Source organism: Microbacterium sp. LS_15 (assembly GCF_041954735.1).
In the GTDB taxonomy this organism is placed as follows: Bacteria; Actinomycetota; Actinomycetes; order Actinomycetales; family Microbacteriaceae; genus Microbacterium.
On the sequence record NZ_JAVAYD010000006.1, the window covers coordinates 112,147 to 195,834 of the forward strand.

Annotated in this window: 80 protein-coding genes and 2 tRNA genes (1 of these 82 only partly in view); 44 read left to right on the forward strand and 38 right to left on the reverse strand. The window is 69.0% G+C overall.

The window, feature by feature from the left end:
• The 6 genes in view from RAC69_RS09850 to RAC69_RS09875 are tightly spaced (at most 5 nt apart) and all read right to left on the reverse strand, a layout consistent with a single transcriptional unit that may run on beyond the window.
• On the reverse strand, positions 1 to 1,049 hold the 5' portion of the coding sequence (locus tag RAC69_RS09850) for a neutral/alkaline non-lysosomal ceramidase N-terminal domain-containing protein (protein ID WP_375086664.1). 208 nt of this gene lie to the left of the window's left edge; only the first 1,049 of its 1,257 coding nucleotides appear in the window; the start codon lies at positions 1,047 to 1,049; its stop codon lies beyond the left edge, outside the window.
• Positions 1,046 to 2,191 carry an N-acetylglucosamine-6-phosphate deacetylase gene (locus RAC69_RS09855; RefSeq protein ID WP_375086665.1) on the reverse strand — a complete coding sequence of 382 codons (1,146 nt, stop codon included), beginning with the start codon at positions 2,189 to 2,191 and terminating at the stop codon, positions 1,046 to 1,048. The genes RAC69_RS09850 and RAC69_RS09855 overlap by 4 nt, the downstream gene beginning before the upstream one ends.
• Complete coding sequence (locus RAC69_RS09860) at positions 2,182 to 2,937, reverse strand: sugar isomerase domain-containing protein (protein WP_375086666.1); 756 nt, start codon at positions 2,935 to 2,937, stop codon at positions 2,182 to 2,184. The genes RAC69_RS09855 and RAC69_RS09860 overlap by 10 nt, the downstream gene beginning before the upstream one ends.
• Positions 2,930 to 3,700: a 6-phosphogluconolactonase gene (locus RAC69_RS09865; protein ID WP_375086667.1), complete on the reverse strand. Its 771-nt coding sequence runs from the start codon at positions 3,698 to 3,700 to the stop codon at positions 2,930 to 2,932. The genes RAC69_RS09860 and RAC69_RS09865 overlap by 8 nt, the downstream gene beginning before the upstream one ends.
• Before the next feature lie 5 nt (positions 3,701 to 3,705).
• On the reverse strand, positions 3,706 to 4,977 hold the full coding sequence (locus RAC69_RS09870; RefSeq protein ID WP_375086668.1) for an AGE family epimerase/isomerase: 1,272 nt from the start codon (positions 4,975 to 4,977) through the stop codon (positions 3,706 to 3,708).
• Positions 4,970 to 6,523 carry a sodium:solute symporter family protein gene (locus tag RAC69_RS09875; RefSeq protein WP_341932862.1) on the reverse strand — a complete coding sequence of 518 codons (1,554 nt, stop codon included), beginning with the start codon at positions 6,521 to 6,523 and terminating at the stop codon, positions 4,970 to 4,972. Before RAC69_RS09875 ends, RAC69_RS09870 begins: the two co-directional genes overlap by 8 nt.
• Before the next feature lie 174 nt (positions 6,524 to 6,697).
• Here RAC69_RS09875 and RAC69_RS09880 point away from each other — a divergent pair, with 174 nt between their 5' ends.
• Both RAC69_RS09880 and manD read left to right on the forward strand, forming a co-directional pair.
• Positions 6,698 to 7,915, forward strand: a complete 1,218-nt coding sequence (locus tag RAC69_RS09880; protein ID WP_375086669.1) for a mannitol dehydrogenase family protein — start codon at positions 6,698 to 6,700, stop codon at positions 7,913 to 7,915.
• On the forward strand, positions 7,912 to 9,150 hold the full coding sequence (gene manD / locus RAC69_RS09885; RefSeq protein WP_375086670.1) for a D-mannonate dehydratase ManD: 1,239 nt from the start codon (positions 7,912 to 7,914) through the stop codon (positions 9,148 to 9,150). The genes RAC69_RS09880 and manD overlap by 4 nt, the downstream gene beginning before the upstream one ends.
• Positions 9,151 to 9,288: 138 nt before the next feature.
• Here manD and RAC69_RS09890 read toward each other — a convergent pair.
• The 12 genes from RAC69_RS09890 to dnaA all read right to left on the reverse strand — a co-directional run bounded on the left by RAC69_RS09890 (position 9,289) and on the right by dnaA (position 22,658).
• Positions 9,289 to 9,361: transfer RNA gene (locus tag RAC69_RS09890), tRNA-Ala, on the reverse strand.
• A 26-nt stretch (positions 9,362 to 9,387) separates the two neighbouring features.
• A tRNA-Ile gene (locus RAC69_RS09895) sits at positions 9,388 to 9,461 on the reverse strand.
• 83 nt (positions 9,462 to 9,544) lie between these two features.
• Positions 9,545 to 10,489 (reverse strand): hypothetical protein, encoded by a 945-nt coding sequence (locus RAC69_RS09900; RefSeq protein WP_375086671.1) that lies wholly within the window; start codon positions 10,487 to 10,489, stop codon positions 9,545 to 9,547.
• On the reverse strand, positions 10,486 to 11,175 hold the full coding sequence (locus RAC69_RS09905) for a LuxR C-terminal-related transcriptional regulator (RefSeq protein ID WP_375086672.1): 690 nt from the start codon (positions 11,173 to 11,175) through the stop codon (positions 10,486 to 10,488). The genes RAC69_RS09900 and RAC69_RS09905 overlap by 4 nt, the downstream gene beginning before the upstream one ends.
• Before the next feature lie 52 nt (positions 11,176 to 11,227).
• Positions 11,228 to 12,496 carry a histidine kinase gene (locus RAC69_RS09910; RefSeq protein ID WP_341932867.1) on the reverse strand — a complete coding sequence of 423 codons (1,269 nt, stop codon included), beginning with the start codon at positions 12,494 to 12,496 and terminating at the stop codon, positions 11,228 to 11,230.
• A gap of 153 nt (positions 12,497 to 12,649) precedes the next feature.
• Positions 12,650 to 13,054, reverse strand: a complete 405-nt coding sequence (locus tag RAC69_RS09915) for a DUF3566 domain-containing protein (RefSeq protein ID WP_341932869.1) — start codon at positions 13,052 to 13,054, stop codon at positions 12,650 to 12,652.
• Positions 13,051 to 15,615 carry a DNA gyrase subunit A gene (gene gyrA / locus RAC69_RS09920; protein ID WP_375086673.1) on the reverse strand — a complete coding sequence of 855 codons (2,565 nt, stop codon included), beginning with the start codon at positions 15,613 to 15,615 and terminating at the stop codon, positions 13,051 to 13,053. The genes RAC69_RS09915 and gyrA overlap by 4 nt, the downstream gene beginning before the upstream one ends.
• A 53-nt stretch (positions 15,616 to 15,668) precedes the next feature.
• On the reverse strand, positions 15,669 to 17,738 hold the full coding sequence (gene gyrB, locus RAC69_RS09925; protein ID WP_375086674.1) for a DNA topoisomerase (ATP-hydrolyzing) subunit B: 2,070 nt from the start codon (positions 17,736 to 17,738) through the stop codon (positions 15,669 to 15,671).
• A gap of 118 nt (positions 17,739 to 17,856) precedes the next feature.
• The gene (locus RAC69_RS09930; RefSeq protein ID WP_375086675.1) at positions 17,857 to 18,360 is read right to left on the reverse strand and encodes a DUF721 domain-containing protein; all 504 of its coding nucleotides are present in this window, start codon (positions 18,358 to 18,360) and stop codon (positions 17,857 to 17,859) included.
• Positions 18,353 to 19,579, reverse strand: coding sequence for a DNA replication/repair protein RecF (gene recF, locus RAC69_RS09935; RefSeq protein ID WP_375086676.1), 1,227 nt, complete (start codon positions 19,577 to 19,579; stop codon positions 18,353 to 18,355). Before recF ends, RAC69_RS09930 begins: the two co-directional genes overlap by 8 nt.
• Positions 19,580 to 19,628: 49 nt before the next feature.
• Entirely contained in the window at positions 19,629 to 20,771 is a 1,143-nt protein-coding gene (dnaN, locus tag RAC69_RS09940) for a DNA polymerase III subunit beta (RefSeq protein WP_341932874.1), read from the reverse strand.
• A gap of 492 nt (positions 20,772 to 21,263) precedes the next feature.
• Entirely contained in the window at positions 21,264 to 22,658 is a 1,395-nt protein-coding gene (gene dnaA, locus RAC69_RS09945; RefSeq protein WP_375086677.1) for a chromosomal replication initiator protein DnaA, read from the reverse strand.
• 319 nt (positions 22,659 to 22,977) lie between these two features.
• Here dnaA and rpmH point away from each other — a divergent pair, with 319 nt between their 5' ends.
• The 12 genes from rpmH to RAC69_RS10005 all read left to right on the forward strand — a co-directional run bounded on the left by rpmH (position 22,978) and on the right by RAC69_RS10005 (position 32,822).
• Complete coding sequence (gene rpmH / locus RAC69_RS09950; RefSeq protein WP_022879826.1) at positions 22,978 to 23,115, forward strand: 50S ribosomal protein L34; 138 nt, start codon at positions 22,978 to 22,980, stop codon at positions 23,113 to 23,115.
• A 6-nt stretch (positions 23,116 to 23,121) separates the two neighbouring features.
• Complete coding sequence (rnpA, locus tag RAC69_RS09955) at positions 23,122 to 23,466, forward strand: ribonuclease P protein component (protein ID WP_375086678.1); 345 nt, start codon at positions 23,122 to 23,124, stop codon at positions 23,464 to 23,466.
• Entirely contained in the window at positions 23,463 to 23,813 is a 351-nt protein-coding gene (yidD, locus tag RAC69_RS09960; protein ID WP_375086679.1) for a membrane protein insertion efficiency factor YidD, read from the forward strand. Before rnpA ends, yidD begins: the two co-directional genes overlap by 4 nt.
• 3 nt (positions 23,814 to 23,816) lie before the next feature.
• Positions 23,817 to 24,887, forward strand: a complete 1,071-nt coding sequence (gene yidC, locus RAC69_RS09965) for a membrane protein insertase YidC (RefSeq protein ID WP_375086680.1) — start codon at positions 23,817 to 23,819, stop codon at positions 24,885 to 24,887.
• Complete coding sequence (locus RAC69_RS09970) at positions 24,884 to 25,375, forward strand: R3H domain-containing nucleic acid-binding protein (protein ID WP_341932879.1); 492 nt, start codon at positions 24,884 to 24,886, stop codon at positions 25,373 to 25,375. The genes yidC and RAC69_RS09970 overlap by 4 nt, the downstream gene beginning before the upstream one ends.
• Positions 25,376 to 25,406: 31 nt before the next feature.
• Positions 25,407 to 26,039 carry a 16S rRNA (guanine(527)-N(7))-methyltransferase RsmG gene (gene rsmG, locus RAC69_RS09975; RefSeq protein WP_375086681.1) on the forward strand — a complete coding sequence of 211 codons (633 nt, stop codon included), beginning with the start codon at positions 25,407 to 25,409 and terminating at the stop codon, positions 26,037 to 26,039.
• A gap of 317 nt (positions 26,040 to 26,356) precedes the next feature.
• On the forward strand, positions 26,357 to 26,815 hold the full coding sequence (locus RAC69_RS09980) for an AAA family ATPase (protein ID WP_375086682.1): 459 nt from the start codon (positions 26,357 to 26,359) through the stop codon (positions 26,813 to 26,815).
• Positions 26,816 to 28,508: 1,693 nt separating this feature from the next.
• Complete coding sequence (locus RAC69_RS09985) at positions 28,509 to 29,435, forward strand: ParA family protein (RefSeq protein WP_375086683.1); 927 nt, start codon at positions 28,509 to 28,511, stop codon at positions 29,433 to 29,435.
• A complete protein-coding gene (locus RAC69_RS09990) occupies positions 29,435 to 30,400 on the forward strand; it encodes a ParB/RepB/Spo0J family partition protein (RefSeq protein ID WP_375086684.1) in 966 nt (321 codons plus the stop codon). Before RAC69_RS09985 ends, RAC69_RS09990 begins: the two co-directional genes overlap by 1 nt.
• 63 nt (positions 30,401 to 30,463) lie before the next feature.
• Positions 30,464 to 31,912, forward strand: coding sequence for a sugar porter family MFS transporter (locus tag RAC69_RS09995; RefSeq protein WP_375086685.1), 1,449 nt, complete (start codon positions 30,464 to 30,466; stop codon positions 31,910 to 31,912).
• A gap of 9 nt (positions 31,913 to 31,921) precedes the next feature.
• Positions 31,922 to 32,257 carry a tryptophan synthase subunit alpha gene (locus RAC69_RS10000; RefSeq protein ID WP_375086686.1) on the forward strand — a complete coding sequence of 112 codons (336 nt, stop codon included), beginning with the start codon at positions 31,922 to 31,924 and terminating at the stop codon, positions 32,255 to 32,257.
• Between the two features lie 19 nt (positions 32,258 to 32,276).
• Positions 32,277 to 32,822, forward strand: coding sequence for a GrpB family protein (locus tag RAC69_RS10005; RefSeq protein WP_375086687.1), 546 nt, complete (start codon positions 32,277 to 32,279; stop codon positions 32,820 to 32,822).
• 51 nt (positions 32,823 to 32,873) lie between these two features.
• On the opposite strand, the gene trxA is transcribed toward RAC69_RS10005, so the two are convergent.
• The 4 genes from trxA to RAC69_RS10025 all read right to left on the reverse strand — a co-directional run bounded on the left by trxA (position 32,874) and on the right by RAC69_RS10025 (position 38,053).
• A complete protein-coding gene (trxA, locus tag RAC69_RS10010) occupies positions 32,874 to 33,197 on the reverse strand; it encodes a thioredoxin (protein ID WP_096713591.1) in 324 nt (107 codons plus the stop codon).
• Between the two features lie 67 nt (positions 33,198 to 33,264).
• Positions 33,265 to 34,239, reverse strand: coding sequence for a thioredoxin-disulfide reductase (gene trxB, locus RAC69_RS10015; protein ID WP_341932885.1), 975 nt, complete (start codon positions 34,237 to 34,239; stop codon positions 33,265 to 33,267).
• Between the two features lie 93 nt (positions 34,240 to 34,332).
• Positions 34,333 to 35,952 carry a murein biosynthesis integral membrane protein MurJ gene (murJ, locus tag RAC69_RS10020; RefSeq protein ID WP_375086688.1) on the reverse strand — a complete coding sequence of 540 codons (1,620 nt, stop codon included), beginning with the start codon at positions 35,950 to 35,952 and terminating at the stop codon, positions 34,333 to 34,335.
• Positions 35,945 to 38,053, reverse strand: coding sequence for a DUF6049 family protein (locus tag RAC69_RS10025; RefSeq protein ID WP_375086689.1), 2,109 nt, complete (start codon positions 38,051 to 38,053; stop codon positions 35,945 to 35,947). Before RAC69_RS10025 ends, murJ begins: the two co-directional genes overlap by 8 nt.
• Before the next feature lie 98 nt (positions 38,054 to 38,151).
• On the opposite strand from RAC69_RS10025, the gene RAC69_RS10030 reads away from it, so the two are divergent.
• Both RAC69_RS10030 and RAC69_RS10035 read left to right on the forward strand, forming a co-directional pair.
• Positions 38,152 to 39,684, forward strand: a complete 1,533-nt coding sequence (locus tag RAC69_RS10030; protein WP_375086690.1) for a class I SAM-dependent methyltransferase — start codon at positions 38,152 to 38,154, stop codon at positions 39,682 to 39,684.
• A 118-nt stretch (positions 39,685 to 39,802) separates the two neighbouring features.
• Complete coding sequence (locus RAC69_RS10035; RefSeq protein WP_341932889.1) at positions 39,803 to 40,858, forward strand: LLM class flavin-dependent oxidoreductase; 1,056 nt, start codon at positions 39,803 to 39,805, stop codon at positions 40,856 to 40,858.
• A gap of 52 nt (positions 40,859 to 40,910) precedes the next feature.
• Here RAC69_RS10035 and RAC69_RS10040 read toward each other — a convergent pair whose 3' ends face one another.
• Positions 40,911 to 41,510, reverse strand: a complete 600-nt coding sequence (locus RAC69_RS10040; protein WP_375086691.1) for a TetR family transcriptional regulator — start codon at positions 41,508 to 41,510, stop codon at positions 40,911 to 40,913.
• Between the two features lie 102 nt (positions 41,511 to 41,612).
• Here RAC69_RS10040 and RAC69_RS10045 point away from each other — a divergent pair, with 102 nt between their 5' ends.
• The 4 genes from RAC69_RS10045 (at position 41,613) to RAC69_RS10060 (ending at position 45,231) form a co-directional block, all read left to right on the forward strand.
• Complete coding sequence (locus RAC69_RS10045; RefSeq protein ID WP_375086692.1) at positions 41,613 to 42,308, forward strand: GPP34 family phosphoprotein; 696 nt, start codon at positions 41,613 to 41,615, stop codon at positions 42,306 to 42,308.
• Between the two features lie 85 nt (positions 42,309 to 42,393).
• A complete protein-coding gene (locus RAC69_RS10050) occupies positions 42,394 to 42,954 on the forward strand; it encodes a small multidrug efflux protein (RefSeq protein ID WP_375086693.1) in 561 nt (186 codons plus the stop codon).
• 44 nt (positions 42,955 to 42,998) lie between these two features.
• Entirely contained in the window at positions 42,999 to 44,981 is a 1,983-nt protein-coding gene (locus RAC69_RS10055) for a collagen binding domain-containing protein (protein WP_375086694.1), read from the forward strand.
• Entirely contained in the window at positions 44,956 to 45,231 is a 276-nt protein-coding gene (locus RAC69_RS10060; RefSeq protein ID WP_375086695.1) for a type II toxin-antitoxin system PemK/MazF family toxin, read from the forward strand. Before RAC69_RS10055 ends, RAC69_RS10060 begins: the two co-directional genes overlap by 26 nt.
• On the opposite strand, the gene RAC69_RS10065 is transcribed toward RAC69_RS10060, so the two are convergent.
• From RAC69_RS10065 to RAC69_RS10105, 9 genes are all read right to left on the reverse strand, one after another.
• Positions 45,174 to 46,931, reverse strand: a complete 1,758-nt coding sequence (locus RAC69_RS10065; RefSeq protein ID WP_375086696.1) for an alkaline phosphatase family protein — start codon at positions 46,929 to 46,931, stop codon at positions 45,174 to 45,176. The genes RAC69_RS10060 and RAC69_RS10065 overlap by 58 nt on opposite strands.
• Positions 46,932 to 47,015: 84 nt before the next feature.
• Positions 47,016 to 48,059: an ABC transporter ATP-binding protein gene (locus RAC69_RS10070; RefSeq protein WP_375086697.1), complete on the reverse strand. Its 1,044-nt coding sequence runs from the start codon at positions 48,057 to 48,059 to the stop codon at positions 47,016 to 47,018.
• Positions 48,059 to 48,859, reverse strand: coding sequence for an ABC transporter permease (locus tag RAC69_RS10075; protein WP_375086698.1), 801 nt, complete (start codon positions 48,857 to 48,859; stop codon positions 48,059 to 48,061). Before RAC69_RS10075 ends, RAC69_RS10070 begins: the two co-directional genes overlap by 1 nt.
• Positions 48,860 to 48,861: 2 nt before the next feature.
• The gene (locus tag RAC69_RS10080) at positions 48,862 to 49,689 is read right to left on the reverse strand and encodes an ABC transporter permease (RefSeq protein WP_375086699.1); all 828 of its coding nucleotides are present in this window, start codon (positions 49,687 to 49,689) and stop codon (positions 48,862 to 48,864) included.
• Positions 49,686 to 50,765 (reverse strand): ABC transporter substrate-binding protein, encoded by a 1,080-nt coding sequence (locus RAC69_RS10085; RefSeq protein WP_375086700.1) that lies wholly within the window; start codon positions 50,763 to 50,765, stop codon positions 49,686 to 49,688. The genes RAC69_RS10080 and RAC69_RS10085 overlap by 4 nt, the downstream gene beginning before the upstream one ends.
• A gap of 40 nt (positions 50,766 to 50,805) precedes the next feature.
• A complete protein-coding gene (locus tag RAC69_RS10090) occupies positions 50,806 to 51,276 on the reverse strand; it encodes a DUF3830 family protein (RefSeq protein ID WP_375086701.1) in 471 nt (156 codons plus the stop codon).
• Entirely contained in the window at positions 51,273 to 52,031 is a 759-nt protein-coding gene (locus RAC69_RS10095) for a gamma-glutamyl-gamma-aminobutyrate hydrolase family protein (RefSeq protein WP_375086702.1), read from the reverse strand. The genes RAC69_RS10090 and RAC69_RS10095 overlap by 4 nt, the downstream gene beginning before the upstream one ends.
• The gene (locus RAC69_RS10100; protein ID WP_375086703.1) at positions 52,028 to 53,518 is read right to left on the reverse strand and encodes an aldehyde dehydrogenase family protein; all 1,491 of its coding nucleotides are present in this window, start codon (positions 53,516 to 53,518) and stop codon (positions 52,028 to 52,030) included. Before RAC69_RS10100 ends, RAC69_RS10095 begins: the two co-directional genes overlap by 4 nt.
• Before the next feature lie 114 nt (positions 53,519 to 53,632).
• Positions 53,633 to 54,658: an Lrp/AsnC family transcriptional regulator gene (locus RAC69_RS10105; RefSeq protein WP_375086704.1), complete on the reverse strand. Its 1,026-nt coding sequence runs from the start codon at positions 54,656 to 54,658 to the stop codon at positions 53,633 to 53,635.
• 81 nt (positions 54,659 to 54,739) lie between these two features.
• Here RAC69_RS10105 and RAC69_RS10110 point away from each other — a divergent pair, with 81 nt between their 5' ends.
• The 5 genes from RAC69_RS10110 to RAC69_RS10130 all read left to right on the forward strand — a co-directional run bounded on the left by RAC69_RS10110 (position 54,740) and on the right by RAC69_RS10130 (position 60,099).
• The gene (locus RAC69_RS10110) at positions 54,740 to 55,033 is read left to right on the forward strand and encodes a hypothetical protein (protein WP_375086705.1); all 294 of its coding nucleotides are present in this window, start codon (positions 54,740 to 54,742) and stop codon (positions 55,031 to 55,033) included.
• A gap of 70 nt (positions 55,034 to 55,103) precedes the next feature.
• Positions 55,104 to 56,531 carry a CCA tRNA nucleotidyltransferase gene (locus RAC69_RS10115; RefSeq protein WP_375086706.1) on the forward strand — a complete coding sequence of 476 codons (1,428 nt, stop codon included), beginning with the start codon at positions 55,104 to 55,106 and terminating at the stop codon, positions 56,529 to 56,531.
• A 135-nt stretch (positions 56,532 to 56,666) separates the two neighbouring features.
• On the forward strand, positions 56,667 to 57,989 hold the full coding sequence (locus RAC69_RS10120) for a GAF domain-containing protein (RefSeq protein ID WP_375086731.1): 1,323 nt from the start codon (positions 56,667 to 56,669) through the stop codon (positions 57,987 to 57,989).
• Positions 57,990 to 58,105: 116 nt separating this feature from the next.
• Entirely contained in the window at positions 58,106 to 59,665 is a 1,560-nt protein-coding gene (locus RAC69_RS10125) for an aldehyde dehydrogenase family protein (protein ID WP_375086707.1), read from the forward strand.
• Positions 59,665 to 60,099 (forward strand): DUF779 domain-containing protein, encoded by a 435-nt coding sequence (locus RAC69_RS10130; protein WP_375086708.1) that lies wholly within the window; start codon positions 59,665 to 59,667, stop codon positions 60,097 to 60,099. Before RAC69_RS10125 ends, RAC69_RS10130 begins: the two co-directional genes overlap by 1 nt.
• Before the next feature lie 237 nt (positions 60,100 to 60,336).
• Here the strand turns inward: RAC69_RS10130 and RAC69_RS10135 are convergent, their stop codons facing one another.
• From RAC69_RS10135 to RAC69_RS10145, 3 genes are read right to left on the reverse strand one after another with little or no spacing between them, the layout of a single operon-like run.
• Positions 60,337 to 61,167 (reverse strand): zinc-ribbon domain-containing protein, encoded by an 831-nt coding sequence (locus RAC69_RS10135; RefSeq protein WP_375086709.1) that lies wholly within the window; start codon positions 61,165 to 61,167, stop codon positions 60,337 to 60,339.
• A gap of 58 nt (positions 61,168 to 61,225) precedes the next feature.
• A complete protein-coding gene (locus tag RAC69_RS10140) occupies positions 61,226 to 62,353 on the reverse strand; it encodes a hypothetical protein (protein ID WP_375086710.1) in 1,128 nt (375 codons plus the stop codon).
• A complete protein-coding gene (locus RAC69_RS10145) occupies positions 62,350 to 63,321 on the reverse strand; it encodes a hypothetical protein (RefSeq protein WP_375086711.1) in 972 nt (323 codons plus the stop codon). The genes RAC69_RS10140 and RAC69_RS10145 overlap by 4 nt, the downstream gene beginning before the upstream one ends.
• Before the next feature lie 85 nt (positions 63,322 to 63,406).
• Between RAC69_RS10145 and RAC69_RS10150 the strand changes: the two genes are divergently transcribed.
• Positions 63,407 to 64,420: a hypothetical protein gene (locus RAC69_RS10150; protein WP_375086712.1), complete on the forward strand. Its 1,014-nt coding sequence runs from the start codon at positions 63,407 to 63,409 to the stop codon at positions 64,418 to 64,420.
• Between the two features lie 133 nt (positions 64,421 to 64,553).
• Positions 64,554 to 64,913, forward strand: coding sequence for a hypothetical protein (locus RAC69_RS10155; RefSeq protein ID WP_375086713.1), 360 nt, complete (start codon positions 64,554 to 64,556; stop codon positions 64,911 to 64,913).
• A gap of 56 nt (positions 64,914 to 64,969) precedes the next feature.
• Here RAC69_RS10155 and RAC69_RS10160 read toward each other — a convergent pair whose 3' ends face one another.
• Positions 64,970 to 65,503: an Lrp/AsnC family transcriptional regulator gene (locus RAC69_RS10160; RefSeq protein ID WP_341932908.1), complete on the reverse strand. Its 534-nt coding sequence runs from the start codon at positions 65,501 to 65,503 to the stop codon at positions 64,970 to 64,972.
• 204 nt (positions 65,504 to 65,707) lie between these two features.
• On the opposite strand from RAC69_RS10160, the gene RAC69_RS10165 reads away from it, so the two are divergent.
• From RAC69_RS10165 to RAC69_RS10185, 5 genes are read left to right on the forward strand one after another with little or no spacing between them, the layout of a single operon-like run.
• Positions 65,708 to 67,294 (forward strand): ABC transporter substrate-binding protein, encoded by a 1,587-nt coding sequence (locus tag RAC69_RS10165; RefSeq protein ID WP_375086714.1) that lies wholly within the window; start codon positions 65,708 to 65,710, stop codon positions 67,292 to 67,294.
• Between the two features lie 14 nt (positions 67,295 to 67,308).
• A complete protein-coding gene (locus tag RAC69_RS10170; RefSeq protein ID WP_375086715.1) occupies positions 67,309 to 68,370 on the forward strand; it encodes an ABC transporter permease in 1,062 nt (353 codons plus the stop codon).
• Positions 68,367 to 69,278 (forward strand): ABC transporter permease, encoded by a 912-nt coding sequence (locus RAC69_RS10175; protein WP_341932911.1) that lies wholly within the window; start codon positions 68,367 to 68,369, stop codon positions 69,276 to 69,278. The genes RAC69_RS10170 and RAC69_RS10175 overlap by 4 nt, the downstream gene beginning before the upstream one ends.
• Positions 69,275 to 70,135 (forward strand): ABC transporter ATP-binding protein, encoded by an 861-nt coding sequence (locus RAC69_RS10180; RefSeq protein ID WP_375086717.1) that lies wholly within the window; start codon positions 69,275 to 69,277, stop codon positions 70,133 to 70,135. The genes RAC69_RS10175 and RAC69_RS10180 overlap by 4 nt, the downstream gene beginning before the upstream one ends.
• A complete protein-coding gene (locus tag RAC69_RS10185; RefSeq protein ID WP_375086718.1) occupies positions 70,128 to 70,967 on the forward strand; it encodes an ABC transporter ATP-binding protein in 840 nt (279 codons plus the stop codon). Before RAC69_RS10180 ends, RAC69_RS10185 begins: the two co-directional genes overlap by 8 nt.
• 63 nt (positions 70,968 to 71,030) lie before the next feature.
• Here RAC69_RS10185 and RAC69_RS10190 read toward each other — a convergent pair whose 3' ends face one another.
• Complete coding sequence (locus RAC69_RS10190; RefSeq protein WP_375086719.1) at positions 71,031 to 72,023, reverse strand: LacI family DNA-binding transcriptional regulator; 993 nt, start codon at positions 72,021 to 72,023, stop codon at positions 71,031 to 71,033.
• Positions 72,024 to 72,183: 160 nt separating this feature from the next.
• Here RAC69_RS10190 and RAC69_RS10195 point away from each other — a divergent pair, with 160 nt between their 5' ends.
• The 8 genes from RAC69_RS10195 to RAC69_RS10230 all read left to right on the forward strand — a co-directional run bounded on the left by RAC69_RS10195 (position 72,184) and on the right by RAC69_RS10230 (position 80,749).
• Positions 72,184 to 74,043 carry a glycoside hydrolase family 2 protein gene (locus RAC69_RS10195; RefSeq protein WP_375086720.1) on the forward strand — a complete coding sequence of 620 codons (1,860 nt, stop codon included), beginning with the start codon at positions 72,184 to 72,186 and terminating at the stop codon, positions 74,041 to 74,043.
• Positions 74,044 to 74,117: 74 nt separating this feature from the next.
• Positions 74,118 to 75,428: an ABC transporter substrate-binding protein gene (locus RAC69_RS10200; protein ID WP_375086721.1), complete on the forward strand. Its 1,311-nt coding sequence runs from the start codon at positions 74,118 to 74,120 to the stop codon at positions 75,426 to 75,428.
• Positions 75,429 to 75,489: 61 nt separating this feature from the next.
• Positions 75,490 to 76,431, forward strand: coding sequence for a carbohydrate ABC transporter permease (locus RAC69_RS10205; RefSeq protein ID WP_375086722.1), 942 nt, complete (start codon positions 75,490 to 75,492; stop codon positions 76,429 to 76,431).
• The gene (locus RAC69_RS10210) at positions 76,428 to 77,348 is read left to right on the forward strand and encodes a carbohydrate ABC transporter permease (protein WP_375086723.1); all 921 of its coding nucleotides are present in this window, start codon (positions 76,428 to 76,430) and stop codon (positions 77,346 to 77,348) included. Before RAC69_RS10205 ends, RAC69_RS10210 begins: the two co-directional genes overlap by 4 nt.
• Positions 77,345 to 78,004: a hypothetical protein gene (locus RAC69_RS10215; RefSeq protein ID WP_375086724.1), complete on the forward strand. Its 660-nt coding sequence runs from the start codon at positions 77,345 to 77,347 to the stop codon at positions 78,002 to 78,004. Before RAC69_RS10210 ends, RAC69_RS10215 begins: the two co-directional genes overlap by 4 nt.
• Entirely contained in the window at positions 78,001 to 79,110 is a 1,110-nt protein-coding gene (locus RAC69_RS10220; protein WP_375086725.1) for a Gfo/Idh/MocA family protein, read from the forward strand. The genes RAC69_RS10215 and RAC69_RS10220 overlap by 4 nt, the downstream gene beginning before the upstream one ends.
• On the forward strand, positions 79,107 to 80,036 hold the full coding sequence (locus tag RAC69_RS10225; RefSeq protein ID WP_375086726.1) for a PmoA family protein: 930 nt from the start codon (positions 79,107 to 79,109) through the stop codon (positions 80,034 to 80,036). The genes RAC69_RS10220 and RAC69_RS10225 overlap by 4 nt, the downstream gene beginning before the upstream one ends.
• Positions 80,033 to 80,749, forward strand: coding sequence for a cupin domain-containing protein (locus tag RAC69_RS10230; protein WP_375086727.1), 717 nt, complete (start codon positions 80,033 to 80,035; stop codon positions 80,747 to 80,749). Before RAC69_RS10225 ends, RAC69_RS10230 begins: the two co-directional genes overlap by 4 nt.
• A 213-nt stretch (positions 80,750 to 80,962) precedes the next feature.
• Here the strand turns inward: RAC69_RS10230 and RAC69_RS10235 are convergent, their stop codons facing one another.
• Positions 80,963 to 81,667: a hypothetical protein gene (locus RAC69_RS10235; protein ID WP_375086728.1), complete on the reverse strand. Its 705-nt coding sequence runs from the start codon at positions 81,665 to 81,667 to the stop codon at positions 80,963 to 80,965.
• A 228-nt stretch (positions 81,668 to 81,895) separates the two neighbouring features.
• On the opposite strand from RAC69_RS10235, the gene rpsF reads away from it, so the two are divergent.
• The 4 genes from rpsF to rplI are packed head-to-tail and all read left to right on the forward strand — an operon-like array spanning position 81,896 to position 83,541.
• Entirely contained in the window at positions 81,896 to 82,264 is a 369-nt protein-coding gene (gene rpsF / locus RAC69_RS10240) for a 30S ribosomal protein S6 (protein WP_096713566.1), read from the forward strand.
• A 5-nt stretch (positions 82,265 to 82,269) separates the two neighbouring features.
• Positions 82,270 to 82,773: a single-stranded DNA-binding protein gene (locus RAC69_RS10245; RefSeq protein WP_096713565.1), complete on the forward strand. Its 504-nt coding sequence runs from the start codon at positions 82,270 to 82,272 to the stop codon at positions 82,771 to 82,773.
• Between the two features lie 49 nt (positions 82,774 to 82,822).
• The gene (gene rpsR / locus RAC69_RS10250; protein ID WP_096713564.1) at positions 82,823 to 83,077 is read left to right on the forward strand and encodes a 30S ribosomal protein S18; all 255 of its coding nucleotides are present in this window, start codon (positions 82,823 to 82,825) and stop codon (positions 83,075 to 83,077) included.
• Positions 83,078 to 83,088: 11 nt separating this feature from the next.
• A complete protein-coding gene (gene rplI, locus RAC69_RS10255; protein WP_096713563.1) occupies positions 83,089 to 83,541 on the forward strand; it encodes a 50S ribosomal protein L9 in 453 nt (150 codons plus the stop codon).
• Positions 83,542 to 83,688: the final 147 nt, after the last annotated feature.

Sequence of the window (83,688 nt, forward strand, 5' to 3'; positions counted from 1 at the left end):
AGTCGGTCGGCTGCCGACAGGAACGGCTCCCCGGGGAGGGCGATGATGCGCAGCGCACCGCACGAGATCACGGAGACCCGGCCGACCCAGGAGGACGCGGGCGATGGCGGGCGTTCCCGTGCCCAGCGCAGCCATCGGACGAGGAGAGCCGACCGCCCGGTGCCGTCGGCGATCTCGCGCTGCCATCCCTCGACCTGCAGGGCGACCGTGTCGTCGCTCTCCGCCGCGATGTCGAGCGTCACCCCCGCGGAAGCGAAGCCGACGGGGCGGGCGTCGATCGGGGCCGGATCGACGGAGCTCAGCGCAGCGGCGAGGACGCCGCCCACCCGGTCGGCCTCGGCGAAGGTGCGTCCGGCGCCGCCTCCGACGAACGACGACTCCGCACGGTGACCCGTGTTCACGTCGCCCGCCGCACCGGTGGCGAACACGCAGACGCTGCCCGGATGCCGGGCTTCGATCCGTTCACGCAGCGGTGCGACGAAGTCGCCGCTGATCAGCGTGTTGTGACCGTCCAGCACGACCGGATGGCAGGGGTACGACACCAGGGTCGCCACCCGCCTGCCCTCTCGGTCGAAGCCGACAGCCTGCACGGGCGGATCGATCTCCCGCTCGAGGTGCCGTCGGTTGCGGGCGACTCCCGCGCCATGCGCTTCCGCATAGACGAGGGTGCAGGGCACCCGGGCCGCCGCAGCGCTCCGCACCGTGTCGACGATGCTCCGCTCGACCTCGACGCGCAGCCCGGGCGCTTCGACTCCGAGGCGCTCATGCGAGATGCACGGCCCCGCGTGCGTGTGCGTGGCGTGCAGCACGATCTCGGTCACGATCCCGTCGGCCAGCAGGTCGTCCCGCACCGACGCGCACGTGCGCTCGTGCAGCGCGCAGCAGTCCACGGTGACGAGCGCCACGGTGTCGATCACGAGGGCCCGCACCGTCAGCGGATCGTGCACCCCCGTCGACCCCGACGAGCGCGCCGCGAAGCCCGACATCGGCGTGCCGTCGGGCACGTCGACCGCCGCGACCGCACACCCGACCGGTACCGCACTGCTCACGCGACCGTCCTTCCTCCCGCGACCGTCTCGACGACCCTTCCCTCATCATCGAGGATGACGATGTCCGCCGGCGATCCCGCCGCCAGACGCCCCGCCTCGAACGCGCCACCGGTGAGGTCGCTGACGATGCGCCCCGGCAGCTCCGTCGCCATCCGCACCGCCGTCGCGAGGCCCAGGCGAGTGGCGGTCACCCAGCGGACGCAGTCCGCGAGGCTCATCGCCGATCCGGCCAGGTAGCCGGTGTCGGGATAGGACAGTCGTCCATCCGCGGTGAGCAGCACCTCGCCGCCGACGGTCGTGCGGTGGCGTCCGGGTGCGGCCCCCGCGAGCTCCACGGCGTCGGAGACGAGGAACGCCCGCTCAGGGCCGAGCGCGCGCGTCATCGCGACGAAGGTCTCGGCGGGGAGGTGGTGCCCGTCGCCGATGAGGCCGCACCGCAGTCTGTCGTCGGCGAGCTGGGTCCAGATCGGATTGGGATGCCGGGGAAGCTCCGCCGAGATGCCGTTGCCGAGGTGGGTCGACAGCGTCGCGCCCGCCTCGACCGCCCGGGCGATGAGCGCGGGGTCGGCGTGCGTGTGCCCGATCGCCACCGCCACCCCGTGGGCGACGATCCGGGCGATCTGGGCGGGGGCGTCGTCGTCGTGCGGGGAGAGGGTGACGTAGCCCACCTCGCCGTGTGCGGTCCAGCGATGCACCTCGTCGGCGTCGATCGGACGGATCGCAGCGGGGTCGTGCACACCGCGGGGCCCGTCGATCGACGAGAGGAACGGTCCTTCGACGTGCACGAAGGGCACAGCGGCAGCGACGGCGGGGTCGTCCTTCCTCGCCGCGGTCACGGCGTCGAGGCGCGCGGTGATCTGCTCCTCGGTGCCGGTGATCACCGTGGGCACCCAGGTCGTCACGCCGCGGCCGGCGAGCGCCGCCGTGATCGCCGAGATCGCGGAGGGCTCGGGGACCTCGGCATTGACGTCGTGGCCGCCGAAGCCGTTGACCTGCAGATCCACGAACCCCGGTGCGACCCACGGCCCCGTCGCAGGACCGCCGCGCTCGACCGCCGTCACCCGCGCGCCCTCGACCATCACCCGCAGACCGGCACCGGTCGCGACGTCCCGTCCGCTGATCGTGCGCGTCGTCACAGCCACGACACCCGGCCCTGGAACCTGTCGAGGAAGCGGGCGTTCGCCTCATCGCCTCCCGGCGCATTGCCCGACCGCCACATGGGCACCTCGTCGCCGGTCGCCCCGAGCAGGGCGAGCGTCTCGAGCATGAGCCAGTTCATCGTGAAGGCGTTGGCGAACGTCGAGGTCGCCCCCGACTTCTCGACGGCGCCCGGCACCTGGACGACAGCGTCGCCGATCGGCACCTTCGTGTCGATGTGCACGTCGACCACGTCGTGCAGGTTCGCGTGCGACGGATGCCGGGCGGGATGCTGCTCCGCCGTCTGCTCGGCGTGCGCGCGCGACGAGACGCCGATCACGGTCGCTCCGCGCTCGCGGGCCGTCAGCGCGGCGTCGATGAGCGCCGCGTTGATGCCGTACGCGTTCACGAGGACGAGCACGTCGCCGTCGCCGATGCCCGCGCGCTCGATCACGATCCGTCCGTAGCCGGGCAGCCGCTCGACCGCCATCGACCGCAGCGCGCCCGATGAGAGGAGCGTCCCCTCGTCGAGGATCGCGGAGACGTGCATCAGTCCGCCCGCACGGAAGAACACCTCCTGGCTGGCGAGGTTCGAGTGTCCGCCGGGACCGTAGACGTGCACGAGGCGGTCCCGGGCGATCTGCGCTGCGAGCACATCGGCTGCGGCGGCGACACTCTCCCTCTCCTCGGCGCGGATGCGCGCCATCAGGCCGGTCACGGCGTCGAAGTACTCGTCGGCCAGCTCACTCATGCGGGTCGTCCTCCGGGGCGGAATCAGCGTCGACGAAGAGGTGCACGTCGGGGTGGGTGTGCAGCGCCGTCCCGGGGAACATCGGGTCGGGGTCGCGGCGCAACGTCTCGGTCACTGCGCGCTGCTTCTGGGCACCGGGCACGCTGCACACGATATGCCGCGCGGCGAGCAATCGTGGGATCGTGACGGTGATCGCCTGTGCCGGGACGGCGTCGAAGTCCGGGAAGTGCCCTTCGTCGACCTGCTGCTGTCGCGAGGTGTCGTCGAGGCTGACCGGCCGCGCGGCGAGCGGATCGGCGAAGTCGGCCGGCGGATCGTTGAACGCCAGGTGGCCGTTCACGCCCAGCCCGCACAGCGTGACGTCGAAGAACTCATCGCCCATGACGGCGGCGTAGGCCGCTGCGCTCTCCGCAGCGACGAGAGACGTGTCGATGCGATGGAACACGGGCGCCGCGGTGAGGCGGGAGAGGAAGTGCGCATCGAGCCAGTTGCCGAATCCCTGAGGAGCATCCGACGGCAGACCGATGTAGTCGTCCATGTGGAAGAACACGACTCGCGAGAAGTCGAGATCGGCGGACGCCAGCCGCTCGAGCGTGGCTGCCTGCGACGGAGCGGCGGCGAGCATCACTCGCGCCGATCCTCGCGTGGCGATCGCCTCGGCGATGAGCTCCGCGGCCTGCGTGCCGGCGGCCTCGCCGAGAGCGCGCGGGTCGTCGTGACGGTGCACGGCGATGGGGTGGAGGGTGGTGGACGGGGACGTCATCTCGGTCATTCTCCTGTGTGGTTCTTCGAGGCGAGGCGGTGGAGCAGCAGCAGGCTGCGTGCGATGTGGAAGGGGTCCTTGACCGGCAGCGCGACGACCTCGCCGAGCGGTTCTCCCGCGCGATCCCTGATCTGCAGCCATTCGGCTCCGGCGGGGTCGGGGAAGATCCGGAACGTGTAGTCGTCGAGACGCGCCGCCGCTTGCGCCAGCAGCGGGTCATCGGTGCGGTCGGCGAGCAGAGCCGTGGCGTAGAGCGATTCGACGTGCACCCACCACAGCTTCGTGTCCCACGTGCGCGTGACGAGATCCTCGTATCGTTCGGGACGGTCGGATCGGATGCCGGTGGGCGGCCCGCCTCCTCCGTCGACGTACCGCAGCATCCCGCCGTGCTCGGTGTCCTCGCCGATCTCGACAGCTCGGCGTGCGAGGGCCGCGAGCTGCTCGGCGCCCGGCGCGTGCGCGGCGTCGAGGTCTCCGCGCGCCAGGCCCTGGTCGCGGGCATGCAGCAGCATCCAGGTGAGTTCGAGCAGGTGCCCCGGCGTGCGGTGGCGGGCGAGCAGCGTGTGCGCGTCGCGCGGATCCGCCGGGCGGAACTCCCACCACTCGTCGGCCCCGAGGAAGTCCGTCGTCAGCACCGACAGCGCGTGGTCGCGGACGGCCAGCGCCGTCTCGCTCCGCGGCGCCGCACGCAGCAGTTCGGCGGCGGTGTGCACGAGGGTCATCGGTCCGGCGAGATCGGAGTACCCGTGCGGCACGGGATACGGCTCGCTCGCAGCCGTGCCGTTCGCGATGGATCGGCGCGCGGTCTCCAGCAGCTGCTCGGCGTGCGACAGCCACGCCTCCCTGCGGTCGTCGCCGTCGTCGAGCATCCGCAGAGCTCCCGCGAGGCCGAGTGCGGCGAACAGGTCGGCGAAGACGCTCGTGGCGCGTTCGCCCGCCGCACCGCTGGGCAGCGGAACCCCCTCGGCGGTGAGACGGAACGCCGTCGTGCCGTCACCCAGCAGCGCGTGCCGGCTGAGGAGATCGGCGGTCTCGATCGACCGGCGGCGCCACAGCTCCGCGTCGACGGGGATGCGGCCGGCGACCGCCTCGTCGGCGAGCTCGGCCGCGAGCCACGCCCAGCGCCCCTGCGACCACGTGTAGAGCTCGTCGCTGACGCGCTCACCGTCGTTGGAGTAGCACGTGAACACCCCGCCGCCCGGGCGGACCGCCCGCTCCCACCAGGGGAGCACCGTCGCGACGAGGTGCTCCCCCCAGCGAGTGTCGGTCTCACGCATCCGCCACACCCGCCGTCCGCTGTGCGACCGTCGGCGAGTCCGCGGCCGGCCGCGACGGAGCATCCGAGGCGATCGAGTCGATCAGTTCATCGGTCTCGACGGATTCCTCCGAGCGGATGAAGCCGATCACGATGAACGAGACGAGCGAGATCACGACGGGGGTCGCCACGGTCCACGCCTGCGCGTTGACGCCCATCGACTCGACCCAGCCCGGCCACGCCCAGCGGTTCAGGGCGAAGGTCACGAGTCCGAGGGCGGTCGAGATCAGCGCTGCCGCCGAGCCGGAACGTCGGAACCAGGGCAGCATGCCGAGCAGCATCGGCACGGCGACGGGGCCGACCAGGGCACCGAACCAGAGGATCAGGAGGCCGAGCACGCCGCCGAACGAGTCACTGGTGAGCGCGATCACCATGGATCCCGTGATGAACAGGAAGGTGATGAAGCGGCTGAACAGCAGCTCGGTCTTGGACGGCAGGAAGCTGCGCCCCTTGCGGAACATCGGGATGATGTCACGCACGACGACCGAGGCGATCGCGTTGGAGTCCGACGACGTCATGGCCATGGTGTGGCTGAACATGCCGACCAACACCAGGCCGACGAGGCCCGTCGGCAGCAGGTTGTCGACGAGGAGCGCGTACGACTGGCTCGGGTCCTCGAGGTTCGGCATGAGCAGCGGCGCTGCCCACATCGGGAAGAAGAGCACGAGGGGCCAGATGAGGTACAGCGCGCCCGAGAAGATCATGGATCGACGGGCCTCGCGGCCGTTCGGCGTGGAGATCATGCGCATGGCGAGGTTCCACGTGCCGCCGTTGTACGACATCGTCGAGATCAGGATGTAGGCGAGGAAGAACGGCACGGTGAGCGTTCCGGCGAACGGATCGGAGTGCCCGGCCGGGAGCTCGTCCCACATGGTCCAGATCGTCGAGAAGCCGTCGAGGTGCATCATCACCGCGACGGCGAGCGCGACGGCCGCGACGAGCTGGATGATGAACTGGCCGAAGTCGGTGAGGACGTCGGCCCACACGCCGCCGATCGTCGAGTAGATCATCGTCACACCGCCGACGAGGAGGATGCCCCAGCCGATCGGGACTCCGGCGAACACCTGCAGGAGGATCGCGGAGGCGCTCCACTTCGCGGCGACGTCGAAGACCTTGAGGCCGACACCGGACCACGCGAGGACCTGCTCGGTGGGCACGTTGAACCGCTTGGCGACGTACTCGAGCGGGGAGATGATGCCCAGGCGCTCGCGCAGACGGGGCCAGCGCGGCGCGAACAGCCACGCACCGAGACCGCAGGCGATGGTGATGCTGAGTGCCCACCACACGTAGACCGCGAAGCCGGTCGTGTAGGCCAGAGCGGCGTACCCCACGAAGACCGCTGCGGAGTATCCGGACATGTGATGCGAGATCCCGGTGAGCCACCAGGGGATCTTGCCGCCGGCGACGAAGAAGTCGGCGGCGTCTTTGATGCGGGATTTGGCGTAGACGCCGATTGCGATCATCACGAGGAAATACAGCGCGACGACGATCCAGTCGAGCACACCCATAGTCGATACTCCTTCAGACGTCATTGTGGTTCGGGTTTCCGGGGCCCGTCGCCGGGTTAGCGGCGATGGTTGCATGCAAACGTTTGCACTGCAACGATCATCTGCACCGGCTCAGCCAGTGGCCGTGTGCGGCACCGAACCCCACGTGCCGGATCGACGAGGAGGGACTCGACCGTGACCGGCACCCCGACGACCGACCGGCGCGTCGCCCACCTCGGCCTCGGTGCCTTCCATCGCGCGCATCAGGCGTGGTACACCGAGCACGCCCACGACGACTGGCGCATCACCGCCTTCACCGGCCGTCGCCCCGACGCCGCACGACTGCTCGCGGCTCAGCGGTTCGCCTACACCCTCATCGAGCGCGCCGCCGACGGCGACACCGCCGAGACCATCCGCTCGATCTCCGCGGCGGTCCCCGGCGACGACGCGCGGGCCTGGCTCGACACCATCGCCGACCCGCGCACGGGAGTGCTCACCCTCACGGTGACCGAGCCCGGCTACGCGGTCGACGCCGGCCCTCCTGCTCGGATCGCCGCCGGTCTGTCCGCGAGGCGGGCGTCCGGAGCGGGAGCGATCGCGATCGTCAGCTGCGACAACCTGCCCGGTAACGGGCGGATGCTGCGCGACGCCGTCCTCGCGCACGCGCGCGCCGACGCCGCCTGGATCACCGAGAACGTGGCGTTCGTCGACACCGTCGTCGACCGCATCACCCCGGCCACGACGCCGGCGGACGTCGAGGCCGCGCGGGAGCTGACCGGCGTCTCCGACCCCGCCGTCGTCGTGACCGAGCCCTTCACGGAATGGATCCTGCACGGGGGGTTCCCTGCGGGGCGCCCCGCCTGGGATGCCGCGGGGGCGCGCTTCGTCGACGACGTCGCTCCCTACGAGGAGCGCAAGCTCTGGCTGCTGAACGCCGGGCACACCCTGCTCGCGGCATCCGGTCGCCTCGCCGGCTACGAGACCGTGAGCGAGGCGTTCGCCGACGATGCGCTGCGCGGGGCGGTCGAGGCGCTGTGGGCGGAGCAGCGTGCGGTCATCGATCTCCCGCCGGAGGATCTCGACCCGTGGCTCGACGACCTCCGCATCCGGTTCGCGAACCCCCGCATCGCCCACCGTCTCGACCAGATCAGCCGCGACAGCGCCGCGAAGGTGCCGGTGCGCATCCTCGCACCGCTGCGCCGACGGATGGAGGCGGGTCTCGGCGGCGGAGAAGCGCAGCGCGCCGCCGTCGGCTCCTGGATCCGCTCGCTCCTCGAACTCCCACCGCCCGACCGGACCACGCTCGATGTCGCTCGCATGCTCGAACCCCTCTCCGACGGGGAGCGCATCCACACGGTCATCGCCCACCTCACCCCCCGCCCGCATCAGAACCCGCAAGGAGACACGAAATGACCATCGACAAGGCAGAGGTGATCGTCACCAGCCCCGACCGCAACTTCGTCACGCTGAAGCTCACCACGTCGGACGGGGTCACGGGACTCGGCGACGCCACCCTGAACGGGCGAGAACTGGCCGTCGTGGCCTACCTCACCGAGCACGTGGCGCCGTTGCTGATCGGCGCAGACGAGTCGCGGATCGAGGACACCTGGCAGTTCCTGTACCGCAGCGCCTACTGGCGCCGGGGGCCGGTCACGATGGCGGCGATCGCCGCGGTCGACATGGCCCTGTGGGACATCAAGGGCAAGGTCGCGGGGCTGCCGGTGTATCAGCTGCTCGGTGGGGCGTCGCGCAACGGTCTCATGGCGTACGGGCACGCCTCGGGCAAGGAGCTGCCCGAGCTGTTCGACTCGATCCGCGCCCACCAGGAGCAGGGATACAAGGCGATCCGCGTGCAGACCGGTGTGCCGACGCTGAAGGCGATCTACGGCATCGCGGCGCAGGGAGCCGACGTCGGCGACGCGAGCGTGCGGTACGACCACGAACCCGCCCGTCGCGGCGCGAAGCCGGTCGAGGAGGACTGGGACACCCGGGCCTACCTGAACCACCTCCCCGGTGTCTTCGAGGCCGTGCGCAACGAATTCGGCCCCGACATCCCGCTGCTGCACGACGGCCATCACCGGATGACCCCGATCCAGGCCGCGCGTCTCGGCAAGGACCTCGAACCGTACGACCTGTTCTGGCTCGAGGACTGCACCCCGGCGGAGAACCAGGAAGCGCTGCGACTGGTGCGCCAGCACACGACCACGCCGCTCGCGATCGGCGAGATCTTCAACACGGTGTGGGATTTCAAGGACATCATCCGCGACCAGCTCATCGATTACGTCCGCGGCGCGGTCACACACATGGGTGGCATCACGGCGCTGAAGAAGACGCTCGACTACGCCGCGATGTACCAGATCAAGTCAGGCATGCACGGGCCGACCGACATCTCCCCGGTCGGGATGGCCGCCGCCATGCACCTCGGGCTGTCGATCCACAACTTCGGCATCCAGGAGTACATGAAACACGGCTCGCGCACCGACCAGGTCTTCCAGCAGTCGTTCACCTGGACGGACGGCTACTTGCACCCCGGCGACAAGCCGGGTCTCGGCGTCGAGCTCGACCTCGAAGAGGCGGGGAAGTACCCGTACGAGCAGGCCTATCTGCCGTACAACCGCCTGCTCGACGGCACCGTCCACGACTGGTGAACGCGGACTCCACAGTTGTTAACAGATCTGTTAACAACTGTGGAGAGACCCGTCGCGCGCGGCGCGAGCCATCCGCCACCGCACAAACGAGAAGGCCCCGCACTCGGCGGGGCCTTCTCGAACTGTCTCAACACAGTGTGGAGCCTAGGAGATTCGAACTCCTGACATCCTGCTTGCAAAGCAGGCGCTCTACCAACTGAGCTAAGGCCCCGTGAGGGTTCTTCTTGAGTTACGGAGTGGGGCTACCAGGACTTGAACCTGGGACCTCTTCATTATCAGTGAAGCGCTCTAACCGCCTGAGCTATAGCCCCGTCAACCTCCAAGACTTTACCGGAGAATCTCGGAAATACCGAATCGAGGGCGGGACCCGGGAGAGTCCCGCCCTCGTCACGGATCAGGCGCCGGGACGGATGGTGACGCTGCCCGCGGAGAGGGACACCCGGATCACGCGTCCGCTGCTCGATCCCTTGTCCACCCGGGCGTCGAGCGAGCCCGCGCTCACGTCCTCCTCGATGGCGTACGAGGTGTCGGGCACCGTGAGGTCGAGCGACCCGGCGCTGACCTCGATCGTCGTCAGCGACGGGGCACGTCCGGTGAGGTCGACGTTCATGTCGCCTGCCGAGACGCCGAGGTCGGCCTGGTCGACGCCGTCGAGCGCGACGTCCGCGCGGCCGGCGCTCATCTCGACGGCCAGGCTCTCGGCCGAGCCCTCCACATCGAGCGCTCCCGCGTTGACGGTGAGATCGAGTGCGCCGAAGTCGCCGACCACGTCGAGGCTGCCGGCGTCGAGCGTGAGGTCGGCGTCCACGGCATCCGTCCTGAGATCCTCAGGCAGAGTGAGCACGGCCGACTGGTCGTCGCCGAACCATCCGCCGAACCACCAGCCCCACTCGAAGTCAGGGCTGCGGACCACGAGCTCGTCACCTTCGCGCTCGAGCGTCCATCCCGGGTTCCGGGAGTTGGTGACCGAGAGCTCCGCCTCGTCGACGTCGCCGAACTCGACGCGCATGTTGCCCGCGTCGACGTCGAGATCGATGCTCGTGATGCCCTCGGCATCCACCGTCTGCACCGAGTCTCCGCGCTCACCCGAGGTGGAGAGCATGGTGCCGGTCGCGGCGACGGCCGCCGTGGCCCCCGATCCGAGCAGCGCGATTCCGCCGATCACCGCGGTGGTCACGAGGATCGGGGTGACGCCGGGGCCGCGCCCTGAGCCGCCGGATCCACCGGCCGGGGGCTCGGCGGCCGTCGGCGGTGCCTCGGGTCCGGTGGCGGGAGGCGGAGTGAGCGGAGTCTGTCCGCTCCGGGGGTCGAACCCGGGATCATGCTGGGGAGTGGTCATCGTGCGGCTCCTGTCTGGCCGGTGGGCTTGGTCGCCCCGCCGGTGTTCTCGATGTGGGCGAGAGCGGCGAGCACGCGGCGGTTGCCCGACTCGTCCGGCTCGAACCCGAGTTTCTGGAAGATGGCGGTGATGTGCTTCTCGACACTCGCCTCCGAGAGGAACAGCAGCCCGGCGATCGCCTGGTTCGACTTGCCCTCGGCGATCAGCGCGAGCACGGTGCGCTCCCGCTCGGTGAGACGCATCATCCGGTCGTCGCGGTTGCGCCGCGTGAGCAGCTGCGCGACCACCTCGGGGTCGAGCACGGTCGCACCCTCGGAGATGCGCTGCACCGATGCGAGGAACTCGGCGACGTCGGCGACCCGATCCTTGAGCAGGTAGCCGAGCGGACCGCCCTGAGCGGCGATGAGATCGGACGCGTAGCGCTCCTCGACGTACTGCGACAGCACGAGCAGCGGAAGCGACGGATCGGAGGCCCGCAGCTCGAGCGCCGCGCGGATGCCCTCGTCGGTGAACGTCGGAGGGAGGCGGACGTCGAGGATGCAGAGCTCCGGCGCCTCGGCGTGCACTGCCTCGGCGAGACCGCTCGTGTCGGGGAGGGCCGCGACCACGGTGTGGCCGGCGTCCTCCAGCAGCCGCACGAGACCTTCGCGGAGCAGGACGGAGTCCTCGCAGATCAGGATGCGCATGATCCACCCCCGTCCATGTCGATGTCGATGCGCTCGGTCAGAAGCGGGCAGATCAGGATGCGCATGGCACGTTCACCTCCAGGCTGGTCGGTCCACCGGCGGGGCTGTCGAGACGGAACGTGCCACCGGCGGCGAGGATGCGGTTGGCGATGCCGTCGAGGCCGCCGCCCGGCTGCACCTGCGCGCCGCCCATGCCGTTGTCCTCGACGCGGGCCCAGAGCACACCGCCCTCGCGCAGTCGCACGGTCACGCGGGCCTCGCTCGCACGAGAGTGCTTCGCGGCGTTGGTCAGAGACTCCGCGATCGAGAAGTACACCGCTGCCTCGGCCTCGCGGCTGCAGCGCCCGTCCATGCGCACGTCGAGTTGCACGGGGATGTGCGATCTGCCGGCCAGCGCCGACAGGGCGGCGTCGAGACCGCGGTCGTCGAGGACCGAGGCGTGGATGCCGCGCGCCAGCTGCCGAAGCTCGGTGATCGCCGCCTTCGTCGAGGTGTGCGCTTCGGTGATGAGTTCCTTCGCGGCATCCGGATCGGTGTCGATCTTCTGCTGCGCGAGTCCGAGCGTCATGCCGACCGAGACGAGTCGGGGCTGGACGCCGTCGTGCAGGTCGCGTTCGATACGGGTGCGCTCGACGTCGGCGGCACGCACGGCGCCCTCGCGCTGCGCAGTGCTGGTGCGGACGCGCTCGGTGAGCTCGGCCTCCTTCGCGCGGATGACGATCGAGAGCGACAGCACCCGGTGGAGCGCGGCGAGGCCGACCATGCCGAACGTGCAGGCGGCGATGCCCAGGATGCCGACGAGCGGCGCCCAGGGAGCCGTGATGCCCATCCCGCCGAACGGACCCAGCACGGTGCCGGCGCCGACGAGCGGCGCGAAGCAGATGGCGATCGACCAGACGAGGCCCCAGGCCAAGCGCAGCACGATCCAGCCGAGCACGGCCGAGATGGCGAAGTTCGCGATGGCCCGCCACATGCGGCCGTCGATCGCTTGCCGTCCGAGCGCGCGGATCCAGCCCGAGAAGCCGGGGCGGTCGCGGGGACGCCAGCGCAGCGGGGCGATGGGCGTGCGGTAGAGGCCGCTGACTCGCGCGACCTCGAACCAGCCGACGGCGAAGAGCGCGTAGACGAGACCGACGAGCAGGACGACGCCGATGCCGGCGACGAGCAGAAGGCCGAGTCCGGCGCTGAGGAGTCCGGTGAGGGCGCTGAAGATGATCCCGCCGAGCACCCCGACGCCCGCGAGATGGAGGAGCGTGAGGAAGAGACGCAGCGGCGGCTTCGCGGCCGGGGCCTGGGAAGGCGTGGCTGTCTGTGTGGTCATGGTTCCAAAGTACGGGCGCGGTGAACGTGCCGACACCGAGGGATCCCGACACCCCGCTTCCGGTTTTCCCTACCCGTCGCGCGAGAACACGAGAGGGGCGGATGCCGCAGCATCCGCCCCTCTTTTCGTTCGGGTCTCCGACCCGGTCGAGTGTCAGTTCGACATGAAGCCGACGAGCAGACCGCCCGTCACCTTCACGGCGAGGTTGTAGATACCGGCGACGACCGCACCGAGGACGGTGAAGACGATCAGGTTGAGGATCGACACGACAGCCGCGAAGGCCATGACCTGCGGGAGACCGGCGATCTCCGAGATCCGCACCGAGTTGTCGGTGATGGTGCTGATGAAGTCGTCGGCCTGGGACAGGATGCCCGTGGCCTGCAGCACGAGGTAGATCAGGAAGAATGACACCATCGTGACGATCGCGAGCGCGACGGCTCCCAGGAACGAGAGCTTCACGGCCGACCAGAAGTCGACGTAGACGAGACGCAGGCGAACCTGCTTGCCGCCCGTCTTGCGCGTGGACTTCTTCGCCAGCTTGTCGGCTACTGTGCTCATGCGTTGGTGTCCTCAGGGTTCTGTGTCTCGGGGGAGGCGGTGGGGGAGTCCGACTCCGCCTCGGCCGATTCCTCTTCCTCGGCGAGGCCCCGCTCACCATTGCGGGCGATGGCGAGGATGCGGTCGGCTTCCGACGTCCGTGCGAACACCACTCCCATGGTGTCGCGGCCCTTGGCGGGCACCTCGGCCACGGCAGAGCGTACCACCTTGCCGCTGGACAGAACCACCAAGACCTCGTCGTCCTCCGACACCATCAGACCACCCGCGAGAGTGCCCCGATCGTCGTTGAGCTTGGCGACCTTGATGCCGTATCCGCCGCGTCCCTGAACCCGGTACTCATCGATCGCGGTGCGCTTCGCGTAGCCGCCGTCGGTGACCACGAACACGTACTGGCCGGGCGCGGCGACCGAGGCGGACAGCAGGCTGTCGCCCTCGCGGAACTTCATGCCCTTCACACCGGCGGTGGCACGGCCCATCGGGCGCAGGGCCTCATCGGTGGCGCTGAAGCGCACCGACATCCCCTTGCGACTGATGAGCAGGATGTCGTCCTCGGCGTTCACCATGAGCGCCGAGACCAGCTCGTCCTCATCGTTCAGACGGATCGCGATCACGCCTCCCTGACGGTTCGTGTCGTAGCTCGCGAGGCTCGTCTTCTTCACCAGTCCGTCGCGCGTCGCGAGCACGAGGTAGTCGGCCACCTCGTAGTCGCGGATGTCGAGGATCTGCGCGATCTTCTCGTCGGGCTGCAGTGCGAGCAGGTTCGCGACGTGCGTGCCCTTCGCGTCGCGACCGGCCTCCGGCACCTCGTACGTCTTCGAGCGGTAGACGCGGCCCTTGTCGGTGAAGAAGAGCAGCCAGTGGTGCGTGGTCGTGACGAAGAAGTGCTCGACGATGTCGTCGGCGCGCAGCTGCGCACCCTTCACTCCCTTGCCGCCGCGGTGCTGCGAACGATAGTTGTCGCTGCGCGTGCGCTTGATGTAGCCCTCGCGCGTGACGGTGACGACCATCTCCTCTTCGGCGATGAGGTCTTCCATCGACACGTCGCCGTCGAACCCGTGCAGGATGTGCGTGCGCCGCTCGTCGCCGAACTTGTCCACGATCCCCGTGAGCTCTTCGCGGATGATGTCGCGCTGCAGCGCCTCGTCGGCGAGGATCGCGTTGTACTCGGCGATGAGGCGCTCGAGCTCCGCGGCCTCGTCGAGGATCTTCTGGCGCTCGAGAGCGGCCAGTCGACGCAGCTGCATGTCGAGGATGGCCTGAGCCTGGTCGTCGTCGATGTCGAGCAGTGTCTTCAGGCCGTCGCGCGCGTCGTCGACCGTCGCCGATCGGCGGATGAGCGCGATGACCTCGTCGAGCGCATCGAGCGCCTTCAGGTATCCGCGCAGGATGTGCATGCGACGCTCGGCCTTCGCGAGGCGGAAGCGCGTGCGGCGGACGATGACCTCGAGCTGGTGCGTGATCCAGTTCGTGACGAACCCGTCGATGCCGAGCGTGCGCGGCACGCCGTCGACGATCGCGAGCATGTTCGCGCCGAAGTTCTCCTGCAGCTGGGTGTGCTTGTACAGGTTGTTCAGCACGACCTTGGCTACGGCATCCCGCTTGAGGACGACGACGAGACGCTGGCCGGTGCGGTCGGACGACTCGTCGCGGATGTCGGCGATGCCGGTGATCTTGCCGTCGCGCGCCAGGTCGCCGATCTTCACCGCGACGTTGTCGGGGTTCACCTGGTACGGCAGCTCGGTGATGACGAGGCAGGTGCGACCCTGGATCTCCTCGACGTTGACGACCGCGCGCATCGTGATCGAGCCGCGGCCGGTGCGATACGCCTCCTGCACGCCCTTCGTGCCGAGGATCTGCGCGCCGGTCGGGAAGTCCGGACCGGGGATGCGCTGGATCAGTCCTTCGACGAGCTCCTCGCGCGGCAGCCCGGGGTTGTCGAGCGCCCACAGCGCCGCAGCCGACACCTCGCGGAGGTTGTGCGGCGGGATATTGGTCGCCATGCCGACCGCGATACCGACCGACCCGTTGACGAGCAGGTTCGGGAAGCGCGCGGGGAGCACGGTCGGCTCCTGCGTCTGCCCGTCGTAGTTGTCGGTGAAGTCGACCGTGTCCTCTTCGATGTCGCGCACCATCTCGAGCGCGAGCGGAGCCATCTTGGTCTCCGTGTACCGAGGGGCCGCGGCGCCCATGTTGCCTGGGGAGCCGAAGTTGCCCTGGCCGAGAGCCAGCGGATACCGCAGCGACCACGGCTGCACGAGGCGGACCAGGGCGTCGTAGATCGCCGAGTCGCCGTGCGGGTGGTACTGACCCATGACCTCGCCGACGACACGGGCGCACTTCGAGAACGACTTGTCGGGGCGGAAGCCACCGTCGTACATGCCGTAGATCACACGGCGGTGCACGGGCTTGAGTCCATCGCGGACATCGGGGAGTGCGCGCCCCACGATGACGGCCATCGCGTAGTCGAGATAGCTGCGCTGCATCTCGGACTGCAGGTCGACCTGATCGATCCGGCCGTGGTCGTGGCCCTCGTTGATGTCGGGGCGTTCTTCGTCAGTCATGTGTACTCTTCAGTTTCCGGTCGTTGAGCGAGCGAAGCGAGAACCGCTCGCACTCAGATGTCGAGGAAGCGGACGTCCTTGGCGTTGCGCTGGATGAAGCTGCGTCGCGACTCGACGTCCTCACCCATCAGCACGCTGAAGATCTCGTCGGCCGCCGCGGCATCCTCGATGGTCACCTGCCGGAGCGTGCGGGTGGTGTGATCCATCGTGGTCTCCCACAGCTCCTTGGCGTTCATCTCGCCGAGACCCTTATAGCGCTGGATGCCGGCATCCTTCGGGATCCGCTTGCCGTTGTCGAGGCCGTACTTCAGCAGCGCGTCGCGCTCGGCGTCACTGAACACGTACTCGTGCGGCGAGTTGGACCACTTGAGTCGGTAGAGCGGCGGCATCGCGAGATAGACGAAGCCGGCCTCGATGAGTCCGCGCATGTAGCGGAAGAGCATCGTGAGCAGCAGCGTCGTGATGTGCTGGCCGTCGACGTCGGCATCTGCCATCAGCACGATCTTGTGATAGCGCGCCTTCTCGATGTCGAAGTCCTCGCCGATGCCCGTGCCGAAGGCCTGGATCATCGCCTGGACCTCTTTGTTGCCGAGGGCCTTGTCGAGGCGGGCGCGCTCGACGTTGAGGATCTTGCCTCGGAGCGCGAGGATCGCCTGCGTGTGCGGGTCCCGACCCTGCACCGCGGAGCCGCCGGCCGAGTCGCCCTCGACGAGGAAGATCTCGCTGATCGACGGATCCTTGCTCGTGCAGTCCTTGAGCTTGTCGGGCATCGCGGCCGACTCGAAGACGCTCTTGCGGCGGGCGGTCTCGCGCGCCTTGCGGGCGGCGAGACGAGCGGTGGCCGCGTCGATCGCCTTGCGGATCACGTTCTTGGCCTGCGCGGGATTGCGGTCGAACCAGTCGCCGAGCTGATCGCCGACGACCTTCTGCACGAACGCCTTCGCCTCGGTGTTGCCGAGCTTCGTCTTGGTCTGACCCTCGAACTGCGGCTCGCCGAGCTTGATAGAGATGACGGCCGTGAGGCCCTCGCGCACATCGTCGCCTGAGAGGTTGTCGTCCTTCTCCTTGAGCAGATTGTTCGCCCTGGCGTAGCGGTTGACCAGGGTGGTCAGCGCTGCGCGGAACCCCTCTTCGTGAGTGCCGCCCTCGTGGGTGTTGATGGTGTTCGCGTAGGTGAACACGTTCTCGGTGTACGAGGTCGTCCACTGCATCGCGACCTCGAGCGAGATCTTGCGCGCGGTGTCCTCCGACTCGAACGCGATGATCTCCTCGTTCACGACCTCGGCGTGACGCACCTTGTTGAGGTACTCGACGTAGTCGACGAGGCCGCGCTCGTAGAAGAAGACGTCGCTCGGCTGCTTCGTGATCGTCTCGCCCTCGTTCTCCACCTCATAGGCGGATCCGGGGCGCTCGTCGGAGAGCTCGATGCGCAGGCCCTTGTTGAGGAAGGCCATCTGCTGGAAGCGGGTGCGGAGAGTGTCGTAGTCGAACTCCACCGTCTCCTGGAAGATCTCGGCATCCGGCCAGAACGTGATCGTCGTCCCGGTCTGGTCGGTCGCCTCGCCCTTCTCGAGCTTCTGCTGCGGGGCGCCGCCGTTCGCGAAGCTGTGTCGCCAGACGAAGCCCTTCTGCTTGACCTCGACCTCGAAGCGGGTGGAGAGGGCGTTCACGACCGAGGATCCGACGCCGTGCAGACCACCGGAGACGGCGTACGCGCCGCCGCCGAACTTGCCGCCGGCGTGCAGGATCGTCAGCACGACCTCGACCGTCGACTTCGTGGGGTCGGAGGAGTGCGGATCGACGGGGATGCCGCGGCCGTTGTCGATCACCCGCACGCCGCCGTCTTCGAGCAGCGTGACGAGGATCGTGTCGGCGTACCCGGCGAGGGCCTCGTCGACCGAGTTGTCGACGATCTCGTACACGAGGTGATGCAGACCACGGGGTCCGGTCGAGCCGATGTACATACCGGGTCGCTTGCGGACCGCCTCGAGACCTTCGAGGATCTGGATCGAGTCGGCGCCGTACTCACCGGGCTGCTGAGCCTTCGGTGCCGGGGTGCCCGTGTTCTCGGGGGTGCCTCCGTCGGTCGATTCCGTCTCGTCAGCAGGGGATTCAGGCGTCATCAGCGGGCAGTCTCCACATCGATATGTCGAACTCCCAGTCTAGCGGGCTTTCGATGCGAAATGCGGCTCAGAGGCCGCGTGTGGCCCTCTGAGCGTTTCAGACCCCTTGCATGGTGCCCTACCCGTAGGTATCGCGTGGACCCCGTCCTGGAACGACTCTGGGACCCCATTTCCAAGAGGGTACGTCCGGTCCGATGAAGCGGAGGTTCTCGACCCCGGCATCCGGATACCGTCTCCCGATCTCCGTGAGGATGGTCCCGCGCATGTATTGGAGGTTCTTCGCCCATGCCGTCGAGTCGCACTTGACCGTGAGCAGACCGCGTTCCAGCGAGACGGGCTCGGAGTGCTTCGCCGTGTCGGCGCCGGCGAGATCGCCCCACTGCCGCACCAGATCCTCCCTGGCGAGCGTCGTCTGCCAGCCCGAGTCACGGCTGAGCTTGTCGAGCACTGCTCCAAGCGAACCGGGATCGCGTCCGGGAGTGAAGGGTGCGTTGTCGTCGTCGGTGACGACGCGTCGCTTGCGCTTCCAGTTCTTCGAGCTGGGCTGAAGTCCGCGCAGACGCAGATACGTCGCGACCGTCTCGGGGGCGTCGGATGCCGGAGCCGTCGCCGCATCAGTCATCAGCGGCCTCCTCTCCGGTCTCGGCTGGCGCGGGCGCGTCCTCCCCGGGCGCGGCGTCTCTTTCATCGCTGATGGTGCCGGCCGTGATCCGCACCACGTGAGCATGCAGCACCTCGGGGATATCCTCCTCCACCGCGGCGGTGACGACCACCTGTTCATAGCCGGCCGTCAGCGAGGCGAGCCGCTGCCGACGATCGGCGTCGAGCTCGGCGAACACGTCGTCGAGGATCAGGACGGGATCCCCGGCGGGGGATTCGCTGCGGAGCAGCTCGGCTGAGGCGAGCCGGAGCGCGAGCGCGACCGACCAGGATTCCCCGTGCGACGCGTAGCCCTTCACCGGAAGACCGCGAACCCGCAGGATCAGGTCGTCACGATGCGGCCCGGTGAGCGTGAGACCGCGGTCCAGCTCCTGGGTGCGCTTCGCGAGCAGCGACGCCCGGAACATCTCGGCGCACTTTGCGAGGCTCAGCGATCCGTCATCGTCGATGAGCGTCGCGGCCTCGCCCTCTTCGGGGTCTCCACCCCTGCTGGAGAGTGCCCATTCGAGCTGCGGCTGGTGGTCGGCGCCGGCGATCGCGGTGTAGGCGTCGCTCACCGGCTGCTGCAGATCGGCGGCCAGCCGCTGGCGCGCGGCGATGATCTCGGATCCGAGTGCCACGAGCTTGTCGTCCCACACGTCGAGCGTGCTCAGCGCGTCGCCTCGGATTCCCCGGGCGCGGGCGGATTTGAGCAGGGCGGTGCGCTGCTTGAGCACCCGATCGTAGTCGGCGAGCACGGCCGAGAGCCGAGGCGTGCGCTGGATGAGCAGCTGATCCGCGAAGCGGCGGCGGGACGAGGGATCTCCGCGCACGATCTGCAGGTCTTCCGGCGCGAACAGCACGACGTGCGCGTAGCGGGGAAGCTCGCTCGTCTTCGAGGGGGAGCCGTTGATGCGGGCCTTGTTGGAGCCCTGCCGGTTGAGCTGCACCTCGGCGAGCACGCGACGCTCTCCGTGGGAGAGTCGCGCGCGGATGATCGCGTACTCCTTGCCGTCGCGCACCATGGGGGCGTCGGACGACACCCGGTGCGAGCCGAGTGTGGCGAGGAAGACGACGGCCTCGGCGAGGTTGGTCTTGCCCTGTCCGTTCCGGCCGACCAGGACGTTGGGACCCTTGTGGAGAGCGAGCTCGGCGGTCGCGTAATTGCGGAAATCCACCAGACTCAGATGCTCCACGATCACGGAGTCAGCCTACCTTCGGCCTCCGACAGCGGACTGTCGGCGAGGGGGATCAGCGGAGCAGCAGGTTCGGCTGCAGCAGGTACTTGAACGAGTCCAGACCGGCCTGGTCGACCGAGGTCTGACTCGTGATCAGCACCGGGCTGAGCTTGTTGGCGTTGTCGCTCGACGTGAACGTCACGCGCACGAACTCGCTCTTCACCGCGCCGAGAGCCTCGATCAGGTACTGCGGGTTGAGGCCGAGCGTGACCTCGTCGCCGCCGGAGAGGATCGCGTCGACCGACTCGGAGGCCCTGGCGTGCTCGCTGCCCGACGCGTCCATCGTGACGCTGTCGCTCGAGAACGTGAAGCGCAGCGGGGCCGCGCGGTCGAGCACGAGCGACACACGACGGACGGCCTCGACGAGGTCGGCGGTGTTCACGACCGCGTAGTGGTCGGTCTGCTCGGGGAACAGACGGCGCACCGGCGGGAAGTTGCCCTTGATCAGCAGCGACGTCACGGTCTTGTTGCCGGCGGTGAACGCGATGATCTCGCGGTCGCCCGCTCCCGAGAACGCGACCTGGATCGTGCCCGCGTGACCGAACGTCTTGCCGACCTCGAGCAGGGTGCGCGCCGGGACGAGGGCGGTGCTCTCGACGGTCTCGCCGTCCCACGGCACGTCGCGCAGCGACACCCGGTAGCGGTCCGTCGCCACGAGGCTCAGGCTCTGACCCGAGACCTCCAGCTGCACACCGGTGAGCACGGGGGTCACGTCGTCGCGGGACGCGGCGAAGCCGACCTGCGAGATCGCAGTGCCGAAGTCATCGGCCGGGACGACGCCAGAGGAACCGGAGACCTCGGGGATCGAGGGATATTCCTCGACGGGCATGGCAGCGAGGGTGAAGCGCGCGGATCCGCAGGTGACGGTGATGCCGCCGTCCTCCTCGACCGCGATCTCGATCGGAGCGTTCGGGAGGCGGCTGGCGATGTCGGAGAGCAGCCGTCCGTGCACGAGGATCGTGCCCGGCGTCTCGACCGTCGCCTCGATGGTCGTGCGCGCCGATGCCTCGTAATCGAACGCCGAGAGAGTCAGACCCGCGTCATCCGCCTCGATGAGCACTCCGGCCAGGATCGGCTGCGGGTTGCGCTGCGGCAGGAGCTTGACGACGAAGGACACAGCCTCGCTGAAGACATCGCGGTTGACCTGAAACCTCACGGGTGCTCCCTTGTCGTCGTTCTGTGACGCGTCGTGATCGGTCCTGCCAGTGCAGGGCTTCCCATGCTAGCCCCACAGATGCTCCGATCCCTACGCCCGTGTGATTCGACCGGTTCGTCGGAGTTTCCCCACCCTCTGGTGATCGGATCGCCCTTGATTCGAATTAAGTTCTTAACGGTGTTAACACCTGTGGATACTGTGGATAAGTCGGTGGAAAGCAGACGCGAGTAGGGAACTACACGTCTGTGACTTGTGGAATCCCTGAGGAATCCGCGGGTGGACGGCATTCGCTCGTCGGTCTTCGCCCGAGGGGTTATCCACAGGTCGGCGGGTTTCCCCCACATCCGTCCCGATCTCGACCGCCGTCATCCACAAGTTATCCACATGTGCAAAAGGGCATCGAACGGATGCCGGAAACGGCACGCACCGGGACGAGAAGAGGGGTGCAGCGTCCTCACGGACGCTGCACCCCTCGATCAGCGGCGACGCGCTTCAGCGGCGTCCGAGCTGCGTGGTGATCTCGGTGACCTGGTTGTAGATCGAGCGACGCTCCTTCATGAGCTCGCTGATCTTCTTGTAGGCGTACATCACGGTCGTGTGATCGCGGTTGCCGAACAACTGCCCGATCTTCGGCAGCGACAGGCTGGTGCGCTCGCGACACAGATACATGGCGATCTGCCGTGCGGTGGCGATCTGCTGCGAGCGGCTCGAGCCGTAGAGGTCGTCGACCGTCAGCTTGAAGTACTGAGCCGTCGCCGTGATGATGTCGGTCGGCGAGATGACGTTGTCCTCCGCCGTGTCGACGATGTCGCGCAGCACCGTCTGCGCGAGGGAGATGTCGAGCGCCGAGCGGTTGAGGCTCGCGAAGGCGGAGACGCGGATCAGTGCGCCCTCGAGTTCCCGGATGTTCGACGACACCACGGTCGCGATGTACTCCAGCACCTCGTCCGGGATGTGCAGCGCCTCGCTCTGCGCCTTCTTGCGCAGGATCGCGATACGCGTCTCGAGGTCCGGTGCCTGCACGTCGGTGATGAGGCCCCACTCGAAGCGGCTCCGCATCCGGTCCTCGAAGCCGGTGAGGTGCTTGGGGGCGACGTCACTCGTGATCACGACCTGCTTGTTGTGGTCGTGCAGGGTGTTGAAGGTGTGGAAGAAGGCCTCCTGCGTCTCGGCACGACCCTGCAGGAACTGGATGTCGTCGATGAGGAGGATGTCGACGTCGCGGTAGCGGGCCTGGAACGCGGCGCCGCGGTTGTTGGCGATCGAGTTGATGAAGTCGTTCGTGAACTCCTCGCTCGAGACGTACCTCACCTTGACGCCCGCGTAGAGGGACTGCGCGTAGTCGCCGATCGCGTGGAGGAGGTGTGTCTTGCCGAGCCCGGAGTCACCGTAGATGAAGAGCGGGTTATAGGCCTTCGCCGGCGCTTCGGCCACGGCGACCGCCGCGGCGTGCGCGAAGCGGTTGGACTGACCGATGACGAAGTTGTCGAAGGTGTACTTGGGGTTCAGCCGCGATTCGTGGCGCATCGGAGTCGGTGCCTGCTCCATGGGCGACTCGATGCGCATCTGCTCCTGACGGCCGAAGTCGGCGACGGCGATGGGCGCGGTCGGCTGCTCGGCCAGCTCGTGGTTCACCACGGTGCGATAGGAGGTGACCTCATCGCCGATGTGCGACAGGGCCTCCATGATGGGCAGGCGCAGACGCTTGTTGATCTGCGCGGCCGTGAGGTCGTTCGGCACCTCGAGATAGAGCGTCGCGGCCATCACACCGGCCGGCACGGCGAGGCTGAGGAAGCCCTGCAGCTGGGGGGTCACGCGATCATCCGCCTCCAGCAGCTCCTGCACCGTGGTCCAGATCGGAACGTCGGGCTGGGCTGGTGAGGACATGACGCTCCGGGATGGGGGATCGCGGAGGGTCGTCGTGGAACGCGCCCCCCTGTGGATAACTTCGGATGCCACGGTAGTCACCGTGGCCGGGAACGGCAACCTGGCCTGGGAATGACGCGCGCGTGTTGCACGGACGTGCACCGCGGAGGTTGTGGATAATGGCTGTGCGGATCTCCCCGGCGGACGACCGGTCGAGCGCGCAGATTTGCTCTGTGCGCTGCCAAGACGTACCCTTAATCGGTTGACTTATGCCTGAACGGCAGTTCCCTATGTCTCCGGTCGAAACAGGTTCCGGTGGCAGCATTCCCGGAGTGATCCCATGAGCAAGCGCACCTTCCAGCCCAACAACCGTCGTCGCGCCAAGAAGCACGGCTTCCGCGCCCGTATGCGCACCCGCGCCGGCCGCGCCATCCTTTCGGCCCGCCGTGCGAAGGGCCGCACCGAGCTCTCCGCGTAATCCGCTGTGCTCGCCCGCCCGTTTCGTCTGACACGCGGGAGCGACTATCGACTGGTCGTTCGACGCGGATCGCGGTGTGGCGGGGCCCGGGTCGTCACCTCGATGCTGGCGACCGGTGAGAGCAGAGCCGCGAGGTTCGGATTCATCATCAGCAAGCAGGTCGGCACCGCTGTGGTGCGCAATACCGTTCGGCGGCGCTTGAAAGCCGTCTGTGCGGAGGCGCTCGCTCGGGTGCCCGAGGGCACGGATGTCGTCATCCGTGCCCTTCCTGCGTCTGCGTCCGCGAGCTACGACGAGCTCAGCGCCGACGTCAACCGCTGTCTCGGCCGGCTGTCCGCGGTGCGGGCATGACCGCCCTGCCGGCATCGTCCATCGGGACCGCCCACCTCCATTCGCACGACCTCGTGCGCAGCATCCCCCTCATCCCGCGGAATCTCGTGCTCGGATTCCTGACCGGGTACCGCAAAGTGATCTCGCCACTGTATGGAGATGTCTGTGCCTACTACCCCTCCTGTTCCGCTTACGCTGTAGGAGCGGTGCAACAGCACGGCGCGGTGAAGGGGGCCCTGCTCTCGGCATGGCGCATCCTCCGTTGCAATCCCTGGACTCGCGGTGGCGTCGATGACGTCCGTCCGCACGAACACTTCCGCCATGACCTGACCGCTCGCGGTTTCGTCGTCCCTGCCCGAAAGGATTGAACGGTGGGTCTAGACCTCCTGCTCGCCAGTACCACCCCCTCGCCGGAGCCCGCCTCCGGCGGTTTCGATCTGCTCGGGACCATCCTGTGGCCGCTCAAGTGGCTCGTCGAGATGGTGCTCGTCGCCTGGCACTGGCTGCTGACCGCGGTCGGCATGCCGGCGGCATCCGGCCTCACCTGGGTGCTCTCGATCGTGGGCCTCGTGATCGTCGTCCGCGCCGCGCTGATCCCGCTGTTCGTCAAGCAGATCAAGAGTCAGCGGAAGATGATGGAAATCGCTCCTGAACTGCGAAAAGTTCAGGAGAAGTATCGCGGTAAGAAGGACCAGCTCAGCCGCGAGGCGATGAGCCGCGAGACCATGGCGCTGTACAAGAAGCACGGCACGACGCCGATGTCGAGCTGTCTGCCTCTGCTGGTGCAGATGCCGGTGTTCTTCTCGCTCTACAGCGTGCTGAGCGACGTGAGCAAGCACGCCAAGGCGGGTATCGGTGGCGTCGGCTTCCTCAGCCCGGAGCTCACCAAGGAGTTCTATGACGCCAAGCTGTTCGGTGTCGCCTCACTCCACGAGACGCTGGGTAACGCGGTCGACGCACAGAACACCACGGCGATCATCATCCTGGTCACCCTCGTGGTGCTCATGATCGCGTCGCAGTTCTTCACGCAGCTGCAGATCATCTCGAAGAACCTGTCGCCCGAGGCCAAGACCGGCCAGGCGTACCAGATGCAGAAGATCATGCTGTACGTGCTGCCGCTGGGCTTCATCTTCTCGGGTGTGTTCTTCCCGCTCGGCGTCGTCATCTACTGGTTCATCTCGAACCTCTGGACCATGGGTCAGCAGTTCCTCGTGATCCGCGAGATGCCGACCCCCGGTTCGGACGCGGCGAAGGCACGCGAGGAGCGCCTCGCTCGCAAGGGCAAGGCGATCGACTCGTCGGGCAAGGTCGTCTCGATGGCGAGCTACGAGGCGGAGCAGAAGCGTCTGCTGGAAGAGGCCGAGCGCGTCAAGGCGCAGGCCCCCAAGCGACAGCAGCCGGTCGGTAAGAAGCGTGCGAAGAAGAAGGGGAGCGGTTCATGACCGACAACCTGACCGAGACCGTCGAGCCGACGGTCGCCCAGTTGGAGAACGAAGGCGACGTCGCCGCGGACTACCTCGAGGAACTCCTCGACATCGCGGACATCGACGGCGACCTCAATCTCGATGTGCGTCAGGGACGCGCGTACGTCTCGGTCGAGGCTGAGGGTGACGCGCTCTCGCTTCTGTCGGCTCCCGACACCGTGCAGGCGCTGCAGGAGCTCACGCGCCTGGCGGTGCAGAACAAGACCGGATCGTTCTCGCGCCTGATCCTCGACATCGGCGGGTCGCGTGACACGCGTCGTCGTCAGCTCGAGACCCTCGTGAGTGCTGCTGCCGCCAAGCTCGAGGATGGCGCCTCGCAGGCGTCGCTGCCGGCCATGTCGAGCTATGAGCGCAAGCTCGTGCACGACATCGCGGCCGATCACGGACTCGTCTCCGAGTCGTACGGCGAGGGTGCGGACCGACACACGGTCCTGCGTCGTCACTGACGTTTCACGTGAAACATCGGGGATCCCTCCAGTGAGTGAGCTCGAGGCGGAGCCGTCGGCTGCCGCAGAATTTTTCGGTGCGCGCATCGGACTCGCTCGCCAGTTCACGACTGCGCTCGCTGAGGAGGGCGAAGAACGCGGCCTCATCGGCCCGCTCGAACTTCCGCGCCTGTGGACGAGGCACATTCTGAACAGTGCGATCGCCGGCCCGCTCTTTCACGGTTCTGTGGCTGATGTGGGTTCGGGAGCAGGACTTCCCGGCATCGTTCTCGCTATCGCCCGCCCCGACGTGCACTTCACGCTGGTCGAGCCCATGGAACGCCGAGTCACGTGGCTCACAGAACAGAAGCGTGAACTCGGGCTCGACAATGTGGAAGTGCTTCGCGCACGGGCGGAGGACGTCGAGCGACCTGAAGGGTTCGACGTCGTCACCGCGCGAGCCGTGAGCGCCCTCCGCACCCTGCTGCCCTGGACCGCGCCGCTCGTTCGCAACGGCGGAGAGCTGACGCTGCTCAAGGGCAAGAACGCCACCAACGAGATCGACGCGGCGCAGAAGCAGATCAAGAAGTACCGCCTGTCCGACGTTCGCGTGGAAGTTCTGGGTGAAGGGGTTCTCCCGGAGGCCGAAGTCACTCGTGTGATCAGGGCCTCCGTTCGCTCCTAGGTTCCGGCGGTCGGATTCTTGCGGGGGCCGAGCTGCGGTGCGTTTCCTTTCGCGAGACGAAGTCCCGCTAGGTGAGCCCTTTCCACACTCGATTCCGCAGAGACCTCCGCGCTCATGCTCGGGTGGTTGCTTTCTTCCGGAGCGGGGAGGGATGTTCGCGGTGAAGGATGTTCGCGGTGAGGGCGTCGCAAGGGGAGCGTCCTGCGTCATGGGGTGACGAGCCTGCGCGGAAGTGGGTGATGGCGGTGCCCGACGTGTTTCACGTGAAACACGACCGTCGGAACGCCGGTGTCTTCTTCCGACGATAGGTTTGGGGCGTGGCACGGGTTCTGGTGACGGGTATGTCGGGAGTCGGGAAGTCGACGGTGGTCGAGGCCCTTTCCGCGGAAGGGGTGCTCGCTATCGACACGGACTACGGCGAGTGGAAGGTCTCGCGGGAGCAGTGGGATCTCGAACGGGTTCGGGCGCTGCTCGACGAGCACGAGGATGTCGTGGTCGCCGGAACGGTCGAGAACCAAGGACTGCTCTACGACGTCTTCGATCACGTCGTCCTCCTATCGGCGCCGACGTCGGTGATGATCGAGCGGATCGCTCGTCGTCATGGGAACCCGTACGGCAAGACAGATGCCGAGCGACAGGAGATCCTCGAGTACACGGCGTCGGTCGAGCCCCTGCTCCGGGCGACCGCGACGGCGGAGATCGATACCACGCACGCGGTCGCCGAGACCGTTGAGCGCATCCGCCATCTCCTGCACACACCCCGCCGTTTCACGTGAAACATTCGAGCTGCACGTGTGTCAGGAACGGCAGGTCTCGCTCGGTTTCTGCGCGTGCGCCCTATTTCAAGGGAGGGCCGTCGCTCCTGCGACGCAGTTCGGTCTGGAAGCCGCAACACTGGGACAGCGGCAGCATGACGAGAGTATGCGCCAGGTGGCCCACCAGGATGCTGCCTGCGGTCGCCGGCGACCGAGGGATCGGGGGCACGACTCGAGGTCGCATATGTGATCCACGCGGTTGTGGTCAGCCGCGCGCATGCCGACCGATCTCACGAGCAGCGCACAGAGGGCTCGTACCGACCCGTTGCGCGCCTCAGGACGCGCAGCGTTTCACGTGAAACGCTCACGCAACGCCTGCGGCCCGCGAGGTACGGGGCTCCAAGGTGGATCACGGAGGCGGAGATTGCCCGTTCTCCTCCCGCCCTTCGTGCCTGCTCCGGCCGCCGCGAGGTCCGATATGCGTTCTACGAGGGGTCGTTGCTCCTCGGTTATCTCCGCGAGTGCGTATGTGGAGTGACCCCTGGCCCGGGATCTGGGGGAGTTGCGTGAGCCGGCCACCGACAGTAATCCGACGGCGTGGGCTCGCCACTCGCATCGCCATGTGGAGGGCGTCAGGCGGGTCGGGATGACTGGGCCTGTGTCTTCCGCGGGACACGGGCAGCCGCGATGCGACGGTCGAGACAAGATCAGTGCGTCTGAGGGTGGCTCCCCGTGAGGGCAAGCCCCGTGAGCCTCCGCAGCGCCAATCCACCGTCGGACGCGCAGTGCTGCGAACCCGTCGTGAGTGCGCCGCACCGGTGGGAGTGCGGATTGATGGGGGCGTGGCTGAGCTGCGCAGTGCCTGGATTCACGGGCGGTTTCACGTGGAACGCACATCGCGGCTACACCGCCCCGCATCAGGACATCACTTCAGGCTGAATCGATGGGCAGCGGTGGCTCCTCGCCCGCGATGAGACACTCGCAGCGGCTCTGGCGTGTCCCGGCTCACCGCGTGTTCACGCTCAGCCTTGCCGATCAGGGGGGCGCAGCGCCCCGGGCCGTGAACCGGAGCGCCAACACTCATCAACTCTGCGGGGGCCAACAGGCGGTCCACAAAAGTCGAGAGATGACGACTTGTAGCGAAGTGGGAAACGCGCTCGGCGCAAGCGGTCATTGTTTCACGTGAAACATTGACCAGGTTGCGACGGGGTATCCCCCGACTGCGCGACCGACCGCTCCTTGCTCGTGAGTGGAAACCTGACACTGGTACCGAGGGCCAGGGCGGGCTCAGTTCAGGCATCTCCCAAAGTCGCGCAGCACTGCCTCGCGTCGCGGAGACATTCCGGTGAACGACGCGAGGTGGAGAGGCGCTTGTGGGGGGGGGCGCCACGAGACAGGGGAGGTGAGGGTTCCACAGGACGTGGCTTCGACTCGATCGGCCAGCAGTCATCGTCGATCGTCGTCACCCATTCCTGTGAACGGGCGCGACAGGGGAGTGGAGCGCCACGTTCAGCGACCGAGTGAGTAGCACGGGGATCACCGGCGAGCGGTACGTGATGGCTGTTCCCCGGGTTAGGTATCAAGAGGGTCGCCACCGTGTGATCGACGGGAACGCTCGGCCCCCTGACAAAGCCCACGGCGCAGCCGAGATCACCCCGACGCCAGCAACGTCCGACTGAGCGATTAGAGTGGAAGACGGCCCCGAAAGGAGTGGATGTTTCACGTGAAACAGTCCGAACAGGCATCGTCGAAGGACTCCTTCGGGATGGACACACCGCTCGCGCGGGAACTCGCAGACCTCTCCGCTCGCCGTCGGGCACTGGAGAACGTGCAGGTCCAGTTCTCGGGGGACACCCGCATCTTCACCGTCTCCAACCAGAAGGGCGGCGTCGGCAAGACCACCAGTGCCGTCAACATCGCCTCGGCGCTCGCGAACCTCGGTGCAAAGGTCCTGGTGATCGACCTCGATCCGCAGGGCAACGCCTCCACTGCTCTGGGCGTGCCGCACAACGCGGATACGCCGAGCGTGTACGACGTCTTGATCGAGGAGTTCCCGCTCGCCGACATCGTGCAGCAGAGCCCGGAGAGCGAGAACCTGTTCTGCGCTCCGAGCACGATCCACCTGGCCGGCGCCGAGATCGAGCTCGTGGCGCAGGTGGCGCGCGAGCATCGCCTGCGCCGAGCTCTGCTCGACTACCTCGAGACGACGAGCCTGGACTTCGTCATCATCGACTGCCCGCCGTCGCTGGGTCTCCTGACGATCAACGCTTTCACCGCGGCATCCGAGGTGTTCATCCCGATCCAGTGCGAGTACTACGCTCTCGAGGGCTTGAGCCAGCTGCTGGGCAGCATCCAGATGATCCAGAAGCACCTGAATCCCAGCCTCCACCTCTCCACGATCCTGCTGACGATGTACGACGGACGCACGCGTCTGGCGCAGCAGGTGGCGGATGAGGTGCGCAGTCATTTCCCGTCGCAGGTGCTCGATACCGTCATCCCGCGTTCTGTGCGGGTGTCGGAGGCGCCGAGTTTCGGGCAGACCGTGATCGCCTACGACGGACAGTCCGCGGGCGCGATCGCTTATCGTGAGGCCGCAGTCGAGATCGCGTCGCGCGCAGCGGCGCAGAGCAAGGAGAAATGATGGCGAAGCGCACCGGTTTGGGTCGCGGGATCGGGGCCCTCATCCCCACGGCGGATCAGGCGGAGCGTCCTGTGGACGTGTTCTTCCCGGGTGCCAGCATTCGTCCGGCGGAGCAGGCGGATTCCGACACGATCGACGCCCCTGACCTCGAGGCCGTTCCCGGCATCCATCTCGTGCAGGTCGACCCGCAGAAGATCGTGCCGAACCCGCGGCAGCCGCGCACCCACTTCAATCCCGAGGACCTCGCGGAACTCGTGCACAGCGTGCGCGAGTTCGGCGTTCTGCAGCCTGTCGTCGTTCGCAAGAACAGCGACGGCGACTACGAGCTCATCATGGGGGAGCGGCGCACCCGAGCCGCCCGTGAGGCGGGTCTCGACGCGATCCCGGCGATCGTCCGGGAGACGGCCGATGAAGACCTGCTCCGCGACGCTCTGCTCGAGAACCTGCATCGCTCCGAGCTGAACCCCCTGGAGGAGGCCTCCGCGTACCAGCAGCTCCTCGACGACTTCGGCATCACGCAGGAGGAGCTCGCGACCCGCATCGGACGCTCGCGTCCGCAGATCAGCAACACGATCCGTCTCCTGAAGCTCCCCGTCCCGGTGCAGCAGCGTGTGGCGGCAGGCGTGCTCACGGCAGGTCACGCTCGCGCGATCCTCAGCCTCGACTCGCCCGAGGCGATGCAGCGCCTCGCCGACAAGGTCGTGAACGAAGACCTGTCGGTCAGGGCGACGGAGGAGGCCGCGAAGAGCGTCCCGTCGGCGCCCGGACGTTCGGTCAAGCCGACCCCTGGCGCACGCCGCGCGTACCTCGACGAGGTCGCGGGCGGGCTCGGCGACCGACTCAACACCCGCGTCAAGATCTCGCTCGGCGCTCGCAAAGGCCAGGTCACGATCGATTTCGCTTCGATCCAGGACCTCAATCGCATTCTGGAGGAGCTCGGGCAGTCCGGGTACGGCTCGGCGTGATGCCGCCCCGCTGAGGGGGTGCGTCCCTTAGACTCGCGTCATCGTGAGGATGGGGGGACGACAATGTCCACAACACAGAATCCGGCGGGCATCCAGCGCAGGGTGATCGCGGTCAGCATCGCAGCGGCTCTCGGAGGCTTCCTCTTCGGATTCGACACGGCGGTCATCAACGGAGCAGTGGATGCTCTCGCGGGAACGGTGTCGGGCTTCGACCTCAACGTCGGTCTCAAGGGCTTCGCGGTGTCGTCGGCGCTGATCGGCTGCGCGGTCGGCGCCTGGTTCGCCGGCCCGATCGCGAACAGACGCGGACGGATCCCCGTGATGGTCGTCGCCGCTGCGATGTTCTTCATCTCGGCGATCGGATCGGGCCTCGCGTTCAGCGTGGTCGACCTCATCGTCTGGCGTGTCATCGGCGGACTCGGGGTGGGTGCGGCATCCGTCATCGCCCCGGCGTACATCGCCGAGGTGTCGCCGGCGGCCATCCGTGGCCGTCTCGGCTCCCTGCAACAGCTTGCGATCGTCACCGGCATCTTCGCCGCCCTGCTGTCGGACGCCCTTCTCGCGGGCATCGCAGGGGAGGCCGATCAGCCGCTGTGGGGCCTCACCGCGTGGCGGTGGATGTTCATGGTCGCGGCGATCCCCGCCCTCGTCTACGGCCTGGTGTCGCTCCGACTGCCCGAGTCACCGCGGTATCTCGTGCGCAAGGGCGAGATCGACAAGGCCTCCGAAGTCCTGCAGACCGTCACGGGAACGGTCGATGTCGAGGCCAAGATCACAGAGATCACCGGCACGATCGACACCGAGAAATCCGAGTCGCTTCGCGATCTGCGTGGCAGTCGTCTGGGTCTGAAGCCGATCGTCTGGGTCGGCATCCTGCTGTCGGTGTTCCAGCAGTTCGTCGGGATCAACGTGATCTTCTACTACTCGACGACGCTGTGGCAGTCGGTCGGTTTCGACGAGTCCAGCGCGCTGCTGACGTCGGTGATCACGTCGGTGACGAACATCGTGGTGACGATCGTCGCGATCCTCCTCGTCGACAAGGTCGGCCGCCGCATCATGCTGCTGGTGGGATCCGTGGGCATGACCGTGACGCTCGGCCTCATGGCCGTCGCGTTCTCGTTCGGCACTCTGAACGCGGAAGGGACGGCGACGCTGCCCGACCCCTGGGCGACGGTGGCCCTCATCTGCGCGAACGGGTTCGTGGTGTTCTTCGGTGCGACGTGGGGCCCGCTGGTGTGGGTGCTCCTGGGCGAGATCTTCCCGAACTCCATCCGCGCGGGCGCTCTCGCCGTCGCTGCGGCGGCGCAGTGGGCGGCGAACTTCTTCATCTCCACCACGTTCCCCGTGTTCGCGGAGATCGGCCTCACCTTCGCCTACGGCTTCTACGCGTTCTTCGCGCTGCTGTCGTTCTTCTTCGTGTACTTCAAGGTCCCGGAGACGAAGGGCCGCGAGCTCGAGGAGATGTCGGACGAACTGGTCGTCGAGCGCCGAGGGCGTCGCAAGCAGACGTAGGCTGGAAGCATGACCGAGTCCGTTCCCCGCCGCGCCAGCCTCGAAGTGCTGCGCGCCGAAGCGTCGGACGAGCTCGCCGTGCTCATCCAGGAGCGCCTGCTGGGCGGCGAGGACCCGTGGGAGTTCATGGAGGAGCTGCCGAGCGTCGACGAGCTCGTCGTGTACCTGCTGCGCGCCGACAACATCACCGCGAACGACGGAGTGCGCCCGAACGAGGCCCGTCACTACCGTGTGCTGCGTCAGATCGCCCTGGAGTACCCCGAGCTCACGCCGGCTGTCTGGGGGCTTCTCGATGAGACGCAGCGCCACCGCCGGTGGGATCCCACGAGCGCCGACGCCTCCTGACGTCACCCCGACAGCGCACATGCCACGGATGCTGGTCGCCTACGACCCCGCCTGGCCCTCGCTGTTCGAGGCGCTGGCCGACGGCATCCGCTCGGCAGGGGATCCCGACTGGATCGTCGAGCACATCGGGTCGACGGCCGTCCCGGGGCTGCGCGCGAAGCCTGTCATCGACCTGGCGATCCGCGTGCGTGACCACGGCGACGTCGAACGGCATCGCGCGGCTCTCGAGGACGCGGGGTGGGTCGTCGGCAGTTCGATCACCACGCATCCCGTGATGGTGCGCGAGAGCGACGGCATCCGCTCCGCCATCGCCCACTTCTTCACCGCCGCGGAGTGGGAGACGGTCAACCAGCGGATCCTTCGTGATTGGCTCCGCGAGCATCCGGCGGATGCGGCGCGCTACGCGCATGCCAAGTGCGATGCCGTCGCTGCCGCCGCCCGGGGAACCGCGTCGTACAACGCCGCGAAGACGCCGCTGATACAGGAGCTCGTCGACGCGGCGCGCCATGCGCGAGGGCTGCCGTCGGTCCCGGTGTCGGACAAGCGTCAGACCGAGCGGGAATGACGACGGGCCGCCACCCGGAGGGGTGACGGCCCGTGAGGTCGTGACGGCGGATCAGCCGATGAAAGCGGCGAGATCCTGCTCGAGGGCGAACTTCGGCTTCGCGCCGATGATGGTCGTCTTGACCTCACCGCCCTGGAACACCTTCATCGCCGGGATCGACGTGATCTGGTACTGCATCGCCAGCTGCGGGTTCTCGTCCACGTTCAGCTTGAGGATGGTGATCTTGTCGGGGTTGTCGGACTGGATCTCGTCCAGAACCGGCGAGACCATGCGACACGGTCCACACCACTCGGCCCAGAAGTCCACCAGCACGGGACCTTCGGCCTGCAGAACGTCCTGCTCCCAGGTCGCCTGGCTCGTAGCCTTTGCACTCATCAGAGTTCTCCTTGATTCGATGTTCGCCTGCTACAACAGCGGGCGAGGGAAAAGTGTTCCCGACCGGTCAGGCCGTGATGATCTCCGCCGCCTCGGCGGCCGGCACCTCGACCGAGGCGTCATCGAAATCCGCGAGGAAGTGCTCCGCGTCGAGAGCCGCGACCGTGCCCGACCCCGCAGCCGTGATGGCCTGACGGTAGGTCGGGTCGATGACGTCGCCCGCCGCGAAGACACCGGGCACAGAGGTCTTCGACGAACGGCCGTCGACCCAGATCGTGCCCTCGGGGGTGAGGTCGAGCTTGTCGTGCACCAGGTGCGTGCGCGGGTCGTTGCCGATCGCGATGAAGAGACCGTCGAGCGCGAGGTCGCGCAGCGAACCGTCGACCGTCGACTTCAGCTGCACGCCGGCGACCGAGTCGCCGCCGAGGATCTCGACGACCTCGCTGTTCCACACGAACTCGATCTTCTCGTTCGCGAAAGCGCGCTCCTGCATGATCTTCGACGCACGCAGGGAGTCCTTGCGGTGGATGACGTAGACCTTGTCGGCGAAGCGGGTGAGGAACGTGGCCTCTTCCATGGCCGAGTCGCCGCCGCCGACCACGGCGATCGTCTTCTCGCGGAAGAAGAAGCCGTCGCACGTCGCGCACCACGAGACGCCGTAGCCGGACAGGCGCTCTTCGCCCTCGATGCCGAGCTTGCGATAGGCGGATCCGGTCGCGTAGATGAGCGAGCGCGTCTCGTGGGAGGCGCCGCTGCCGAGCGTGACCTTCTTGACGGGTCCGGCGAGGTCGAGCTCGGTGACGTCGTCGTAGACGACCTCGGTGCCGAACTTCTCAGCCTGCTCCTGGAACTTCGCCATGAGCTCGGGGCCCTGGATGCCCTCGGGGAAGCCGGGGTAGTTCTCGACCTCTGTGGTGTTCATCAGCTCGCCGCCGACCTCCACCGAGCTCGCGATGAGCAGCGGGTTGAGGTTCGCGCGCGCCGCGTAGATGGCGGCGGTGAATCCGGCGGGGCCGGAGCCGATGATGATGACCTGACGCATGTGCTCTCCGTGATCGAGGCGTTGCAGAGACGTCGGTGGACGCTCGACTGGTTCAACCAATGGTAACCGCGTCGCATTCCCTCGCGCGGGGGCTCAGCGACCGGGGAGGAAACGGCGCAGCAGCGACCCGGCGACCGCCAGCTCCGGGGCGCGGAGCAGGGCCAGGATGCCGAGGTAGACGACCAGCACGGCGATGCCGACGATGCCGGTGCCGAGCGCGCCCTGGAGCTTGTCGGCCGTGGTCCATCCCTGCGGTCCGCCGAGCAGGAGGAAGACCCCCCAGCCGGCGAAACCGGCAGGGATGCCGGCGATCGCGAAGCGTCCGATCGCGGCGAGCCAGGAGCGCACGCGCAGCCCGCCGATCTTGCGGTGCAGCAGCCACGTGGCCACGACCGTCTGGATCGTGCTGGCGATCGACTGGCCGAGGGCGATCGTCGCGGCGACGGCCGTGACCTCGATCACCTCAGTTGCGAGCAGCCACTGCGCGATGAGAGCGGTGACCACGACGAGCACGCACTGGAAGAGCGTGAACAGGAACGGCGTGCGGGTGTCGCCGTAGGCGTAGAACGTGCGCTGCACGATGAACAGCACCGTCAGCGGGATCAGGCACACGAGGAACCCGAGGAGCACGAGGGCGGCGGCCTCGGCATCCGACGCCCTGTTCGTGAACACCCGGGAGGCCGGGATGGCGGCGGCGGCCACGGCCGCGACCGCTGCGACGATGAAGAACAGGAGGGTGCGGATGCTGCGCGCGACGTCGGCGCGGACCTCGTCGTCGCGTCCGGCCGCCGCATGCTCGCTGATCTGTGTGAAGTACGGCGTCCCGATCGACAGCACGATGATCGAGTACGGGAGCATGAAGATCAGCCACGCGTACTGGAACGTCGCGACCGAGGCGCCCTTGCCCGCTGCCTCGATGAGGATCTGCGTCTGCACGAGGCCCGCGAGGAGGCTCGCGACCGCCATGAAGAACGTCCAGCCGGCGAGCTTGCCGACGTTTCCGAGTCCGACACCGCGCCAGCGGAAGTCGGGGCGCAGCGACAATCCCGTGCGGCGCCAGAACACGAGCAGGATGGCGGCCTGGATGAGGATGCCGAGCGTCGCGGTGCCGCCGAGGGCGGCGATCATCTCGGGCGTCCAGTCGGACACGCGGGTGAGCGGACCGCCGAACACCGCGCCGATGACGAGGAACCCGATGATCGAGACGACGTTGTTGACCACGGGCGCCCAGGTGAAGGGCCCGAAGATGCGGCGGGCGTTGAGGGCCTCGCCGAGCAGCGCGTAGAGCCCGTAGAAGAGGATCTGCGGCATGCACCAGTACGCGAACGCCGTGGCGAGGGCGAGGAGCTCCGGGGTGCCTTTGGTGCCCGCGTAGAGCCATACGAGCCAGGGCGACGCGATCGTCGCGACTGCCGTGATCGCCACGAGAGCCACGGTGCCGAGGGTGAACAGCTTCGAGATGAAGGCGTTGCCGCCGTCGGCATCCGCTGTCGCCTTCACGATCTGCGGGATGATCACGGCGGTCAGCACGCCCACCGAGATGAGGGAGAAGACGTTGTTGGGCAGCTGGTTGGCGACGGCGAACGCGTCGGCGGCGCCGGCCCCGACGGAGCCGATGACGGTGACGAGCACGATGGTGCGGAGGAGGCCGGTGACCCGCGAGATCATGGTCCCCGCGCCGATGATGGCGCTCGCGCGACCGAGACTACTCATTCGACTCCTCGATGGTGACGGCATCGGCCGCCTCTTCTGCACGCGTGTCGCGCCGACGGCGCACGATCGTGCGGATGGTTCCGAGACCGAGGAGCAGCACGATCAGGGCGCCGAACAGAACCAGGCCGATCGTCTCCCACTCCGCGCGCACCGAGACGCGCACGCTCTCGGGCTGGCTGATCGGAACGCCCGTGGGGCTCGAGAGCTGGAGGCCGAGCCGCAGCTCGCCGCTGCCGACGCGGGCCGACACCGGGACCTTGATGCGCGTGGTGGCACCGGGCTGCAGGGTCGCCGCGGTGACGGACTGCACCTCGAGGCGAGGATCGCTCGGCGAGACCGTGAGGAGCACGTTCACGGGCCAGGGCAGGTCGTTGCGCACCGAGAACGGCAGATCGGCGTTGGCCGAGAGGAGCTGGATCGTGCTCGCGGGAGGGATGTCGACGGCCGCGAGGGTGTCGCGGGTGGCGTCCTTCACGTCTGCGACGGCCTCGTCGAATGCCTTCGCGCCGAGTCCGACCGCGGTGGCCCGCATGATCTGCATGCGCTTGGGGCTCAGCATGTCCTGCGGGTCGTCGAGGATCGTCGAGAACTCGCCCAGCACCGCCTCGTCGGCGAGCATGCGCTGCAGGTCGGTGCCGCGGTCGGTGTCGGGCTCCGTGGTCAGGGTGGTCGTCGCCGCCGGTGCCGCGAGAACGCCGGACAGCGAGAAGCCGAGGGTGTCGACCGAGCCGATCGTCTCCTTGAGCGCGTCGGCCGAGCGGGTGTCGTCGCGGCTGAGGCCGACGAGGACCGGCGCCGTGGTGCTCGCGCGGCCGGAGAGCGAGAGGTGCGCGCTCGCCTGCGCGAGGAACTGCTGGCGGACGGCGGCGTCGTTCTGGCTGGCCGCCTTCGACAGGGCGCTGGAGGCCGCAGCATCCGTCACCAGCACGCTGTGGCCGTCGATGAGCGAGTGACCGCCGACCGTGCCGCTCGTGGCCGACGACGACAGGATCGTGACGGCGTCGTCGCCGAGGTAGGAGGAGAAGGCGGCGAGGTCGGCGTCGGTGACGTCGCTGCGGGGCCAGACGATGCCGTCGACGGCTCCGTCGACGGCGGTCAGCGTCGCGTCGTCGGGGAGCTGCGGGCTGCCGTCTGCGGGCTGCGGGGTCGGATCCGCTGCGCCGTCGGAGGGGGTCGGCGTGGGCGTCGCGACGTTCGTGAAGCGGCTCGGGTCGAGGTACGGCGCGAGACTCGTCGGCTGCAGGGGAGCGGTGAGACCGGCCTGCGACTGCGTGGTCAGGTCGGCGTCGCCGAACTGCAGCGCGAACCGCTCGTTGGGGAGGGCGTCGAGCCGGCGCAGCCACTCGACCGCCGGCGCAGGAGCCGCCGAGCCGAGCACGCGGATGGATGCCGGGATCGCAGGGTCGACGGCGAGCACCGCGGAGGTCCCGGACACGCCCTCGAGCACGGCGGTGAGGGCCCCGTCGGCGGCGGTGAGGAGATTGAGCTCCTCGGAGGTGAGCAGCGCGCCGTCGGCCGGTGTGGCTGTGAGCGGGACGACCACGGCGATCGGAGCGGCCGTGGGCTCGGAGACGACGAGCACCGAGGTCGAGGTGACGTCCTCGTCGATGTCGGCGGTCGCCGCGCCGGTGAGCGTGGCGCGCAGCGGGTAGACGCCCGGGGTCAGGTCGGCGAGGGTCTCCGCGGGGATGAAGATGCTCGTCGTCGCAGAGGAGTCGGGGTCGACGGGGGTCGTCGAGTCGGTGCCGATCTCCTCGAAGGATCCCGTCGTCTCGGCGTCGTCGAGCCAGCTCTGCAGCGTGGTCTCGTCGCCGAGGGGCGTGCGGTTGAGTTCGACGGTGACCCGCCCGGCCGGCAGCTCGGACGGCGACTCGTTCTGCACCGTGAGGGATGCGGTGGTCGCGTTGCCCGGGGCCACGGTGCCGCGCAGACCGGCGGAGACGTGCACCTCGACCGTCGGTTCGTCGGACGACGAGTCGGCGATCGCGGGAGCGGCACCGCCCGTGGCGCAGAGGCCGAGCACGGCCGCGACGACGACGGAACCGCGCGCCAGGCGGTGCAGGCGCGCGCGCAGGCCGTTCTGGGAGGTGCTCGCGGTCATGGGGTCTTTCCTCGAGCGCCGTGTTCTCAGGCGGCTCGTGAGTCGTGACCTTGCGATTCTAGGCGTCCGGCCGAAAGAGAACCCTGAAGACGCGTAGAGTGACGGCCGTGTCCGACACCGCAGCGCCCGTCCCCGATCACTCTCTGAGCACCGCGCTCGCCGCCGATCTCGACGCCGCCGATCTGCGGTCGGAGCCCCTCCGACGCCTCTGGGGCGAGGAGGCCGACGACGCCCTCGCCCGCGGCATGCGCGAACCCATCCTGCGTGCGACGGCCGGTGACGACGGGGTGCTCGCGACTCTCGGACGCCTCTTCGTACTCGGGATGCCGCAGCGGACGGCATCCGTCTCCGCCGCTCTCCCGCGGCTCGGCGTCGACGGGCTCACGGCACTCGGTCTCGCGCGGATCGACGGCGAGCACGTCGTGCCGACCGCGCTGCTGCGCCCGCAGTCGTTCGTGGACGCCGACGGCATGGGGGAGTGGTGGATCGCGAGCGACCTCGACGAGGTCGCCCTCGACGGCGCCCTTCCGCCCGATCACGTGCTCGGCATCGGCGGGGCGTCACGGACGCTGGCGGAGATCATCATGCCGATCGAGGTCGACCGGGCGCTCGATCTCGGCACCGGCTGCGGCATCCAGGCACTGCTCGTCGCACGTCACGCGGGTGCCGTCGTCGCCACCGACATCTCGGCGAGGGCGCTCGCGTACGCCGAGCTCAACGCGCAGCTGAACGGCGTCGCGAACATCGAGTTCCGCCAGGGCAGCATGTTCGAGCCCGTGGAGGGCGAGGCGTTCGACCTCATCGTCTCGAACCCGCCGTTCGTCATCACCCCGCGTGTCGACGGCGTTCCCGAGTACGACTACCGCGACGGCGGCCTCGTCGGCGACGCGCTCGTCGAGCAGTTCGTGCGTGCGGCGCCGCGGTTCCTCACGGTCGGCGGTGCGGCACAGCTGCTCGGCAACTGGGAATCGCGCGGGGGTCAGGCCGAGCTCGCGCTCCGCTCCGGACTCGACCGACTCTCGTCGTGGGTGCCCGCCGAACTCGACCTGTGGGTCGTGCAGCGAGAGGAGCTGACGCCGCTCGGCTATGCGGAGCTGTGGATCCGCGACGGCGGCACGACGCCCCGCGATCCCGACTTCACGCCGCTGCTCACCGCCTGGCTCGACGACTTCGCGGAGCGCGGCGTCACCGGGGTCGGTTTCGGGTACATCCTCATCCGTCGTCCGTCCGGAGCCGCGCCGCTGCGGCGACTGGAGCGCGTCACGCAGCCGGTGTCGAACGTGGGAGGGGCGCTGCGCGCCGGGCTCGCCGCCCACGACCTGCTCGCCGAGGGGCTGCCGATGACGCTGGTCACGGCATCCGACGTCACGGAGGCCCGCCACCTGCTGCCGGGCAGCGACGACCCGAGCATCATCGAGCTGCGCCAGGGCGGCGGATTCGCCAGGACGGTGTCGGTCGACCCCCCGCTCGCCGCGTTCGTGGGCGCCTGCGACGGCGAACTGACCGTGATGCAGATCGCCGCTGCGCTCGCCGACCTGTTCGAGGTGCCGTTCCCTGCGCTGTGGGCCGACCTCGAGCCGCGGATCCGGGCGCTCGTGATCGACGGGTTCCTGGCTCCGGCGGCCGCATGAACATTTGCGGCCTCGGGCATGTTCTGCGGCCGCTGGCGCGCCCGGAGGCCGCACAAGGTGACGATGGCCGAAGAAGTCGCACGGAATACCCCGCGGCATCCATGCGTTCGAATACACCATGAAGGCTTTCGGATTCCTCTCTTTCGGCCACTACGCCGATGTGCCGGGTTCGGCGACCCGCACGGCCGGTGACATGCTCAAGCAGACGATCGAGATCGCGGAGGGCGCAGACGAGCTCGGCGTGAACGGCGCCTCGGTGCGCGTCCACCACTGGGCGCGCCAGGCCGCGTCCCCCATGCCGGTGCTGGCGGCGATGGCCGCGCGCACCCAGCGCATCGAGGTCGGCACCGGCGTCATCGACATGAGGTACGAGAACCCGTTCCAGTTCGCCGAGGAGGCCGCGGCCCTCGACCTCATCGCCGACGGACGCATCGCCCTCGGCGTGAGCCGCGGGTCACCCGAGACGGCGCTGCGCGGCTACGAGACCTTCGGGTTCCACGATGAGGAGGACCCCGAGCGCGGATCGGTGCTCGCCCGCGAGAAGTTCGACCTGTTCCTCCGCGCGATCGACGGCGAGGGGCTCGCACCGGGCGACCCGCGGATGGTCGGTGCGGGGCGCTACCTGCAGATCGAGCCGCAGTCGCCGACCCTGCGCGACCACATCTGGTGGGGCTCCGGATCGCGGGCGACCGCCGAGGAGACCGGCCGCAAGGGTCTCAACATGATGAGCTCGACCCTCGTCACGGAGGCGACGGGTCAGCCGTTCCACGAGCTGCAGCGCGAGCAGATCGACCTCTTCCGCGCGGCGTACAAGGATGCCGGTCACACCGGCGCTCCGCGTGTCTCGGTGAGCCGCAGCGTCTTCCCGCTCGTGTCGGACATGGACCGGGCGTACTTCGGTCTGCGCAGCGAGGAGAACGCCGACCAGGTCGGCATCATCGACGGATTCCGTTCGACGTTCGGCAAGACCTACGCGGCCGAGCCCGATGTGCTCATCGAGCAGCTGAAGGCCGACGAGGCCGTGATGTCGGCCGACACCCTGCTGCTCACGATCCCGAACCAGCTCGGCCCGGCCTACAACCTGCACGTGCTCGAGGCGTTCGCCGAGCACGTCGCGCCGGCACTGGGCTGGAAGCCCAACACCGAGGGGCCCGTCCAGGGCGACCCGGTCTGAGTCGATCGACGACGAGAGGGGCGGATGCTGCGGCATCCGCCCCTCTTCGTCTTCAGCGCACGGGCGCGGAGGGGAAGGAGACGTCGAACACCGCGTCGACGGCGCGCGCGAGAGTGGCGGCCTCGTCTTCGAGGTGCGTGGCGCGCCGGGGGAGGGCTCGAGCGATCGACAACCCGTCGACCACCGTGAGCAGGAACTGCGTGCGCCGCGCGTTGTCGCCGGCGACGAGCGCGCCTTCGGTCTCGAGGATCGCGAGCCAGGCGCCGACGCGGCGGGCTGCCTGTGCTTCGAGCACCTCGTAGCCGGCCCGCGCCTCGGGGGTCGCGTCGGGTCCGGCGAACGCCTCGAAGATGCTGAGCCACACATCGCGCGCGGCATCCGGTCCGCCGAACGGCTGGAGCAGGCGGAGGAGGCATTCGCGCAGACGTTCGCGCGGGGGGACGGAGGTGTCGCGGATCCGCTCGTCGGGCATCGCCTCGTCGTACGTGGCGGTCAGCGAGGCGTTGAGCAGATCCCGCTGCGTGGGGAAGTAGTGCCTGAGCGTGCTGGCGCCGATGCCCGCGCGGGCTGCGACCGCCCGCACGCTGAGCCGCTCGGCACCCTCCCGGATCATCTCGGTCGTGGCTGCGAGGATTCGCTCCCTGGTTCCCATTGCTGTCCTCCCCAGACGAGTCTAAACGGGTGGCACAGCGTTCTAGTACACCGTGCCGCCGTCTAGTACACCGTGCTAGTACAGTGTGCTAATATGGTTCGCATGACCGACGACAGCCTTCAGGAGCAGCGAACCGGCACCCTTCTCGCCGAGGACGTGCTCCTCGCGCTCTTCGACCCCTCCTCCGGCACGATCGCCGGAGAGAACACCCTCTTCTCCGTGCTCGGCGGCGCCGTGCTCGCCGACCTCGCACAGGCGGGACGCGCCACGAGCGAAGACGCCGGCATCCGCGGCGTGCGCATCCACAGCGCAGGCGATGCGCCCGACGACGAGCTGTTGCGACCGGCCTGGGACTACGTCTCGGAGAAGCCGCGCGAGGTGCAGGGGGTGCTCGCGGCGATCGGACCGAACCTCCGGGCTCCGCTGCTCGACCGTCTCGTGGACCATGGACACCTGGGCCGCACCGCGCATCGTGCCCTCGGCGTGTTTCCGACGACCAGGCTCACCGACGGCGACACGGGCCGACGCGCTCAGATCATCGACGCCATGCGTCGCGCACTCGTCGACGGAGAGCAGCCCGATCCCCGGACTGCCGCGGTGATCGCGCTCGTCTCGGCCAGCGGTGGACTGCCGACGCTGCACAGGGAGATCCCGTGGTCCGGAGCGACCGCGACGCGCGCGAAGGAGATCGAGCGCAACGACTGGGCCGCCGGCGCTGCGGCCGCGGCCGTCACCCGCACCATGGTCGCGATCATCACCAACACGCTCGTCGCCACCACCGTCATCGCACACCGCTGACCCGCGGCATCCCGCCCGCTGCGCCCGTGTGCAGCGGTGATCGGAGTGCCCGCCGACCATCCCGAATCCCGTCCGAGGAGAGAACGTGAACGTCTTCGAATTCCTGCAGAACCTCGCCTCCGAGGTTCCCCTGTTCGTCCAACCCCTGATCGTGGCGCTCGCCGCCGCGATCCCCTTCATCGAGGGGGAGCTGGCGTCGGTGCTCGGCGTCTGGGCCGGTCTGCACCCGATCGTGGCCGCGGTCGCCGCCGTCTCCGGCAACTTCCTGTCCGTGCTGCTCGTGGTCTTCTTCGGCGCACGGATCCGCGCAGCGATCCTCGCCCGGCGCGCACGTCGGGCGCAGGCAGTGCCCGTCGCGGCCGCATCGGGCGGCGCCGTGGACCTGCATGCAGAAGGGACCGAGCCCGAGACGAAGCCCGAGTCGAAGGGAGTGCAGCGCCTCAAACGCTTCCTCGTGCGGTTCGGTGTTCCGGGCGCCAGCATTCTCGGTCCGCTCGCGCTCCCGACGCAGTTCACCGCCGCCGTGCTCGTCTCGACCGGGGTATCGAAGCAGTGGGTGCTGCTGTGGCAGGCGATTGCGATCGTGCTCTGGACGAGCGTCACCACGCTCATAGCGACCGGCGTGCTGAGCCTCGTCACGGCCTGAGATCGGCTCTCCCCTTCTGTGCAGTATGCCGATACTCTGGCCGCATGCGTGCGCCGAAGAGGGGAATCCTGGCGGGAGCGCTTGCGCTCGCCGTCGTGCTGGTCGGGGCGATCCCGGCCGCAGCAGCCACGACCACGAGATGGGCGACGTGGCAGCCCCTCGCCGGTTCGGGCGGCGCGTACACGACCTCGGTCGAGATCGCGGCGAATCCCGCCATCACCGCGACCATGACCAGCGATTCGCGCGCCGGACAGGTGGGCGTGATACCCGGCACGTCGGTGTGGCTGCCGGCGAGCACCGACGTCGGCGCGAAGTACGGCTCGAGCATCAACCAGCAGTACCTCAACCTGCGGCCCCGCGCGGACAACGCCGCGAGTCCCTCCACCACCACCTACTCGTTCGCGAACCCGACCCCGTCGTCGGGGTGGACGTTCGTGCTCGGCGACATCGACGCCGACGCCGTGCGCATCCAGGCGATCGGTCCGAACGGGCAGCCGCTCACGGCGGCACAGCTCGGGTTCCAGGGCGGGTTCAACTACTGCGCTCCCGGGCTGGCCGGAAAGCCCTCGTGCACGGGGGATGCCGCAGACGTGCCCTCCTGGGATCCGACGACCCTCACGCTCACAGGCAACACCGCGGCCGCCGATACGAGCGGAGCGTCGGCCTGGTTCGAACCCTCCGCACCGATCAGCTCGCTGAGCTTCGTCTTCTCGCGTCGGGCCGGATTCCCGGTGTACCAGACCTGGTTCGCCTCGATCGCGCGTGACATCACGGGCACAGTGACCGACATCGTGGACGGACCCCTTGACGGGGTCGAGCTCAGCCTCACCGATGCGAACGGCGTGGTGGTCGCCACCACGACCACCACGAACGGCGGCACCTACACGTTCCCCGGGTACGTCGCGGCCGACGGCTACACCGTGCGCGTCGTCGCACCCACAGGGAAGATCGCCGTGGGCGCCAACGCGCAGCAGGCGGATCTGACGGATGCCGACGCGGTCGCCGACTTCCAGGTGCGCGACATCGTTCCGGTGGCCGTGTCGGGCAGGGTCACCGACGACGACGGGAACGCGCTCGCCGGCGTCACCGTCTCGATCGACGGAGGACAGACCACGACGACGGATGCCGACGGCTTCTACCTCTTCGACTCCGTGCCGGTGGGCGGGCACACGGTGGTCGTGTCGCCGCTGACCGGCTACTCCATCACCGATCCGACGCAGGTGATCGCCGTTCCGGCCGACAGCGAGGATCCCCTCGAGAACGTCGACTTCGCATTCGTCGAGAACCCGACGCTGAGCGGCAGCGTGCTGGTGGGCGGCACGGGCGTCGCGGGGGTGACGATCACGGCGACGGCTGCCGGGGGTCCTGCCCTCACCGCGGTCACCGACGCGAACGGCGACTACTCCTTCCCTCGACTTCCCTCGGGCTCCTACGAGGTCACCGTCACGACCCCCGCGGGCTACACCGCGACCGGGGCGACCACGCGCACGGAGAGCGTCGCCGCCGACGACCTCATCGACGTGGACTTCACGCTCGCGCGCCTGGGCGCGATCGACGGCGTCGTGCGCGGCGACGGTGTGGCTCCGATCGCGGGAGTGGTCGTGACGATCGCCGGCGGCACGTCGCAGCAGCTGACGACGGATGCCGCGGGGAACTACGGTCTCGGAGACCTCGCTCCCGGCACCTACACGATCACGGTCACGCCTCCCGCGGGGACGACGGTCGTCGGGTCGGCGACGCGCACGGTCACGGTCACGGGTGCAGGCGAGACGTTCGTCGACCAGGACTTCGCGCTCGCTGCGGTCGCGGTGCCCCCGGTCGACCCGGGGACCCCCGGCACCCCGGGCGCCGGCGGGGGCGCCGTGACACCCGGATCGGGGACCGGAACGCGCCTCCCCGCGACCGGTCTCGGCCCGGAGACGTTCGTGTGGGCAGGAGCCGGAGCCGCGGTACTCGCACTCGGCGCCGTGCTGCTCGTCGCCTCGCGGCGTCGCTCCCGCCGTGACGGCAGCGACCTCGACGCCTGACGGACGCCGACCGCTGAGACCGCGCGGACTCGTCGAAGGGCCGAGCGGGCTCGACCGTCCCTCCTGGATCATGACCGAGCAGCCGCGGACGGTTTCACGCGAACGACTCACCGGCATCGCGGGTTCGGTCAGCCCGGGATGTCTCGCCGAGGTGCGCCTGGCTCGGAGACGTCCTCGACCTCTGACCCCGGGTCAGGCGCTCTTGGGCGGACCGAACAGCTCCTCGCCGTGCTCGTGCAGCAGGCGGTAGGCGTCGGCGAACGTCTTCGGCTCGGGCTCGTCGGGGCGCCCGTACTTCGCGATCAGCAGCCCCAGGAGCCCGCGGGCCGGGGGAGTGAGCGGCTTCATCTGCGCCTCGACGCCGTCCTGCGGCGTGCGTTCCTCGGGGTTCGGCGGAGTGTACGACGGCGTCGTGATGGGCCAGTCGGCCGGATGACGGGGCTTGTCGAGGTTCACGACGCTGAAGAGGGTGTTCGCCGACTGGTCGCGGTCGTTGAGCGGCTTCAGTCCGTGCAGGCGCGACAGCGTGGCGGTGACGGACCCGTGATGCATCTCGTCGTGGATGATCGTGTTCCGCCTCGTGTACGCCGACACCGCGATGGCCGGCACCCGGCATCCGAGGCGGTCGAACGTGAAGTCCATCTCCCCGGGCCCAGTGTCTGCCGTCGGCTTGGTCGCGGCGGGCGGTGGAACGTGGTCGTAGGTGCCGCCGTGCTCGTCGAACGTGATGAGCAGCAGTGTGTTGACGGCGTTCGACCCCTTCGGGGATGCGCTCGTGCGGATCGCCTCGTAGATGTCGTGGATCAGCCGTTCGCCCGCTCTCACATCGGAGATGGCGCTGTCGAACACCTCGCGCCCGTCGACCTCGCCCTCGCGCGGAGACCCGAACGGCGGGTGGAAGTCGTTGTGGTCGTAGACCATGCGGGGCTCGATGAAGGCGTACGCGGGCAGGGTGCCGTTCTTCGCGTCGGCGTAGAAGTCCTCCATCGTGCCGAAGTGCTCGGTGCGCCAGTACTTCTCCAGCACGGTGACGTGCAGCATCCCCGTGTACGAGACGAGCTGCAGCTTGTCGATGTAGATCTTCCAGCTGACGTCCTCGTCCTCCAGGCGGTTGAACACCGTGGGGGCAGCCGGAGCCGACAACCACTTGCCGAAGCCCGCGCCGCCCTGGTTCGTGACGAACCCGTGCGAGGTCGAGGCGTGGAAGAAGGAGCGGTTGCAGAACGTCTGCGACGGGACCCCCGCGAACCAGTGGTCGAACACGGCGAACTCCGTCGCGAGCGTCGACAGCACAGGCAGCATCTCGGGAGAGAACGAGCCCATGATGTGCGCCGCTTCGGCGGGCTGGGGAGGTTCGCCCTGCCGCAGACGGCGGAAGTTGATGATGTAGTCCTCGAGGAAGCCCGACATCGTGGCCTTCTCGCCGTGCGTCGGAGCGTTGAACGGAGCGGTCATCTGCTCGGCGAAGAGGTCGGCGTTCCCCTTCGGGTCGATCGTGCCGAAGATCTGCGTGTTGACGTGCGGGTACTCCTCGCCCGGATCCGGGTCGGGGTAGCTCATGATCCGGTCGGTGTCACCGGTGTAGATGTGGGCGTCGACGACGGTGCCGTCGGATGCCGTGTTGCTGTGCGTCCCGAACGCGAGGCCCTCGAACGTCTGGCCTTTCGGGAGGTTCTCCGCCGTGTAGAGATAGCCGAGCAGATTGTCGAACGAACGGTTCTCACCCATCACGACGACGAGATGGTCGAACCCGGGTTCGCTGCGAGGCGTGAGTGCGGAGAACGGGTCGGGATCGGAGGCGAACCCGTCTCTCGTGCCTCCGGCGACGCTCGCGCCGATCGCCGCACCGCCCCCGCCGCCCACGACCGCACCCGCGAGAGCGGCCCCTCCCATCTTCAGGAAACCGCGCCGGGAGGTGTCGCCGGGGCCCTGCTTCTCGTCTGCCGCCACGAGGCCGATCCTAGGCTCCCAGCCGCGCGGGCGCACCCGTGTGCCCGCGGGTGCCGACGACGGAGAGTCCGGCGGGGTCCGGGGTCAGGCGGCGCCGATCCACTGCACGGCGCCCTCGCGCCATCCGAGACCGGCCTTGCCCTCGTCGATCTGCTCCTCGTGACGAGGGCGGACGACGCGCAGGCGGGTGCCCGCGAGCGAGACGATGTACACGACATCCGCGCCCCGGTAGACCCGGGCCACGACCTCCACGTCGAGCGGGGCGTCGGCGCCGACGGTCGGTGCGAGGCGCAGATCCTCCTGGCGGAGCACCACCTGCCCCGCTCCGTCCGGACCCGCTCCTGTCATGGGCAACCGGATGCTCGTGCCGTCCACCGTGGCGATGGCGCCGGCGCGCGTGGCGGGAAGGAGGTTCGCCGCGCCGATGAAGTCGGCGGCGAACGGCGTGCGAGGAGCGCTGTAGAGGTCGCTCGGATCGCCCTCCTGCTCGATCACACCGGCGTTCATCAGGACGATGCGGTCGGAGAGGCTCATCGCCTCCTCCTGGTCGTGCGTCACGAAGACGGTGGTGAGCCCGAGCGTGTGGTGCAGCTCCTTCAGCTCGACCTGCATGTCCTCCCGCAACCTGGCGTCGAGGTTCGACAGCGGCTCGTCGAGCAGCAGCACGCGGGGTTCGAAGGCGATCGCGCGGGCCAGCGCCACGCGCTGCTGCTGGCCGCCCGACAGCTGCGCCGGCATCCGATCGGCGAGATGACCCATCCGGACGCGCTCCAGGGCGCGGCCCGCGAGCTCGCGCTGCTCCGCCCGCGAGCGGTCGCCGGCCATCCGCAGACCGAAGCGCACGTTCTCCCGCACGCTCATGTGCGGGAAGAGCGCGTAGCTCTGGAACATCATTCCGAGGTGGCGCCGCTCCGGGGGGAGCCGGGTGACGTCTTCTCCCGCGATCTCGATGGTGCCGGTGGTGGGCGACTCGAGCCCGGCGATACACCGCAGGAGAGTGGTCTTGCCGCAGCCCGAGGGGCCGAGAAGCGAGACGAACTCCCCGGAGCGCATCGACAGGTCGATGCCCTTGAGGACGCTGGTGCCCTTGAAGTCCTTGGTGAGAGCGGTGATGGTGAGCGTGGTCATCAGACGAACAACCTTCCGAGGCCGATGATGCGTTCGAGAGCGATCATGAGAACGACGGTGAGCAGGACCATCAGGGTCGAGACGGCGGCCACGGTGGGCGACGTGCTGAACTCCAGCTGGCCGTAGATGGCGATGGGGAGCGTCTCGAGCTGCGGGGTGCGCAGGAAGAGGGCGATGACCGCATCGTCGAACGAGATGTTGAAGGCGAAGAACGCGCCGGCCGCGATGCCGGGGCGGGCGATGGGGAGCACGACGAGGCGGTAGCGATTCCAGGTGCTCGCGCCCAGGGTGCGTGCAGCCTCCTCCGTGAAGTGGTCGGCCCGCGCCATGACGCCGGTCACGGTGCGCATGACGTACGGGATGGCGATGACGATGTGGATCGCGATCAGAACGCCCACGTTCGGCGAGCCGATCGTGAGGGATGCCACGGACAGGGCGCCGATCGCCAGGATGATCGTCGGGATCGTGAGGGGCGACATGAGGAGCGCCTGGATGGCGGCGCCGCCCGGAACCCGGAACCGCGTGAGTGCGAGAGCGGCCGCCGTGCCGATGGCCGCCGCGAGGACCGCGACGGTGACGCCGACGACGAGGCTCAGACGGAACGGCTCGAGATACGTGTCGGAGGTGAGGGCGTCGACGTACCACTCGAGCGTGAAACCCTGCCCAGGGAAGGTCAGGAAGCGGTTCTCGCCGATCGAGGCGCCCGCGACGACGAGCAGGGGGACGAGCATGTACAGCGTCACCACGACGGCGAGGACGATCGCGAGGACCCTGGCGATGACGGGGATGGAACGGACCATGGTCACACCTTCTGCTTCCCGAGCCGGGACGTCGCCGCGAGGACGAGCATGACCCCAGCGAACAGCAGCACGGCCTGTGCCGCAGCGAACGACCAGTCGAGGTTGGTGGTCGCGTCGACGTAGATGGTCTGAGCGAACACCGGGATCTGGGCGCCGCCGATGAATCGCGGAGTGATGAAGGAGCTCACCGAGAGGACGAAGACGAGCGAGGCGCCGGCGACGATCCCGGGCACCGCGAGGGGGAGGACGACGTGCCACAGCGTGCGCCAGAAACCCGCCCCGAGGGTGCGTGAGGCCTCCTCCAGCTGCGGTCTGATGCCGGAGATCACCCCGAGGATGCTGAGCACCGCGAAGGGCAGGAGAACCTGGACCATTGCGATCACGACGCCCGTCTCGGTGCCGAGGAAGCCCTGGGTGCCGCCCGCGAGGGATTCTGCTCCCGGGATCTTCATCATCAGTCCGGCCGGCCCCATGAGCACGACCCAGCCGAAGGTGCGCACCACGACGCTCGTCATGAGGGGGAGGATCACGACGATCAGCAGGAAGGAGCGCACCTTCGGTCCCGAGCGTGCCATCACATAGGACAGCGGGATGGCGAGCACGAGGGTGATCACCGTCTGGATCACCCCCAGGCGGAGCGAGCGCAGCGCCGCCTGGAGGTGATACTCGCTCGTGAACAGACGAGCGAAGTTGTCGAGCGTGAACCCGCCTGCCGACGACTGCACGCTCATGAGGAGCATGCCGGCCACCGGGGTGACGAAGGCGAGTGCGAGCAGCGCGATCGCCGGCAGGAGAAGGAGCCAGGGCTCCTTACGGGTTCGTGTGCTCATTTGGTGATCAGCGCATTCCACTCGTCGGTCCACGCGGAGCGGGATGCCGCGATGTCACCCGGTGCGTAGACGACGACGCTCTCCAGCTCGTCGCCCGTCAGGACCGCATCCGCGGCGTCGTCGGACAGCTCCGCCCGAGTGTTCACGGGCGAGTACCGCATGTTCTCGGCGAACAGCGCCTGCGCCTCGGCGCGGAGCTCGTAGTCGATGAACAGCTTCGCGAGCTCGGGGTTGTCGCGTCCCTCGACGACGTTCGCCGTGATGAGCGAGGCCGTGGCCCCCTCGTCGGGCACGATGAACTCCACCGGCAGACCGGCGTCCTGCAGAGTGCCCGCGTAGTCCATCGCGTAGGGGGCGAGCCATGTGTCGCGCTGCGCGAAGGCCGTCTGCAGATCCGGCGACGTCGGCACGACGATCGCGTCTCCCGCAGAGGCCAGGGCGCCGAGATCGGCGATCGCCTGCGAGGGGTCGTCGATGCCTCCGCCGAGCGCGTCCGCCACGCGGAGCATCGAGAGGACTCCGTAGGTGTTGGAGAAGTCGGTGAGCGCGACATGGCCCGCGTACTCCTCATCGAAGAGGTCGAGCCACGACGTGGGCGCCGGGGCACCCGACTCGGTGTTGTAGACGAGACCGATCGGGGCGAGCTGGATGACCGGTCCCTCACCACGCTCGAGCCCCGCGGTCGCGAGGTCGACGAGGTCGGCCGTCTCGGACAGGTCGTCGGCGGCGATCGGCGCGAGGAGACCGTCCTGCGCGGCCGTGAACTCCTGGCCGCCCGAGAAGTGCACCACGTCGATCTGGGGGCTGGCCTTCTGCGCGGTGATCTGCGCGAGCGCGTCGGCGCTGTACAGCGTGATCAGCTCGACCTTCGCGCCCGTCTCCTCCTCGAAGGGGTCGACGACGGCCTCCAGGAAGGTCTTCTCCCAGTCGCCGCCGAACGAGGTGACCACGATGGTCTCCCCGGCGAACTCCTTATCGGCGGACGCTGTGCCGTCGTCGCCCGCCGAGCAGCCGGCGAGGACGAGAGCGCCGGTGGCGACGAGCGCTCCGGTGGTGAGGATTCTTGAGGTTTTCATGCACTGCTCCTTCGGGATGGGTCCAGCACGGGGTCGACGCTCAGCTGAGGCGTCCGATGGTGAGCTGCTTGGCTCCGTCGATGCGGATCGCCGCGCTTTCTGCGGCGAACTCCGCGAGTCCTTCGGTGATGCCGCCCCAGATGTTGACGGGCGTCCACCCGAGCGGCCCGAGAGTACGTGCACCACGATCGTAGAAGACGCCGATCTCGTACCACTCGAACGGCAGGCCGCCCATCTGCATGGGGCGCTGCCAGTACCACTGCAGATCGCCGGGCGCCGGCACGACCTGCTGGTTCTCGAAGGGGACCTTCTCGGGGTCGAAGTTCTGCGCCTCCTCGGGCAGTCCGACCATGACCTCCGGTCCGGCGTACATGGCGTGCATGGCCTGCATGGTGACCGGCTTCTCGAGGGCACCCCACATCGCTTCGCAGGTGCGAGGCGCGAGGTCCTCGAACAGGGTGGCGACGGCGCGGACGCCGTTCTCGTACTCGAGGAAGACCTTCTTGGTCATCGTGTTCCTTTCTTCGCAGCGGCGTGTTCCGCTGCTCGTTCACGGGCGGCCGAGACGAACGCCGCGAACAGCGGCATCTCCTCCGCCGCCTCGTCGGGGGCGATCATCTTCTCCGGATGCCATTGGACGGCCCAGAAGGGCCAGTCGCCGTCGGCCTCGACGGCCTCGACGATGCCGTCCGGCGCCCACGCGACGGCATGGAAGCCGGGTGCCGGCTCGGCGACGGACTGATGGTGGATCGTGTTCACGGTCCGCTCGTCCGTACCGTAGAGGTCGGCGAGCCGGCTGCCCTCGGCGAGGGCGATCGAGTGACGGGCCGCGAGCTGCTGGTCGGCTCCGCGCACGGGCAGGTGCGCGGCCGTGTGGGGGATGTCCTCGATCAGCGAGCCGCCGAGGGCGATCATGCTGACCTGCAGGCCGCGGCAGATCGCGAGCACGGGCAGGCCGCGCCGCCGCGCACCGTGCACGAGGTCGATCTCGAACGCGTCGCGCGCGGGGTCGTAGCTCCTGCCCGGCTGCACGTCGGATCCGTAGCGGGCGGGGTGCACGTCCTCCCCGCCCGAGAGCACGAGACCGTCGAGGCGGTCGAGCACCTCGTCGACGCCCGCTGTCGGCGGCAGCAGCACCACCGCGCCGTCGGCTGCCTCGATCGGAGCCGCGTACTCGGCGCCCAGGCTGTGCGCGGGGCGGCCGGTGCCGAGGTCGGTGTCGATGGCGCGGCGCCAGGTGGTGATGCCGATGAGAGGACGGGTCACGACAGCTCGATCCAGGTGGACTTCAGGTCGGTGAACTTCTCCATGGCGTGCAGGCTCTTGTCGCGCCCGAACCCCGACCCCTTCACCCCGCCGAACGGGATCGTCATGTCGCCCTCTTCGAAGCAGTTGACCCAGACGACCCCGGCACGCAGTCGCCGCGAGAGGGTGTGCACGGCGTTGAGGTCGGTGCTCCACAGGGCGGCCGCGAGGCCGTACTCGGTGCCGTTCGCGATCGCGAGGGCGTCCTCGACGTCGTCGTAGGCGATGACCGAGAGCACCGGACCGAACACCTCGCGCTGCGCCACCTCGTGCCGGGGTGTCACGCCGAGCACCACGGGTGCGAAGTAGCTCCCTCCGGCGACCGCGTCGAACCGCTCGGCGCGGCCGGCGGCGAGCTCGGCTCCCTCGGTCTCGGCGCGCTCGACGAATCCGGCGATGCCCGCCAGCTGACGCTCGCTCACGATGGCTCCCATCGACGTCGCGACGTCGAAAGGATCGGCGGGGAGACTGTGGCGCGCGACGTCGGCGGCGATGTCGAGCGCGCGATCGCGCTGGGCGCGCGGCACGAGCAGGCGCGAGGATGCCGTGCACATCTGGCCCTGGTTGTAGAAGCAGCCGTCGGCCGTCGCCCGCACGGCGCGCTCGAGGTCGGCGTCCGGCAGCACGAGGCTCGCGGTCTTGCCGCCGAGCTCCGGCCAGACCCGCTTGCCGTTGGATGCCGCGGAATAGCCGAGGAACTTCCGCCCGACCTCTGGAGACCCCGTGAACGTCACGATGTCGACGTCGCGGTGCTCGCCGAGCGCGCGCCCGGCGACCGCACCGGTGCCGGGTGTGACGTTCAGCACGCCGGCGGGGATGCCGGACTCGAGGGCCAGTTCGGCGAGCCGCAGCGCCGAGAAGGTGGTGTGCTCGGCGGGCTTGAGCACGACGCTGTTGCCCACGGCGAGGGCCGGCGCGAGCTTCCAGGCGGTCATCGTCAGCGGGAAGTTCCACGGCACGACGGCCGCGACCACGCCGGCGGGTTCGCGGCTCACGAGTGCGAGGCTGTTCGGCGCGGTGACGGGCATCTCGTCGAGAGCCTTGTCGGCGGCCTCGCCGTACCAGCGGAAGCAGGTGACCACGGCGCGGAGCTCGGTCTGCAGCGCTTCGCGCACCGGCTTGCCCATCTCGAGCGAGATCGTGAGCGCGAGCTCTTCGGCGTTGTCATGGATGCGCTGCGCGAACGCGACGAGGAGCTGCCCGCGCTCTCGGGGCGCGAGCCGCGACCAGACGCCCGACTCGAATGCCGTTCGGGCCGAACGCACGGCACGATCGACGTCGGCCTCCGAGGCGGCCGAGACGGGTGGGAGCGAGCGACCGTCGCGGGGGCTCACCGGCGTCAGCGGCTCGGCGGATCCGTCCTGCCAGGTGCCGTCGATGAACATACGCGTCCGCAGCGGTAGCGCCTTCGCGCGTTCCGCCCAGTCGTCTCCGTGTGCCGTGAACACGATCATCCTCTCCAGGGTGAAAGCCCTTTCGAGGATGATTGCCTTTTCTCGCCATCAGGTCAAGCTGAAAAGAACTAATCCGCCATTCTGTTACCTGCCGGTAACAGAATCGGCCTAAATACGAAGCGCGCCGGTCGGGGCGTCTCCCGCCAGTGCATCCGGGGCCTCGTCGACGATGAGAGACCCGCGCAGCACGGGCGTGATGACCACGAGGGACTCGACGACCTCGAGACCTTCATGGCCGGCGACGGTCGGCCCGGTGAGGAAGTCGTAGAACTCATCCGCATCGCGCACGAGCACGTTCGCGAGCAGCTGCGAGGTCCCGGTCGTCGCGGCGATGAACTTGATCTCGGGTGCGGCAGCCAGGGCGGCACCCACGCCCTCGAGCCGTGCCATCGGGACGCGGAACCACACGAGCGCCTCGAGCCCCAGGCCGAAGAGGCTGGGCACGACCTCGGTGCGGGGGTGCATGAGGCCTCGACGACTCAGCGACTCCATCCGTCTCCGCGTGGTGGTGACGTTGAGGCCGAGTTCGCGGGCGAGCTGTGCGACCGGCATCCGCCCGTCCTGGAGGAGCAGCCGGATCAGCGCTTCCTCGTCGGTGCTCAACGAGTCGCCCGGGTCGACCTCCGAGCCCGATGATTCATCGAGGAGCCGCGCCTGCTCGTCGGTCAGCACCCCGGCGCGCCAGTCGTGCCCTGATCGGAAGAACTTCAGCACCGTCGTGACGTTGATCGAGGCGATCCCGTCGAGCTCGGGGAAGTCGGTGAACAGCAGTTCCCTGATCGACGCGTCATCGCGGGGGAGCAGCATCCCGGCGATGTCGCTGCTGCCCTCGAGCACCGAGACGGACGAGGCGTCGGCGCGGCGGGCGAGCGTTCGCGCGACGTGCCACAGCGCGTGGGGTTCCGTCGTGATGCGGAACAGCACCGCTCGGGCATGGAGCACGCGGGCCGGATCGACGTAGGTCGACACGCGGACCACGCCCCTGTCGAGCAGGCGCTGCCCCCGGCGTGCGACCGTGCGCTCGGGCAGATCGACGACGCGGGCGATCTCGCCCCATGACGCGCGGCCGTTGACCTGCAGGGCCGCGGCGACGATCCGATCGGTCTCGTCAGCCATCACATCGTTCGCGGGCACGCGCTCTCCTTCACCGGGACGGACTCGGGTGAAGGCTATCCCAGTCCCGTCATCCGGTCGGCTTCTCGCTACGGTGGAGGCATGAGCTACGCGGGGGATTCGTCGATCGGTGCACGGGTGCGAGCGGTCGAGAAGGAGTACGCGGCGAAGCAGACGCGTCTGTTCGTGACGTTCGCCCTCGTCGAGGGATCCATCCTGCTGCTGGGCGTCGTGTTGATCTACGGCCTGGAGGTCATCGATCCCGAGATCGGCGTCTGGTTCCTCATGGGTGTGGCGCTGGTCGGCGGCTTCATGTTGAGCGCCTTGCTGCTGCGCCTCATCCGGACGAGGGCCGCGGCGGTGGCGCAGGCGAAGGGCGAGAACCCTCTCTTCTGAGGCCTTGTCCTGACGTCGGCGTCGGTCTGCGTTTTCCAGGCCCCGAAGGCCTCCGAGTACGCTGGAACCCATGCTCAACATGGCCGACGGCCTCGCCCGCCTCGGCGCGCTCGCCGAGAATCCGGTGGTCCGCACCCTCGCTGACGCGTTCGCCGCAGCGGGGTTCGACCTGGCCGTCGTGGGCGGTCCGGTGCGCGATGCGATCCTCGGACGCGAGACCCACGACCTCGACTTCACGACGAACGCGCAGCCCGACGACATCCTGCGCATCGTCACACCCGTGTCGACCGCTCAGTGGGACATCGGCCGGGCCTTCGGCACGATCGGCGCGCGCGTGCAGGGCGAGCAGGTCGAGATCACGACCTACCGCGCCGACAGCTACGACGGGGTGACCCGCAAGCCGACCGTCGAGTTCGGCGAGACGATCGACGGCGATCTCATCCGCCGCGACTTCACCGTGAACGCGATGGCGCTGCAGGTGCCGGCGGTGAAGCTGATCGACCCCACGGGCGGCGTCGAGGATCTCGTCGCGGGAGTGCTGCGCACGCCGGCCGATCCGCAGGTGTCGTTCGGCGACGATCCGCTGCGGATGCTGCGCGGTGCCCGGTTCAGCGCGCAGCTCGGATTCGCGATCGACGCCGCGACGACCGCGGCGATCGAGCAGCTGCGCGGCACCCTCTCGATCGTGAGCCCCGAACGCATCCAGTCCGAGCTCGTGCGACTCATGCAGACCGACGACCCCGTGCGCGGCATCCGCGTGCTCGTCGACACCGGACTGGTCGACGAGTTCCTGCCCGAGATCAGCGCGCTGCGCCTCGAGGTCGACGAGCACCACCACCACAAGGACGTCTACGAGCACTCGCTCACCGTGCTGCGGCAGGCGATCGAGCTCGAGCACTCGCGGCATCCCGGTGCGGCACCCGACGTGCCGCTGCGCATCGCGGCACTGCTGCACGACATCGGCAAGCCCCGCACGCGCAAGCTCGAGGACGGGGGAGCGGTCACGTTCCACCACCACGACATCGTCGGGTCCCGCATGGCGCGCAAGCGCCTGCAGGCCCTGCGCTTCGACACGGCGACCACCGAGACCGTCGCGACGCTCATCGAGCTGCACCTGCGCTTCTTCGGCTACGCCGAGGGCGCGTGGACGGATGCCGCGGTGCGCCGCTACGTGCGCGATGCCGGCGACGAGCTGGAGCGCCTGCACATCCTCACCCGCGCCGACGTCACCACGCGCAACAGGCGCAAGGCGTCGCGGCTCGCCTCGGCCTACGACGACATCGAATCGCGCATCGCGGCACTCCGCGAGCAGGAGGAGCTCGATTCGATCCGCCCCGAGCTCGACGGCAACCGCATCCAGGAGGTGCTCGGCATCCGTCCGGGCCGCGAGGTCGGCGAGGCCTACCGCTTCCTGCTCGAGCTGCGCCTCGACGAGGGCGTCATCGGGACGGATGCCGCGGAGCAGCGCCTCCGCGAGTGGTGGGCCGCTCGGGGCTAGCCCGCCGCTCGCTTGCAGGACCGGGAGCTGCGTCCGGGTTCGCGAACACTCCTGGCACACCACCCGCACAACCCGTATCGTCCGCGACACCCGGCTCGTACACTGAGACCACCCGCGATGACGATCGGAGACGATGTGGTTGCGCCGTGGCAGGTGTCGCGTGACGGCCCTGAGGCCTCCCGACTCCTCATCGAGCGCGCACACGAGGAACTGATCGCCGGCAACCTCGACGACGTGCGGCTGCAGCAGGTCCGTCCGCTCGTGCGCGAGTCGTGGGTGCGATCGTGGCGCGGACGCGTCGGCCCCGAAGGCATCCCCCCGATCGACCTCATGAGCGAGGAGCTCGACGAGTACCGCCGTGCGCACCCGCTCGCCTCGGCGATGGACATGATCCGCGCCCTTCTGCTGCCCGGCTCGGCCGAGGATTCGGGTGTCGTCGTCGCCGTCGGCGACCAGGCGGGCCGTCTGCTGTGGATCGAGGGCGACCGTCAGCTGCAGTCGCTGACCGACGGCATGGGTTTCGTCGCCGGTGCGAACTGGGCGGAGGATGCGGTGGGCACCAGCGCGCCGGGCACCGCACTCACGCTCGGCCAGTCCGTGCAGATCCGCGGCGCCGAGCACTACAACCGGCTCGTGCATCCCTGGTCGTGCTCGGCGGCCCCGGTGCGGGACCCTGAGACGCAGCGCGTGCTCGGCGTCATCGACGTCACCGGCGGGGAGGAGGTCGTGTCGACGCAGGCCAGACTGCTCGTCGATGCGACCGCGCGCGCCGTGGAGTCGGAGCTGCTCGTCGCTCGGCTCCGGCAACGGGCCGAGACGCAGCGCCCGGCATCCGTCTCCACGAGGGCCAGACCGACGACCCGTGCCACCCTGCACGTGCTCGGACGCGATCGGGCGCGGCTGGAGACCGAGACCGAGCACGAGGAGTCCGTCATCGAGCTGAGCGCCCGGCACGCTGCGATCCTGCTCATGCTCGCCACGCACCGCCAGGGCCTGTCGGCCGAGCGCCTCAGCGAGCTCGTCTACGGCGCAGACGCCTCGCCCGACACGCTGCGGCCCGAGATGGTGCGACTGAGGAAGGTGCTCGAGAAGCACGCTCCGAGCCTCGTGCCCGAGTCGCGTCCGTACCGTCTGCCCGTGCCACTGGAGACGGACGCCCACGACGTGCTGTCGCTGCTCGACCGAGGCGCGCACCGCGTCGCGCTGACCGCCTACCGCGGCCCGGTGCTGCCCGAGTCGACGTCGCCGGGCGTCGAGGACTTCCGCGACTCGGTGCGTGCTGCGCTGCGCGAGGCGATGCTGTCGGAGGCGAGCCTCGACGTGCTGCTCGCCTACGCCGAGATCCCCGAAGGACAGGCGGATGCCGAAGCGCTGCGCCTCGCGCTCGAGATGCTGCCGGCGCGCTCGCCGAAACGCGCGGGCCTCGTCACCCGGATCGAGCGGCTCGAAGCGCGCTGACGGTTCGCCGGGCACGCAACCTCCTGCAACGTTGCGCACCGGGGTGCAACGTCACGCGACCTACCTTCGGAGGATCAGCCGCCGCACCGAAGCGCGGCCCGTCGAAGGAGTCACCGATGACCATCGTCGAAGAGGACGTATCCACCGCATCCGCCGCCTACGCCGCACCGGGGCAGGCGGGATCGATCGCCGATTACCGCCCCCGCTACGGGCACTACATCGGTGGCGAGTGGGTCGACCCCGTGAAGGGGCAGTACTTCGAGAACATCAGCCCCGTGAACGGCAAGCCCTTCACCGAGGTCGCCCGCGGGACCGTCGAGGACATCGACCGGGCGGTGGACGTCGCCTGGAAGGCCTTCGCCACCTGGGGCAAGACCAGCCCGGCCGAGCGCTCGGTCATCCTCAACCGCATCGCCGACCGCATCGAGCAGCACCTCGAGAGCATCGCCGTCGCCGAGACCTGGGAGAACGGCAAGCCGGTGCGCGAGACTCTCGCCGCCGACATCCCCCTCGCGATCGATCACTTCCGCTACTTCGCCGGGGTGCTGCGGGCGCAGGAGGGCGGTATCAGTCAGCTCGACGAGAACACCGTCGCCTACCACTTCCACGAACCGCTCGGCGTGGTCGGCCAGATCATCCCGTGGAACTTCCCCATCCTCATGGCGGTGTGGAAGCTCGCACCCGCGCTCGCCGCAGGCAACTGCGTCGTCATCAAGCCCGCCGAGCAGACGCCGGCATCCATCCTGTTCCTGTTCGACATCATCGGAGACCTGCTGCCCGCCGGTGTCGTGAACATCGTGAACGGGTTCGGCATCGAGGCCGGCGCGCCCCTCGCCCAGCACAAGCGCATCCGCAAGGTCGCGTTCACGGGTGAGACGACGACGGGCCGCCTCATCATGCAGTACGCCTCCCAGAACCTCATCCCCGTGACCCTGGAGCTGGGCGGCAAGAGCCCGAACGTCTTCTTCGAGGACGTCGCGCGCGACACCGGCGACCCGTTCTACGACAAGGCGCTCGAGGGCTTCACGATGTTCGCGCTCAACCAGGGCGAGGTGTGCACGTGCCCGTCCCGCGCCCTCATCCAGCGGTCGATCTACGACGGGTTCCTCGCGGACGGCCTCGAGCGCGTCGGCAAGGTCGTGCAGGGCAACCCGCTCGACCCGGCCACCATGATCGGCGCGCAGGCGTCGAACGACCAGCTGGAGAAGATCCTCAGCTACATCGACATCGGCACGCAGGGCGGCGCCCGCCTGCTCACGGGTGGCGAGCGGGTCGATCTCGGCGGCGATCTCAGCGAGGGGTTCTACGTCGCTCCGACCGTGTTCGAGGGCACGAACGACATGCGCATCTTCCAGGAGGAGATCTTCGGGCCCGTGCTGTCTGTGACCTCGTTCGACGGCTACGACGACGCGATCTCGATCGCCAACGACACGCTCTACGGTCTGGGGGCCGGCGTCTGGAGCCGCAGCGGCGACATCGCGTACCGCGCGGGGCGTGCGATCGAAGCCGGCCGCGTCTGGACCAACACGTACCACCAGTACCCCGCGCATGCGGCGTTCGGCGGGTACAAGCAGTCGGGCGTCGGCCGCGAGAACCACAAGATGATGCTCGACCACTACCAGCAGACGAAGAACCTGCTGGTCTCGTACGCGGAAGGCCCGATGGGATTCTTCTGATGGCCGATCTCGACAGCCACCGGCGGGTCGCGGTGACGGATGCCGCGGCATCCCTCATCCGCGACCTCTCGGCGCAGCACGGTCCGCTGATGTTCCACCAGTCGGGCGGATGCTGCGACGGGTCGTCACCCATGTGCTACCCCGTCGGAATGTTCCTCACCGGGCCGAGCGACGTGCTGCTCGGCGCGCTCGACGTGGGTCTCGACGCCCCCGTCGAGGTGTTCATGTCGGAGTCGCAGTTCGAGTACTGGAAGTACACGCACCTCACCATCGACGTCGTGCCGGGCCGGGGTGCCGGGTTCAGCGTGGAGGGGCCGACGGGGATGCGGTTCCTCATCCGCTCGCGGATGCTGGACGACGCGGAACTCGTGTACTTCGGCCTCGCGCATGACACTCGTAAACGTGCGGAAACCGCCGGGAATGCTCCGGTTTGATCAGGAGATCGAACCGGTTTGAGTCGACGGCGGTGCAGATCGGGCGTCGCAATATGATGCAACGTGCTGCGGGATACCATTTTCGTATACGCGTTGATACGTCAGTCCCCAGCTGACCACGCGTCCGGACGGTTCGACCGTCCTGCGGAGGGAGAGTCAGATCTTCTTCTGATCCCGAGGGGGGATGGGGTGGGCCGCTGATCCCCGACAGCACCCACCCCCACACACTCCGCCGCGTCATCGCAGGTAGGCGTCGACCAGGAGGTCGCCGCGGATGCCGCGGAACGCGTCGAGCAGGCGGGTGATGCCGCGCACTCCGACCGAGGTCATCCGCAGGTCGAACGGGCCGATCGGCGCAAGCGGCCCCGTGCGGATGCGCACGACCTCCCAGCCGGCTCCGCGCAGCGCGCGGTCCTTGCGCTGATCGGCATCCTGTCGCTTGCCGACGTGCTCGAGACCGTGGCGTCCGACCGTGTCGTACTCGACGGCGATGCGCAACTCGGGGATCACGATGTCGGGCCACACCTCGGTGTGCCGGAAGAAGGGCCGCGACACCTTGACCGCGTTGACCCCGCTGTCGAAGAGCAGGCGCTCGGTGAGCCCCGCCCGCAGCGCAGCCTCGGCCGCGGATGACGGCCGAGGCGCGCAGGTGCTGAGGAATGCCGTGCCGGAGGGGAGGTCGGGCGTCTTCGTGCACAGCGCGGGCGAGGGCCGGCGGGGTGCCCGGGGGATCGCGCGGGCCTCGCCCAGGACGACGGGTTGCGGTCGTGCGAGGGTCGAGCACTCCGGACACCAGGCCGAACGGCGGCGGATGCGCCCTGGTCGCTCGCGCTGCTCGGTCGGGGTCGCGGCGAAGCGGTGCCCGACGGTGCACTCCCAGCACAGCAGCACATCGGCGGCGAGGGGGATCTGCGACAGGGTCACACCGTGATTCAGCTCCGGGTGGTACTGGCGGATCAGCTCCGGATAGGCGGCCCAGGCTGTGCGGAAGGTGCCGACCTCGTAGGGCACGGCGCTGCCGCGCGAGAACTGCCTCCTCGCCCACCACTGCTGCACCGGCTCCGCCACACCGCGACAGTAACCGGATGCACCGACACCGGCCGCGGTCCGGTGCGAGACGGGGAAGTCAGAATGCGTTCCGCAGGTACCAGAGCGCGATGAAGCCGAGGATGACCACCACCGGCAGCCAGCGGAAGCCGCGCTTGAGGCGCCGTCCTTCGGCGGCCACCCCGGGCGGCGGCGCGAGCAGACCGGCAGGCGGCGCGAACGGCAGCTGGGCGCTGGCCGTCTGCGGGTCCACGGCGGGGACCACGGATGCCGGAGCGCTCGCCGCTTCCTCTCGCAACCGGTCGTCGCGCCACCGCGCCCACTGGTCGAACTTGGTGATGAGCGCGCCGACCGCGCCGAACAGCCACGACCAGGTCGCGGGGTCGAGCGTCGATGCGCGTCGCTGCGTGTAGAGGAACAGCCAGTCGTCGACGATCTCCACGTCGAGTTCGGCGGCGTTGTCGATGAAGCGGGCCATGATGTCGGGCGTGAAGAGGTATAGCGCGTCGCGCTCGTAGCCGGCAGGGCAGTAGAGCGTGAAGTACTCGTCGAAGTCCCCTTCGAGCGACAGCCGCTGCTCGCGCTGGAACGAGGCGGGCAGATTGGAGCCGAACGCGTTGTTGCCCTTCGCGTCGAGCACGATGTTCGGCAGCGGCACGTCGAGCTTCACCGCGACGTACCCCCAGCGGTAGGTGGTCGAGTTCTTCCCCGACTGCACCGTGTACTGGTAGTTACCGAATTCGACGAACCGCGGGTTCGTGCCCCGCACGAGGTCTGTCGAGACGCGCGAGCGGCCGAGGCTGAAGATCATGCCGGGCAGCGGAGGGTCGGCGATCCGCGCCTCGTACGTCATACCGTTGGCCCGGGCGAACCTGTCGAGCCGGTACCGCGTGACCCGCGCTCGCCGCCAGCCGACGAGCGCACCGATGCCGATCGCGACGCCCACGCCGCCGAAGAGCAGCAGTCCGATCCCGGCGAACCCGAAGTCGCGCGGGCTGGTGGCGAGGCCGATCAGCACGGAGGCCGCGATCGGGACGGAGACGAGCACCACGATCACGACGACCACGAGACCGATCACGGTCGAGACCGACATGCCCAGCGAACCGCGGGCGCGGAGCTCCGCCGCGAAGGCGCTGACGGCTCGGGGGTCGACGGGATCGGTCAGAGGTCGGCTGTCGAAGCTCGTGGCGGGCTGCGGCTGGCTCATCGGTTCACCTCGTCGCTGTCCCCGTGCAGCTCGGCGCCCTCGCTGATCGGGAAGGCCTCCAGCGCGGGGTCGGCGCACAGGGCGGCGACGAGCTCGGCCGACCCGGCGACGACCGTGGAGTCGTAGTCGATCTCGCTGACCAGCACCCACGCCCGATCCTCGGGCCAGAGGATGCTGGGGCTCTGCGCGCTCGGGGGGAATCCGTGCTGCTCGCCGGGGAGGTCGCGCCACGGCGCACGCAGCGCCCAGTCGGCATCGGCGAACTCGGCGACGCCGGCCGAGAACAGCACGTAGGCGCGGTCCCGCGTGTGGAAGCGCGGTCCCTCGGAGATCTCCTTCGACAGGATGCCCTCCTGCCACGTCTTCCTGCGGAAGACGTCGTTCAACGGGTCGTGCACGCTGCGGTCGAGCATCGCCCGGTGGTTCGGATCGTCGACGGGCGTCAGGAACGCGCGCGACGGGGTGTGCCCGAAGTGGCCGAGCAGACCGCCGAAACCCTCCCACAGTGCGGCCACTCCGTCGTCGGGCGTGCCCGTGGCCGCACGCAGGTGCGTCGCGATCGCGGCGACGGTCTCCGGCGCGAGGGCGCCCTCGGCCGGGGCGCTGAACTCCCGACCGTCCGGGGCGACGCGGGTCTGCCAGTCCTCGTCCATCGGCGTGCGCACCACGCGCTGCCACTGGGCGAGAGGATGCAGCACGGTGCCGAAAGCCCGGGCGGCCTCGGCCCAGGTCGTGGGTTCGTCGATGAAGAGCTCCATCAGTCGCTGCTGCTCGGCTCCCGGCATCCGCTCCCAGTCGTCGAACGTCGGAACGGGCCGATCGGGGAGCGAGCGCACGATCGCCGGGTGCAGGATGCGTGCGTAGGCCGGGTATCCGTGGGGGACGACCGAGTGCATCGACGAGTTCCACGGGTCGTCGAGCCTGTCGCGCAGCCATGATCCGGCCGAGGGGTCGGGCATCCAGTGCATGCGACCCACGCTACCCGGGGGAGTGCGCGGCACGACGGTTCGCCGCTACTGTGCGAGGGGAAGTCCAGAGCGGGGAGGGCCGGGGATGGTCGACGGGGTCGCTGTGGTGCCGGGCGAACGCGTGTTCCGTCGTCATCCGGCACGGGCCGTGATGAGCGCGGTCGTGACGACGGCGGTGCTGTCGACGTTGACCCTCTTCGTGCTGCCGCAGTTCCTGCCGCGCCGCATGGACATCCCGACGCGCGGGATCATCGTGCTGGTCGTGGCGCTCGCCCTGACCGCGGCGGTGTGGCTCGGTATCTTCTGGTTCCGCAACGTCCGCGTCGTCGTCCGCCCCACGACGGTCGAGGTCGGACGCGGCGGCAACCGCGAGGTCTTCGACCGCGCCACGACCGTGTTCCGCTCGAAGATCACGGAGCACCGCACGAACGGCATCCGCAGCGGGGTCACCCGCGCTCTCATCGTCTACAGCAACGGGCGCGAGATCATCGTGGAGCTGCCGGGCTTCACACGCACGACCTTCAACGAGCTCATGGCCGTGCTCAGCCCGGTCGACGAGCCGCCGGCGGTGGATCCCGTCGCGGCCGCTCGCGCGAGAGCGCACCTGCCGACGTCGTTCGCGGTGGACGCGTCGAAAGAGCGCGGGTTCGCGAACGGCCTGCTCGTCGGAGCGGTCGCAGCCCTGCTCGTGACCCTCGCCACGGTCGCCGTCGCCGTCACCCCGGGATTCCTCGACGGCGAGCTGTCGGCGCTCGTCCTCATCGCGCCGTTCGCGGGCGTCGCGGGCGTCGGACTGCTGATCGGCGCGGTGCAGCGGCGGAGGGTGCTGCGCGGCATTCCGTCGCGCATCGGGGTCAGTCAGCAGGGTCTCCGCCTCGACGACCTCGACGTCCCGTACGCGCAGCTGAGCCGCATCTGGCTCACCCCGACGGGCTACCCGGTGCGTCGCCTCCGCCTCGAGCGGCAGGCCGGCCGATCGACCACCCATGTGCTCGGATCGTCGCGCGTGCAGATGGTCCCGGAGTACGAGACGTTCCTCGTCACGGTGCGCGCGCAGACCGCGCATCTGCCCGGTCTTCTGCGCCTCGACCTGGAATGACGGGTCAGACGAAACGGATGCCGCGGCAGGCCCGCGGAGCGTTTCGTCTCGCCCCTGCTGCGCGTTCGCCGGGCGCGGCAGACGCCTGGATGCCGGGTGGGAGCGCCCCCACGGAGCGCCGCATAATCGGAGGGTGACCTCGCCTACGACGACTATCCCCTCCCTCGACGGCCGCCGCTTCCGCATGGTGTCGTCGACCACCTCCGCCGTCGACCCGGAGGCGCCGAGCGAGTTCGTCTACTGGGAGAAGGACGGCGCGATCTGGGGCGATTACTCGGGCGACACCGTGACCTTCGGGCGCTTCGTCGGCACCCGCACCGGCGACACCATCTGGGTGTCGTTCGTGCATGTGCTCGTCGTCGACGGAACGGTCGTCACCGGCAACGGCGAGAGCGACCTCGAACTGACGGATGCGGGGCTCATCCGGCTCGTCGAGCACTACGAGATGCACGGCCTGCCCCAGCTGAGCGTGTGCGAGGAAGTCGCTCCCTGAACGCTTGTTCAATCTAACCTGCCGGCTCCCCTCCCCGTACCGACGACGACCGCGAGTCAGCGGGGCGGGAGGGCGTCGCGGCCGGGGGATGCCGGAGTCCAGCGCGTCATGCCGAGGGGCACCGCCATGTCGCGTTCGGGAAGGTCGGTCGGCAGCAGATACGAGCGGCGCACGACTTCGTCGAGCACGACGACGCTCACCACCGTGCGCACCTCGGGCAGCTGCGCGATGACTCCGGTCGAGAACTCGTGCACACCGCTGACGTCGACGGCACGGATGAGCAGCATCGCGTCGTGCTCGCCCGTCGTGATCGCGCACCACTCGACATCGGGCATCTCGACGACGCGGTCGCGGAACGACGCCCACGCCTGCGGGTGCACCGTGACGAACACCAGTGCCCCGATGGACAGGCCGGCCTTGGCCTGATCGACCGTCGCGCTGAATCCGGTGATGACACCGTCCTGCATCAGCGACTCGACCCGCGTGTAGGCGTTGGCGCGGGAGATCCCGACGCTCTCGGCGAGAGCGGCGATCGAGATACGACCGTTATCGCGCAGGGTGTCGAGGATTCTGTACGCGGTGTCGTCCAAAGGGGTGGCACTTCGTCCAGAATGCTGCGAACCTTCGCTGTTCTTGCTGGACATATGTCTCCTCCCGTGCGAGGTGCTGGGACAGACCGTGAGTTCGGTTGCATCCTCGCTGGACACATCGTCCCATATGATGCGAATCTGATCACCGGTCGTCCACCCGGCATCGACCGAACCCGAATGTACTCCTCGCCTCTGGAGGCTCTCATGTCGTCACGTCGCAGCACGTCCGTCATCGCGATCGGAGCGGTCTCGCTCCTCGCGCTCGCAGGATGCTCCGGAGGCAACTCCGCGAACAACAGCGATGGCACCTCGTCGTCCGGTTCGCTCGTCATCGACACGGCGTTCTCGATCGAGACCGCCGACCCCGGCCACACCTACGACCCGACCGGCAACATGATCGCGAAGGCGCTCTACGAGACGCTCGTCGACTTCGAGGGCTCCGACGTGTCGACTCCGGTCCCGGGTCTCGCGTCCTGGGAGCAGAACGACGCCGCGACCGAGTTCACCTTCACGCTCGAGGGCGACCGCGTCTTCTCCGACGGCTCGCCGATCGAGGCGAAGGACGTCGTCTTCACGCTGCAGCGCATCCAGGGCATGGAAGACGCGAAGCCGAACTTCCTGCTCGGCGGTCTCACCATCACCGAGGTCGACGACAAGACCATCAGCATCACCTCCGAGACGCCGCTGCTGCAGCTGCCCGCGATCCTCGCGAACCCTGCACTCGGCATCGTCAACTCCGACGTCGTGATCGAGAACGGCGGCACGACCGACGGCTCCGACTCGGCGCAGAAGTTCCTCGACGGCGCCTCCGCCGGTTCCGGACCCTTCGTGCTCGACACCCTCGACCTCTCGTCGCAGGTCGTGCTGACGAAGAACGACGAGTACAACGGCGACGAGGAGGCCGGCTACGACCGCGTCGTGGTGCGCAACGTCTCGGAGAGCGCGACCCAGCTCGCGAACCTCAAGGGCGGCGACTCCATGGTCGCGATGGACCTCAACGGCGACCAGGTCGCCGGTCTGGGCGACGGCCTCCAGGTCGAATCGGTCCCCTCCGGTCAGACCATCTTCCTGCTGCTGAACCAGTCCTCGGCCGTCGCCGGCGAACTCGCGAACGTGAAGATCGCCGAGGCCATCCGCTACGCGCTCGACTACGACGCTCTGCTCGAGCTCGCGGGTTCCGGTGCCGTGCAGGCGACCGGTGTCATCCCGCCCGGATTCGAGGGTGCCCTCGACAGCGGTGTGGAGCAGGACCTCGAGAAGTCGAAGGCCGCGCTCGCCGAGGCCGGCTACACCGGTCAGACGCTGAAGCTGCAGTTCCCGAACGACTACCCCGTCGGCGGCGTGGAGTTCACCCCGCTCGCCGAGCGCGTGCAGGCGCAGCTCGAGGATGCCGGCATCACGGTCGAGCTCGCTCCGGCGCCGTTCGCCACCGAGCTCGACGCGTACGTCAACGGCACCGAGGGCTTCGGCCTGTGGTTCTGGGGTCCCGACTACGCCGACTCCGCGAACTTCCTGCCCTTCGCCCCCGGCCTGAAGGTCGGCCTCCGCGCCGGCTGGACCGCCGAGGCGAACCCCGAGATCGCGGGCATCGCCGCCGGTGCGGCCGCCGCGACCGACGAGGGCCAGCGCAGCGAGGCGTTCACCGCGTTCGCCGAGGCCATGCAGGCCGAGGGTCCGTTCGTGCCGCTGATCGTCCCCGGTCGCAACATCGCCACGGCCGATGCCGTCTCCGGCGCCGTATACAACTCGGTGTGGGAGATGGACATCGCCGAGATCCAGCCCGCCGGCTGAGAGGGCTCTGACGCATGACGACGGTGGCCGTGCAACGCCAGGCGCAGCGTCGCAGGTCGCCGCTCGTCGGCTACCTGCTGCGCCGGGCCGGAACCTCCCTGCTCCTGCTGGTGGGGGTCACGATCGTGACCTTCGCGCTGACGAACCTCGTGCCCGGCGACCCCGTGTCGGCGGCACTCGGTGAGGGCGCGTCGCAGAATCCCGCGACGCGTGAGGCGTTCATCAAGGAGCACGGGCTCGACCAGCCGTTGTTCGTGCAGTACTTCATCTACATGGGGAACCTGCTCCGCGGGGACCTCGGCACATCGCTGGTGACCGGGCGACCGGTCACCAGCGATCTCGCCACCGCCGTGCCGGCGACCATCGAGATCGCGATCGGCGCGATCATCCTGAGCCTCGCCGTCAGCATCGTGCTCGGCACGCTCGCCGCGTACCGCCGCGGGCTCGTCACCGATCAGGTCATCCGGGTCGTGACGCTGGTCGGCCTCAGCGTCCCCACCTTCTGGCTCGCTCTCGTGAGCTTCTACGTCTTCTTCCTCGAGCTGCGCATCGCGCCCGGGTCAGGCCGCATCTCGCCCTCGATCACACCGCCGCCCCGCATCACCGGGCTGTACACGGTCGACTACCTCCTCAACGGCGACGGCGTCGGCTTCTTCGACGCCCTCGCGCACCTCGCCCTGCCGGTCCTGGTGCTGTCGCTCGTGACGATCGGTCTGCTCACGCGGTTCATCCGCACGTCGGTGCTCGAGGTGCTCGGCAGCGACTATGTGCGCGCGGCCAGGGCCAAGGGGCTCCCCGCGATGCGCGTCATCCCCGACTACGTGCTGCGCGGCGCGTCGCTCCCGATCCTCACCGTCGTGGGCGTCGCGTTCGGCTCGCTGCTCTCCGGCACGGTGCTCGTCGAGTCGGTGTTCGCGTGGCCGGGGCTCGGCACGTACGCCTACAACTCCGCTGCCAACCTCGACCTGCCGGGCATCATGGGCGTCGGTCTCGTCGTCGGCGTCATCTACCTCCTCATCAACTTCGTCGTCGATCTGCTCTACGGCGTCCTGGACCCGAGAGTGAGGATCGCATGAGCCGCATCGACTCGGCATCCGGGCCCTGGCGGTTCCGCTTCCGCTGGCCGCGCGCCTGGCGCACCCCGCTCGGCGTGATCGGCACCGTGATCGCCGCCGCCTGGATCATCGTCGCCTTCACGGCCCAGTGGTGGGTGCCGTACGGGCCGAACGCCCAGGTGCTCCCGCGTCTGCAGGAGCCGGGGATCGACACCCTGCTCGGCACCGACGGCAACGGGCGCGACATCTTCTCGCGTCTGATGACCGGCGCGACGGTCAGCCTGCCGCTGGCGCTCATGCTCGTGATCGCCGCGATGATCATCGGCACCACGATCGGCGCCGTCGCCGGGTACTTCGGTCGCGGCGTCGACGAGACGCTCATGCGCATCACCGACCTGTTCATGGCGTTCCCGACCGTCATCCTCGCGATGGTCGTGGCGGCGTCGCTCGGTCCGTCGCTGTTCAACGCCGTGATCGCCGCGATCGTCGTGTCGTGGCCGCAGTACGCCCGTGTCACCCGCAGCATCGTGCTCGGGCTGCGCGGACAGAACTACGTCATCGCCGGACGCCTGCTCGGCCATTCGCCCGTCCGCACGCTCTTCGTCGACATCCTCCCCAACATCGCCGGACCCATGCTCGTGCTGGCGACCCTCGACATCGGCGCGGCGATCCTGCTGCTCTCCGGCCTGTCGTTCCTCGGACTCGGTGCGCAACCGCCGACCGCCGAGTGGGGGTCGATGATCTCCGCGGCCATGCAGAACTTCGACGCGTGGTGGCTCGGGGTGTTCCCCGGACTCGCGATCCTCACCGTCGTGCTCGCGTTCAACTTCCTCGGTGACGCGATGCGCGACGTGCTCGACCCGACGGCCGAGGTCACGCACGAGAAGCAGGCCGACCACGTCGCCTCGGCGAAGGGAGCGGCGGCATGAACGCGTCCGCAGCAGCGCCGGCTCTCCGCATCCGCGATCTGACGATCGAGATCGGCCGCCCTCTCGTGCACGGCATCTCGCTCGACCTGCAGGCGGGGCGCATCCACGGACTCGCCGGCGAATCAGGATCGGGCAAGACCCTCACCTCGCTCGCCGTGCTCGGCCTCCTGCCTCGGCAGGCGCGCACCGGCGGTTCGATCACCCTCGCGGGCGAGGAGCTCGTCGGACTCCGCCGGCGCGGTGTCAACCGCATCCGGGGCAAGCGCATCGCGATGGTCTTCCAGGACCCGTCCGCCTCGCTGCACCCTCAGCTGCCCGTCGGCCGCCAGCTCACCGACCACATGCGGGTGCACCTCGGACTCCGCGGCGCCGCCGCGACGGCCAGGGCGATCGAGCTGCTCGAGACGGTGCAGGTGCCGAATCCGGATGCCGCGCTCCAGCGCTACCCGCACCAGTTCTCCGGGGGTCAGCGTCAGCGCATCGCGATCGCGTGCGCGCTCGCCTGCGATCCGGAGGTGCTGCTCGCCGACGAGCCGACCACGGCCCTCGACGTCACGGTGCAGGCCGGCATCCTGAAGCTCCTCCGCGACCTCGCCACCGAGCGCGATCTCGCGGTGCTGCTGGTCACGCACGACCTGGGTGTGATGAGCGCGATCGCCGACGAGGTCGCCGTCATGAAGGACGGTCGGATCGTCGAGAAGGCCGACCGCGAGACGCTGTTCCGCGACCCGCAGCACGAGTACACCCGCACACTGCTCGCCGCACTCCCCGGCTCGAAGGTCGAGGAAGCCACCGCGGGACCCGTCGCGGATGCCGACCCGGTCGCGCCCAGCGAGAAGGAGGATGCCGATGAGTGACGTCTCCGTCCTCGACGCGCAGGGCGTCGTCGTGCGCTACCCGGGCAACCCGCCGGTCGTCGCCGTCGACCAGGTGTCGATGCAGGTCGCACCGGGTGAGACCGTCGCGCTGGTCGGCGAGTCGGGCAGCGGCAAGTCCAGCCTCGCCCGCGCTGTCGTCGGCATCGAGAAGATCGCCGCCGGGGAAGTGCGGTTCCGCGATGCGCCGGTCACGCCGCTCGGCATCCGCCGCCGCAAGCTCGCGCTCACCGGCATCCAGATGGTGTTCCAGGACCCGTCGACGTCGCTGAACCCGCGCCGCCGGGTGGGCGACCAGATCGCCGACGGCATCGCGACCGCTCGGGCACGCGGCGCCGAGGGCTCGCGCGTGGAGGAGTGGCTCGAGCGCGTCGGGCTCCCGGCTCAGGTCGCGACCCGGTTCCCGCACCAGTTCTCGGGCGGGCAGAAGCAGCGCATCGCGATCGCCAGGGCGCTCGCAGCGCGGCCGTCGCTGCTCGTGGCCGACGAGCCGATCTCGGCCCTGGACGCCTCGACGCAGACCAGCGTCGCCGGACTCATGCGCGACCTCGTCGCCGAGGCCGGAGCGGGGATGCTGTTCATCTCGCACGACCTCGCCGTGGTCCGCCGCATCGCCGACCGCACCTTCGTCATGTACGCGGGCCGCGTGCTGGAGTCGGGGCCGACCGATCGCGTGTGGACCGCGCCGCAGCATCCGTACACTCGGGCTCTGCTCGCGGCGATCCCGGAGCCGGACGGCACCGGGCGCATCCCCGCCGCTCCGTCGACCGCCGAGCGGATCGCCTGGTCGGAGATCCCGCCCGTCATCGGCTGACGTCCGGGTCCGGGTCGGCTCGTGCTTCCGGTACCAGCCCCGAAGTGTCGGGGACGGGCCGGGTCAGCGGGGGATGAGGCGGTGGGGCACCTCGTGGTGCGATCCGGGTTCGGTCTTCGCGTCCTGCAGGATGTCGAGGATGACGGATGCCGCCTGCTCGACGCCGTGGTCGACGGTCGAGAACGCGGGGATGTGGAAGCGTCCCTCCTCGATGTCGTCGAAACCCATCACCTGCACCCGGTCGGGCACCGAGATGCCGTGGCTGCCGAGCGTGTACAGCGCGCCCAGCGCCAGGCTGTCGCTGAAGCAGAACAGGGCGTCGAAGTCGGTGCCCTCCGCGATGAGCCGCTCGACGGCGATCGATCCCTCGGCGCGGTTGAACTGGTCGACCGTGGCGTAGAGCGCGGGGTCGTCGGCGATGCCCGCGGCGGCCAGCGCCTGTCGATAGCCGTCGAACCGGAGGCGGGAGGTGGCGGTCGGCCCCGACTGCTGCACGCCGACCGCGGCGATGCGCCGGCGCCCCTGCTCGATCAGGTGTGCGGTGGCGGCGGCTGCCGCTGACACGTTGTCGATACCGACGTGGTGCACGGCGGGGGTCAGCAGTCCCTCGGCCTGCTCGCCGATGAGCACGAGCGGGGGAGAGGCCGGTCGGCCCACGAGGTCGTCGGGGCGCAGAGCCAGGGGGCTCATGACGATCCCGTCGAGCGCGGGGAATCCCTCGCCGGCCATCATGGCGAGCTCGGCCGCGCGGTCGGCGCCGGTCTGCGCGATGAGCACAGTGAGGGACCGTGTCTGAGCCGCGCTCACGAACTGCGAGGCGAACTCGGCGAAGTACGGCTCGCGCAGGTCGGGGAGCACGAGGGCGATGAGCCCGCTGCGGCCGTTGCGCAGCTGTCGAGCCGCGAGGTTGGGGCGGTAGCCGAGCTCGTCGATCGCGGCGAGGATGCGCTGGCGCACCTCGTCGCCGACCCAGCCGGTGCCGTTCACGACGTTGGAGACCGATTTGGCGCTGACGCCGACCCGGGCGGCGACGTCGGCGAGCGTGACGCGGGGCATGCGGGGCTCCTCTGAGACGGACGGCGTTCTTCGGTTGACTCTAGTTCAACGTGGAACTATCGTGTAGTTCAACGTGGAACGGAAAGCGATTTCCGAGCCGCCGACGACGGCGGATCAGACGACGAGAACCGGCGCAGATGCCGGAAGAGGGAGCCCACCCGTGGTGACGCACGACGCCGACCGAACGAACGAGAGCCTGCGCGCGAGCGCGCTGGAGTCCGCCCGCCCGCGGCCGCAGCTCGTGCGCGAGTCGTTCCTCCTGCTCGACGGAGAGTGGGGCTTCGCGCACGACGACGCCGACCGCGGCCTCGCGGAGCGGTGGTTCGACGGACGCGCGCTGGGCGGCAGCATCCTCGTTCCGTTCCCCCCCGAGTCGCCGGCGTCCGGCGTCGGCGAGACGGGGTTCCACCCGGTCGTCTGGTACCGCCGCTCGCTCACCGGCGCGCAGCTCGCCGAGGTCGGCCACGCAGCGGGGGAGCGGGCCGTCCTCCACTTCGGGGCGGTCGACTACCGGGCCTCCGTCTGGATCGACGGGCAGCTGGTCGGATGCCACGAGGGCGGCCACACGCCCTTCGCGCTCGACATCACCGACGCGCTCGACCCCACGACCGACGAGCACGCGATCGTCGTACGCGCCGAGGACGACCCGCACGACCTCTCCCAGCCGCGCGGCAAGCAGGACTGGGAGGAGCACCCGCACGCGATCTGGTACCACCGCACGACCGGCATCTGGCAGTCGGTGTGGCTGGAATCGGTCGCCCGGCAGCACATCACCGGGCTGAACTGGACCAGCGAGCTGACCGCCGGCACCGTGACCCTCGACCTCACGCTCAGCCGGGACGACCGGGCGAACGCGCGCGTGCGCATCGCTCACGAGGGCCGCGAGCTCGCCGCCGCGACCGTGCAGACGACCGGCACGAGGGCCACCCTGACGGTCGCCCTCGACGGGCAGAGCAACGGCCAGAACTACGAGGGACTGCTGTGGCGCCCCGGACAGCCCACGCTGCTCGACGCCTGGATCGAACTCGACGACGGGGAGCGGACGGATGCCGTCGCCAGCTACCTCGGCCTGCGCAGCGTCTCGTGGAGCGACGGAGCACTCCTGCTCAACGACCGGCCGGTGACGCTGCGCTCGGTGCTCAGCCAGGGCTACTGGCCGGAGTCGCACCTCGCCGCACCCTCGCCCGACGCGCTGCGCCGCGAGGCCGAGCTGATCGCGGAGCTGGGGTTCAACTCCGTGCGCGTGCATCAGAAGGTGGAGGACGACCGTTTCCTCTACTGGGCCGACCGGCTCGGGCTGCTCGTGTGGGGCGAGATGGCCGCGACGTACACGTTCGACGAGCGGGCTGTGCAGCGCACCACCGCCGAATGGACGGCCGCCGTGCTGCGCGACCGCGCCCACCCGAGCATCGTCACGTGGGTGCCGCTCAACGAGAGCTGGGGAGTGCAGCACATCGCCTCGCGGGCGGATCAGCGGGCGTTCGCCGAGGGGCTGTACCAGCTCACGAAGGCCCTCGATCCCACGCGGCCCGTCATCTCGAACGACGGCTGGGAGCTCGGCACGTCCGACCTGTGGACCATGCACGACTACGAGGCCGACGGCGAGGCCCTCGCCGACCGCTACGACATCGACGACGCCGAGCTGCGCGCGTACATCTCGGGAATCGGCCCGGCCGGGCGGCGTGTGCGACTGCCCGGCACCTCCGACGACGGCCAGCCGATCATGCTCACCGAGTTCGGCGGCGTGAAGTGGGCGGCAGACGCGAGCCCCGACGACTCGTGGGGCTACTCCGAGGCCGCCGGCGCGGAGGACTACACCCGCATGCTCGCGTCGATCCTCGGTGCCGTGCAATCGGGGACCCGCGGTTTCCGAGGTCGCGCACGCGGCCTCTCCGGCTGGTGCTGGACCCAGCTCACCGACACGATGCAGGAACGCAACGGCCTGCTCACCGAGACCCGCGAGCCCAAGCTGCCCATCGAGATCATCCGCTCGCTGATCCAGGGGACCGAGATCGCCTGATCGCCCACCGCCGTCCGGCGCGTCCTGCCGCCGACACACACCAGGGCTCACGCCCGCTCAATGAGGAGACACCCATGTCGAAGAGATTGCCCGCATCGCTCGCCCTCGCCGGCGTCGCCGCCCTCGTGCTCGCCGGCTGCGGCACCGGAAGCGGATCCGACGCCGCCCCCGAGGAGGTCACGTTCGATGAGGACACCGCCGCCGAGATCAGCTTCTCGTGGTGGGGGAACGAAGACCGTGCCGCCCGCTTCGAAGAGGTCGTGGCGCTGTTCAACGAGCAGTACCCGAACGTCGAGGTCGTGCGGAACTTCAACGCCTGGGGCGACTACTGGACCGCACGCAACACCGAGGCCGCGGGCAAGTCGCTTCCGGACGTGGTGATGATGGATGCCGGATACCTCGGCGAGTACGCGAGCAAGGGGCTGCTCGCCGACCTGTCTCCCTACCGTGACACGCTGCTGCCGCTCGACGGCATCACCGACCAGGTGCTCGGATCGGGCACGGTCGACGACCAGCTCGTCGGGGTCCCGCTCGGCACCAACGCCTGGTCGATGATGTACAACAAGGACATCCTCGACTCCTTCGGCATCGACTACCCGACCGACGACATGACGTGGGACGAGCTGAACGACTTCATCCTCGAGGTGAACGAGGCGGGCGCGGCATCCGATCCGAAGATCTACGGCGCCGAGGACTACACGGGCGGCCTCCCCAACTTCATCTACCACCTGATGCAGGACGGCAATCCGGTCTTCGAGGAGGACGGCACCCCCGCCTTCGACGAGGACGACGTGATCGAGTACCTCGACAGCGCAGCCGACCTCCGCGAGGACGGCGAGTTCTACCCGGTGGAGCGCAGTGTCGCCCTCTCGCCGAGCGGCGGATTCCTCGCCGGCGAGGCTGCGATCTGGTTCAACTTCTCGACCACGGTGCTGCAGGGCATGACGGATGCCGGCACCGAGAACATCGGCATGGTGCAGCCTCCGCTCGAGAAGGGCGAGAAGGAGCACGTGCTCGCCCCCAAGCCGAGCATGCTGCTGAGCGTCGCGAAGAACTCCGACCAGCAGCAGGCCGCCGCCGCGTTCGTGAACTTCCTCACCACCTCGCCCGAGGTCGCCGAGGTCTTCGGAACCTCGCTCGGCACCCCGCCCACCGAGGAGGGTCGCGCGGCCATCGACCAGACGCCCGCCGACACCGTCAACCTCGACTACCTCGCGTCGGTCGACGACGAGCTCACCGCCAGCTACCCGATCCTCCCCGCCGGCTACGGCACGATCGAGGCGAAGTGGGGCGAGCTGCACGAGCAGCTGCGCTACGGCGACCTGACGACGAAGCAGTTCGCGCAGGAGCTGTTCTCCGAGATCTCCCTCGTGCTCGGATCCTGACCGTCTCGCATCCCCCTGCCGCACGGCCGTGGCGCCCGGCTGCAGGAGAAAGGAACATCCCATGACTGCTCCTGCAGCCACCGCACCGCCCCGTGCGCGGTCGAGCGCGCGGGCACGGCGCGAGACACGGGCCGGCTACCTCTTCCTCAGTCCCTGGCTCATCGGGTTCTTCGCGCTGACCGCCGGACCGATGGTCGCGTCGCTCGTGCTGTCGTTCACCGACTACAACCTGTTCAACGACCCGGAGTTCATCGGGCTCGAGAACTACACCCGCATGTTCACCGACCCGAACTTCCTGCAGGCGGTGAAGGTCACCGGCATCTACGTGCTGATCGGCACCCCACTGAAGCTGGTCGCCGCGCTCGGTGTCGCGATGCTGCTCAACGCGCCGCGACGAGGGCAGGGGTTCTACCGCTCGGCGTTCTACCTCCCGTCGCTGATCGGGGGGAGCGTGTCGATCGCGATCGTGTGGAAGGCGATGTTCATCGACAACGGCATCGTCGCCCAGATCGGGTCGTTCTTCGGCGGGCCGCCGGCATCGGAGGGCGGATGGGTCGGCGATCCGGCCCGCACCCTGCCGCTGCTGATCCTGCTGACGGTGTGGCAGTTCGGGGCGCCGATGGTGATCTTCCTCGCCGGACTCAAGCAGGTTCCGCCTGAGCTGTACGAAGCGGCATCCGTCGACGGCGCGGGCCCGGTGCGGCGCTTCTTCTCGATCACGATCCCGATGCTGTCGCCTGTGCTGTTCTTCAACCTGCTGCTCGAGACGATCCACGCGTTCCAGGTGTTCAACTCGGCGTACATCATCTCGAACGGCAGCGGAGGACCCGCGGGATCCACGCTGTTCTACACGCTCTACCTCTACCTGCGCGGGTTCCGCGACTTCCAGATGGGATACGCCTCGGCGATGGCCTGGGTGCTCGTGATCGTCGTCGGTCTCGTGACCCTCATGCTGTTCCGCAGCTCCCGCGCGTGGGTGCACTACGCAGGAGACGAACGATGACCAGGGCGATCACGCAGACCGAACTCATCACGACCGACCCCTCCGGACCGCGCGCCCGCGGCGAGGCGAGCGGGTTGCGCTGGCGTCGCGGCGCGCGCACGGCGGTGTTCCACGTGCTCACGCTCGCGGTGCTGGTCGTCATCCTCTACCCGGCGGTGTGGATGGTGATGTCGTCCTTCAAACCGGGGAACGAGATCATCGGCTCGGTGAGCCTCGTGCCGGAGTCCTTCTCGTTCGACAACTACGCGAAGGCGCTCTCCGGCATCGGCGGCGTCTCGTTCTGGACGTTCGTGGTGAACTCGCTCATCCTCGCGGTGGCGTCGGTCGTCGGCGTGGTGCTGTCGTGCTCGATCACGGCGTACGCGTTCGCGCGCATCCGATTCCGCGGCAGCAAGCTCTTCTTCCTCTGCATGATCGCGACGATGCTGCTGCCGTTCCACGTCGTGATCATCCCGCAGTACATCGTGTTCAACCAGCTCGACATGATCAACACCTACTGGCCGCTGCTGCTGGGCAAGTTCCTCGCCGCCGACGCGTTCTTCGTGTTCCTCATGATCCAGTTCATCCGGGGTCTTCCGCGCGATCTCGACGAGGCGGCGCGCATCGACGGCGCGGGGCACGTGCGCACCTTCACGGCCGTGATCCTGCCGCTCATGAAGCCCGCGCTCGTGACGAGCTCGATCTTCGCGTTCATCTGGTCGTGGAACGACTTCTTCGGTCCGCTGCTGTACCTGAAGGACCCGGGCATGTACACGATGCCGCTCGCGCTGCGGCTCTACGTCGACCAGACGTCGACGAGCGACTACGGAGCCCAGATGGCCATGGCGATCCTCGCGCTGCTCCCCGTGGTGCTGTTCTTCCTCGCGTTCCAGCGCTACCTGGTGTCGGGCGTCGCGACCGAGGGACTCAAGGGATGACCGCCGACAGGGGCACGGCGATGCGGACCGAGACCCGGCGCGTGTTCGGCGGCTCGGGGGTCGCGACCTTCGGCGAGATGCTCGTCATCGGGCTCGCCGTTACGCTCATGTCGCTTCCGCTCCTGACTCTCGTCCCCGCGTTCGCGGCGGGTGCGCGGCACTTCCGTGCGCACCTCGACGACGAGCCGGATGCCGTGCGGCTGCTCGCGCTGCGCGGCGTGCAGGCCGTGCGCTCCGGGTGGTGGTTCGGCGCGGCATCCGCTCTCGTGATCGGCCTCCTCGTCGTGAACGCGCTCGGCGCCGCGCAGGGACAGCTGCCCGGCGGCATCCCGTTCGCGATCGTCAGCGGAGGGCTGGCAGCGCTCGTCGCGGTCGCCGTGCTGCGCACCGCTGCTCTCTGGACACCGGAGGCGCGCTGGGGCGATCTCTGGCGACAGGGCCGCGGACTCGCGATCGACGATCCGATCGGCAGCGCGCTGGTGCTCGCCGGGATCGGCGTGAGCGCGGTCGTCGTCTGGATGCTGCCGCCGTTGGTCGTGATCGCCCCCGGTCTCATCGTCGTGGCGCTCGTCGCCGCGGAACGCCGCCGCACGGCGGGTTCCCCCACGCCGTCGTCCGTCTCATCGTCGTCCGTCTCATCGAAGGGAAACGCATGACCGCCCATCCACCGGCCGTCCGCGTCGGGATCATCGGCACCGGCGGCATCGCGCACGCGCACGCCGCGGCGATCGCCGACCTCACGGGCGAGATGGAGCTCGTGGTCGTCGCCGACATCGACGCCGACCGGGCCGCCGCCTTCGCCGCGCAGTACGGAGCGACGGCGGTGACGGATGCCGAGGAACTGCTCGCCGTCGAGGGACTCGGCCTCGTCCACATCTGCACGCCTCCGGGAACGCACGCGCCCCTGGCGATCGCCGCCATGCGCGCCGGCGTGCCGGCGCTGGTCGAGAAGCCGACGGCGCTGAGCCTCGCCGAGCTCGACGAGATCGCGCGCGTCGAGGCGGAGACGGGCGTGCCGACGCTCACCGTGTTCCAGCATCGGTTCGGCCCCGCGGCCGTGCACCTGCGACGCATGATCGACGACGGCGACCTCGGGCGTGCGCTCGTCGCGACCTGCGAGACCCTCTGGTACCGCGACGACGAGTACTTCGCCGTGCCGTGGCGCGGACGGTGGGAGGTCGAGGGCGGCGGCCCGACCATGGGTCACGGCATCCACCAGTTCGATCTGCTGCTCTCGCTGCTCGGCCCGTGGGCCGAGGTCACCGCGATCGCCGCGCGGCAGACCCGCCCGACCGACACCGAGGACGTGTCGGCCGCGCTCGTGCGCTTCGAGAGCGGTGCGGTCGCGACCGTCGTGAACTCCCTCGTGTCGCCGCACGAGACCTCGCGCCTGCGCCTCGACTTCGAGCACGCGTCGGTCGAGCTCCGGCACGTGTACGGCTACACGACCGACGACTGGACCTTCACGCCAGCCCCCGGCCATGAGGAACTGGCCGAGCGCTGGGCCGCCGGACCGTCGGCCGCGCGGGCCAGCGCACACCGCGATCAGTTCGCCGCGCTCGCCGCGGCGCTGCGCGAGGGCGGCACACCGCCGGTTGCGCTGTCGGACGCCCGGCGGACGCTCGAGTTCGCCGCAGCGACGTACGCCTCGGCCTTCCGCGGCGAGGCGGTCGCGGCAGGCCGGATCGTCGACGGCGACCCGTTCCACACCTCGATGAGCGGCGGGCTGGTGCCCTGGCCGCCGCGGAAGGAGAAGGCATGACCGAGGCGTTCCCGGCAAGCCAGGCGTTCCAGGCGAGCCACGACATCGGCCGCAGCGTGACCGTGCGCGACGGGGAGATCGAGCTGTTCCGGTACACCTACGCCCCCGACCACCCGCAGCTCGAGTCGCCGCGGCCGTACCTGCATCCGCTCCGCACCCGTGGCGGCGACCTCGTGAGCCTGTACCGTCCGCACGACCACGTGTGGCACAAGGGCATCTCCTGGGCGCTGCCGGTCATCGACGACGAGAACTTCTGGGGCGGCTGGTCGTACGTGCATGGGCAGGGCTACGTATCGCTGCCGAACAACGGCGAGCAGCGTGCGGTGGGCGAGGTCGCGGTCACGGTGGGGGAGGCCGTGACCATCGCGCACGAGCTGCAGTGGATCACCCAGGCGGGCGAGCATTGGTTCGACGAGAGGCGCGTGCTGACCGCGGCGCCGGTCTCGGAGACCGCGTGGGCCCTGAGCTTCGAGACGAGGATGACCAACGTGCGGGGGAGCGCCGTCTCCTTCGGGTCGCCGACCACGAGAGGGCGGGAGAACGCCGGCTACGGCGGCCTCTTCTGGCGCGGACCGCGGTCGTTCACGGGCGGCACCCTCGTCGCGCCGGGTGTGCAGGGGCGCGACGAGCTCCGAGGGCAGCGGCACGAGTGGATGGGGTTCGTCGGGCGGCACGACGGTGTCGACCGTTCGTCGCTGCTGCTCATGCTCGACGACGACCGCAACCCGCATCATCCACCGCAGTGGTTCGCGCGCTCCGACGAGTTCGCGGCCCTCAACCCCGCTCCGTTCTTCAGCGAGGAGACGGTGGTCGCGGCGGGGGACACCCTGCACCACCGCTACGGTGTCGGGGTCGCCGACGGCACGGTCGACGACGCCGCAGGGCTCGCGGATGCCGTGCGCGACCTGGTGCGGAGCGCCGGATGACCTCGGCCTCGACGTTCCCCGGCGGCATCGGGGTCTCGGAGCTCGCGGTCTATGACACCGCCGCCGTCGACGGACTCAGCGGCGGGAGCCCGCACATGCACCTCGTGTCGACCGAGGCCTACGCTGTGATCGGCGGGCGCGGCGCGCTGCAGACGATCGACGCGACGGGATTCCGCGAGACGCCGCTGTCGTCGGGATCGGTGGTCTGGTTCACGCCGGGCACCATCCATCGAGCGATCAACGACGGCGATCTGCGGGTCATGGTTCTCATGAGCAACGCCGGTCTGCCGGAGGCGGGGGATGCCGTGATGACGTTCCCGCCCGAGCACCTGGTGGATGCCGAGACCTATGCCGCAGCGGCGTCTCTCGACGGGCCGGGCGGGACGGCAGAGCGGGGGCAGCGCGCGGAACGGAGGCGAGACCTGGCGGTGCAGGGGTTCCTGCGGCTGCGGGATGCCGTGCGCGACGGCCGTCTGGAGGAGCTGCGCGCCTTCTACGCGGCGGCGGGGGCGCTGGTCCGCGACGTCAGTGCGGAGTGGGGGGCGCTCGTGGAGGAGGGGCCGTTCGCCCAGGCGCGCCGCAGTCTCGACCTGGCCGGCCGCGTGGCGGAGGGCGACGTGAGCCATCTGACCCTCGCGTCGGTGACTGCGGCGCCGGAGCGCGCGGCGGAGGCGGCCTTCGGGATGTGCGGGCGACTGCATCCGCGTCTCTGAGCGGGTTCCGCACGCGGCATCCGCCCGCACGCGGCATCCGCTCGCGCGCGGCATCCGCTCGCACGCAGCGAAGGAGATCGCACGCACTGCAGGACCCGACACGACGGATGCTCCTTCGCAGCGTGCGATCTCCTTCGCAGCGCCACCGTGGATACAGCGAAGCGGGCCGGGGCATCAGCCCCGACCCGCTCGGTCCCGCGTCCGATCAGACGATCAGAGCGGTGCGACGATGTCCTGCTTCACGTCCCACTCGGTGATCTCGAGCGAGGTCTCGATCGACTGGCCGGCGGCCTCGGTGGCGCCCGTGGTCGCGAGCACGACGTAGTCGGCGGTGATCTCGTAGGTCATCTCGACGGAGACGCCCTGCTGCTCGGCGGTGCCGGTCAGGATGTAGACGTCCTGGCCCAGGCGCGAGCCCTTGCCCGTCACGGTGAACTCACCCGACAGCGCGCCGGCTGCGACGGCGGGGTCGGTGTCGTTCGCGGTGGCGGCGGCCTGGCTGAGGCCGGCGACGATCGGGTCCGACGAGTTCGGGTCGGCGACCTGCCACTCGCTGGTGGAGGACTTGACCCACTCGTCGTCGCCGATCACGATGACCGAGCCCATCGGGGTCGACCAGGCGATGGCCTCGTTCGACGGGTTGTACTGGGCCGTGGTCTCCATGCCGAGCACGGTCATCTTGGCGGCGTAGCCCTGCGAGTCGGTCATCGCCTCGGTGATGCACCCGCCCAGCGTGGCTCCGTCGACGGTCGCACCCTCGGTGAGCTCCGGGCAGTCGGATGCGGGAGCGGTGCTCTCCTCCGCGGCGGGCGTGGACGACGCGGTGTCGTCCTTCGGCTCGTCCGCGGGTGCGGAACAGCCGGTGAGCAGGATGGCGGCGGCCAGGACGATGCCGGCCCCGATCTTGTTGACGCGCATGCGCGTTCCCCCTTCGGTCGTCTGTGGGCGCTGACGATCAGCACGCACCCCACCAGCATGCCAGGCCGGTCCCGACCGGGTGGAAGCAGCGCAGAGGAAACTCCGCTAGACTGACGAGGTTGTCTGCCCTCAGGCGCCCATTCGGATGCCCGGACGGACGACGTGCTACACACCCTCCTGCTTCCGGGAAAGTCCCGGAAGCCGTTCTAGTCCGAAGGAGGTGGGTAAGTGACGCACCAGTACGAACTCATGGTCATTCTGACCCCCGAGATCGACGAGCGCCAGGTCGCTCCTACGCTCGACAAGTTCCTGAAGGTCATCACCAACGATGGTGGCTCGATCGAGAACGTCGACGTCTGGGGCAAGCGCCGTTTCGCGTACGAGATCCAGAAGAAGACCGAGGGCATCTACGCCGTCGTCAACTTCACCGCGACCAGCGAGGCCACGCAGGAGCTCGACCGTCAGCTCAAGCTGAACGAGCAGATCATGCGCACCAAGGTGCTGCGCGCCGAGGAAGCTCAGGCGATGATCGCTTCCGAGGCCAAGCGTGCCGAGGAGAAGGCTGCTCGCAAGTCCGCCAAGGCAGCGAAGGCGTAAGTCTCATGGCCGGCGAAACAGTCATCACCGTGGTGGGAAACCTCACGGCCGACCCCGAACTGCGCTACACGCAGAACGGACTGCCGGTGGCGAACTTCACCATCGCGTCGACCCCGCGCAACTTCGACCGTCAGGCGAACGAGTGGAAGGACGGCGAAGCGCTGTTCCTCCGCGCGTCGGTCTGGCGCGAGTTCGCCGAGCACGTGGCGGGTTCGCTGACCAAGGGCATGCGCGTCATCGCGCAGGGCCGTCTGCGTCAGCGCTCCTACCAGGACCGTGAGGGCAACCAGCGCACCGCGATCGAGCTGGAGGTCGACGAGATCGGCCCCTCGCTCCGGTACGCGACCGCGCAGGTCACCCGTGCGGCGTCGAACGGTGGCGGCGGCGGCGGACAGTCCCGCCCCGCCCAGCAGCAGGTGTCGGAGGAGCCGTGGTCCACGCCCGGCTCGTCGACCAGCGCCGATGCCTGGAGCACTCCGGGCAGCTTCGGCGACGACACCCCCTTCTGAAACAGATCTCCGGATGCTGCGGCATCCGTCTCATAACTAAGGAAAACCAATGGCTGGAAAGTCGAGCGGCGACCGCCGCAAGCCGCGGAAGGGCGCGAAGAACGCCGCTCCCGCGAAGTCGATCCGGGTCGGTGTCATCGATTACAAGGATGTCTCCACCCTTCGCAAGTTCATCTCGGAGCGTGGAAAGATCCGCGCCCGTCGTATCACCGGTGTCTCCGTGCAGGAGCAGCGTCTGATCGCTCGCGCGATCAAGAACGCTCGCGAGATGGCTCTCCTGCCCTACGCCGGCGCTGGCCGCTGAGGGGTACCGACATGGCAAAGCTGATTCTTACGAACGAGGTCGCCGGGCTCGGAAGCGCCGGTGACGTGGTCGAGGTCAAGAACGGGTACGCCCGCAACTACCTCATCCCCCAGGGCTTCGCTACGGCGTGGACCCGCGGTGGCGAAAAGCAGGTCGCTTCGATCCAGGCTGCTCGTCAGGCTCGCGCGATCCACGACCGCGACGAGGCCGTGGCGCTGAAGAACTCGATCGAAGACACCAAGGTCCGCCTGGCCGTCAAGGCCGGCAACGAGGGTCGTCTCTTCGGTTCGGTCAAGACCGCCGATGTCGCCGACGCTGTCGCGGCCGCCGGTCTCGGTTCGATCGACAAGCGCAAGGTGCACATCACCTCCGCGATCAAGTCGGTCGGCGAGCACGAGGCCACCGTCCGTCTGCACGACGACGTGACCGCTGTCATCACCCTGCAGGTCGTCGCCGCCAAGTAAGCGACGTCTTCGCGAGAACGCCCTCTGTCCCTCGGGACAGGGGGCGTTCTGCATCCCCGCCCACCCCGTCCCCGCCCCTCCCACCCCGTTCCGGCCCCGCCCACCCCGTTCCGGCCCCGCCCGCCCCGTCCCCCGTCCCCCACCGAG

What these genes read in the sequence shown, in the direction of transcription:
- RAC69_RS09860 (WP_375086666.1), bottom strand. Translation starts at nt 2,937, where the DNA reads ATGAGTGAGCTGGCCGACGAGTACTTCGACGCCGTGACCGGCCTGATG.
- RAC69_RS09865 (WP_375086667.1), bottom strand. Translation starts at nt 3,700, where the DNA reads ATGACGTCCCCGTCCACCACCCTCCACCCCATCGCCGTGCACCGTCAC.
- RAC69_RS09870 (WP_375086668.1), bottom strand. Translation starts at nt 4,977, where the DNA reads ATGCGTGAGACCGACACTCGCTGGGGGGAGCACCTCGTCGCGACGGTG.
- RAC69_RS09875 (WP_341932862.1), bottom strand. Translation starts at nt 6,523, where the DNA reads ATGGGTGTGCTCGACTGGATCGTCGTCGCGCTGTATTTCCTCGTGATG.
- manD (WP_375086670.1), top strand. Translation starts at nt 7,912, where the DNA reads ATGACCATCGACAAGGCAGAGGTGATCGTCACCAGCCCCGACCGCAAC.
- RAC69_RS09900 (WP_375086671.1), bottom strand. Translation starts at nt 10,489, where the DNA reads ATGACCACTCCCCAGCATGATCCCGGGTTCGACCCCCGGAGCGGACAG.
- RAC69_RS09905 (WP_375086672.1), bottom strand. Translation starts at nt 11,175, where the DNA reads ATGCGCATCCTGATCTGCGAGGACTCCGTCCTGCTCCGCGAAGGTCTC.
- RAC69_RS09910 (WP_341932867.1), bottom strand. Translation starts at nt 12,496, where the DNA reads ATGACCACACAGACAGCCACGCCTTCCCAGGCCCCGGCCGCGAAGCCG.
- RAC69_RS09915 (WP_341932869.1), bottom strand. Translation starts at nt 13,054, where the DNA reads ATGAGCACAGTAGCCGACAAGCTGGCGAAGAAGTCCACGCGCAAGACG.
- gyrA (WP_375086673.1), bottom strand. Translation starts at nt 15,615, where the DNA reads ATGACTGACGAAGAACGCCCCGACATCAACGAGGGCCACGACCACGGC.
- gyrB (WP_375086674.1), bottom strand. Translation starts at nt 17,738, where the DNA reads ATGACGCCTGAATCCCCTGCTGACGAGACGGAATCGACCGACGGAGGC.
- RAC69_RS09930 (WP_375086675.1), bottom strand. Translation starts at nt 18,360, where the DNA reads ATGACTGATGCGGCGACGGCTCCGGCATCCGACGCCCCCGAGACGGTC.
- dnaA (WP_375086677.1), bottom strand. Translation starts at nt 22,658, where the DNA reads ATGTCCTCACCAGCCCAGCCCGACGTTCCGATCTGGACCACGGTGCAG.
- rpmH (WP_022879826.1), top strand. Translation starts at nt 22,978, where the DNA reads ATGAGCAAGCGCACCTTCCAGCCCAACAACCGTCGTCGCGCCAAGAAG.
- yidD (WP_375086679.1), top strand. Translation starts at nt 23,463, where the DNA reads ATGACCGCCCTGCCGGCATCGTCCATCGGGACCGCCCACCTCCATTCG.
- RAC69_RS09970 (WP_341932879.1), top strand. Translation starts at nt 24,884, where the DNA reads ATGACCGACAACCTGACCGAGACCGTCGAGCCGACGGTCGCCCAGTTG.
- RAC69_RS09985 (WP_375086683.1), top strand. Translation starts at nt 28,509, where the DNA reads ATGTTTCACGTGAAACAGTCCGAACAGGCATCGTCGAAGGACTCCTTC.
- RAC69_RS09990 (WP_375086684.1), top strand. Translation starts at nt 29,435, where the DNA reads ATGGCGAAGCGCACCGGTTTGGGTCGCGGGATCGGGGCCCTCATCCCC.
- RAC69_RS09995 (WP_375086685.1), top strand. Translation starts at nt 30,464, where the DNA reads ATGTCCACAACACAGAATCCGGCGGGCATCCAGCGCAGGGTGATCGCG.
- RAC69_RS10000 (WP_375086686.1), top strand. Translation starts at nt 31,922, where the DNA reads ATGACCGAGTCCGTTCCCCGCCGCGCCAGCCTCGAAGTGCTGCGCGCC.
- RAC69_RS10005 (WP_375086687.1), top strand. Translation starts at nt 32,277, where the DNA reads ATGCCACGGATGCTGGTCGCCTACGACCCCGCCTGGCCCTCGCTGTTC.
- trxA (WP_096713591.1), bottom strand. Translation starts at nt 33,197, where the DNA reads ATGAGTGCAAAGGCTACGAGCCAGGCGACCTGGGAGCAGGACGTTCTG.
- trxB (WP_341932885.1), bottom strand. Translation starts at nt 34,239, where the DNA reads ATGCGTCAGGTCATCATCATCGGCTCCGGCCCCGCCGGATTCACCGCC.
- murJ (WP_375086688.1), bottom strand. Translation starts at nt 35,952, where the DNA reads ATGAGTAGTCTCGGTCGCGCGAGCGCCATCATCGGCGCGGGGACCATG.
- RAC69_RS10025 (WP_375086689.1), bottom strand. Translation starts at nt 38,053, where the DNA reads ATGACCGCGAGCACCTCCCAGAACGGCCTGCGCGCGCGCCTGCACCGC.
- RAC69_RS10035 (WP_341932889.1), top strand. Translation starts at nt 39,803, where the DNA reads ATGAAGGCTTTCGGATTCCTCTCTTTCGGCCACTACGCCGATGTGCCG.
- RAC69_RS10040 (WP_375086691.1), bottom strand. Translation starts at nt 41,510, where the DNA reads ATGGGAACCAGGGAGCGAATCCTCGCAGCCACGACCGAGATGATCCGG.
- RAC69_RS10045 (WP_375086692.1), top strand. Translation starts at nt 41,613, where the DNA reads ATGACCGACGACAGCCTTCAGGAGCAGCGAACCGGCACCCTTCTCGCC.
- RAC69_RS10055 (WP_375086694.1), top strand. Translation starts at nt 42,999, where the DNA reads ATGCGTGCGCCGAAGAGGGGAATCCTGGCGGGAGCGCTTGCGCTCGCC.
- RAC69_RS10070 (WP_375086697.1), bottom strand. Translation starts at nt 48,059, where the DNA reads ATGACCACGCTCACCATCACCGCTCTCACCAAGGACTTCAAGGGCACC.
- RAC69_RS10075 (WP_375086698.1), bottom strand. Translation starts at nt 48,859, where the DNA reads ATGGTCCGTTCCATCCCCGTCATCGCCAGGGTCCTCGCGATCGTCCTC.
- RAC69_RS10080 (WP_375086699.1), bottom strand. Translation starts at nt 49,689, where the DNA reads ATGAGCACACGAACCCGTAAGGAGCCCTGGCTCCTTCTCCTGCCGGCG.
- RAC69_RS10085 (WP_375086700.1), bottom strand. Translation starts at nt 50,765, where the DNA reads ATGAAAACCTCAAGAATCCTCACCACCGGAGCGCTCGTCGCCACCGGC.
- RAC69_RS10090 (WP_375086701.1), bottom strand. Translation starts at nt 51,276, where the DNA reads ATGACCAAGAAGGTCTTCCTCGAGTACGAGAACGGCGTCCGCGCCGTC.
- RAC69_RS10110 (WP_375086705.1), top strand. Translation starts at nt 54,740, where the DNA reads ATGAGCTACGCGGGGGATTCGTCGATCGGTGCACGGGTGCGAGCGGTC.
- RAC69_RS10115 (WP_375086706.1), top strand. Translation starts at nt 55,104, where the DNA reads ATGCTCAACATGGCCGACGGCCTCGCCCGCCTCGGCGCGCTCGCCGAG.
- RAC69_RS10125 (WP_375086707.1), top strand. Translation starts at nt 58,106, where the DNA reads ATGACCATCGTCGAAGAGGACGTATCCACCGCATCCGCCGCCTACGCC.
- RAC69_RS10130 (WP_375086708.1), top strand. Translation starts at nt 59,665, where the DNA reads ATGGCCGATCTCGACAGCCACCGGCGGGTCGCGGTGACGGATGCCGCG.
- RAC69_RS10140 (WP_375086710.1), bottom strand. Translation starts at nt 62,353, where the DNA reads ATGAGCCAGCCGCAGCCCGCCACGAGCTTCGACAGCCGACCTCTGACC.
- RAC69_RS10145 (WP_375086711.1), bottom strand. Translation starts at nt 63,321, where the DNA reads ATGCACTGGATGCCCGACCCCTCGGCCGGATCATGGCTGCGCGACAGG.
- RAC69_RS10150 (WP_375086712.1), top strand. Translation starts at nt 63,407, where the DNA reads ATGGTCGACGGGGTCGCTGTGGTGCCGGGCGAACGCGTGTTCCGTCGT.
- RAC69_RS10165 (WP_375086714.1), top strand. Translation starts at nt 65,708, where the DNA reads ATGTCGTCACGTCGCAGCACGTCCGTCATCGCGATCGGAGCGGTCTCG.
- RAC69_RS10170 (WP_375086715.1), top strand. Translation starts at nt 67,309, where the DNA reads ATGACGACGGTGGCCGTGCAACGCCAGGCGCAGCGTCGCAGGTCGCCG.
- RAC69_RS10175 (WP_341932911.1), top strand. Translation starts at nt 68,367, where the DNA reads ATGAGCCGCATCGACTCGGCATCCGGGCCCTGGCGGTTCCGCTTCCGC.
- RAC69_RS10180 (WP_375086717.1), top strand. Translation starts at nt 69,275, where the DNA reads ATGAACGCGTCCGCAGCAGCGCCGGCTCTCCGCATCCGCGATCTGACG.
- RAC69_RS10185 (WP_375086718.1), top strand. Translation starts at nt 70,128, where the DNA reads ATGAGTGACGTCTCCGTCCTCGACGCGCAGGGCGTCGTCGTGCGCTAC.
- RAC69_RS10190 (WP_375086719.1), bottom strand. Translation starts at nt 72,023, where the DNA reads ATGCCCCGCGTCACGCTCGCCGACGTCGCCGCCCGGGTCGGCGTCAGC.
- RAC69_RS10200 (WP_375086721.1), top strand. Translation starts at nt 74,118, where the DNA reads ATGTCGAAGAGATTGCCCGCATCGCTCGCCCTCGCCGGCGTCGCCGCC.
- RAC69_RS10205 (WP_375086722.1), top strand. Translation starts at nt 75,490, where the DNA reads ATGACTGCTCCTGCAGCCACCGCACCGCCCCGTGCGCGGTCGAGCGCG.
- RAC69_RS10210 (WP_375086723.1), top strand. Translation starts at nt 76,428, where the DNA reads ATGACCAGGGCGATCACGCAGACCGAACTCATCACGACCGACCCCTCC.
- RAC69_RS10215 (WP_375086724.1), top strand. Translation starts at nt 77,345, where the DNA reads ATGACCGCCGACAGGGGCACGGCGATGCGGACCGAGACCCGGCGCGTG.
- RAC69_RS10220 (WP_375086725.1), top strand. Translation starts at nt 78,001, where the DNA reads ATGACCGCCCATCCACCGGCCGTCCGCGTCGGGATCATCGGCACCGGC.
- RAC69_RS10225 (WP_375086726.1), top strand. Translation starts at nt 79,107, where the DNA reads ATGACCGAGGCGTTCCCGGCAAGCCAGGCGTTCCAGGCGAGCCACGAC.
- RAC69_RS10230 (WP_375086727.1), top strand. Translation starts at nt 80,033, where the DNA reads ATGACCTCGGCCTCGACGTTCCCCGGCGGCATCGGGGTCTCGGAGCTC.
- RAC69_RS10235 (WP_375086728.1), bottom strand. Translation starts at nt 81,667, where the DNA reads ATGCGCGTCAACAAGATCGGGGCCGGCATCGTCCTGGCCGCCGCCATC.
- RAC69_RS10245 (WP_096713565.1), top strand. Translation starts at nt 82,270, where the DNA reads ATGGCCGGCGAAACAGTCATCACCGTGGTGGGAAACCTCACGGCCGAC.
- rpsR (WP_096713564.1), top strand. Translation starts at nt 82,823, where the DNA reads ATGGCTGGAAAGTCGAGCGGCGACCGCCGCAAGCCGCGGAAGGGCGCG.
- rplI (WP_096713563.1), top strand. Translation starts at nt 83,089, where the DNA reads ATGGCAAAGCTGATTCTTACGAACGAGGTCGCCGGGCTCGGAAGCGCC.